87 protein-coding genes, 1 other RNA gene, 1 pseudogene, 2 riboswitches and 1 other annotated feature (1 of these 92 running past the window's edge) are annotated in these 115,343 nt (G+C 36.3%); of the genes and pseudogenes, 17 read left to right on the top strand and 72 right to left on the bottom strand.

The features are described from left to right. Positions 1 to 927: the 3' portion of a permease prefix domain 1-containing protein gene (locus HZI73_RS11320; protein ID WP_212698336.1), read on the top strand. It extends 444 nt beyond the left edge of the window; 927 of the gene's 1,371 nt are visible here — the last part of the coding sequence; its start codon lies beyond the left edge, outside the window; the stop codon is at positions 925 to 927. A 111-nt stretch (positions 928 to 1,038) separates the two neighbouring features. Here HZI73_RS11320 and HZI73_RS11315 read toward each other — a convergent pair whose 3' ends face one another. Next, positions 1,039 to 1,533, bottom strand: a complete 495-nt coding sequence (locus HZI73_RS11315; protein WP_212698335.1) for a MarR family winged helix-turn-helix transcriptional regulator — start codon at positions 1,531 to 1,533, stop codon at positions 1,039 to 1,041. Positions 1,534 to 1,708: 175 nt separating this feature from the next. Between HZI73_RS11315 and HZI73_RS11310 the strand changes: the two genes are divergently transcribed. After that, complete coding sequence (locus tag HZI73_RS11310; protein ID WP_212698334.1) at positions 1,709 to 3,340, top strand: glycoside hydrolase family 13 protein; 1,632 nt, start codon at positions 1,709 to 1,711, stop codon at positions 3,338 to 3,340. A gap of 174 nt (positions 3,341 to 3,514) precedes the next feature. Here HZI73_RS11310 and HZI73_RS11305 read toward each other — a convergent pair whose 3' ends face one another. From HZI73_RS11305 to rnpB, 9 genes are all read right to left on the bottom strand, one after another. Further along, entirely contained in the window at positions 3,515 to 4,567 is a 1,053-nt protein-coding gene (locus HZI73_RS11305) for a Gfo/Idh/MocA family protein (RefSeq protein WP_212698333.1), read from the bottom strand. 117 nt (positions 4,568 to 4,684) lie between these two features. Further along, positions 4,685 to 6,736 (bottom strand): M56 family metallopeptidase, encoded by a 2,052-nt coding sequence (locus HZI73_RS11300; protein ID WP_212698332.1) that lies wholly within the window; start codon positions 6,734 to 6,736, stop codon positions 4,685 to 4,687. Beyond that, positions 6,736 to 7,110: a BlaI/MecI/CopY family transcriptional regulator gene (locus HZI73_RS11295; RefSeq protein ID WP_212698331.1), complete on the bottom strand. Its 375-nt coding sequence runs from the start codon at positions 7,108 to 7,110 to the stop codon at positions 6,736 to 6,738. The genes HZI73_RS11300 and HZI73_RS11295 overlap by 1 nt, the downstream gene beginning before the upstream one ends. Before the next feature lie 254 nt (positions 7,111 to 7,364). After that, the gene (locus tag HZI73_RS11290) at positions 7,365 to 9,134 is read right to left on the bottom strand and encodes an NADH-dependent [FeFe] hydrogenase, group A6 (protein WP_212698330.1); all 1,770 of its coding nucleotides are present in this window, start codon (positions 9,132 to 9,134) and stop codon (positions 7,365 to 7,367) included. A 12-nt stretch (positions 9,135 to 9,146) separates the two neighbouring features. Further along, positions 9,147 to 12,176 carry an NADH-quinone oxidoreductase subunit NuoF gene (gene nuoF, locus HZI73_RS11285; RefSeq protein ID WP_334300233.1) on the bottom strand — a complete coding sequence of 1,010 codons (3,030 nt, stop codon included), beginning with the start codon at positions 12,174 to 12,176 and terminating at the stop codon, positions 9,147 to 9,149. 71 nt (positions 12,177 to 12,247) lie between these two features. Continuing rightward, positions 12,248 to 12,745, bottom strand: coding sequence for an NADH-quinone oxidoreductase subunit NuoE family protein (locus HZI73_RS11280; protein ID WP_212698328.1), 498 nt, complete (start codon positions 12,743 to 12,745; stop codon positions 12,248 to 12,250). A 298-nt stretch (positions 12,746 to 13,043) separates the two neighbouring features. Further along, a complete protein-coding gene (locus HZI73_RS11275) occupies positions 13,044 to 13,367 on the bottom strand; it encodes a hypothetical protein (protein ID WP_212698327.1) in 324 nt (107 codons plus the stop codon). A gap of 556 nt (positions 13,368 to 13,923) precedes the next feature. Then, complete coding sequence (locus HZI73_RS11270) at positions 13,924 to 15,405, bottom strand: polysaccharide deacetylase family protein (protein ID WP_212698326.1); 1,482 nt, start codon at positions 15,403 to 15,405, stop codon at positions 13,924 to 13,926. 286 nt (positions 15,406 to 15,691) lie between these two features. Beyond that, positions 15,692 to 16,043, bottom strand: an RNA gene (gene rnpB, locus HZI73_RS11265) — RNase P RNA component class A. 260 nt (positions 16,044 to 16,303) lie between these two features. Here rnpB and HZI73_RS11260 point away from each other — a divergent pair. The 4 genes from HZI73_RS11260 to HZI73_RS11245 all read left to right on the top strand — a co-directional run bounded on the left by HZI73_RS11260 (position 16,304) and on the right by HZI73_RS11245 (position 19,687). Further along, a complete protein-coding gene (locus HZI73_RS11260; protein ID WP_212698325.1) occupies positions 16,304 to 16,789 on the top strand; it encodes a hypothetical protein in 486 nt (161 codons plus the stop codon). Positions 16,790 to 16,804: 15 nt separating this feature from the next. After that, positions 16,805 to 17,491: a response regulator transcription factor gene (locus tag HZI73_RS11255; protein WP_212698324.1), complete on the top strand. Its 687-nt coding sequence runs from the start codon at positions 16,805 to 16,807 to the stop codon at positions 17,489 to 17,491. After that, positions 17,481 to 18,923 (top strand): sensor histidine kinase, encoded by a 1,443-nt coding sequence (locus tag HZI73_RS11250; RefSeq protein WP_212698323.1) that lies wholly within the window; start codon positions 17,481 to 17,483, stop codon positions 18,921 to 18,923. Before HZI73_RS11255 ends, HZI73_RS11250 begins: the two co-directional genes overlap by 11 nt. A 203-nt stretch (positions 18,924 to 19,126) precedes the next feature. Further along, positions 19,127 to 19,687: a hypothetical protein gene (locus tag HZI73_RS11245; protein WP_212698322.1), complete on the top strand. Its 561-nt coding sequence runs from the start codon at positions 19,127 to 19,129 to the stop codon at positions 19,685 to 19,687. A 120-nt stretch (positions 19,688 to 19,807) separates the two neighbouring features. On the opposite strand, the gene HZI73_RS11240 is transcribed toward HZI73_RS11245, so the two are convergent. From HZI73_RS11240 to HZI73_RS11125, 24 genes are all read right to left on the bottom strand, one after another. After that, positions 19,808 to 21,472 (bottom strand): nucleoside kinase, encoded by a 1,665-nt coding sequence (locus HZI73_RS11240; RefSeq protein ID WP_212698321.1) that lies wholly within the window; start codon positions 21,470 to 21,472, stop codon positions 19,808 to 19,810. A 154-nt stretch (positions 21,473 to 21,626) separates the two neighbouring features. After that, positions 21,627 to 22,409, bottom strand: coding sequence for a Nif3-like dinuclear metal center hexameric protein (locus HZI73_RS11235; RefSeq protein ID WP_212698320.1), 783 nt, complete (start codon positions 22,407 to 22,409; stop codon positions 21,627 to 21,629). Beyond that, positions 22,400 to 23,089: a tRNA (adenine(22)-N(1))-methyltransferase gene (locus HZI73_RS11230; protein ID WP_212698319.1), complete on the bottom strand. Its 690-nt coding sequence runs from the start codon at positions 23,087 to 23,089 to the stop codon at positions 22,400 to 22,402. The genes HZI73_RS11235 and HZI73_RS11230 overlap by 10 nt, the downstream gene beginning before the upstream one ends. Positions 23,090 to 23,174: 85 nt before the next feature. Beyond that, positions 23,175 to 24,251, bottom strand: coding sequence for an RNA polymerase sigma factor RpoD (rpoD, locus tag HZI73_RS11225; protein ID WP_212698318.1), 1,077 nt, complete (start codon positions 24,249 to 24,251; stop codon positions 23,175 to 23,177). 35 nt (positions 24,252 to 24,286) lie between these two features. Next, positions 24,287 to 26,068: a DNA primase gene (gene dnaG, locus HZI73_RS11220; RefSeq protein WP_212698317.1), complete on the bottom strand. Its 1,782-nt coding sequence runs from the start codon at positions 26,066 to 26,068 to the stop codon at positions 24,287 to 24,289. Between the two features lie 241 nt (positions 26,069 to 26,309). Then, the gene (locus HZI73_RS11215; protein ID WP_212698768.1) at positions 26,310 to 27,335 is read right to left on the bottom strand and encodes a deoxyguanosinetriphosphate triphosphohydrolase; all 1,026 of its coding nucleotides are present in this window, start codon (positions 27,333 to 27,335) and stop codon (positions 26,310 to 26,312) included. A gap of 304 nt (positions 27,336 to 27,639) precedes the next feature. Beyond that, the gene (gene feoB / locus HZI73_RS11210) at positions 27,640 to 29,616 is read right to left on the bottom strand and encodes a ferrous iron transport protein B (RefSeq protein ID WP_212698316.1); all 1,977 of its coding nucleotides are present in this window, start codon (positions 29,614 to 29,616) and stop codon (positions 27,640 to 27,642) included. Positions 29,617 to 29,796: 180 nt separating this feature from the next. After that, positions 29,797 to 30,060, bottom strand: coding sequence for a FeoA family protein (locus HZI73_RS11205; RefSeq protein ID WP_212698315.1), 264 nt, complete (start codon positions 30,058 to 30,060; stop codon positions 29,797 to 29,799). Positions 30,061 to 30,146: 86 nt separating this feature from the next. Then, complete coding sequence (locus tag HZI73_RS11200) at positions 30,147 to 31,577, bottom strand: DUF445 family protein (RefSeq protein WP_212698314.1); 1,431 nt, start codon at positions 31,575 to 31,577, stop codon at positions 30,147 to 30,149. Between the two features lie 276 nt (positions 31,578 to 31,853). After that, positions 31,854 to 34,472, bottom strand: a complete 2,619-nt coding sequence (gene ppdK / locus HZI73_RS11195) for a pyruvate, phosphate dikinase (protein WP_212698313.1) — start codon at positions 34,470 to 34,472, stop codon at positions 31,854 to 31,856. A gap of 337 nt (positions 34,473 to 34,809) precedes the next feature. Further along, on the bottom strand, positions 34,810 to 36,198 hold the full coding sequence (locus HZI73_RS11190) for a glycine--tRNA ligase (RefSeq protein ID WP_212698312.1): 1,389 nt from the start codon (positions 36,196 to 36,198) through the stop codon (positions 34,810 to 34,812). 117 nt (positions 36,199 to 36,315) lie between these two features. Beyond that, positions 36,316 to 36,498 (bottom strand) — a binding site (T-box leader). Between the two features lie 182 nt (positions 36,499 to 36,680). Then, positions 36,681 to 37,418 (bottom strand): DNA repair protein RecO, encoded by a 738-nt coding sequence (recO, locus tag HZI73_RS11185; RefSeq protein ID WP_212698311.1) that lies wholly within the window; start codon positions 37,416 to 37,418, stop codon positions 36,681 to 36,683. A 344-nt stretch (positions 37,419 to 37,762) separates the two neighbouring features. Beyond that, the gene (locus HZI73_RS11180; RefSeq protein WP_212698310.1) at positions 37,763 to 39,106 is read right to left on the bottom strand and encodes an ABC transporter permease; all 1,344 of its coding nucleotides are present in this window, start codon (positions 39,104 to 39,106) and stop codon (positions 37,763 to 37,765) included. Continuing rightward, positions 39,099 to 41,861 carry a COG1361 S-layer family protein gene (locus tag HZI73_RS11175; RefSeq protein ID WP_212698309.1) on the bottom strand — a complete coding sequence of 921 codons (2,763 nt, stop codon included), beginning with the start codon at positions 41,859 to 41,861 and terminating at the stop codon, positions 39,099 to 39,101. The genes HZI73_RS11180 and HZI73_RS11175 overlap by 8 nt, the downstream gene beginning before the upstream one ends. A gap of 2 nt (positions 41,862 to 41,863) precedes the next feature. Then, entirely contained in the window at positions 41,864 to 42,592 is a 729-nt protein-coding gene (locus tag HZI73_RS11170) for an ABC transporter ATP-binding protein (protein WP_212698308.1), read from the bottom strand. Positions 42,593 to 42,874: 282 nt separating this feature from the next. Continuing rightward, a complete protein-coding gene (locus HZI73_RS11165; RefSeq protein WP_212698307.1) occupies positions 42,875 to 43,684 on the bottom strand; it encodes a carbohydrate ABC transporter permease in 810 nt (269 codons plus the stop codon). Beyond that, entirely contained in the window at positions 43,681 to 44,562 is an 882-nt protein-coding gene (locus HZI73_RS11160; RefSeq protein WP_246552464.1) for a carbohydrate ABC transporter permease, read from the bottom strand. The genes HZI73_RS11165 and HZI73_RS11160 overlap by 4 nt, the downstream gene beginning before the upstream one ends. A 58-nt stretch (positions 44,563 to 44,620) precedes the next feature. Continuing rightward, the gene (locus tag HZI73_RS11155) at positions 44,621 to 45,943 is read right to left on the bottom strand and encodes an ABC transporter substrate-binding protein (RefSeq protein ID WP_212698306.1); all 1,323 of its coding nucleotides are present in this window, start codon (positions 45,941 to 45,943) and stop codon (positions 44,621 to 44,623) included. Positions 45,944 to 46,216: 273 nt separating this feature from the next. Next, positions 46,217 to 48,274: a helix-turn-helix transcriptional regulator gene (locus tag HZI73_RS11150; RefSeq protein ID WP_212698305.1), complete on the bottom strand. Its 2,058-nt coding sequence runs from the start codon at positions 48,272 to 48,274 to the stop codon at positions 46,217 to 46,219. 256 nt (positions 48,275 to 48,530) lie between these two features. Beyond that, positions 48,531 to 49,865 carry a HAMP domain-containing sensor histidine kinase gene (locus HZI73_RS11145; protein WP_212698304.1) on the bottom strand — a complete coding sequence of 445 codons (1,335 nt, stop codon included), beginning with the start codon at positions 49,863 to 49,865 and terminating at the stop codon, positions 48,531 to 48,533. After that, a complete protein-coding gene (locus tag HZI73_RS11140) occupies positions 49,855 to 50,547 on the bottom strand; it encodes a response regulator transcription factor (protein WP_212698303.1) in 693 nt (230 codons plus the stop codon). Before HZI73_RS11140 ends, HZI73_RS11145 begins: the two co-directional genes overlap by 11 nt. A gap of 257 nt (positions 50,548 to 50,804) precedes the next feature. Then, positions 50,805 to 51,299 (bottom strand): gamma carbonic anhydrase family protein, encoded by a 495-nt coding sequence (locus HZI73_RS11135; protein ID WP_212698302.1) that lies wholly within the window; start codon positions 51,297 to 51,299, stop codon positions 50,805 to 50,807. 74 nt (positions 51,300 to 51,373) lie between these two features. After that, positions 51,374 to 53,374 carry a methyl-accepting chemotaxis protein gene (locus HZI73_RS11130; protein WP_212698301.1) on the bottom strand — a complete coding sequence of 667 codons (2,001 nt, stop codon included), beginning with the start codon at positions 53,372 to 53,374 and terminating at the stop codon, positions 51,374 to 51,376. Positions 53,375 to 53,650: 276 nt separating this feature from the next. Continuing rightward, the gene (locus HZI73_RS11125) at positions 53,651 to 55,651 is read right to left on the bottom strand and encodes a methyl-accepting chemotaxis protein (RefSeq protein ID WP_212698300.1); all 2,001 of its coding nucleotides are present in this window, start codon (positions 55,649 to 55,651) and stop codon (positions 53,651 to 53,653) included. Between the two features lie 340 nt (positions 55,652 to 55,991). Between HZI73_RS11125 and HZI73_RS11120 the strand changes: the two genes are divergently transcribed. Next, positions 55,992 to 56,582: a flavin reductase family protein gene (locus HZI73_RS11120; RefSeq protein ID WP_212698299.1), complete on the top strand. Its 591-nt coding sequence runs from the start codon at positions 55,992 to 55,994 to the stop codon at positions 56,580 to 56,582. 6 nt (positions 56,583 to 56,588) lie between these two features. Here the strand turns inward: HZI73_RS11120 and HZI73_RS11115 are convergent, their stop codons facing one another. The 26 genes from HZI73_RS11115 to HZI73_RS10990 form a co-directional block, all read right to left on the bottom strand. Next, positions 56,589 to 59,717 carry a S8 family peptidase gene (locus HZI73_RS11115; protein ID WP_212698298.1) on the bottom strand — a complete coding sequence of 1,043 codons (3,129 nt, stop codon included), beginning with the start codon at positions 59,715 to 59,717 and terminating at the stop codon, positions 56,589 to 56,591. A 4-nt stretch (positions 59,718 to 59,721) separates the two neighbouring features. Beyond that, positions 59,722 to 60,435 carry an RIO1 family regulatory kinase/ATPase domain-containing protein gene (locus HZI73_RS11110; RefSeq protein ID WP_212698297.1) on the bottom strand — a complete coding sequence of 238 codons (714 nt, stop codon included), beginning with the start codon at positions 60,433 to 60,435 and terminating at the stop codon, positions 59,722 to 59,724. A gap of 49 nt (positions 60,436 to 60,484) precedes the next feature. Next, a complete protein-coding gene (locus tag HZI73_RS11105; RefSeq protein WP_212698296.1) occupies positions 60,485 to 61,222 on the bottom strand; it encodes an energy-coupling factor transporter transmembrane component T family protein in 738 nt (245 codons plus the stop codon). Beyond that, positions 61,200 to 61,871, bottom strand: a complete 672-nt coding sequence (locus HZI73_RS11100) for an energy-coupling factor ABC transporter ATP-binding protein (protein ID WP_212698295.1) — start codon at positions 61,869 to 61,871, stop codon at positions 61,200 to 61,202. Before HZI73_RS11100 ends, HZI73_RS11105 begins: the two co-directional genes overlap by 23 nt. Further along, positions 61,868 to 62,554 (bottom strand): ABC transporter ATP-binding protein, encoded by a 687-nt coding sequence (locus HZI73_RS11095; protein WP_212698294.1) that lies wholly within the window; start codon positions 62,552 to 62,554, stop codon positions 61,868 to 61,870. The genes HZI73_RS11100 and HZI73_RS11095 overlap by 4 nt, the downstream gene beginning before the upstream one ends. 176 nt (positions 62,555 to 62,730) lie before the next feature. Then, positions 62,731 to 63,282: an ECF transporter S component gene (locus HZI73_RS11090; protein ID WP_212698293.1), complete on the bottom strand. Its 552-nt coding sequence runs from the start codon at positions 63,280 to 63,282 to the stop codon at positions 62,731 to 62,733. Next, positions 63,272 to 63,422: riboswitch (molybdenum cofactor riboswitch) on the bottom strand. (Overlaps the previous gene by 11 nt.) Positions 63,423 to 63,523: 101 nt before the next feature. Next, the gene (locus tag HZI73_RS11085) at positions 63,524 to 63,934 is read right to left on the bottom strand and encodes a hypothetical protein (RefSeq protein WP_212698292.1); all 411 of its coding nucleotides are present in this window, start codon (positions 63,932 to 63,934) and stop codon (positions 63,524 to 63,526) included. A 149-nt stretch (positions 63,935 to 64,083) separates the two neighbouring features. Then, positions 64,084 to 64,602, bottom strand: a complete 519-nt coding sequence (locus tag HZI73_RS11080) for a DUF2179 domain-containing protein (protein WP_212698291.1) — start codon at positions 64,600 to 64,602, stop codon at positions 64,084 to 64,086. Positions 64,603 to 64,673: 71 nt separating this feature from the next. Continuing rightward, positions 64,674 to 65,543 (bottom strand): mechanosensitive ion channel family protein, encoded by an 870-nt coding sequence (locus tag HZI73_RS11075; RefSeq protein ID WP_212698290.1) that lies wholly within the window; start codon positions 65,541 to 65,543, stop codon positions 64,674 to 64,676. Between the two features lie 191 nt (positions 65,544 to 65,734). Next, positions 65,735 to 66,289, bottom strand: a complete 555-nt coding sequence (locus HZI73_RS11070; protein WP_212698289.1) for a hypothetical protein — start codon at positions 66,287 to 66,289, stop codon at positions 65,735 to 65,737. 104 nt (positions 66,290 to 66,393) lie between these two features. Further along, the gene (locus tag HZI73_RS11065; RefSeq protein WP_212698288.1) at positions 66,394 to 68,124 is read right to left on the bottom strand and encodes an ABC transporter ATP-binding protein; all 1,731 of its coding nucleotides are present in this window, start codon (positions 68,122 to 68,124) and stop codon (positions 66,394 to 66,396) included. A 246-nt stretch (positions 68,125 to 68,370) separates the two neighbouring features. Beyond that, positions 68,371 to 69,258, bottom strand: a complete 888-nt coding sequence (locus tag HZI73_RS11060) for an alpha/beta fold hydrolase (protein ID WP_212698287.1) — start codon at positions 69,256 to 69,258, stop codon at positions 68,371 to 68,373. A gap of 85 nt (positions 69,259 to 69,343) precedes the next feature. After that, complete coding sequence (locus HZI73_RS11055) at positions 69,344 to 69,637, bottom strand: hypothetical protein (protein ID WP_212698286.1); 294 nt, start codon at positions 69,635 to 69,637, stop codon at positions 69,344 to 69,346. After that, the gene (locus HZI73_RS11050; protein ID WP_212698285.1) at positions 69,630 to 70,004 is read right to left on the bottom strand and encodes a hypothetical protein; all 375 of its coding nucleotides are present in this window, start codon (positions 70,002 to 70,004) and stop codon (positions 69,630 to 69,632) included. The genes HZI73_RS11055 and HZI73_RS11050 overlap by 8 nt, the downstream gene beginning before the upstream one ends. 304 nt (positions 70,005 to 70,308) lie before the next feature. Continuing rightward, entirely contained in the window at positions 70,309 to 71,334 is a 1,026-nt protein-coding gene (locus HZI73_RS11045) for a sugar kinase (protein WP_212698284.1), read from the bottom strand. A gap of 105 nt (positions 71,335 to 71,439) precedes the next feature. Continuing rightward, a complete protein-coding gene (locus HZI73_RS11040) occupies positions 71,440 to 72,093 on the bottom strand; it encodes a bifunctional 4-hydroxy-2-oxoglutarate aldolase/2-dehydro-3-deoxy-phosphogluconate aldolase (RefSeq protein ID WP_212698283.1) in 654 nt (217 codons plus the stop codon). 119 nt (positions 72,094 to 72,212) lie between these two features. Beyond that, a complete protein-coding gene (uxaC, locus tag HZI73_RS11035; RefSeq protein WP_212698766.1) occupies positions 72,213 to 73,619 on the bottom strand; it encodes a glucuronate isomerase in 1,407 nt (468 codons plus the stop codon). Positions 73,620 to 73,690: 71 nt separating this feature from the next. After that, positions 73,691 to 74,704 carry a LacI family DNA-binding transcriptional regulator gene (locus HZI73_RS11030; RefSeq protein ID WP_212698282.1) on the bottom strand — a complete coding sequence of 338 codons (1,014 nt, stop codon included), beginning with the start codon at positions 74,702 to 74,704 and terminating at the stop codon, positions 73,691 to 73,693. Positions 74,705 to 75,193: 489 nt separating this feature from the next. Further along, complete coding sequence (gene era / locus HZI73_RS11025; protein WP_212698281.1) at positions 75,194 to 76,102, bottom strand: GTPase Era; 909 nt, start codon at positions 76,100 to 76,102, stop codon at positions 75,194 to 75,196. 93 nt (positions 76,103 to 76,195) lie between these two features. After that, the gene (locus tag HZI73_RS11020; protein ID WP_212698280.1) at positions 76,196 to 79,123 is read right to left on the bottom strand and encodes an insulinase family protein; all 2,928 of its coding nucleotides are present in this window, start codon (positions 79,121 to 79,123) and stop codon (positions 76,196 to 76,198) included. A 403-nt stretch (positions 79,124 to 79,526) separates the two neighbouring features. Continuing rightward, positions 79,527 to 80,375 (bottom strand): carbohydrate ABC transporter permease, encoded by an 849-nt coding sequence (locus tag HZI73_RS11015; RefSeq protein ID WP_212698279.1) that lies wholly within the window; start codon positions 80,373 to 80,375, stop codon positions 79,527 to 79,529. Between the two features lies 1 nt (position 80,376). Further along, positions 80,377 to 81,285 (bottom strand): carbohydrate ABC transporter permease, encoded by a 909-nt coding sequence (locus HZI73_RS11010; RefSeq protein ID WP_212698278.1) that lies wholly within the window; start codon positions 81,283 to 81,285, stop codon positions 80,377 to 80,379. A 136-nt stretch (positions 81,286 to 81,421) separates the two neighbouring features. After that, positions 81,422 to 82,738: an ABC transporter substrate-binding protein gene (locus HZI73_RS11005; protein ID WP_212698277.1), complete on the bottom strand. Its 1,317-nt coding sequence runs from the start codon at positions 82,736 to 82,738 to the stop codon at positions 81,422 to 81,424. A 149-nt stretch (positions 82,739 to 82,887) separates the two neighbouring features. Next, positions 82,888 to 83,670: a response regulator transcription factor gene (locus tag HZI73_RS11000; RefSeq protein WP_212698276.1), complete on the bottom strand. Its 783-nt coding sequence runs from the start codon at positions 83,668 to 83,670 to the stop codon at positions 82,888 to 82,890. Positions 83,671 to 83,684: 14 nt separating this feature from the next. Then, positions 83,685 to 85,448, bottom strand: a complete 1,764-nt coding sequence (locus tag HZI73_RS10995) for a cache domain-containing sensor histidine kinase (RefSeq protein WP_212698275.1) — start codon at positions 85,446 to 85,448, stop codon at positions 83,685 to 83,687. A 142-nt stretch (positions 85,449 to 85,590) separates the two neighbouring features. Continuing rightward, the gene (locus tag HZI73_RS10990; RefSeq protein ID WP_212698274.1) at positions 85,591 to 86,088 is read right to left on the bottom strand and encodes a GAF domain-containing protein; all 498 of its coding nucleotides are present in this window, start codon (positions 86,086 to 86,088) and stop codon (positions 85,591 to 85,593) included. 528 nt (positions 86,089 to 86,616) lie between these two features. On the opposite strand from HZI73_RS10990, the pseudogene HZI73_RS10985 reads away from it, so the two are divergent. The 7 genes and pseudogenes from HZI73_RS10985 to HZI73_RS10960 all read left to right on the top strand — a co-directional run. Next, positions 86,617 to 87,471: pseudogene (locus tag HZI73_RS10985) on the top strand (ABC transporter ATP-binding protein); the annotation flags it as partial. After that, positions 87,468 to 88,271 (top strand): ABC transporter permease, encoded by an 804-nt coding sequence (locus tag HZI73_RS10980; RefSeq protein WP_212698272.1) that lies wholly within the window; start codon positions 87,468 to 87,470, stop codon positions 88,269 to 88,271. The pseudogene HZI73_RS10985 and the gene HZI73_RS10980, both read left to right, overlap by 4 nt. A gap of 12 nt (positions 88,272 to 88,283) precedes the next feature. Next, positions 88,284 to 89,069 carry an ABC transporter permease gene (locus tag HZI73_RS10975; protein ID WP_281418877.1) on the top strand — a complete coding sequence of 262 codons (786 nt, stop codon included), beginning with the start codon at positions 88,284 to 88,286 and terminating at the stop codon, positions 89,067 to 89,069. Positions 89,070 to 89,270: 201 nt separating this feature from the next. Further along, positions 89,271 to 90,269, top strand: a complete 999-nt coding sequence (locus tag HZI73_RS10970) for an ROK family protein (protein ID WP_212698271.1) — start codon at positions 89,271 to 89,273, stop codon at positions 90,267 to 90,269. A gap of 21 nt (positions 90,270 to 90,290) precedes the next feature. Next, positions 90,291 to 91,484 carry an MFS transporter gene (locus HZI73_RS10965; RefSeq protein ID WP_246552462.1) on the top strand — a complete coding sequence of 398 codons (1,194 nt, stop codon included), beginning with the start codon at positions 90,291 to 90,293 and terminating at the stop codon, positions 91,482 to 91,484. Further along, positions 91,477 to 91,608, top strand: a complete 132-nt coding sequence (locus HZI73_RS26700; protein ID WP_281418876.1) for a PHP domain-containing protein — start codon at positions 91,477 to 91,479, stop codon at positions 91,606 to 91,608. The genes HZI73_RS10965 and HZI73_RS26700 overlap by 8 nt, the downstream gene beginning before the upstream one ends. A 221-nt stretch (positions 91,609 to 91,829) precedes the next feature. Further along, positions 91,830 to 93,215 (top strand): MATE family efflux transporter, encoded by a 1,386-nt coding sequence (locus HZI73_RS10960; protein WP_212698270.1) that lies wholly within the window; start codon positions 91,830 to 91,832, stop codon positions 93,213 to 93,215. 95 nt (positions 93,216 to 93,310) lie between these two features. On the opposite strand, the gene purH is transcribed toward HZI73_RS10960, so the two are convergent. The 3 genes from purH to HZI73_RS10945 form a co-directional block, all read right to left on the bottom strand. Continuing rightward, complete coding sequence (gene purH, locus HZI73_RS10955) at positions 93,311 to 94,867, bottom strand: bifunctional phosphoribosylaminoimidazolecarboxamide formyltransferase/IMP cyclohydrolase (protein ID WP_212698269.1); 1,557 nt, start codon at positions 94,865 to 94,867, stop codon at positions 93,311 to 93,313. A 36-nt stretch (positions 94,868 to 94,903) separates the two neighbouring features. Then, positions 94,904 to 97,126 carry a formate C-acetyltransferase gene (gene pflB, locus HZI73_RS10950; RefSeq protein ID WP_212698268.1) on the bottom strand — a complete coding sequence of 741 codons (2,223 nt, stop codon included), beginning with the start codon at positions 97,124 to 97,126 and terminating at the stop codon, positions 94,904 to 94,906. 122 nt (positions 97,127 to 97,248) lie between these two features. Beyond that, positions 97,249 to 97,328, bottom strand: a riboswitch (ZMP/ZTP riboswitch). Positions 97,329 to 97,487: 159 nt separating this feature from the next. Then, the gene (locus tag HZI73_RS10945) at positions 97,488 to 98,588 is read right to left on the bottom strand and encodes a slipin family protein (protein WP_212698267.1); all 1,101 of its coding nucleotides are present in this window, start codon (positions 98,586 to 98,588) and stop codon (positions 97,488 to 97,490) included. A 632-nt stretch (positions 98,589 to 99,220) separates the two neighbouring features. Here HZI73_RS10945 and HZI73_RS10940 point away from each other — a divergent pair. Beyond that, positions 99,221 to 100,480, top strand: a complete 1,260-nt coding sequence (locus HZI73_RS10940) for a WYL domain-containing protein (protein WP_212698266.1) — start codon at positions 99,221 to 99,223, stop codon at positions 100,478 to 100,480. Continuing rightward, entirely contained in the window at positions 100,477 to 101,478 is a 1,002-nt protein-coding gene (locus HZI73_RS10935) for a WYL domain-containing protein (RefSeq protein WP_212698265.1), read from the top strand. Before HZI73_RS10940 ends, HZI73_RS10935 begins: the two co-directional genes overlap by 4 nt. 66 nt (positions 101,479 to 101,544) lie before the next feature. Here HZI73_RS10935 and HZI73_RS10930 read toward each other — a convergent pair whose 3' ends face one another. From HZI73_RS10930 to HZI73_RS10915, 4 genes are all read right to left on the bottom strand, one after another. Then, the gene (locus HZI73_RS10930; protein WP_212698264.1) at positions 101,545 to 102,894 is read right to left on the bottom strand and encodes an NCS2 family permease; all 1,350 of its coding nucleotides are present in this window, start codon (positions 102,892 to 102,894) and stop codon (positions 101,545 to 101,547) included. Between the two features lie 283 nt (positions 102,895 to 103,177). After that, positions 103,178 to 104,806, bottom strand: a complete 1,629-nt coding sequence (locus HZI73_RS10925; RefSeq protein WP_212698263.1) for an extracellular solute-binding protein — start codon at positions 104,804 to 104,806, stop codon at positions 103,178 to 103,180. 118 nt (positions 104,807 to 104,924) lie between these two features. Then, complete coding sequence (locus HZI73_RS10920) at positions 104,925 to 105,800, bottom strand: carbohydrate ABC transporter permease (RefSeq protein ID WP_212698262.1); 876 nt, start codon at positions 105,798 to 105,800, stop codon at positions 104,925 to 104,927. Between the two features lie 9 nt (positions 105,801 to 105,809). Next, positions 105,810 to 106,754 carry an ABC transporter permease gene (locus HZI73_RS10915; protein ID WP_246552460.1) on the bottom strand — a complete coding sequence of 315 codons (945 nt, stop codon included), beginning with the start codon at positions 106,752 to 106,754 and terminating at the stop codon, positions 105,810 to 105,812. Positions 106,755 to 107,045: 291 nt separating this feature from the next. On the opposite strand from HZI73_RS10915, the gene HZI73_RS10910 reads away from it, so the two are divergent. Beyond that, positions 107,046 to 109,358 carry a helix-turn-helix domain-containing protein gene (locus tag HZI73_RS10910; protein ID WP_212698261.1) on the top strand — a complete coding sequence of 771 codons (2,313 nt, stop codon included), beginning with the start codon at positions 107,046 to 107,048 and terminating at the stop codon, positions 109,356 to 109,358. On the opposite strand, the gene HZI73_RS10905 is transcribed toward HZI73_RS10910, so the two are convergent. The 5 genes from HZI73_RS10905 to HZI73_RS10885 all read right to left on the bottom strand — a co-directional run bounded on the left by HZI73_RS10905 (position 109,341) and on the right by HZI73_RS10885 (position 115,326). Beyond that, complete coding sequence (locus HZI73_RS10905; RefSeq protein WP_212698260.1) at positions 109,341 to 110,558, bottom strand: MFS transporter; 1,218 nt, start codon at positions 110,556 to 110,558, stop codon at positions 109,341 to 109,343. The genes HZI73_RS10910 and HZI73_RS10905 overlap by 18 nt on opposite strands. Positions 110,559 to 110,736: 178 nt before the next feature. Continuing rightward, positions 110,737 to 111,519 carry an alpha/beta hydrolase gene (locus tag HZI73_RS10900; RefSeq protein ID WP_212698259.1) on the bottom strand — a complete coding sequence of 261 codons (783 nt, stop codon included), beginning with the start codon at positions 111,517 to 111,519 and terminating at the stop codon, positions 110,737 to 110,739. Positions 111,520 to 111,535: 16 nt separating this feature from the next. Further along, positions 111,536 to 112,402: an AraC family transcriptional regulator gene (locus HZI73_RS10895; protein WP_212698258.1), complete on the bottom strand. Its 867-nt coding sequence runs from the start codon at positions 112,400 to 112,402 to the stop codon at positions 111,536 to 111,538. Between the two features lie 303 nt (positions 112,403 to 112,705). Next, entirely contained in the window at positions 112,706 to 114,289 is a 1,584-nt protein-coding gene (locus HZI73_RS10890; RefSeq protein WP_246552458.1) for a xylulokinase, read from the bottom strand. Between the two features lie 158 nt (positions 114,290 to 114,447). Next, on the bottom strand, positions 114,448 to 115,326 hold the full coding sequence (locus HZI73_RS10885; RefSeq protein WP_212698256.1) for a nucleoside hydrolase: 879 nt from the start codon (positions 115,324 to 115,326) through the stop codon (positions 114,448 to 114,450). Between the last annotated feature and the right edge of the window lie 17 nt (positions 115,327 to 115,343).

The following is a 115,343-nucleotide window of genomic DNA, read 5'->3' as shown; positions in this document are numbered from 1 at the left end:
CTTTACATTATTGGGATGATTTGTTTCATACTCTTTTCACCAGTAAAAAATGGTGGATATTTGATGGCAATCCATCCAGCCCTATTTTTTATTCCGCTGTTTGCCACCATTATTTATCGATTGCGTTACTATAATTATAAAGGTATTATTGTGTCTCTTATACTTTTTCTACCAGGTATTTTGGTGATTTATGAGACATCTTTTTACTATCCAGTCTATATCGTTACTTGCTCATGTATGTTTCTTCTTTTATTCAGCATTAAAAAAGACTACATACATGTTAATAGCATTGTAAAAAAGAGCTTAAAATATATAACCCTCCTGATACTCATCTATATTGGTTATAGAATTTATTCAAAAGCAGTCATATTCTCCCATGCAGACCAACAAGGCTTAGGTTACCTATACCATATTATTAGAGAAACCATAACAAATGCTAAACCATTTGGTTCGGTATCTTCAATAAGTTACTTAGATACTACCAGCAATGCTCTGGTAAATTGTTTACCAGGTTGTTATTCAAGTCATTTTCTTCTATTTTTTTTAGGTAAATTAGGGTACATCCCAACTCTGTTTATTATGGCTGTGTTATTGATTTTTATCTATGAATTATATAAGATGATGTGTAAACTACAAAAGGGTTATGGTTATTTACTTTCAGCAAGTTGCTTACTAATTGTCATCATTCAGATATTAACATCTATACTGAGCAATATAGGCGTCATTTTTTCGTTTCGTAGTGTTGTCCCTTTTTTATCTTACGATGCTACAAGTTTCGTTGTTAACATGGCTTTACTTGGCTTATCCCTTTCCATTTATAGAAGAAGCCACTTAATGCCTGAAAGAAACATTCAATCTTTTGATGAACGCATAACTTATAAAGACGGTAAATTGACAATCCATATAAAAAAACATATCGTACAATAAATGTTAACTTGTTAAATCTACATACATGTTTGGATTACTCCAACAACAACATTAGGCCATTCAGCAAACCAAGTACTGTCATATAATGGTTAATATGTGATAATATTTCTTTTATTTGACAGTTCTTTCTTTATCCTTCATCTTGTCATTATAATCCCTCATTAGCCTACGTATCTTACATAGAACTTTACCCGTCTGCCTAAGGGTTTCCTGTGGAATTTCTTCCATGATTTTATCGAGCATACGTCCTCTCTCAACCATAAAATGTTGATTTACCTGATAGCCTTCTTCTGTCAGGTATATTTCTTTTCGCTTATGGTCCACATCTACTTTTTTTACAAATCCTCGTTTATATAGCTCATTGACATAACGAATGGTATTCTTCATATCAAGATGATAGATGGCAGCAATTTCTGCTTGTGTCTTTCCTTCGTATCGATAGATTTTACCTAACATACTTTGTAATGAATTAGGAAGGTTACCAAATCGATCAATATGTTCTGCTAAATGATACATTTGCTGATTAATCATACCTGCCTCATCGATGATATCGTATAGTAATGTATGTAATGGATTGTTATGATCATGCTCTCGTTTATAACCCATATTATGATTCCCTCCTTCACTATCCTAAGATAATTTTGACCCCGTATAGGTGTAACGAACACCCTTGATAGCACCTTCATCAATTTGTATACTTAATATAAATGGTATGCGTCCATTATACAACAACTAAAATAAAAACTTCAATAGAAGCCGTATAGAAAAGGAGCGATGATAAATGGAAAAGAAATGGTGGCACCAATCGGTTGTTTATCAAGTATACCCACGTAGTTTCTGTGATAGTAACGGTGACGGTATCGGCGATATCCAAGGCATCATAAGTAAGCTGGACTATTTACACAAATTAGGCATTGACGTTATTTGGTTATCTCCCGTATATGATTCTCCTATGGATGATAACGGATACGATATATCCAATTATCAGGACATTGCTAAGGAATTTGGTACACTTAAGGATATGGAGCAACTCATACAAGAAGCAAAAGCACGGGATATTAAGATTATCATGGACTTAGTGGTGAATCATACTTCCGATGAACATGCTTGGTTTATTGAGGCAAAAAAAAACAAGGATAATCCTTATCGGGATTATTATATCTGGCGAAAACCTTCTGCAGATGGGAAGCCCCCTAATGATTTACAATCCATATTTAGTGGTTCAGCATGGGAATTGGATGAAACAACAAATGAGTACTATCTTCACCTTTTCTCAAAGAAACAACCTGATCTAAACTGGGAAAATGATCAAGTGGTAAAAGAGATATTTGATATGATGAATTGGTGGTTAGATAAAGGCATTGGTGGTTTTAGAATGGATGTCATTGACCTGATTGGAAAAGAAATTGACAAAGGTATCATTGACAATGGTCCTCACCTTCACCCATTACTCCAATCCATGAACAAGGCTACCTTTGGCCACCGTGATGTTCTCACTGTAGGTGAAACATGGGGAGCTACTGTGGATATTGCCAAGCTCTATTCCAATCCTGCCAGAGATGAAGTATCCATGATCTTTCAATTTGAACATGTTACCATGAGTTGGGATGAAGAACATGGTAAATGGCGTCCAAAACCGTTTGACCTTATTAAGCTAAAAGAAATCTTTCATAAATGGCAGACAGGTCTAGGTAAACAAGGTTGGAACTCATTATTCTGGAACAATCATGACTTACCAAGAGCCGTATCCAAATACGGTGATGATAAGCACTACCGTGTTGAATCTGCTAAGATGTTAGCCACAACATTACATATGATGCGTGGAACACCTTATATTTTCCAAGGTGAAGAAATCGGTATGACTAATGTATCCTTTGAATCCATTGATTCTTACCGAGACATTGAAACGCTGAATTTCTACCGGGATAAACTTGCTGAAGGGTTCACCCATGAAGAAATGATGGATGGGTTATGGGCAAATAGCCGTGATAATGCTCGGACACCTATGCATTGGCACACAAGTGAATACGCTGGTTTTACAACAGGTACACCTTGGATTGATGTGAATCCCAACTATTCTGATATTAATGTTGAAGCGGCTTTAGCTGATGAAAACTCTGTGTTCTACCACTATCAAAAACTTATACAGCTGCGAAAAGAACTGCCTGTTGTGGTTTATGGCGATTTTGAATTATTAGTACCAAAGGATCAGCAAATTTTTGCTTATACACGTACACTTGATGGTCATAAGCTATTAATCGTTAGTAATTTCTCTGCAGAAAAAGCTACATTTCATTATAAAGAAGCTGTTAATAGCTGCAAGACATTATTATCTAATTATGGTAATACTTATGATTTGCAACAAGCACTTACGTTAGCACCTTATGAGTCTGCAATTATTCAAATTGGATAATGACATAGGCACTTTCCCAAAGATATGTGTTATGTAACAACGTTTTAATCTTATATTTGCAAAAGGCTAGGTTAATGGTATCATCATTAGCCTAGCCCTTTATAGAAACATATTAACTTATCATCTAAAACAAATTCTCTTATTGAATAAGACTACATGGAATAGTTTTTGTAACTATTTATGGTCTGTGATAAAGGTTTCACTATCATCAATGGTCACTACCCGCTTATCCTTAGCGGATTCTAATAAAGCGAAGATAAGCTTTGTATCACCAAACTCCACTAATGGCGTCACTTTAATTTTTTGATTATTCACCATGGCTTCGTAAAAGTTAGCAAATTCATTATAATACCCACGGGAAGGGATATACGTTAACATTTCATGACGTCCATCATTATAAAACACATTCACTACACTACACGAAGTATCTTCTAAGTATATCATTCCCTCTGTTCCAAATATCCTTAATCCTAGGGATGGCTTTTGAGCCTCGTGACCTTTTGAGCAGTAGACATAGTATCCAACAACCCCTGATTTAAACATCAAGTTACAGTTAATGTTAATAAAAGGTGCATACTCATGTCCAATAGGATTGCCAAAAGCTGCAACATGGGACATATCACCAAATATATAGCGTAATTCCGCAATATCATGGACACCGGCATCCAGTATCATGCCACCTTGAAAGTCCGGGTGTTGCCGCCATTCTTTTGCTGCAAAGGAATCACCTGTCATACACTCTTCAAAGTTAAAAATATTATTTTTCATGAAGTATAACACATCACCAATTTTTTTCTCTTCAATAAGTTTCTTGATCATGATGTTTTCTTCATTATATCTGAAATTCTCACCAATCATGATTTTGACTTTACGCTCTTTTTGCAGCTTAACAAAGTCAATGGCTTCTTCCATGTTTGGTGCTAGAGGTTTTTCGCAGATTAAGTTTTTACCTGCGTTCACCACATCTCTTGATATCTTATAATTCATACTAATGGGTACCACAACATTTACCGCATCTATATCTTTTCGTTTTAACATCTCATGGTAATCCACATACGTATGCTCATGACTTAATCCAATTTTATCTGCTGCCTCCCATAATTTATCCTGGTGGAGATTAGCCATAGCAACGATTTCGTATTTATCACCTAGTTCTTGTATGGCAGGTAAGTGTAATCTGTCCCATGCCATACCTGTACCAATAACTGCTAATCTTACTCTTTTCATCCTAATGCCTCTTTTCTTTACACAGTCCTCACAAATGACTCTTTTATCTATATTCTTGCATTTTTTTAGGATGACTATACAATAATTGCAAATAAAAATAGGCATTCAACTCATTTTTTATTCCTTAAATTCCAATAAAATCTTTCCTCTATTATCTTTCACATAACGGATATTGAGATGTTTGTTACCTTCAACATACGCCTTTACATTATCCATCATTAATTGCTGCTGTTCATCAATATAATCTTGTGTATCTATCATTTCCTTAGCAATATCATCATGAGGGGCAGTAAATTCCTTAATAGATGGGCTATAATAACTACCGTCTTTTGCTAAGATATAATCCTCTAATGTATAGGTGCCATCAGCATTTAGTTTATAGATCATTGCTGTTGGAATATTCCATCCACCATTCTCCATTAGAACATCCTCTTCTAAGCTATATGTAACACCATATATTGTAGCAAATATCTTAAGCTGCCCATCCACTTCAAAACTACCAAATATTTTTGGAGCAATGATACAGATATCCTTTTCGTTATGCCATTTAATATTGGCTAGAGCTGCTTGATAAGTGAGTCTCTCTATCTTATCGTTTGTCTGTTTTTCAAAAGGTGGAAGTACAGTATTTGGCTTATTAATAATGTTTCTTGAGTCAAAATCATATTCCATGATCTTACCCTCATTTATTACACTTGACCCCATAGCGGTAATGGACTTAATGGAACCTATACGTCCAGTGGGTACAATATAGAGTTCTTTACCTTTCTCATGGATTGTATAATCTCCCAACTCACCATGAATATGCATTGTGTCATAAGATAATACCACTGCATCATCATGGCATCGGATGATGGCGTAAGGGTAGTCTCCTGATGCTGTACCACCATTTTTTGAAAAAGGATACTTACTACCATGTTCACCATAACCATTTAACCAACGGGATGTTATTTTTCCATTTTTATACTTATAGACTTCATAATATTTGAACCAGTCATCGCCTTCCCAATAGATAATGGCAAGTAATCCATCATATAGCTTTTCCATTATTTTTGGTTCGCCAAGTGGTGTTTTCTCTTCTTCTATAAAAGCTATCATATCTTCATCTAAAACTTCAACCAGTTCATTACCGCTGTTCATGGTATCTTCATTTTTTTGTGAATATCCAATCATACTGTATATGATAAAGACCACTAACACCATAAGACTTAATACCATTAATCCATGTCGATGCTTTTTCGGTTCTAAAAGAACTTTGAGTCTTGACATCATGGTTTTTTTCCCTTCTTTAAAATGGGTGGATAGCATGATATCACGATTTATATGAAGCTTCATAACTGCTATAATTGTTTCTACATAGGCTTGTGCATAGCCCCTATTATGTCTCTGGACCACACGCGCATCACAGCATTTTTCAATATCTGTAGACGCCATTTTACACATCAAATGTATACATGGATTAAACCAATGGAGACTTTTTGCAATAAGCAACAGCATCTTATAGGGTATATCATGGCTTTTATAGTGTGTCAGTTCATGTTCAATCACATGCTTTAATTGATCATGGGTTAAGGGAACAGTTGGTAATAGAATAACAGGTCTCCATAATCCCATTAGCATCGGGGAATTGACCTTGGAACACATTTTGATTTGTACCATAGAACGCAGATTCAATTCGGATTGAATCTGATTGAACATCTTTATAATCTTGACATCTTGAACAGGATGTTGCCATCTTTCAATGACTCTTTTATACCAATAATAGGATAAGATATGCCATAATAAAAATAAACATGTGCCTAATGCCCATATAACCAAAGCCAGTTCAATAAAAGTCAATGATGCGTACTGTTTCTCTTGTGGTGGTGAAATAGCCTTTTGTAACGCTGATGTGTTTTCCTGACCTGTGTTTAATTTGGGTACTATGCTTTGTTGTTGAGTGGGTGTCACCACTGATTGCTCCATAGATGATAAATTAATGGTTATGGGTGTATTTGGTAAAGCAATATTAAGAGGTACAATCAACATAATGGATAACACAAGCCATAACCAATACCGCCATTTATTTGAATATATTTTCTGTAAAAACGGTGTGATGCAAGTGACCAGTAAAATGACCAATGAAACAATGAATGATGTCTTGATAAGACTAAACAAGAATTCTTCCATTATTGCTCACCATCCTTTTTACTTAACACAAAGGATTCTATTTCCTTAATGTCCTCTTCTGATAAGCCCTTATCTCCAAATAGTGATGTCACAAGACTGCCAAAAGAATTCTTATGGAGTTTTTCAAAAAAACTTTGACTTTCCTGTATTTTATAGTCATCTTCCTTCACTAAACACCCGTATTTCCTAGGTCTTCCTTTGGTAACTGGTTTAATAAAATTTTTTTCAATCAGTCGCGATAATAACTTATTTAATGTGGCTATATGCCATTTCTTTTCGTCAAGATGATGTAAAATATCCTTAGCTGTCATGGGTTGATCCCCATGCCATATCACTAACATAACACTTAACTCTGCATCTGGTAACCTTTTCATTATTTACTCCCTCCAATAAGACAAATGTAAAACTAAGTTAATTTTACATTTGTCTTATTCATATGTCAAGGATTTTTTTAATGTTTACAAAGGGATTACGTGGCTTTTTGCATAGCAACTTGTTGTGTTAAAAAAGTATCCTTGACACATAAGAAAACGCTTGTTTTTCATATGCTAACTTGAGAGAACTTTCTTGTAAGATAAAAAAAGTAGGAGAACAAATTATTCTCCTACTCTAGTCTATCTACCTTTAACTATGTCAGTTCATTATATACCCCACGTTTCACATAATGGGTATGCAGCAACTCATGGGACTTATGTCCAAGAGGCTCACCCAAGAAATCTTCGTACAGTTTAAGAATGGCTGGATTATCATGGGATTTTCTAAGCTCTTTGCCTTCATCTTCGCGATAGATAGCTTCCATACGCTTCTCTCTAATCTCTGCATTGGTAGGTCTTGGTTGGCCCCCACCACTAATGCATCCACCTGGACAGGCCATAATTTCAATAAAATGATAAGGGGATACACCATCTTCTATTTGCTGCAGCAGTAACCGAGCAGATGTTAAGCCGCTTGCTACAGCTACTTTCACTGTTTGACCTTCAAAAGCCTTGTAATCATCGGTGGCTTTCTCTATAAATAATTCACCCTCTTTGATGGAGGATAGACCCATAATGGGCTTAACATGTAGATTTTCAAAGGGTAATTCTGTGCCTGTAATGATTTCAAATACTGTACGGATAGCGGCTTCCATGACACCACCTGTTGTACCAAAGATATCAGCCGCACCTGTTGAGATGCCAAAAGGCTTATCAAATTCACCGTCTTCAAGGTTTCTAAAATCAATACCTGCTTCTTTAATCATCTTACCAAGTTCTCTTGTGGTAAGTACAGCATCCACATCATCTTTCATTTCAGGTCGGGTAATCTCATACTTCTTAGCTGTACATGGCATAATGGATACCACGTAGATATCTTTTGGATCAACACCGATTTTCTCTGCATAGAATGATTTTGCAAGAGCTCCTAACATCATATGAGGAGATTTACAGCTTGATAAATGATCCAATTGCTCTGGGAAACGATTCTCTATATACTTAATCCAACCAGGACTACAACTTGTAATCATAGGCAGTGACACTTCCTCATGCTGTACAGCCTTCGTTAGACGTTGTAAGAATTCGTTGCCTTCTTCAATGATGGTCAAGTCCGCTGCAAAATTCGTATCGAATATATCGTGGAAACCTAACTCACGAAGGGCTGCAGCCATCTTGCCTGTTACCAGTGTGCCAGGTGCATAACCAAACTCTTCACCTAATGCAGCACGTACTGCTGGCGCCGTCTGGACAATGACACGTTTTCCCTCTTCATGGAGCATACGCCATACGTCATTAATGGAATCCCGTTCACTTAATGCATCAACTGGACATACTGTTGTACATTGACCGCAGTAAGAACAATTAATACCATCTAAGTCAAAGCCTTCACTGGGTCCTACAAAGGTATCAAATCCTCGATTTTGATTATTTAAGATACCTACCCCCTGAACTTCATTACACATGGTGACACATCGCCTGCATAACACGCATTTTGATAAATCTCTTACAATAGAAGGGTTGTTATCATCTACATATTGGATGGACATATCCCCTTCATAAGGGTTTTCTGATACACCAATCACTTCACCTAATTCTTGGAATTCGCAATGCCTGTTACGGTCGCAGCTCAAACAATCTTTTGGATGATTGGATAACATCAGTTCATAGATAATCTTCCTTGCTTGTCGTACTTTCTTGGTATTGGTATGGACTACCATACCATCTGTTACGTTGGTCATACAAGCAGCTTGTAGAGATTTTGCTCCTTCTACTTCTACAGAACATATACGACAGGAACCATTTTTATGGACACCTTCTAAGAAACAAAAATTAGGAATCAAAATGCCATGCATCTTGGCTGCTTGTAATATCGTAACGTCACTAGGAACTTCTAATTGTTTATTGTTAATCGTTATTTTCACCATTATCTAATCCTCCTATCTTTTGTCACATCTTAGACATCTCATGGATTCTGCGATAGCGTTCAAACGATGGAATCCTTTGGAGATTTCATTAAAGTTATCTTTTCGGTCTTCAGGACAGACACAATCCATCTCAAACCGCATGTGCTCTGCCACCTGAGCATCTGAATCGGGTTTTGGTATTTCAATGTCTTCACCGGTATTCAGAACGCCGTCTCCACCTAAATATTTATCCATAGCAATGGCTGCATCTTTACCATCTGCAATAGCCCATATAACGGTATCTGGCCCTCTAACAACATCTCCTCCAGCAAATACGCCATCGATATTGGTCATTTTACTCTTATCATCCACAACGAAGGTACCCCACTTGGTCATTTCCACTTCATCTTTTTTAATAAATGGCAAATCAGAATGCTGACTTACTGCTGGAATAACCATATCAAAATCCATATCAAAAGTAGAACCTTCAATAACCTGTGGTCTTCTTCTACCAGACGTATCGAATTTGCCTGGTTCTAGCCTTGCTAAACGTATGCTTTCAATTTTAGCATCACCTAAGATTTCAATGGGTGTAACCAAAGTATGAATAACAATACCTTCTTCAAGAGCTTCTTCAATCTCACGTTCTTCTGCTGGCATATCTTCAATATTTCTACGATAGAGGATATGTACCTCTGGTGAACCAAGGCGAACAGCCACACGTGCTGCATCTATTGCTGTATTACCACCGCCGATAACGGCAACTTTCTTACCTAACGTCACTTCAATACCTTTGTTAATATCTTTTAAGAAATCAAGACCATGGTAAACACCTTTTAGCTCTTCACCTTTTACATTGATCTTGTTGGAGAATTGTGTGCCTGTTGCTACATAAATAGCATCATGATCTTCTTTCAGCTTCTCAAATGCCACATCAATACCTACTTCTGTGTTCAAAACAATTTTTACCCCAGCTTGCTCAATGCTTCTGATTTCTTTTTGTAATAAATCACGAGGTAATCGGTACTCTGGAATACCATAGCGTAGTATACCGCCGGCTGTACTAAGTGCCTCATATACTGTTACATCATAGCCTAAACGGGCTAAGTAGTAACCACATGTTAACCCTGATGGACCTGCCCCAATAATACCAATGGATTTGCCCTTGGCTGGGAATTTCAAATCATTAAAGGGCTCATCTGATTGCAAGATGGAATCGGCTATGTAACGCTTAAGATCCCGAATAGCCAGTGATTCATCCAGTTGTGTACGTCGACATTTCTCTTCACAAGGATGGGTACATACACGACCGCATACTGCTGGGAATGGGTTATCTTTTCGTATAAGGTTATAGGCATCTCTCACACGATTTGCCGATATTAGACTGATATAACCGGGTACATTCACACCAGCTGGACATGCATTCTGACATGGGGATATAAATAAGTCTGCACATACCCCAGCGCGACATTTTTTGTCCCTTATATGTTCTTCGTATTCTTCTCTGAATTCTCTAATGGTACTGAGTACAGGGTTAGGTGCTGTTTGACCAAGACCACAGAGAGCTGTTTCCTTGATTGATTCCCCTAGCTCTATGAGTTTTTCAATATCTCCTTCTTCACCTTCACCTTTTGTTATACGTTCCAGAATCTCTAACATACGTTTTGTTCCTAGACGGCATGGTACACATTTACCACAGGATTCTTCTTGAACAAACTCCATAAAGAATCTTGCCACATCTACCATACAATTGTCTTCATCCATGACAATGAGTCCACCGGAACCCATAATGGCGCCTTTGGTTTTCAAGGAGTCATAATCCACTGGCGTATTCAGACAGCTACTGGTCAAACATCCGCCAGAAGGACCACCTGTTTGTGCTGCTTTAAATTTCTTATCGTTTTTAACACCGCCACCTATATCGTATACAATGTCTCCCAAGGTAATACCCATGGGAACTTCAACAATACCGGTGTTATTAATTGCACCAGCTAGTGCAAATACTTTGGTACCCGTACTTTTTTCAGTGCCAAATCCTGTAAACCATTTAGCCCCATGGCGCATAATAGGGGGTATATTACCAAATGTCTCCACATTATTAATAATGGATGGCTGATTAAATAAACCTTTATCTGATGGGAACGGTGGCTTTTGTCTAGGTTCACCTCTTCGTCCCTCAATGGAATTCATAAGAGCTGTTTCTTCACCACATACAAATGCTCCCGCACCTATTCTAATTTCAATATCAAAGGAGAAACCACTACCCATAATATCTTCTGCTAATAGACCGTAAGCTCTTGCTTTTTCAATAGCTGCATCGAGTCGTTCTACAGCAATAGGATACTCAGCCCGTACATACACATAACCTTTACTGGCACCAATAGCATAACCAGCAATGACCATACCTTCTATCACAGCATGGGGGTCACCTTCTAATAAACTACGGTCCATAAATGCACCAGGATCACCTTCATCTGCATTACAGATGACATATTTAACATCGGACTTAGACCGTGCTGCAAATTCCCACTTAAGACCTGTTAAGAAGCCACCGCCGCCTCGTCCTCGAAGCCCTGAATCTTTCACTTCTTGATAGACTTCTTTTGGATGCATGTCTTTTAGTACATTCTCCATAGCAACATAACCCCCTCGGGCAATGTAAGCATCAATGGAACTAAAATCAATCTCACCACAGTTGGCTAATACAATCTTTTTTTGCTTTTCGAAGAAAGGAATTTTATTCATTTTATGTATATACTGGTTGGTATCTTTATTAAAATAACATTTTTCTTGAACAATCTTACCACCAATGATATGTTCCATAACGATCGTTTCCATATCTTCTGGTTCCAATTTAATATAATACGTATTACCAGGCTCTATGAGCAGTGATGGACCAAGATCACATGCGCCAATACAACCTGTTTCATGAACTAGAACCTGTTCGTCAAAATCATGTTTTTTTAGGGCTTCTACTAACGCATCTTTTACTTCTTTACAATTAGAGGATATACAACCTGCCCCAAAACATACATGGAGTTGATATTTGTATCCTTTTTCCATTTCTAAATAACTTTGTTTAATTTGCTCTAAATCAGTTCGATTCATTATCTTTGTCATGACCTCATCTCCCTCTACTCATATTTCTGTAATATTTCACTAAGTTTATCAGGATTGACTTGTTTATAGACTGTATCGTTAATGGAAATAGCTGGTGCTAATCCACACGCACCTATACAGCGCATTACTTCTAATGTGAATTTCTTATCTTCTGTTGTTTCACCTACACCAATGTCTAAAAGTTCTACCAACTTATCTAGAATTTTCTTCCCACCTCTTACATAGCAAGCTGTTCCTAGACAGACGCGAATGGTATAATCACCTCTTGGCACAGTGGAAAAGAAAGAATAGAAGCTGACAACACCTGACACCTCTGATAGAGGCTTGTCTAATCCATCTGCAATGCGTTTTTGAATATGAATGGGTAAATGACCATAGACTGTTTGGGCAATATGTAAAACTTGTATTAATGAGCCTTCTTTTTCCTTATAGTCTTGGATGAACGATTCAATCATCGCAACTTTTTCTTCTTCGCTCATATCTTTACATTGACAATTTTTTAACTTTTCCATATCTACTCTCCTTACTATAGAATTTTCTCTTAGGATAATCTTGTAATCCATCTTTTCCCAACATCTTTGTAGTTTATGAAAACTATCAATGCTTTGGGTCATTGTGCTTAGGAACATATGTGACAGCATAAAGGCACATTATAATCTCACCACTTCAGAGTGCGTTGATATTAAAGGTAAATATGTTGAATTAAGGATAACATTAATTCAACATATAAACGCTCACTGTTCAATAATACTTTCTTCTAATGGATAAAACCCTTAAAACCTTCCTTATAATGATTGTTAATCCTTCTACTTATGCTAGTGGTAAACACTCTGTTGTTTGTAATTTAACAATGAGACGATCTAATTCTTTTAGTTGCTTTTTAAGCAGCTTAATTTCCCGTTCATGTTCTTGGATGGCTGATACAATCTTATCTTTTTCTTCTTCAAAAGCCTTTAGCTGTGGTTCACGGATTTGGTCAATCTGGTTGTTAATATGTATGAGTTCTTGTTTGTACCTTTCCCATGCTCTTTTTAGGCTTTTGTCATAATCTCCTCCTTCAATGTACTTCTTAATACAATTAATGTCGTATACCAGTTGATTCCTTTTTTTCAAATAACCAATAACTTCCTCCATAAATCACACCCCTAAGTTATTTTTTTGGCAATCAGAAATAAACCTTATGCAAATGATAAAGTTTTAACTCATTGCTCTATGTGAATACCTAAGGAAAATAACTCCTTATTTCATTGGTATTCCATACCCCGTTTAATTATGAATAGCTTATGAATGATCTTGGTGTGTATACCCTGTCCTATGAAGTACTTATAAGTCATGTACAGGACGATTGTCCCTTACAGTATATTTGAAAAGTAACGATAAGTTTTTTGGTTAGAAACAACAAGCTTTTATTATGCCATGATTGCTATAGATTGTTTATCAAAATGTAGATGTAACGTTTATTGACATTTGTACATTGTTTTCTACATAGAGACTAGATAGAGTGGATATGAATTACATAAAATCAACACAAAGATTACGATATGTATGATGTTGTATATAATCATTATAATACATAATTAGGCATTTTCCAAGAGAATCTTTTATCTTCTTTTTGAATACATTGAATGATGTTTTATAGACAAAAAAAGAACCTCATTGCTTATGTTTTACAATGGGTTCTCGCCAACAATCAGTGAAAGGGTGGCCGTCTGGTATCATAAACATCTTCCACCTCAAATAAATCAACAAGTTGATAAGGCGCCTTTGACATGCGATAACCGTCTAGGTTACATCGGTCCATGAGCATAGCGCCAGAATCAAAACGCAAGGAGGTATAAGCGCACACACCAAAGAAAATATCAAATCCATACTTCTGTAATTCTGTGAATTTTTCATCATGACCTTGAACTGCTGCTCCATAAGGATAGATATAGAGGTTTGTATCACCAACTAGTGAACCTACTTCTTCATCCCATTGATTGGAGTCTTTCTTCACACGTTTTAATGATTGTTTTTCCACGTTAATATGCCCATAACTGTGTGAAGCAAAGTGCCATCCAGTTTCTTTAAGCCTTTTTACAATGCCTTTGACATCTGCTATGTCTTGTTGGTAAGTGGGTGAACTGGCATCGTCCGTACGGTACCCAAGTATGCCTTCATAGCCTGTCACACCAATGATACCTTTGGCACCTCGATAAGAAAAATCCGGGTGTTCTTCTACAAATACATCTAATATAGGCACGCAATCATGATCCCTAGCAATAAGATGCTTGCCATCTGGCAGCTTTGTATCTGTTGCAACTTCACCATTATGAAGAACCAATCGGTCAGCAAAACCATCATTTTCCATATAATCATAGTAGTTTAAATCGTCAAGGGATAGGATTAACGGTTTCTTACCTTTTGGCAAATAAATATCTTTCTTCTTTAATGTACGTTTTCCATCAACGACTTCTATATCATACAGTAAGTGAATATCCACTAACATAAAATCTCTTTTATACATCTCATCAAGCATTTTCTTAAATTCATCAACGGTGGTCATCCAATAATTATAACCTTCTTCCATATAATCACCGTCAAAAGCCAACTCCGTAAAAGCAATAAGTGAGTGAAAGAATATGTGTCGTACATCGCCCGTATACAAGACCATCTCTTTATTTTTATTATCAATAGCCGTCTTCGTTTCTATCAGTTGACTATTCACAGATACATCCACTAAAGCCCCTAACAACGTACTAGCCTCATCATAAAAATGCCCTTTAGCCATCTGATTAGCCGTATCCAGATAATGATCTTCAATAGCTTTCATTGTTCTGATAGCACTGGCATAATTTTCCACATCTTCTTGGATTACCTGTTTTAGCAGTTTATAACTTTCTATAGCACGACCCGCCTCATAGGCCTTAGTACCCTTGGTATAATGCTCCTTAGACGATTGAAGAGCCTTTAATTTAACCATGAAGTCACGAATAACGTCGTCCACTAAGCCCTCAGAAAACTTAAAACTATCTTCATAACTTATCTTACCATTGGCATACTGTTCAATACTGGATTTAAACTTAAATATCTGCTGTTGGTCACTATTTTTTGCTTTCGTGTTGAGATTACAGGCTGTTAATATCATCATTAAATATATAACTATACCTGCTATGTACAACTTTTTCCCCATTCAACTTCACTTCCTCATCTGCTTTTATTCCCATAGCTCCATGTACATATGGCATGCACCCATAAGGTCATCATCTATGTGTTATGCATGTCATAATCCTTACCCCTGTAACTATTATAGATACTATGCTGCCCACTAACAAGTGACTTAACACAATAAACATATTATTTAATAAGTTATTAATAATTATAAATACTTATTTAACATAAATATTACCAAAAAGTATATTAAAAAAGACACCATCCCTTAAGATGCTGTCTACCTAACATACATGATTCAATCTGAATAAATGAGCAAGCCGATGAGCCGAGTTCTGTCTTGAATGGTCATCTATCTCGACTTACTGTCACCAGTAAGCTCTAGCAACCTACCCGAGAGCGCGACGGGTTACCGCTAATTGCTCTCCTATGCGGTTTTGCTCCGGATGGGGTTTACATGTGCCCCTTTTGTTGCCAAAAGGGCGGTGAGCTCTTACCTCGCCTTTCCATCCTTACCAAGAAAACTTGGCGGTTTATTTCTGTTGCACTGTCCTTGGAGTCGCCTCCACCAGACGTTATCTGGCATCCTACCCTATGGAGCTCGGACTTTCCTCACATACAACTTTTCAGTTTTGTATGCGCGACCATTTAGCTTACTCATATCAGAAAGCTATCATATCACTTTAATACCGCTTTGTCAAATTCAAAAAAATGGTTCACCATCACATAAGCAAACAAACGCTATCTTTTTTATGGCATTTGATTTATAATAAGACATAACGCAATATATACAGATTATATCCACTGCATATAGGATTTACTAGTCAAATTAATTGAATTCTAATTATCTATTAAAGCTACCATAAGAATTCTTTTTTATAATACCACTATAGAATGAAATATTTACGAGGAGGTATAGCATGGTTATAAAAGATAGTGATATTGAAATTATCTTACAACGTGTCAACGTTAGCTATGCTGAGGCAGAAAAAGCCTTAATAAAATCAAAAGGTGACATCAACCGAGCTATCCGATACTTGGAGAAAAAAGAAAATAGTTTTTTTAAGAAGGTAATCACGAATATCAACAAGTTAATACTTAATTTGGTATACTATCAATTGGTTTTAACGCGAAAAGGTGAAACCTTAATTAATCTGCCTATTATACTCATCGTATTTTTCTTTATTGTCTTTGAAGATCTTAAATATGTAGAAATGATAATACTCTTATTGATTATTATTCTTACCGATTGCAAAGTGTCCATTCATAAGAAAGATAAAGCAGAAAACCCAATCAAAGAAGAGGTCATCAAGCCCAAAACCAAGTCAAAACAGAATGATGATATAACGACGACACTAGAAGTCATTGAAGAAGATGACTATAATGAAATTTTCGTTGAAAACTAAAGAGGTGAAGATAGTATGGCACAAAAAATATTAATTGTTGAGGATGAAGCTAAGATTGCTAGATTCTTAGAGCTTGAACTAAAATATGAAGGTTATGAAGTGGATATAGCCACTAATGGACGAGAAGGACTTGACAAGGGTTTGCAGCCTGACGTGGATCTTATCGTCTTAGATTTGATGTTACCCATATTAAGTGGTATAGAGGTATGTCGACGCATACGACAGTCTTCCAATGTGCCCATCATCATGTTAACCGCCAAAGACGACGTATCAGACAAAGTCATGGGACTTGATATGGGTGCTGATGACTACTTGACGAAGCCATTTGCTATCGAAGAATTATTAGCACGAACACGGGTTGCTCTTAAACGAGAAGTCAGTAAAAAAGTGACTGAAAGCAACACCCTTTCCTATAAGAATCTAACCCTTAATAAAGACCAGCGTCAGATCATGATCGATCATGAAGAAGTTATTCTCACTAAAAAAGAATTTGAATTACTGGTATATCTGTTGGAAAATCGAAACATTGTCCTTAGCCGTGAAAATATCCTTGAAAAAGTATGGGGCTTTGAGTATTACGGTGATACGAATATCATTGATGTGTATATCCGTTACTTACGAGGCAAAATTGATCAGAGGTTTAGCATCAATATGATCCATACAGTAAGGGGGGTTGGCTACGTTATAAAAGATGAGAAATAATGTATTGATTAGAGGAATTATAAGACTATTATCATTGCCATTTGGCTTATTCCGTGGCATTAATCGGCATTTTTTAAAATTACGAACATCCATAAAAAGAAAAATAACATTTAATTTTGTTCTTCTCTATATCGTCACAGGTATTTTTACCATCATTATTGTATTATCTGGGTATTACTATTTGGAATATGAAGTTTTTATGCCCAGTGAAGTGCATAATGACATCCAATTAATTAAAACGTGTTCCACGGATGCTGAATTCAACGATATCCTATCTAAAATTGGCTATTATCGGAATGCGGATATTTTTATCACAGAGTTAAATAATGATATTGTTTATATGGATAATAAGTATAATGATTTTTTAGGTTTTCCTTTTACAATGGTTGAATTCTTTGAGTTCATACCAACCTATCGTAAAATTCCTTATATAAGTATGCTGTTCATTAATAATCACCAGTATAAAATATATTATTATTTCAATCTCTATGATTATTTAGAAAAAGGTTATTTACTGCTTCTCATTGTTGGGGGTGCTGAATTATTTGGCTTGATGGTGATATGGATTTTTGGTTCTTTAAAAAGCAAGAAAGTCCTCAAACCCATCTATACCATGACAAAAACAGCAAAAGAGATTTCCATCTATAACCTGGATGCACGTTTAAATATCAGTGAAGCAAAATACGAATTAAAGGATATGGCTTATACCCTCAATAAAATGCTTGATAATTTAAAAATTGATTATACCAAGCAAAAGCGTTTTGTTTCGGATGTATCCCATGAGCTTCGAACACCCATATCGATCATTGATGGTTATGCCAGTATGCTGCAAAGATGGGGAAAAAAGGACGAGGCTATATTGGATGAATCCATTGAAGCCATTAAAAATGAAGCCAATAACATGAAAGATTTAGTTGAAAACTTGTTGTTTTTAGCACGGCATGATAATCAAACATTAAAATATAATCGTGAAAACTTTTATATTGATGAATTGCTCAATGAGGTGATAAAAGAAACGGCCATTATTGATAAAAAACACATTCTTGAACATAATATATCACCAAATCTGGTGATATATGGAGACCGAAACCGTATTAAACAAGCTATTCGTATCTTTGTGGATAACGCTATTAAGTACACACCGCCTTCAGGTAAAATCGTTATTAAGTGTTTCAAAGATAACGATAACATTGTTATTTCCATAAAAGATACAGGTATTGGTATTAGCCGTGAAGATCTGGGTAATATTTTTAATCGATTTTACCGTTCAGATAAATCCAGAACCCGTGAAACAGGTGGTCATGGCCTTGGATTATCCATTGCTAAAATTATCATTGTCGGCCATCAAGGCAAAATAAAAGTAAGAAGTAAATTGGAAGTTGGCAGTGAAATCATTATTCACTTCCCTCCCATACCCGTAAAGCTTAAATAACTGACGTCTATAGCGTAAGGACTTTCCTATAAGCACAATGAAAGCATGCATAAACACGTGCTTTTATTGTGATTTTTTATGTTTACGTGATGATGAACTACCTGATTCATCCATTTATGGGCATTTTTTTAGGACTTTTATTGATATTTCTTCACATAATAAGTTTAAGTCATTAACAAAAGGCTTGTAAAGGACTGAGTACGGTGAAGAAGTACATCCTCTTTTTTGTGTTATCCATCACCCTTTTTATTACCGTGATGATGCTGTCAAGGTATGTAGAAAACAAACAAACGATAGATAAAACCATGCTTTTTCAGTTGTTAGTGGATCACTATGCCACCGGTACTGGTTCTTATCAATCATGTCAAAAATTCTATACAAACTATCTATCGCCCGCCGAGAAAGAAGCGCATACCATATCTTGTCTCTATGATACCCTAAAACAGTTAAAAACATCGAAGGAAAATTATACAATCGCAACCAATTATTATGAGAAACAAGCCTACATTAAAAGTTATCGTTTTTATCATTTAATTATACAAGAAGACCATGAACATTATCAAAAAGCCTTGCGTAAAAAAGAACAAATAAAGATGTCCTTGGTTAAACAAATAGACCGCTTAACTTCTGAAGCTAAGCTACGAGAGGCTTATGCATTAATAAATACCATGTATGAGCATATGGATATGCCCATAAACTTAGATATAAAGTTACGAAAATATTTTGATAGCAATCAAATGAACGCCGATATAATAGCGCATTAATAAAACTGTCTCCTTCAAGCTTATATCCTAATTAGAGAACACATGGATCATGAACCACTTATCATGGCTTCCAATTGTTCGATATACGCTATTATGAGACAGTTTCTATTCATTTAAATATTATCTAAAACAACTTCCACCCACAAATTCCCTAATGAGCGAATTGTAAGGAATTTTTTCGCTGCTAACACCTAAGAAATAATCTAGAAATTTAATGAGGCGTTTTGCTTCGATGTATTCTGGCTGATCTTTTGGAATACTAAAGAGCAGCGGCTCAGCATATTGCTTTAGTACAGCTAATTCATAGATTAAGGCAGAATTGAACATCACATCCGCTTGTTCTTGATAAGGGAAGATGTAGAGTTCTTCTCCTTTTCTTACAGATGGCCACATGGCAATGGTTTTAGCAGCATCGGCACCTCGATACGTATTATCCCGCACAATACGTCTAAGGAGTCGTGCATCTGTTGTAGGAATACGATTATGATCATCAATATTAAGCTGTGTCAACGCACTAATGTATATCTTAAACATGTTATCCCTTGGAATACCCATGGATAGTTTATCATTCAGACAGTGAATACCTTCTACCACCAAGATGTCACTTTTTTCCAGTTGAAGAAACTTACCATTGTATTCCCGTTTTCCAACCTTAAAATTAAAATCAGGCAACTCCACTTCTTGCCCATCTAATAATTTCATCATATCTTCATTAAATTGTTTCACATCTAATGCATCTAATGTTTCAAAATCATAGTTACCGTCAGCATCTCTTGGTGTTAATTCACGATTAACGAAGTAATTATCAACGGAAATGGCATGGGGTTTTAGACCCTGAGCCTTGAGCTGAATGGATAACCGATGAGCAAATGTTGTTTTTCCTGATGAAGATGGTCCAGCAACAAATATAATTTTTTTATGTGCAATATCTTGCATAATTGTATCCGCTATGGCTGCAATTTTTTTCTCTTGGAGTGCTTCAGCAATAAGGATAAGTTCATTAATTTTACCTTGTGCTATTTTATTATTAAGCGCACCAACGGTTCCAACGTCCATGATTTCACCCCAGTCAGAAGATTCTTTCAGGGTTTTAAAAAGTTTTTCATGATTAATAAAGGGGGCCACCGCCTTGGGGTCTTGACGATTTTGGAACTGTAAAATAAAACCTTTGTCATATTGTAATAGATCAAAATGCTGCAAGCAGCCAGTACTGGGTACCATGTAACCATAAAAATAATCTTCAAAATCATCTAACCGATACAGATTAACATTAGAAACACGACGGTAATTAAATAACCGTACTTTATCTTCCATCTTATTTTCTTTGAATAATTTTAGTGCTTTATTCAAACTAACGGTACGTTTTTGAATTAAGATATCTTGCTCCACCATCTCACGCATCTTATGTTTGACCTGTTCTAATATGGCATCGGATACCTGATGACCTTTTATCTCGCAGTAAAAACCTCGACTTAAGGAATGATGAATAACTACCTTGGTTCCTGTTTCTCTACCTAACACATCATATATGGCTTTTATCATAAGGAAGGATACGCTTCTTAGATAAGCCCGATACCCATCTCTATTGGTTACATCCAGAAATTCCAACTTGCAATCTTCATTAACGTGACTTCGTAACTCTTTTAATTTATTATCCATAAGAGCTAAAACAATGGGCGCATTAAATTCATTCTGATAACGCTTACTAAGTTCCAATAGGGTTATTCCCTTTTCAACCTTTTCATTTCTTCCATCTGGCAATATAATTTCTACATATTGATTCATATTTTTTACCCCCTTTTTTAATATTTAAATGTATCATCATCTACATTTTCCATAACTGCAATGGTGGACCAACACGCTTTTTTTGAACAGCGTCTACTTACATCCTATGGTTAATTAAGTGATATCATGATACCCATTTTGAACAAGTTAATCATTAAAGCATTAAGAAGGGGTCCGTGTCCTCATCTGCTATGATCACTTCTAGCTCACCAAACCACTTCATGATTAAATCCCTTAATAGATGTACCACGATATGTTCGGTACCATAATGTCCTGCATCAATTAAAGCCATACCCATTTCACGATATGCCTGTGCTGCATGATATTTGACATCCCCAGTTATAAAAACTTCGGCTCCTGCTGCATGTGCCAGTGATGCAAAATCCATTGAACTGCCTGGGCTAACAGCAACGCGCTCAACAACACGCTGAGGATTACCAACAAGACGTACACTGGTGAGCTGCAGCTTATCCTTAATATATTGGCACAACTCACCCAAGGTCATAGGTTCTAAGTAACCAATGAGACCTGTGCCACATTCTTCTGTAATTGGACTGAGTGTGTCGCTATTTTTTAGTGCTAATTGATGCCCTAAATACGTGGACAAACCTTCTTTAGCACCATCTAGATTTGTGTGAGCTGCATATAAACTTATGTGATGCTCAATAAGACCCATAACCTTCTCTCCTGCTATAGTGGACTTATTAATATGCTTCATTCCCTGCATAATCATGGGATGATGCGTAATGACCATATCCACTTGCTTTGCTATGGCTTCTTGAACAACTGCATAGGTGGCATCCAACGCTACGAGCACCTTGTTAACCTCTGCATCTTTATCTCCTATTAAGAAACCTACATTATCCCATGATTCTGCTAACTTAGCAGGTGCTAATTCATTTAATTTTTCAACGATATCTTGACAAATTACAGACATGCCAACACCTCTCTTATCTCTTCTAACTCCTCTTGTATGACTTTACTTCTAGCTACAGACCTCTCTGTATCTTGTAATGCCAATTGCCGCATAACCTCTTGATATTTTTGGACTTTATTCTCTAACATGTTTTTCAAAAGTGGTGATTGGGACTCTATCAATAGTTTACCATATTTGTAATGAATTGTATCGTATTTTTTGTCCACGCCATGAGCAGCATGAATAATCGTGTAATACTTTCCCTCATCTTGGATTAACTTCTCATCAAGAATTTTATAACCTAGGGTATGTAGTTTTCTTCGCACAATATCCACATCTGAGTGAGGTGATACGATTAACTCGTCAATGGTGGCCAGTACATCCCGACCTTTATCCATAATCTTTTCTATCAGCAAACCTCCCATGCCAGCTATAATAACCGTGTCCACTTCGTTTTTCTTAAGCTTCTCTAGTCCATCCGATAACCTTGTCTCGACAACATCCTCTACACCATAATGGTTGATGTTAGTTTTAGCTTTATGAAGGGGTCCTTTATTCACATCACAGGCTAAGGCATACTTAATCTTTCCTTCTTTTGCTAAATAGATAGGAATGTACCCATGATCTGTCCCTATATCTGCTATAACTGCATCATTTTTTACACAATCACTAATGGCCTTTAATCGATTTGATAACTCCATGATATCTCCTTCTACTGATCTAAATTGCCTATACCATCATAAAAATCACCACGTAAGTATCCAATACTTAGGTGGTGACTGGCTTTTACTCTAAATAATCTTTTAACTTGCGGCTTCTACTTGGATGCCGAAGTTTTCTAAGGGCTTTTGCTTCAATCTGTCTTATTCTCTCTCTTGTCACATTGAAGACTTTACCCACTTCTTCTAGTGTGCGAGCTCTTCCATCGTCAAGACCAAATCTTAACCGAAGGACTCTTTGTTCTCTGTCTGTTAATGTATCAAGTACATCCACCAATTGTTCTTTTAACAATGTAAATGCAGCAGCATCTGCTGGAATGGGTACATTTTCATCTTGTATAAAATCCCCTAAATGGCTATCTTCTTCCTCACCAATAGGTGTTTCTAAAGACACTGGCTCTTGAGATATTTTAAGGATTTCTCTTACTTTATCCACTGGCATATCCAGTTCTTCAGCTATTTCTTCTGGAGCTGGTTCTCTACCTAACTCTTGAAGCAGCTGTCTTGATACCCGAATAAGCTTGTTAATGGTTTCCACCATGTGCACAGGAATACGAATGGTACGTGCTTGGTCTGCAATGGCTCTTGTAATGGCTTGTCTAATCCACCAAGTAGCATAAGTACTGAACTTATACCCTTTTCTATAATCAAATTTTTCCACGGCTTTAATTAAACCAAGATTACCTTCTTGAATAAGGTCTAGGAATAACATGCCTCGGCCTACGTAACGCTTTGCAATACTCACAACAAGTCTTAGGTTGGCTTCTGCTAACTTTTTCTTGGCCTCTTGATCACCATCTTCCATTCTCATGGCTAGGTCAACTTCTTCTTCTGCTGATAATAAGGGTACTTTACCTATTTCTTTTAAGTACATCCTTACTGGATCATCAATGTTAAGCCCTTCTGGAAGGGATAAATCAAGCTCTTTTACAGGCTCCTCATCTTCTTCTATAAGACCTAGTACATCTATGCCAGATTTCTCTAATATATCATAAACGATTTCTATTTTATCAGCATCATTAACAAGCTCACCAAAATGTGCTTCAATCTCTTTATATTCAAGAACATTTTTCTTTTTCTTGGCCATGTCAATTAAGGCTTTCACTTTTTCTTCAAACTTACTGTAATTCTCTTCGTTTGCCATAACGCAGGATCCACCCTTTCCTTGTGTTTACTAGTCTAACCATCCTTAAGAGAAATATGCAACCCTTGTAATTCTCTTTTGGCTAAAATAAGTTTTTGTAATGCACTAATATCACCCACTACACGTGATTTGGCGTCAATGTTTGCAGATTTTATAAGCTTTATACTATCATTTAAGATTTTTTCTAATTGTATATTGTTATCAAAAGATACTTTTGCATTAAACAAACTTGCTACTTTTGTTTGGTGTTCAAGCTCCATAAATTTGTTAATTAAAGCTGCTTGTTCTATTTTTTCATGACTTTCATAAGCACCATAGATTTCCTCAGCAACTTTTCTATAGATATCATCAAGAAAATCGGATATATCCAGATATTTCTTAACAATCTTATACATATCATAATTATTTGCAACTAAAGTTAATATATTCTTTTGTGCTAATATTATTCCATCTTCTGACTGTTTCTTTCTCTTTTGCTTCTCATTGATAGTATTTTTTATTTTATTTCTAGAAGACACGATGCCCGTATTTTTACCAGTCTCAGCAACCAAACTTTCAAGATGTTGCTGGTTGGTATTATATTTTTTGGCAATCGCTTCTAGATAATTATCGCGTTCAATTTCGCTTTCAAGCTCAAGTATTTTAAGTGCTACATCTTTTTGAAAGCTCGTCCTATTATCCGGGTCATCAAGATTATACTTGCCTGCAATCTCTTCAACCTGAAACATAAAACTAGGTGTTGCCTTTTCTAAGAGTTTGACAAAAGCTTCGCTACCTTTATGCTTAATGTATTCATCAGGATCTTTATAGTCATCGATTCTTAGAACACGTACCGACATATCTTGGGCTTTTAATAATGGTATTGCCCGAAGAGCTGCTTTAACGCCTGCTGCGTCACTATCATAAGCAATAATCACTTGATTGGTGTATCGCTTTAACAAGGATGCCTGCTCAATGGTAAAAGCCGTGCCTAGTGAAGCCACAACATGGGTTATACCTGCCTGGTATAATGCAATAACATCCATATAACCTTCAACAATAATGATACAATCTTTTCTAGCGATACGTGCTAAATTCAAACCGTAGAGGTGCCGTCTTTTATCAAATAATTTTGTCTCTGGAGAATTCAAATACTTAGGTGATGCGTCACCAAGGACCCGTCCACCAAAACCAATCACACGATTATGCACATCAAATATTGGATACATCACACGGTTCCAAAACCGATCAAAAAATTCCCCCGGCTTCTTTTTTTCAGGTATAATTAATCCCGATTGGCTCAACACTTTTTGATCGTATTTCTCACTCAAGTAACGGTAAAGATCATTCCGAAAGATATTGGCATAACCAAGGCCAAACTTTTTCTGTATGTCCGCTGTAATTCCTCTTTTTTCAAGGTATTTTAAAGCAGCTTTTCCTTGTTCTGTTTGCAATTGGTAGTAGAAATACCTTGCAGCTGCCTTATTAATATCAATTAATTGATGTTTCAGGTCCATCTGCTTTTTCATATCATCGGATAATTCAACTGTTGGCAAGGTTATATGTACCTTATCAGCTAAATACTTAACAGCCTCTGTAAATGTAAAATTCTCGTATTCCATAACGAAGGTATACACATTTCCCCCTGCGCCGCAACCAAAACAATAATACATCTGTTTATCGTCGCTGACAGAAAAAGATGGTGTTTTTTCATTATGAAATGGACATAACCCAAAATGACGACTGCCTTTTTTTGTCAGTTGCACATGAGACCCTATAACGTCTATGATATCATTTTGAACTCTAATCTCCTCTATTAACTCTTCTGGATAATACATTCGTCTAACCCGAACTCCTTTAGGTCTGATGCTTTATAAAAGGTTCTTTAATTTTTGCATACCCTAATATTTTTCGACATACTTTTATATATTCCTTTCATGAAATTTAACTTTGTTAAAAACATCAAATAATCCATGAATTTCAGACCATTCATCAGTAATTTGCACAAAAAACTATTATAATAATAGGCTCTGTGTGCTTTAATAGTTGCACTTTTTACAATTTTTAATTTCTTTTTCCTTATTCTTTCCATGCTGCTGGTATAAATAATTTGGTAAATTGCATAATAGAATACCGATCTGTCATACCTGCTACATAATCACAAACAACTCTTTCTGGGGTTTCTGATGCTGCTTCTCCAGTAATCTTCTCTTGATACTCCTCAGGCATAGCATCTTGATGGTCTAAAAAATAAACATATAATTGTTCTAACATATAATACGCTTTTGCTTCATGTTCTTTTGCTTTAGACCCTATATATACATGTTCAAACATGAATTGTCGAAGCATACTCATGGCATCATACATATGGTCACTCATCTTAATATGGTTTTGATCCATACTATTTCTTACAATATCATGAATCATATTATTGATTCTTGCTCTTGAGTTTTCCCCTAATTGAAGAATGTACTCCCTTGGTAAATCATCCTCACATAATATTTTTGCCCGAATAGCGTCATCAATATCATGGTTAATATATGCAATTTTATCTGACAATCTTACAATTTGCCCTTCTAAGGTACTGGGTTTTCCTGATGTGGGATGATTCATGATACCATCTTTTACTTCCCAAGTCAGATTGAGTCCTTTACCTTTTCGTTCCAACTTCTCTACGATTCGAATGCTCTGCTCATTATGTTTAAACCCAAGGGTACACACCTTGTTAAGTGCATATTCACCTGCATGACCAAAGGGTGTATGGCCTAAGTCATGTCCCAAGGCGATGGCTTCCGTTAAATCTTCATTCAACCTCAGCGCGCGTGCTATGGTTCTGGCTATCTGAGCAACTTCTAGGGTATGGGTTAACCTTGTTCGATAATGGTCACCTTCAGGGGATATAAAAACCTGGGTTTTATGCTTCAGTCTACGAAATGCTTTGGAGTGAATGATACGGTCTCTATCCCGTTGATAAGCTGAACGAATATCACATGGTGCTTCGCTATGCTCTCTGCCTCTCGATTGACTACTTCGCATTGCATATTGACTTAACATCTTATCTTCCCACTCTTCTTGTATGGTTCTTAAACATTCCTTCATTCCGATTCCCCTTTCTATCTTAAAATTTTGTCCATATTTCTATGACAACAATTATCCTTCTTACTTAATATATACTCCATAAAAGTCCAAAATCCTCTTAAATACACAACAAAAGGTTGTACTTTGTATACGAAAGAACTTAAAAACCATATAAAGTCGTAAAATGACCTTATCAATTTGTTCTACCCTTAAACATAGGAGCAACAAATGTAACGTGCATCTATTACGACCATATATGGTTTAATTAAACATCCGATTGTCATAGTAAATCCATGACAAAAGACCTTAATCTATGCCATATGATTACTGACTATACAAATAACCTTCCAATCTGATAAACAACCATAGCCACTAACCAAGCTACTGCTAACTGATAAACAAATGAAAAAATCATCCATTTCCAGCTATTCGTTTCTTTTTTAATCACACCAAGTGCCGCTACACATGGTGTATAGAGTAATGAAAACACCATAAAAGCATATGCACTTAGTTGTGTAAAGCCTGCTGCAACCAACTGTGCCATAAACTGTGTTGTATCACCATCACCCATCAAATCACCAATGCCATATATAACAGACATGGTGCTGACGACAATCTCTTTTCCCATGATACCGGCAATTAGAGATAAGGATGCTTGCCAATTGCCAAACCCTAATGGGACAAAAATGGGTGAAATAAACTGACCTATGGATGCGCCAATACTATGGGTTATATCTGTCTTGCCTGATAAGTTAAACGCAAGAATAAACCATATGATAATGGACGCAACAAAAATCACGGTTCCTGCTTTAATCATATAACCTTTTACTTTTTCCCATACATAGATCGCTATGGTTAAAGGTGATGGTTTTTTATAAGCTGGTAATTCCAAAATTAATGGAGCGGTTTCCCCTTTTGATAAGGTTTTCTTAAATATAAGTGCAACAAGTATAGCTATCACAACGCCTAAAAGGTATAAAGAAAAAGCGATAAGTACTTCATTTCCCGGGAAAAAAATTCTTGAAAATAAGATATATATGGGTAATCTTGCACTACATGACATAAATGGTGTAATTAATATAGCAATTAAACGGTCCCGCTCATCTTCAAGGGTCCTAGCCGTCATGATTGCAGGTACAGAACATCCGAATCCAAGAATCATTGGAATAAAAGCTTTACCGCTTAGACCTAACTTACGCATAAATTTATCCATAATAAGGGCAACACGCGCCATGTAGCCACTATCTTCTAATATAGATATTGCCGTAAACAAACAAGCGATATTCGGTAAAAAGATGAGAATACCGCCTACACCACCAATGATACCATCAACAATTAATGAGCTTAACCATTGGGCAGCATCGATACCCACTAACAGTTGACTAACCAGATCGCCAAATGCACCAAAAACAATGTCCAGTAGACCAGCTAAATAATTACCAACCTTGAAGGTAAAAGCAAATACAGCTAACATCATGGCCATAAAAATTGGTAATCCTGCAAAGCGATTGGTTATAACCTTGTCCACCCGGTCAGAAGCTGTTTCGTCATTGTCTGCTGTATGTTCAATGACTTGATGAATAAATCCACTGATGTAATCATATTTCCCTTTAGCTATATCTTCTTCATAATGGCCAATAACCTGAACGTTCAATTTCTTATAGATTTCTTGATCCCGCTCAAGAAGCTTAATAGCGTGCCATCTTAAAGTATCTTGTTTTAGAAGTTTATTACCTAGTTGGGTCGTTAACTTACTAATCTCCATTTCAATTTCTTCACCATAATTCACTTGAATAGGGTCATAGCTTTCTTGCCTTACAGTTTCCAAGATTTCTTGTAACAAATCATCCATGCCAACCTTTTTTGTAGCAATGACTTCAATGACAGGCAGGTTCAATGCTTCCTTTAATTGATCAATGTGGATGATTAATCCTCGATTTTTGGCAACATCCATCATATTAAGTGCAAGGATGACCGGCTTGCCTAACTCAATGAGTTGCAGTGTTAGGTAGAGGTTTCTCTCTAGATTAGAAGCATCTATAATATTAACCACCACATCTGGTGATGCGTCAATGATATACTCTCTGGTTAAGATTTCTTCCATACTATAGGGTGATAAGCTATAAACACCCGGTAAATCCACTAATGTCATTTTGTGCCCTTTATATACAATTGTGCCTTCCTTTTTCTCCACAGTCACTCCTGGCCAATTACCGACCTTATGCTTTGCTCCTGTATAAGCATTGAATAAGGTGGTTTTACCACAATTGGGGTTACCAATGAAGGCTACCTTCATATTTCCACTCATATGCTGTCCCTTTCTTGACATAAAAAAGTTCTACTTCTTTTCCTTGAAATATGTAATGAAATCATTTTATTTTTACACAGTAATAGGAAAGTTCGTTTTCGCCCTTCCCTATTCTTATAAAAAGATATATCTTCTTTTCTAATGACTTAGAACGATATACCTTTAAACGCTATTGATTTTTTAGCCTGCTTGTACGACCGTTTTAAGACCAAGAACCCTGTCGTGTAAACATTCAACCTGAATATGCTCGGTTATTGCCTTGCCTAATGCAACACGAGACCCTCTTACATTCAGAATAAAGGAACCACCTGTATTATTGGATATTACCTTAATTCTTGCACCTTTAGTTAGTCCCATATCTTGAAGTCGTTTCTTCATCTTAGAATTCTGATCAATGTCTTTTACAATAAATGTTTCGCTGTTCACTGCCTGATCCAATGTCATTTTTATCACCTCTAATGATAATGATTATCACTGTAAATAGTATAACGCTAGGCTTAGTAAAAGTCAACCAAAATAGCAAAACAAAATTAGAAAACTAACGTAAATAAGCCGATCAGAAAACCAAGAACGCCGCCTAACCAAGTAATAGCACTCAATTCTTTCTTAGCGATGGTAAGAATGATATCCTCTAACATCTTAAGATCAAATGAATTTAGTTGTTTCTCAATAATTTTAGACAATCTAACGTCTTGGATCAATGTCATCATATGATTCTCTAAGAATCTTCCATATTTAGATAAAATAAATCCATCCATTTGTTTTTTATCTACTTCATTAATAACTATCTCACTGGATAAAGATTTATCTAAGAATTCAGTGACCATATGGGACAACATGTCTTTTGTTTGGGAATCCTCTAATACGGTCTTATACCTAGTTGATAAAGCCGTATATAATTTATCCTCTAACTGGCCATCCATGGCATCATCTATAAGATGATATAAAGCCTTATCCCATACATTGATTGCTTCATACAGATTCATCTGGGTTATAGCCTGAGGTATATAGCTTGCAAGAGCCACCATTAATTGGTGTCTTGAATCATGAGGTAATATATCATCGATGGGTTTATTCAACATATAATCAATTTTTTGACTAACGAATTGACATATACCTAATCGTACATCCTCTTCTTGCAGTTTCTCTTTAGATTTCTCAGCAATGGTCTGATATATGCTCTCAGCATTAACAAACATGGCACCTAGAGCACCTACTTTTTCTTTAATGGTCCCATCTATCAGATCAACAACTTTATCTTTTACCTGTTCATTTTCAAAAACCACATGGACTGAATCCATCATATGCTCAATGTGGTATAAAATGACTTCTTTTAAGTGATGAATAACATCTTCATCCACCATATCGCTTACTGTGCGATCTGGGCTTAACACTTGTGCTAGATAGTTTTGGATAACTTGTTGTAACGACTCATTTCTTATAAGTCCTTGAACTTTTTCGTTAAAGCTCACTTCAGATATGATTTCTTTTGCTTTTACAGCTGTTAAACCTTCACATATTTGTTTAACGAGAGCTTTCACTAACATGGATTTTGTTGGCTCATCTTGTAAGAGTTCAAGCATTTTATCGGTTAAAAGACCTTCCAACTTATGTAACATGGGTCCATTCTCTTTTGAACCAAAAATGCGCTGTAAGTGAATATTTCCAGCTTCATTATAGATATTTTTATTAACAAAACCAAGAAGGTGGTCTTTTGTGGATTCCTTGGATAATTCATCAAGTATGACATGATCTGTAAGTAAATAATCTTCGATTACTTCACCAATGGAACTAGCAACACGTTTACGCTCCTTTGGTATAAGACCTGGTGTAAAAGCTACTTTCATACCTAAAAATCTTTTTTCTGTATAGGGCCTAAAAAGCATTTTAATGGCTAACCAATTGGTTGAATATCCAATAAGGGCTCCGCCTATAGGAATTAAAATTGTTTGTATGTCCATAAGTGCACCTCTTTATTATCGTATTCCTTTACTACTTTCCTCACTCCATTGTTTATTGCTGGCTATATGGAATAAGTGTCTATCTATCACACATTTCTTAGCCAAAGTATTATATAGCTGGTTTTACCAATGCCTATTAAGTCATCAAGGGAGCAAAACCAACTATATAATACCTTCAACTACATAAACAAACTATGCTCTATACATCATGTTATCAACAAATGAAAGGTGTATAGTAAAAAAGCCGTCAGGATTACCTGACGGCTAATCAATTACTTATTTTAAAGCAGCTTGAGCCGCAGCTAAACGAGCAATTGGTACTCTAAATGGTGAACAAGACACATAATTCAATCCTACGTTATGGCAGAATTCAATAGATGCTGGATCGCCACCGTGCTCGCCACAAATACCTAATTTAATATTAGGTCTTGTTGCTTTACCTTTTTCAGCAGCCATTTTTACTAATTGGCCAACACCTGTTTGGTCTAAACGAGCAAATGGATCAGATTCAAATACACCTTTTGTATAGTAATCTTCTAAGAATGCACCTGCATCATCACGAGAGAAACCAAAGGTCATTTGCGTTAAGTCGTTTGTACCAAATGAGAAGAATTCAGCTTCTTCAGCAATGGCATCTGCTGTTAATGCAGCACGAGGAATCTCGATCATTGTTCCTACTGAGTACTTCATATCAATACCAGCAGCAGCAATAGCAGCGTCAGCAGCTTCTACAACAGTCTCTTTTACATATTTTAATTCTTTAATTTCACCAACTAAAGGAATCATGATTTCTGGAACAATATCGTATCCTTTTTCTTGCTTCACTTCGATAGCTGCCTCGATTATTGCTCTTGCTTGCATCTCAGCAATCTCTGGATACGTTACTGCAAGACGACAACCTCTATGACCTAGCATTGGGTTAAACTCATGTAAGGAGTCTACTGTTTCTTTCAATGCTTCAAAAGTGATGCCCATATCAGCAGCTAATGCTTTGATATCAGCTTCTTCGTGAGGTAAGAACTCATGAAGTGGTGGGTCAAGAAGACGTACTGTCATAGGCATACCTTTAAGTGCTTCGTACATGCCTTTGAAGTCACCTTTTTGGATTGGTAACAATTCATTAAGGGCAGCTTTTCTTTCGTCAACTTCTTTAGCAACAATCATTTTTCTCATTTTAGAGATTCTATCTTCTTCAAAGAACATATGCTCAGTACGGCAAAGCCCGATACCTTCAGCACCAAATTCAACAGCGTTTTGTGCATCTCTTGGTGTATCCGCATTGGTTCTTACTTTTAATGTTCTCACTTCGTCAGCCCAAGCCATGAACTTAGCGAAGTCACCAGAAATCTCTGGGTCTACTGTTTTAATATCTTCAAGATACACGTTACCAGTTGAACCGTCTAATGAGATATACTCACCTTCAGCAACAGTTTGTCCAGCAACTGTGAATGTCTTAGCTTCTTCATCAATTTTGATTTCGCCACAGCCAGATACACAACAAGTACCCATACCACGTGCAACAACGGCTGCATGAGAAGTCATACCACCACGTACAGTTAAGATACCTTTTGCAGCATACATACCTTCAATATCTTCTGGAGAAGTTTCTAATCTTACTAAGATAACTCTTTCGCCACGCTTGTTAGCTTCTGCAGCTTCCTCAGCCGTGAAGTAAACTTTACCAGCAGCAGCACCTGGAGATGCAGGTAATCCTTTTGCTACAGATTGAGCAGCTTTAAGAGCAGCTACATCGAAGTTTGGATGAAGTAATTGGTCTAATTGCTTAGGCTCAACTTTCATTAACGCTTCTTTTGGTGTAAGAAGTCCTTCTTCTACTAAATCAACTGCAATTCTAAGTGCAGCAGCAGCTGTTCGCTTACCATTACGTGTTTGTAAGAAATATAATTTACCATTTTCAATGGTGAACTCCATATCTTGCATATCTTTGTAGTGGTTTTCTAAGTTATTAGCGATTTTCATAAACTCAGCGTATGCTTCTGGCATATCTTGCTCAAGTCTTGTTATAGGTTCTGGTGTTCTGATACCAGCAACAACGTCTTCACCTTGTGCATTTAATAAGTACTCACCATAGATACCTGGCTCACCAGTTGCAGGGTTTCTTGTGAAAGCAACACCTGTTCCTGAACCATCACCCATGTTACCGAATACCATTGCTTGAACATTAACGGCAGTACCCCAGTTACCTGGAATATCGTTCATTCTTCTGTAGATGATTGCACGCTCATTATTCCATGAACCGAATACAGCCTCTACAGCAGCCATTAATTGCGCTTTTGGATCTTGAGGGAACTCTTCACCTAATTGCTCCTTATATAAGCCTTTGAATGCAGTGATAACATCTTTTAAATCATCAGCTGTTAAATCAAGATCACTTTCGTAACCTTTCGCTTCTTTAATTTCATCTAAAACTCTTTCGAACTTTGATTTTGGAAGACCTTTAACTACATCAGAGAACATCTGAATAAATCTTCTGTATGAATCGTAAGCAAATCGAGCGTTATCTGTAGCTTTTGCAAAACCTTCTACAGCTACATCATTTAATCCTAGGTTAAGTACTGTGTCCATCATTCCAGGCATAGATACTCTCGCTCCAGAACGTACAGATACTAATAGTGGTTGGTCATTATCGCCAAATTTTTTATCGTTAATTTTTTCAAGCTGTACTAATGCATCTTCAATTTGACCTTTAATCTCTTCTGAAATTGCTTCACCATTATCGTAGTAGTTAATACAAGCTTCTGTTGAAACTGTGAATCCTTGAGGAATTGGAAGTCCAAGCTTAGTCATTTCTGCTAAGTTAGCACCTTTTCCACCAAGAAGGTTTTTCATGGATGCATCAGCTTCGCTAAACATATAAACATATTTCTTGCTCATTAAATATACCTCCTGTAGAATTTTATATTTAAAAGAGGTGGTAAAGACCTCTTTGTTTTTGTATCATTCTAAGTCATACCTTATAAAATGACCAATAATATAACCCATATCAAGATTATCACCAAATAGTCATTTTCTAACATTTATTATTGAGAATATTTGTATAATCCTGTTAAGTAACTGTCTAAAATTGACTGTAGACCTTTAGTCCGACATATATTATATCATAAAATTAAAAAATAAGTACACTTTTTTTATTTTTTTTAAGCCAAAAGGCAGATTTTAACCATTTGAACAATAACCTATGATTTTTCTCTGCCTTTTTGTACATTTTTTCCTAAAATGCCATTTTTTCTTCAAAGTACGCCTGTAAGTCATCTATTTTAATACGTTCTTGCTCCATGGTATCTCTATTTCGAATGGTTACAGCAGCATCTTCTAGTGAATCAAAATCATAGGTTAAGCAGTAAGGTGTGCCTATTTCGTCTTGACGACGATAACGCTTACCAATACTTCCTCGATCATCATAATCCACATTGTAGTACTTACCAAGCTTTGTATACACTTCTTGAGCTTGTTCATTCAGCTTTTTAGAGAGGGGTAATACCGCCACCTGTACAGGTGCTAATGCTGGATGGAAACGAAGTACTGTTCTTGTTTCACCGTTTTCCAGTTCTTCCTCATCATAAGCTTCACATAAAAAGGCCAATGTCACCCGATCTGCACCCAGTGATGGTTCAATACAGTAGGGTACATATTTTTCTTTTTTCTGATCATCAAAATAGGTTAAATCTTGACCCGAATGCTCTGCATGCTGCTTAAGGTCAAAATCAGTACGATCGGCTATTCCCCATAACTCACCCCAGCCAAATGGGAATAAGTATTCAATATCCGATGTAGCATTACTGTAATGGGATAATTCTTCTTCGCTGTGGTCACGCATACGAATGTTATCTTTATGAATACCCAGGGATAGAATCCATTTTTCACAATAATCTTTCCAGTATTTAAACCATTCAAGGTCTGTTCCTGGTTCACAGAAGAATTCTAATTCCATTTGTTCAAATTCTCTTGTACGGAATGTAAAGTTACCTGGTGTAATCTCATTTCTGAATGATTTACCAATCTGTCCAATACCGAATGGAATTTTCTTTCTTGACGTTCTTTGTACATTCTTGAAATTCACAAAAATACCTTGTGCTGTTTCAGGGCGAAGGTATACGGTATTTTTTGCATCCTCTGTTACGCCTTGGAAGGTCTTGAACATTAAATTAAATTGTCTTATATCTGTAAAATCTTGCTTACCACAGGAAGGGCAAACAATACTTTTGTCGTCAATGTATGTTTTCATTTCTTCATTGGACCATGCATCCACAGCATCTTCTATTTCCAGACCGTTATCCTTCATGTAATTCTCAATGAGTTGGTCTGCCCGGAAACGCTCTTTACAACTCTTACAATCCATTAACGGATCATTAAATCCACCCACATGACCAGATGCTACCCAAGCTTGAGGGTTCATTAAAATGGCACAATCAACACCAACATTATATGGGCTTTCTTTAATGAATTTTTGCCACCATGCTTTTTTTACGTTGTTTTTAAGTTCTACACCTAATGGGCCGTAATCCCAAGTGTTAGCCAAACCACCATAGATCTCAGATCCTGGATACACAAATCCTCTTGCTTTTGCTAAAGCAACGACCTTTTCCATTGTCTTTTCCATGCTCATCATCCTTTCATAATAACGATTTTTACTTATACCTAACGACTTGTTACGTATATAAAAGAGAGCAATTAATAACCTTTTTGAAACACAAAAAAAGACATTCCTCTCTCCCAATCAAGGGACGAAAGAACATCTTCCGCGGTTCCACCCTATTTGGTGTGTTTCTAAAACACAACCCACTTCTTTCAATAACTGCTCCAAAGCGCCATTCATTAATTTTATCTTATTCAGCTCCCACCAACCTGAATTCGCTTGAAAGACTTATCATTAATTACTTCTCTTTTTCATCACAGATCTACATCTTAATGATATGCTCCTTATACACCATCTTGTATAAAGATCAAACGCATTTCTGACAAAAAGTATATCAAAACAACGTTTTGATGTCAAGGTATAATTTCATACCACTATTCTATCTTATTCATCTTTAATCAAGGTTGTTCATCCATTAACAAACATAGCGTTTCTATCACATACCTCTATAATTTCAGTAGAAAATTTAGGGATTTAAATTCATGGTCCAGATGATACCCGATAAATCTTATCATGACCCTTTTCAATTCATCCATGATTCCATCATCCACTTTGAAAGTAAACAGCTGTTCAATAGGTGTGGCTAAGATATAATGCAAGGTATATATGGTACTTTCTCTAATGGCAACAGTGGATTTTTGAACAACACCGCAAGTCTTGCATAAAACACCCCCTAGTTGATTACTAAAGGCATCTAACATATCAGTTTTACCACATTCCACACAATGGGTAACACAGGGGGTATAGCCGATATAACTCATGGCTTTTAATTCAAATATGCGCATAATCAGTTCTTGATTAATTTTCCCTTTAACAAGAACTTGCAATGTCTTTAACATCAATTTCATTAAAGCTGTATTGGGATTATTCTCTTCGGATATGTATTCCCCAAACTCCAATACATAGAGGCCATAAGCCAATAGCTCTATCTCATGTCGAATAGCATGAAAGGATTCAATTAACTGCACATGTTTCATGGTATAGGCAGATTTTCCTTTATATAAAACAAAGTCGCCATAAGCAAACAACTGAGAACCAGCCAATAGCATGCTGGTTGTTTTTCTTGCTCCTCTGGCAAAAACAACAATCTTTCCTTTGTCTTTTGTAAGCATCACAAGGCGTTTATCATTTTCACCTACTGGCATTTCACTTACAACAATACCTTTTGTCTTTATATCAGCCATCGTCAAACAACCTTTCATCTATACCCTTTTGCTATATGCACTCTAACATAGCATTATCCTTACTTTCTATACATTATAATCAATTTATGTTCATGTTACAAGTGTAACGTGCATCGATCAGGATGTCATAATAAGCATTTTATACCTTGCCATATGGATTTTACTACAAACATGAGGATGGTTCATCCTCTGATGGACAATTAATTTGTCATTAATCTTGGGAAAAACTGTCAAACAAAGGGTTCTTGCATGAATAAACTTGTCAGGAAATGAAAACGACACCAGACATGTTTTTTATACAACAACCCTTTATTTTATGATTACGTATACCGTTCTTTCTAACATTAATCTGTCTTAATGGCTTCTAGGGCACTTAATCGCATAGCCTTTACAGCAGGCATGTAACCTGAAATAAGCCCGATAAAAGCCGTAAATCCCAGCGCTAATACTATCAGCCATCCAGGAATGATGGATATACTCATTTTGGTCCCTGTTTCCACCATTTCACCCATCATTGCATTGCCTGCCACCAGATTAACAATAGCAGAGATTAGCAAACTAGCAACAATACCGATAACACCTCCAATAAATCCAATGGATGCAGACTCAAACAAGAATAATCCTTTTATATCGCGTAGGGATGCCCCAATAACTTTCATAACACCTATCTCTTTTCGCCGTTCATAGATAGCCATAACCATGGTATTGGTGATGCCGATTGCTGCTACCAAAAGTGATATGCCGCCAATGCCGCCAAACACCATGTTGATAATTTTATTCATGGATTTCGTCTGTTTCAAAATCTCTTCCGAACTGGTTGTTTTAAATCCCATTTTTCTTACTGCTGATTGAACTTTTTTGATATTATTTCGATCAGGTACGTGAAGGAGTACTTCGGTATAGCCTTCATTCTTAGGCATTTTCCCACCATATGCCTGATAATCGGTCATTTTATCATAGTTTTGTTTTAGCTCCTCTAATTGCTTTATGTCCATATAGACATACGGTGATTTCAAATAGTTGGTTGTTGCAAGAACACCAACAGGTGTTATGGGTACTGGTTGAATGCTGCTGTCTTCATTACCAATGGGTTCTTCGCCAAATGACATATACATTGCAGCATCCATTGGATTGAATTTGGGTGGTTTTCTGGCTTCAAAAAATTCATCAAAATCCTCTTCTTCTTCTATTTCTGCAGACTTTTTAAAATCATACAACGTTTCTTTTCCGAACAATACCCCATAACGGTCTTTTTCTGTAAGACTTCTCCCTTGTTTGACCTTATCAAGTCCATATCTTTTAAAAAATGCTAAATTCATTCCCTTAATAAACGTTTGTGTTTTTAATCGGTCGGATGTTATCATATGAACGGTATACGATATAACAGGCGTTGCCCCTTCTACACCATCAATCTTTTCAAATGTCTTAATGTCTTGTGCTGTGATATGGGTCTTTAATTTTTTGTTCGTAAGCTTAGCTGTCTGCTTGGCTACATTAACCGTTACAATGTCAATACTTCCAAATTGATTAAACTGATCATTCATTTGTTTTTGCATACCTATGCCAATGGATACCATGACCACAATGGATATTGTGCCAATAATGATGCCTAATGTGGTCAGAAATGTTCTCAATTTTCTTCGAAGTAGATTCTTAAGCCCCATGGTCATCAGATCAAATTTATTCATGGTCCATCATATCCTTTTTCTTTTTAAACCTTCTTACGCCAATGAATACAATAGCTGCAGCAATGACTACAACGATGATAATGAGTAGGATAGGTACCTTATTACCCTTGGCGTTCAATGGCTCTATGTTCATCATATTACCTTCCTCATCAATCATCCCTTCTGTACCAAAATCAACACCTGCTTCTGCAACGGTGGTTATTTCTTTCTTCACTTCTTCAATTTCACCATTTGGTTTGGTATAGGTAAAAATAATATAACCTGATGCTTTTCCTTCTTCTAAAGGCCATACATCTACTTTATGATAGGTTGTTCTTCCTGATTCAAGGTTACCAATATAACCACGTGTATTACTGGCACCAAAACCTTCCACCAACACCGTAAAATTATCTAAGGTGGTCTTACCTGTATTACTAATCTCCAAATTAAGGGTATGTGGTTCATTAACCGTCATGGTATCCGGTATATTAATATCGCTGGTAATAAAACTGGACTGCTGTATAACTGGTACACTAATAAGCTCTGTTGCTGTGTAAGTTGCGCCTTTATCGTCTTCATATTCAAAATTAACTTTTATGGTATGGGTCTTGGCAGGCGCATAAGGAATGGTGTATAATGTTAACTTTTTATCGACGGATGTTTTGGGTAAAATCTCATCTATAAAAAACGTATTGCTGCTATTAACAGGTGTGAAAACACTCCCTGATTTACTACTGTCTTTGGCTGTATTATCTTCTGCTGTCAAGAACACTTTAATATTCTGGACCTTCTTTGTTTTATGGGTGTTATTGAAGGAAAGGTGCATGTCAAAATTCTGCCCCGCGTTAACAATGGTTGGTTTTGTGGCATAACTGTCTACTATGATGTTTGGTTTTCCTGCTGATTGGTCTTTATTCACATAGATGCCCACATACTGATTGATGGTGGTAAAAGACTGTTCATCTTTGCCCTTTATTTCAATATTTAAAAGATGATTCTGTGTCTTAGCATCCGACGTGGCTTGTAATTGAAAGCTCAGCTGTTTTTTAGCACCTGGAGCTAATGATTGGACTAATTGAACATTCTGGGATACAGGTACAATACTATCTGTGGATTTAACAGAAACGGTCAGGTCCTTGGCTTCAAGTTTACTTTGATTAACCACATCAAAAGATATGCTAAAAGGCTTTGTATCTATTATGGAATGTCTAGGTACTTGAACATGCTTAATAAGAATATTTGCTTTTTTTTGTTCCACTTGAACAAAGATTTCTCGTTCCAACGTACGTTCAACGTGTTGAGCATCACGATAGGTGAGATAAACAGTCAATGGATAGCTTCCTTTAGCGAGCTTCTCAGCAACAAAGATGTTAAACATAACTTTTTCTTCTGCTTTTTCGGGCGTTAATTCTGTAATCACTTGATTGCTCATCCCTTGAGCTAAATTGATGGACTCAGCAGATAATCCTTTTAAGGATACTTTTATATGCTTCATGGTTTCTTTACTGGTATTCTTAACCATAAAGCTTAATTGCCCTTCTTTACCTGCCCCCACGCCAGATGGTATGGTTGTGATGTTGGTGACGTTTAAAGATGCTTCTTTTTTCTTAAGCACTCTTATGTAGACCTCTTTTTCAAAGGTTTGCTCATTATTTTGGCTGTCTTGGTATTTCAGATGTACTTTCAGCGGATAATTCCCCGTTGTCATCTTTTCTGAAGCATAGATATTAAAAGTTACCAGCTTACCATCAATGGTTGGTGACAAACCATATAGACTTTGACTATTGACCCCATTGGCAATTGAAAATCCATCCTGTGATAATCCTTGTAATGAGGCTTCAATGTGCTTAATGGTTCCTATTCCTGCATGGTTGTCAACTAAGAAACTAAATGCTGTCTCTTGACCTGCATAGAGCACATCATCAGTTGTCTTGACATCTTTAATGGCCAATTGGATATCAGGCACACCTTTTTTCACTTTGATGTGTATATCTTGTGTCTTTGTCTTTTCGTCCCCATAGGCATTATAGTATTTGTATCGCAATTGGAATATGTACGTTTTAGCTTTGGTCGCACTTAAGACATGAAGGGAATAGTTTAATGTAAATTTATCTTTTGATTTTATTTCTTTGATGTAATTAACCATACTCATGGTATTACTTTCATAATAAAAATCTTGCCCGCTTGGCGGTACCAATTCTACAGAAATGGTCTTAGCTCGATGGGTATTGAGATTCTGTAACTCTAATGCTAAATTCAGCTTTGAACCAGCTGTCACGGTTGGCATGGTCTGATTGATCACCGTCAGGTCAGGGTTGTATTTTTGTGTATTGGTTGGTGTACTTGGCGTGGTGTCTGCACTTGGCTTGACCATGTCTATGGTGATGCTGTTCACTGCTTGTTTAGGTGTTCCATCATCTTTGTAATCCAGGGTTAACACCATGGTGTTATTCACACCTGAACATTTTAATGGAAGGGTGATGGTGTCTTTACCAGACGTAAGATTCGCAGCGTTAACAGAAATAACAGAACCTGTATTCTTTAGGGTAAAACTTCCTGGATTGATGGTTAATGTAGCATCTGATATGGTGCCGCCACTGATCTTTTTTAAACCAAATGTCAAATTGAATTCTGTCCCTTCCGATATAGGACTCTTATCAACGGAATAGATATCCACAATCATTTCATTGGTATCTGCCGCTTGTGCGTAAAAACCAATCATACTCCATGTGATCATGAATATGCATACCATCATTAATAATTTGCTTTTTTTCATTTTTAAGCCTCCTGTTTCATATTTAATCCTTTTAGAATGTCATCACGGGTTTCATCAATCCTTTCAATGAGCCCATCCCGTACATGAATAACACGATCCGCATACACGGCTGTTTCCATATCATGGGTAACCATGATTAACGTTTGATGATTCTTGTGAATCATTTCCGTAAAAAGTTCCATGACCTCAATGGTCGTCTTGGTATCAAGGTTACCTGTGGCTTCATCCGCAAAAACAATCTCTGGTGTGCCTACAAATGCTCTGGCAATACTCACACGCTGTTGCTGTCCCCCGCTCATCTGAGATGGTCGATGGTCAAGTCTGTCACCTAACCCTACAGCTGTTAACATCCGCTTGGCTTCATGATGACGTTTCTTCTTATGAAGACCACCAAATATCATGGGCATGGCTACATTCTCCAGAGCTGTTAAATTGGGTAATAGATTATACGATTGGAAGACAAACCCTACATGCTGCTGTCTGAACCGAGTGACTTGTTCTTCATTCATCTTCTCAATGTGTTGCCCTTTAATGACGATTTCTCCTGCAGTTGGTTTTTCAAGTCCTGCAATCATGTTCAGTAAAGTGGATTTGCCTGAGCCTGAAGTACCTAATATACAGCAACACTCACCTTTTTTTATCTTAAGATTAATCGCTTTTAAAGCTTCTACTTTTTCTGTACCCATGTGATATACTTTTTTTAATCCTTTTATCTCAATGATCGTGGTCATAGATTCCTCCATTTCTGTATGTTAATGTATAGGGTTATGGTGGATGGCTGGCGAATACTACCCATTATGTTATAGGATACACCTTGCCATATAATGACTTTTTTCTTAATTTTTTCTTAACATAGGTACAATGGGTCTCTTGTATTTTAAAAACAACAAAAAAGTAGCCCTTTGGACTACTTGATTCCTAAACATATAAAAGCCATGGTCATCATTCTACCATGGCTTTTTATCTACTATAATAATCGACGAATAAACACTTATCCATATACATGCTAACGTCTAACCTTTTAGGCCATTTAATGCTATCCCTTCAACAAATTGCTTTTGTAAAATGACATATAGAATAAACGGCGGTAAAAAAGTAACCGTTGTACCAGCCATTAACAAGCCGTAATTGGTAGAATAATTACCCTGCAATAAGGATAAACTCAAGGTTAATGTATTCATTTTACTATTGTTAACCGTAACTAAAGGCCATATAAAGTCATTCCATGAGGTAACAAAGGTAAAGACGGTCAAGGAAATGAGCACCGGCTTAATCAAAGGAATAATCACTGAGAAAAAGCTTCTTATTTCGCCACATCCGTCAATTCTTGCCGCCTCTAACAATTCGTCAGGCACGGCCTCAATGAATTGCTTGGTTAAGAATACCCCAAAAGCATTGATAATGGGTACAAACAAAGCCGTATAGGTATTGAGCAAATCCAGTTTATTCATGATGATAAATAAAGGCACAATAATCGCTTGCCCTGGTACCATTAAGGTTATGAGATAGATCCAAAAAATCTGTTCTTTTAGAAAGAACTCTTTTTTGGCAAAACCATATCCTGCCATGGACGCAATTAAACAGTTAAAAAAGCAGGCACAGCTAACAACGATAATACTATTTTTCAAAGAATTAAGGAAGTTAAAATTCCTATATAACGCTTTATAATTAACGACATTCATTTCATTGAAATTGAATCTCAGACCAATGTCCGTATTTTGAGTAAAAGATGTCAAAACCATGATAACAAAGGGTATGATGGCTAGAACGACGGGTATAACGCATAGTAAACTTACCACATACAATGGCCATTTCTTTTTCATTTTACCCCTCCTGTCTTTCTGTCAAATGTTGCTTTTTGAATCACTGAAACACATAGAATCATGATCAGCAACAAGATGGATATGGCACTGGCATAACCCATTCTATATTCTTTGAATGCAGATGTATAGATATTCAATACAAGGGTATTGGTTGCAAATCCAGGACCCCCACCGGTCATGGTATAGACAAGGTCAAATACTTGAAAAGACCAAATGGTTCCTAATGTGACAACAAGATAGGTAATGGGTTTTAACATGGGCAACGTGATGTTAAAAAACTGTTGTACAGGTGTGGCACCATCCACTTTTGCTGCTTCATATAAAGATGAAGGTATGTCCATAATACCAGCATAATAGATGACAAGAAAATACCCGACACTTTTCCATATGGCAACAATACAAATACTAATCAGTGCTAAATCTTTATCGCCTAACCAGTTAATGTTAGAAATACCAATAACACGCAATACATTATTAATGAAGCCCCCATCTGTTCGCAAGAAAATCCGCCAGATACTTCCCACCAATATCATGGAAGAGATAACAGGGATAAACAAGGAACTTCTAACAAAATTACCCCAACGATTTCGACATAACTTAGCTAAAAGATTGGCTAAAACCAAAGCAAGTATGGTTTGTGTTGGTACAACGATAATGGTATAAACAAATGTGTTCCTCACTGCCGCACGAATAAAGGGATCTTTTATAAGATAACTATAGTTTTTTAAACCTGCAAAAGTAGACGGTTGTACGATATTATAATCCGTAAAACTATAGTAAAAATCCATGATAATTGGGATGACATAACAGGCAATTAAGATAAGCACACTGGGTAGGATAAAAAAATACCCCCAATAATCATTTTTTGTTCTTTGCATAATAATCCTCCAATTAATGCATATGTCACCTCAGAGAGGCGACATATGCCAGCAATTTCTATTGTTCAGATACTACTTTACTATACTCTTCCACGCCTTGGAGCGCTCTTTCTGGCGTCATTTCTCCTAACATCATTAACTGTAGGTTTTTTTGGAGATATTCGTAGATTTGAACAGAACCTTTTACAGGTGGTAGTGAAAATAGAGCATCTGAATCATCATCATACAGTCTTTTAAATCGTTCATCATCCATGTAAACACCATCTTTTGTAATGGGTGCAAAAGGTGACATATTATGGAAGACTTCCATGGCTTCTGGTTTTAATACCGTTGATATTAATTGATATGTAAGCTCTTTATCTTCTGCGGATTCAAGCATAACTAAAGAATCGACAGCTGTAAAAGTTCCTCTTTGCTTATTAGTGAGGGATGTTATATAGTCAAAGTTAATGCCTGCATCTGCAAATTTTTGTGCCTTGTTTGTGGATATAACTGCAAATGCAACTTTGCCAGATAGGAATTTATCGATTACATCGGATTCACTTAGGGATGTAACACTTTCATCTAAAATTTCGTGTTTAAATCTTAAATCATATAAAAATTGAGCTGCTTCAAGACCTTCTGGAGAATTGACAGTAAAATTACCATTCTCATCAAATATCTGGCCACCTGACTGCCATAAGTATGGGTAGAAAATTTCATTCAGACCGCCAATTTGAGGCTCATTCCATTGTTGTATGAATGGATAGATATCAATTGTTCCATCACCATCCACATCGGATTCAATCTGTTTACATGTCTCAACAAATGCATCCCATGTTGTTGGTATTTCCGTAATACCGTTAGCTTCTAATATATCTTTATTATAGTACATGATTCTAGCATTCCCTACTACAATTGGTAAAGCATATTGCTCACCTTTCATAATACCCTTTTCATCGTATAGGAAGTTATCTTTTTGCTCTTGTGTCACATACTCTGTCATGGGTGCTAGAGCTCCCATTTCAATGAAATCAGCGATCATTTCTAGATACATATACCCTACATCAGGACCATTTCCTGCGGTAATTGCTGTTAAATACTTTTCAGCATATCCGCTCCATGGTATAATTTCAATCTCAACCTTAACACCTGTTTCTTCCACAAAAGGCTTGGTCATTTGTTGCCAAACTTCAAGGTCCATTGCACCTTCAGAGTCAGAACCAAAAGGCGGCATCCATACTTTGATGGATTTAACTTTTGATTGGTTACCATCTTGGTTTGCTACGGTTTTGTCATTACTTCCCCCATCTTTTTCAGAAGTTGAATCTTTTTGTTGACACCCAACAGCTGATGCCACCAATACAAGAAATAGCATCATACATACCATTTTTCTTAACATTGTAAACACTCCTTCTACCTTTATGTTTTTTTCGGTTACAAGTGGTATTGTACAACCCTATTCATTGAATTTAAATATACATTTTTCACAGCAAAAACCATCCATTTATTTTTTTCTTTGTGAACATATGTTTTTCACAAGTTATATTGGTTTTTCATCCATGATTTATATACATTTTATTAACACATTAATTTTCATCAGCTTTTAAGGTTTTAACACTGTCATCATATACAATTTTTGCAAGTGAAAAATTTGTATACCTATGCATATATGCTAATTCCCTTGTTGATTTTCACCACTGAACTGTCCAGGTGTCATCTTTTCATATTTCTTAAATACCCTTATAAAATTAAGGTCACTTGAAAATCCCACTTTATTCGCTATGTCTTTGATGGTATATTGATGCGTTACCAGATAGGTCTTAGCTTGATCAATACGCTTACGATTCATGTATTCAACCACACCAACACCGTAACATTTCTTAAAATTTCGTGATATATAGGATGTACTTACATTGAGCTGTTCGGATATATAGGTCAAACACAAATCACTGGAATGATATTGTGTTTCAATGATTTGCTTAATGTTTTCACCAAGACGGGTGATGGTTTCATCAGGCACACGACATGTATGTCCAAGGTTATCCAATATGGTTATAATCCATTGTATGAGTTGCTTATTTTCCGTGCTTGATAACAACATGGATATGTAATAACCTTTATCAGCACATGCTTCTTGGTTTAATGCTTCTATGACTTGATTGGTAACAGCATATTTCCTCCCATTATAAATAACAGGATACAACTGTTTGCTCAGATACGTATTCACCACATCTGGTGTCATATAGCTGGCTTCTTTGTATTGTTTATTCAATAGGTGCTTTTGCCACTTCATAAATACTTTACTGGTATTATTATCCGAACCTTCATCGGGCTGATAATAATTGATACCTTGTTTTAACTCATCAATTGCAGCTCGGTGGGCTTGATAGCTTAAAGCGGCAATGGTTGCCACCTGATCTGTGGTTTCACTCACACCCATTTTTATTTTTTTGTCTTTATGTTGCCAGTACCCATAGACCTGCTTTATTATTCTATCCTTGATATCATCATCTTCATGGTTAATTAAAAGAACGATTTTTTCTCTATCTTTTGAAGCAATTAAACTAAAATCTGTTGCTTTTTCTTCTGTTTTCTCTATAAAGTCAAAATAAGATTCAACCTCCCCTAAACCAAATGGTTCTAAGAAAACAATAGAAGCAAAGGTAAAATAAGTGTAGATAAGGTCCACATCGTATCTTTTAATAAGACGGGATATTTCAGCATAGTCCTGTTCTGCATAGTCTAAAACACGGTCGATAAAATCTTTATTCGCTCTTCTTCTTTTAATGCGACTTTCCTCAAGTAAGCGATCGATTTGCTTTTCAATTAATAGTAACTCGTCCACATTTTCATTATCGGGAATATTAAGACTTTTAACCATATACTGAATGGGTTTTAGATTGTTTTTAACTAACAAATAGGCTAAGATCCCACCAACTCCAAGACATATCATTAAGAAAAGATAAGAGATATTTCTAATTGTATTAACGTTTGCCAGGATTTCTTTCTCACTGGATATTAATGTCATTTCAATGTGTTGTGTACCAATATTTTCTTTTATAACGATAAACTCATTTTTTATATCCACGTGATGCTTATAATCTTCATACGTGGTTATGAGTGTGTCATCACCTACTATGGTATACGTCTCTATACCAATAAGTGTTCTTGGCTTTGTACGGGTCATGACTTCAAGTAATTTTATGATGGCCTCTTGACTTACTTCTGCAACAAGTATATAGTCTATATCTTTCTTACTGTTCAGTGGCATGCTTTTTTTCAATAGTAATGTACTCCCCTGAACCAAATCATCCACAATCTGATAGCCAAACCCTTCTTGGGTTATCATGGCTAACCATTTTTCATAACCTGCAATTTCCTTTTCCTTTAAATAATAATAGTTTTTACTATTAAAACTACCAATATTCCCAACAACATAATCGGACTTAGGATAATAAATATAAAGGTTTTCTAAAAAGTTATTACTGGAAACCGTGTATTTAACATCTTCAATCATATCAAATAATACTGTGTTTTTGAAAGCTTCATGATCTGTTATAGGGGATAGCCGTTTGGTTTCTTTTAATAACTGCAATTGGGTAGTGGCTTGATTAATACCTTCTAATTGAAGATTGATGGCTTCTTTTAAATAAGCCACATCTGATTGATGACCTTTTTGAACACTATCCGAAAATCGTCTAATAAATATAAGATTAAATATGAGAAACATGCTTGTAATTAATGTAATGACTAAAAAAAATGAAACCAACCATCTCTTTTGTCGATTGAGTTTAATAACTGTTTCCCCCTTTCTTATAAAAGAACATGGAACTAGTATACCACCATCCCATTAACGTTGCAATCTGAAAAAGCAAAGGACATTGGCCGTCCTTTGCTACGCTTTATGCTTATCCTCATATATTTTCCTATAATATGGATGTTATTCAGCTTTTATGAGATAGTCTTCACAAATGCTTTTATATGGGCTAATTTTGAAACAAATCAATGACAATGGTAAATCGTCTCTCAGCGATATGGGCTTGAATCTCCCCTCCATGCATGGCTACAATTTCTTTGCATATAGCCAAACCAATACCAGCACTTTCCATGGTTCGATCCGATGTAAAGAATCGATTAAAAATATCTTTCTCCGATAATTCAATACCATCTTGGATGCCATTGGCAATTTCAATCCGATAACTGGTTACATCATCATAGGTGATCAAGGAGATCTCTTTATCTGGGTGAGCATATTTTAATATGTTCTTAAATAAGTTTTCCATCACCCGATTAAACTTATCAACATCAATCAAGTACGGCTTGTCACATGCTTGTACTTGAAATTGAAGATTCAAATGCTTCTCTTCTAATAAGGACGCCCATTCATAACACGTCTGGCTGATATACCTGCTTATATGTATCGGTGAGCTGTGTAACTGCATTTGTCCATTGGATAACATGACATATTCAAATAACTGCTCAATAAGATCCCCTAATGCCGTTGATTTATTAAGACAAATATCCAGATACTGAGGATGTATATCACCTTGATTATCGTAATTGTCTTTGAGTAATGTTAAGTACCCTGTAATGGATGTCAATGGGGTTCTAAGATCATGGGATAGATTGGCTATTAATTGATTTTTAGCTTGTTCGTCAAGCTTTTCTTTATCTATTCGGCTTTTTAAAGCTTTACTCATTTGATTAATGTGCCTGGCAACATCTGTAATCTCGTCGTTTCCTTTGATAGGCACTTGGTGATCAAGTCTACCCCCTTCTAGTATATCTAAGCCTTGGCCAATTTTCCGAAGATACTTCTGCTTTCTACTGATAAAATAACTTAAACTGATAACAAATAAAGTAATGAACCCAATGATAAACATAATGCTAACGATCGTATAATATTTGCCTATTGTGTCCAATTTAACGGCAAGAATATAGATGTGATCTTCTGTCACCACATATTGATATTGATAGATTGGCCATGGTTCATATTCTTCTAGTAACAAGATTTCTAACTCATCTTTATTATAGATCCTCACATCCAACACATATGGCAAATAGCGTTTTAGCTCTTGATCCAATAAATATTGATTATAATGATTTATCTTATTCGCTTTTATATACGTTTCTATTTCCGAAAAAATAGCATTTACTTCCAAATCAATTTTATCTAACTCTTTTTCGTATTTCTTTTCCGCAAAACTTTCATACAGGGAGCTAATACCATACATACCAAAAGCAGCAATAAAAAAACTTAAAAGAATCGCCAAAAGAAATTCTACTTTTAAACGGTAATGACGGGGCTTTCTACTTTTCAATTTTATAACCTACCCCCCATACGGTTTTTATATACTCGTTTTGAAAGCTGGTTTTTAGTTTATTTCTTAATTTCTTAATATGTACCATAACGGTGTTAGCGGATACATCGATAAATGCTTCATTCCAGACACTTTCGTAAATATGTTCAATGCTGAATACTTGCCCTTTATGTTGTGCAAATAATAATAAAATATTAAATTCTGTACGGGTCAGGTGAATTTCTTTCCCTTCTCGTTTTACAACATGAGCTTCTTTATCAATTTCTAAGTCTTTTACATAGATATTCTGATGATTATCCTCCATGGGGGCATGAGCCCCAAGTATCCGATATCGCCTTAGAACTGCTTTTACCTTTGCTACTAAAACAGGGGGTATAAAGGGTTTTTTGATATAATCATCCCCGCCAACAGATAAACCAAATATCATATCTGAATCCTGTGTTTTAGCTGTTAAAAAAACAATAGGTATGCTGCTTATTTTTCGTATTTTTGTACATGCGGTAATACCATTCATAACAGGCATCATCACATCCAATATGATTAATCCTGTTTCGTCATCTATTGCTTCAACAGCCTCTTTACCATTGCTAACTGTAACGACTTCAAAACCTTCATTTTCAAGGCACACTTTGATTAACTCTCTGATTTCTAATTCATCATCTGCTACAATGATTTTTTCCATCTTAACACCTCTTTTTGGATTTTACTCCCTAACCATTGGTTGCCCATTGGCGATCTTATATAACCCACTCTACATCATTATGTCCCATAGACCTTACTGAAACATGAAGGATATCTTAACTTTTTCTTAATATTTTTTCTTTTTTACAAATCGTATTGGTATAGAAATTATGTAGCGTCATTTTTTATGAAACCCTTCCTGAATGCAATAAAACCATATATTATTTGACATATTTGCCACATAATATATGGTTCATTTTACTTATACTTACTTGCTGTATCCACATAATGTTCGGCGGATACCTTAAGCTGTGCTTTTTCTTGTTCCGTAAGCTCACGAACAACTTTAGCAGGTGATCCTAATATAAGCACTCCAGATGGGAAGCTTTTATAACTCGTTACAAGACTTCCTGCACCAACCATACTGAATGCATTAATAACAGCCCCATCCAATATGATACTTCCCATACCGATTAAACTATTATCATGTATGGTGCATCCATGAATAACACAATTATGACCAATGGTAACATAGTCACCTATATGAACAGGTGCATCGTCACATACATGTACGGTACTGTTATCTTGTATATTGGTATATTTCCCAACGTTAATTTGGTTAATATCGCCTCTTAGGACTGCCCCAAACCAGATACTAGACTTTTCACCAATCCTTGTATGCCCAATCACATCAGCACTAGGCGCAACATAGGCACTTTCGGCAATTTGGGGTTTACAACCTTCATCATTCATGATTATCACCTCAGATTTATATGGAGCTAGGACTAGTATAGCATAGATTCAATGGTTGTGTATATATGTATGGATTAATCTACTTTAAATCGGTTAGCTAATTCTTCTAAGGTCTTCGCCAGTTCACTGACACCTTCACTGTTATTAGCAATCTGTTCCATAGAAGCTGATTGTTCCTCTGTAGAAGCTGAAGCTTCTTCCGTACTAGCTGCATTCTCTTCAGCAATAGCTGATAAGTTCTGAATAACATCCAGTATTTCAGCCTTTTTGTTATTCACGATATCTTCTGTCTGGACAACCTTCTCCATACTCTCTTGTGAATTTTGGATAGCGTGTGCTATCTGCTTGTATTTTATTTCTGTTTCTCTTACACTAGCAACTTGTATCTCAACGGTATCTGTCACAATTTTTATTTTATCAACTGCATCATTGGCATTGGTAACCAGTTCATTGACAATCGCATCAATTTCTTTTGTGGATTCCGTGGACTGCTCTGCCAGTTTACGAATTTCTTCGGCAACCACAGCAAATCCTTTACCTGCTTCTCCTGCACGAGCCGCTTCAATAGCTGCATTAAGTGCTAATAGATTCGTCTGTTCAGCTATGGATGCTATCACCGTACTGGCACCACCTATTTTTTTAGAGCTTTCATTGGTATCCATAATAACACCGTATATATCCCTTGCTGATTTTCCACTTTCTTCTGTTTGTCGAATGAGTTCTTCAATTTCTATGAGACCTATCTCTACCAAATCAACAACTTGTTTGGAGCTGACTTGTAACCCTTTCATTTGTTCTTTTTCTTCTTCTACCAACGTTCCAAGTTCCATGGCTGTTTCTGAACCGGATTCCGTGTTACGGGCTTGGTCAGAAGCACCTCTAGCAATTTCTTCTATGGTTGAAGCCACTTCATTAGCTGCTGTAGCCGCCTGTACGGTAATTGTGGTCATCACATCTGCGGAATCACTTACACTCTTGGATATGGTTGTGATTTGCTTAATGAGATCTGTAAAGCTCTGCTGCATTCTTATTAACGATTGAGCGATGACACCTACTTCATCTCTTCGCTTAACATATTGTTGTAACTGCTTGTCATCAAGCCTTAGATCATACTGAGCTAATTGGTTCAGTACAACAGATACCTTTTTTAATGGTTTTGCTATCATACTACCAACGATATAGACAAAGATAAAGGTGATTATAATGGCAATCACAGCCGTTAATAAACTATTCTTCTGCATATCCCCTAACTCAGATATCACTTCATCAATGGGTGCGACAATACCAATGGACCACTGGGTACCATGAACAGGTCCATAGCCCATAATAGAATCTTTATTGTTCTCTGTGAATTGACCACTGCTTATCTCTTGATTGGTCATTTTATGAATGATACTTTCTAGTTTGGTTTCTTTTTTTTCAATGGCATCTTCTAATATGTTAAATTTATTGATCACTTGATCCACATCGTGATGGGCTACCATTTGTCCTTCGTGATTAATAATAAATGCGTATCCTGATTCACCAATCTTAACATCCGAAATAATGTTGCTAAACTCTCTTGCATCCTTTACACCAGATAACACACCAACAATCTTATCATTATGTTTTACAGGTGTTGCATAAGCAACGATGGGCAAACCATCAATTTTACTTTCTAATACATCTGAAATAACAGTTTTACCTTTTGTGGCCTCTTGAAAATATAACCGGTCACTTACATCTTGTGGCTTACCATTTGTAAAATGAGCAGTTCCATCTAGCTCAATATAATCCATAAAGATGTAACCACTTATCTCCTCTTCTCTTCTCAACAAAGTCATCTTATCTCTGATGGCTACACTGGGATCACTTATTTTCTCCATGGATGCGATTTTTTCTAAAACCCGCATTTCTGTATTAAGCCTTTCGGATACGACTTGAGCTGATTTATCTGCTATGATTTCCAGATGATTACCTGTTTTGTTAATGAGTGCGTCACTGCTTTGAAATAAAGATACGAGCGATAATCCCCCACTTAATAGTATAACAATGACACATATGGATACGACTAATCTTGTTTTAATACTCTTCATATCTGTCCCCTTTATAGTCAACATAATTGTCTAAGATTCAATTTTATTTTATCTTATATTGTAAAATATGTCAATAATTACCTTTTTATGTACTATTATAAAAACCTTTGTCAAGAGGGTATTTTACTACACTGGAATGCTATATTAAGAAATATTTTTTTATAGAATAGATGCAGATAAAGCGTATAAATGTATTGTATAAAATGTATAATTGATCATTTATACGCTTTTTGTATGTTGACATTAGAACAATGAACCTATACTTTGTTAATCAAGCTATATCTTAAATTTAGAAGCTGATTCGTCTAAAGTATTGGCAAGGGTAGATAATTGGTTACTTGTCTGAGCGATGACTTGGATGGAAGCCGCTTGTTCTTGGGTAGATGCTGCCGCTTCTTCTGTACCAGCAGCATTTTCTTCTGCTATGGCTGATAGGTTCGTCATGACTTCTAATATGTCGTCTTTTCGTTTTCTAAGTTCTGTACCCATATCGTTTAACTTAGTCACACTAGACCCTGCTTCTGCAATAGCTTGTGAAATCTCTTGATAGGTACCTTCCGTTTCTTTAACACTGGTTATCTGAGCTTGTACAATCTCAGAAACTTCTTGTATCTTGGTCACTGCATTATTGGCGTTACTAATGAGCTCATTTACCATCATATCAATTTCTTTAGTAGACTCTGTTGATTGTTCTGCCAGATTTCTTATTTCATCAGCTACCACTGCAAATCCTTTTCCTGCCTCACCAGCACGTGCAGCTTCTATGGCTGCATTCAATGCTAGCAAATTGGTTTGCTCTGCTATGGCAGCAATCATGGTACTTGCTTTGCCAATCTTCTGGGTGCTTGCATTGGTTTCTTTGATGGCTTGGAATATCTCATTGGCTGAACGACCACTTTCTTCCGTTTTATCAATTAAAGCTTCAATTTCAACTAACCCGTTGTTCACAAGATTGTTAACCTGCTTGGTATTATCATTTAACTCTGTCATAATCTCATGTTCACGTTCAATACAATGACCTAGCTCGTAAATCGTTTCTGAACCTGTTTCTGTATGTTTTGCTTGGTCCGTAGCACCTCTAGCAATCTCACCAATGGTTGTGGCTGTTTCTTCTGCTGTAACAGCCGTTTGCCTTGTTACGTCGGACATGGATTCAGATGCATCCCGTACATCTGTCGACACGTGCATGATGTTTTGTATAAGACCAATAAAATTATCGTTCATTTTAGATAAGGCATTGGTAATGGCCCCAATTTCATCTTTACGTTTATAGTAGTGCTTAACATGTACCATGGCATCCTTGCTTAACTCATAGTCGGATAAGCGGTTAATGGACATAACAAGCTGTTTTAGTGGTTTGGCAATCATCTTGCCAAACAGGTAAATAATGATGAGACTGACGCATAGAATAATAAGTGTTGTTTTGAGGCTTGATTCACTCATGGTATCAAGTTCACTTAAGACCTCATTAACAGGTGCAACAACACCCAGTGACCAATTAGTACCTTCAATGGGTGCATAACCCATGATGTATTGTTCACCATCTTCGGTATAGTCCCCACTTCCATTTTGTCGTGCAATCATTTGATTCACAATAGCTTCTTGTTTTGTCAACTGATTGTCTTGAGCGTGTGTTAACATATTGACTTGATCTGTGACTCGTTGATAGTCCAAATCAGCCACAATTCGCCCTTCATGGTTCACAATAAATGCTTGTCCCATGTCACCAATTTTTACATCTGCAATTAATTCACTAAAACTAGCAGCATCTCTAACCGCTACCAAGGTGCCTATTATACCACCATTTCGATTAATGGGTGTCGCATAAGTGACGATATCTGTCCCGTCAATTTTGCTCTTCAAAATATCGGATATAACCGTTTCGCCTTGTATCGCTCTTTGAAAATATTCTCGGTCAGCCAGGTTTTCAGGTTTACTATTGGTGACTTCTCCCTGCCCCTCTCTGTCGGTGAGAATCATAAACTGATGGTTATTTTTTCTTACCTCATCTTTTAAGGCGTTCATTTTTTCTCTCATGGTATAACGTTGTTCAACAATTTGTGATTTAGATGCAACAGCTTCAAGAACTTTTTTTTCTATGTTAATTCTTTCAGCAATAACTTGAGCCGATTTCTCTGATATAATTGTGAGGTTATTTTTCACCTTATCTAGTAGTGCTTTAGAACTCGTTGTGTAGGATACGAAAGCCAGTATGCTGCAAGACACTAACACAATAATCGATGTGACCACAATCAGCTTAGTTTTAATACTTTTCATCTTTCATCCCCCTTCCTTACTTTCCAACATTCTACCTTGTTTACCAAATCTTGTCAATATTTGTTCATGACAATAGGTAACAAGTCTTAATAGTCTCTTAATATAATAAAGCTTATTTTGTGATTACCACTATAAATAAAGAATATTATCGTAATTAGTCGTATATTATTGTCATAAAATTATTCTACAATAAAAAAAAATATCTTCAATAATAACGCTTTCAGGATGGGTCATACCATGCTATAATAACCATGTCGGTATACCTATTACATCGACCTTTTATTTGCAAACCATGAGCATGCACTTCATGCAAATTATTTTAACGAAAAGGAGTAAGCATATGGCTAAAATACAATGGAAACCTGGGAATATGATCTATCCTCTGCCAGCCGTTATGGTATCTTGCGGTACCGAGGCAGAAAACTATAATATTATTACCATTGCATGGACAGGTACCCTTTGCACCAATCCACCCATGACCTACCTTTCCATAAGACCTGAGCGCTACTCATATAAAATCATCAAAGAAACGGGCGAATTTGTTATTAACCTCACTACTGAACGTTTAGCAAAAGCTACAGATTATTGTGGTGTCAAATCAGGACGGGATATCCATAAATTTGAAGCCATGAAGCTAACTCCTGTGAAAGGTGTAGCCGTTAAAGCACCTCTTATAGCAGAAAGTCCTGTTAACATTGAATGTAAAGTAACCGAGATAAAACCCCTAGGTTCTCACGATATGTTTATGGCAGAAGTTGTAGCTGTCAATGTGGATGATGACTATTTGGATGCACAAGGGAAATTTCACCTGGACCAAGCTGCTCCTATCTGTTATTCCCATGGCAACTACTTTGGTTTAGGCAATAAACTAGGCTCTTTTGGTTTTTCTGTGGCAAAAAAGAAAGTAAAAGCCAAGAGAAAAGGGCGTTAAAACCCTTTACTCTTCTTTTTTCGCTTTATGAGCAAATACGATGATAAGAAGTATCAGACAAATGATAATAATAGCACTTAAACCAATTACCAACATACTGTATAAAGGATATTCTGTTTCATCATCTGGAAAATCATCCACTAAATGACGTTGACGCATATCTTTTTCACCTGTATTTTTTTCATCTATATTTTTTTCAACTGTACCTTGATCCCTTACCCTATCCTCTTTTCGTCTTTTTATCTTGCGCTCTTTTATTTTTTTATCTTGACGCTCTTCTGTATCATTGGGTTCATCATAGGTTTTAAATAACAACTCCAATAGGGACCTATCCGGATTCTTACTGTCTTCGTCTTCTAAACCATCATTGAATCGGATATCGTCATTAATGATGACTTGAAACGTAAATGTTGTGGATTGCTCCTTAAAATTATGAGCCGTTACATTGAATGTATAGACACCTCGCTCATTACCTTCAAAAAACAGGGTATCCCCCATGACGTAGCCTTGGTCCACCGTATAAAACAATTCATCTTTACTAGAGAAAACCTCAGTCAGATTAAGTTCAAATGTATGATAGGGCTCAATGGAAAATACATGCCGTGCATGCTTTAGCCTGGGTGCTCTTCTTCTGGCATTCTTATAAAAAGTACCACCTTTAACAATCACTTCTGCATCGGTAAAAGCCATGGGCATTATAAACTCGCCTTCCAACTCAAGCCTTAATCGATAATACCCATCTGGTATATGTTCATAGCTAAAATCATACATTTCATATGGTTCAATGCCTTGATAGGTATCGTTGTAACTGATATTGCCTTCATAGGTTTTACCTGTTATGGTATTTTCTAAAATCAGTTTCAACTTCTCACTATCCATGATATAACGATTATCATAGTCATCCATAATTTTCACAAGCACTTGACGCTTCTCATTAAAATAATGAAAGACGAATGCATTGGTCAACGTGTTGCCAAAGGTGATCTTGGCTTCATCATGGTTCATCAAATCAATGTCTTTATAGAGACTCAATCCATCCAACCCATGGTTTAATGTTGCATAGAACCGATAGCGATTAGAATTATATAAAACAGGAGTTATATTCTCTAACTTATCAAAGGCATTATAGGATTCATAAGGAACCGGTACGGTGTCCATGTAAGCCACGTGGGTCAGTAACTCCTGATGTTTATTGGCAATATTGGATGTATCCACAACAACTTCCTTTAAGTTATGTTCATCTAAAATGAGGTAATAGTCATTTTGTAGGGTATACAAATAACTACCATGATTAGCCGATATGAAAACCCGATGTTCACCATAATCCAACAATAACTCTTGTTGACCTTGACTAATATCGAAACCAACCCATTGGTACTGATTTTTAATCCCGTCATTGACAGACATATAGATATTGGCGTAACTGGCTTCCTCATAAAGTATGGTTTGAACCTCAACGGGTTTAAAGGATTTCTGACCTGTTGTCAGGAGTTTTTTGCAATAGATGGGTACTTTATGACCGTCATTGTTCATATCAGCTGGTTCACATATAGCCAATAGATAATCATATGTTTCCAATAAGCTTGCCATATCTAAGGTCATGTAATAACGCCCATTTTTAAAATACCCTTGCTGTTTATCGTCACCCAGATAAATAATGTCTTCATTATCAATACCGCCACTTAATCTTAAGATATAGTCTGTTGATAATTCGTGGCGTTCATTATACACTTCAAATACGAAGTTATAATCTAAAACTTCAATGGTATAGGTATCCATCTTCTTTCGTTGGTCTGCTTCTTCCAAATAAACATCTACTTGATGCTTACCAACAGGAAGGTCCACGTCAAATGTAATGGTAAAGTAACCTTCATCTTTAATAGCGTAGGTATAGGCATCTCTGCCATCTATAGCAATATGTACCCTTCGATTACCTGTTGATGAATATACTTTTAAGTAACCGGATGTGTAGGGTTCGAACACTTTTTTCCGAGATATGATGTCAAAAGACTCGTCCATGGAAAAATTGTTCACGTTTACAATGCCATGGCCATAAGCCTTGTCTTTCAGATCTAATCCCACATCATCACTGTAAACACTCAGTAATTCTTCCATGACAGGGGTATTTACCTCAGGATTCTGCAATCGCATCATACCAGCAATAGCGCTGATATAAGGTGCTGCAAAAGATGTACCGTCTTCATGATAACCATCTAATAAAGCATCTATTTGCTCACCAGGTGCTGCAATGTCAATGGTATCACCATAATTTGAAAACAGGCTGACATTGTCGTTCTCATTAACGGCACTCACCACAATAATGTCATCTTTTCCCGCAGGGTATACATGCTTAGTATCTATACAATCGTTTCCTGCTCCGGCTACGATGATTATATCCTGTTCAAGAGCATCATTAATAGCATCATCTAAGTGTTTGGAAAAGCCCATCCCAACCAACGATAAGTTAATCACCTCTGCGCCATGTTCCATGGCATAACGAATGGCTCTTGCAATGGTTGAATCATGACCTGTTCCATCATCATCCAGTGTCCTAAGTGGCATGATTTTAATATTTTTCGTTGTTGCATTAGCTATAATACCAGCAACACTGGTTCCATGCCCATTACCATCTTGTGGATCATCATCCTTTTCTATAAAATCATAACCATCCACTAAGCGATTATCAAATAGTGGCATGCTAGAATCAATGCCACTATCAATGACCGCTATGGTTATTTCCCCTTTCATATCTTTTAACATCTCTTTTAAGGCATTAACACCTGTTCGCTCATAAGCGGCATGTCCAATGTTACCTTGATTCACATGCGTTGTTGTGGCTTTTCTTATGTAATCGGGTTCTTTGTATATCACCGTATCTTCATGTTGAATGGGGTCCTTTAACTTAAGTATGGTGTTTTCCCCTTCCACCGTTGCCCAAGCAATATTGTCAAGAGCAATACTGATAACTTCTTCCCCTTCATTCACATGACCCTTAGGCCATACCAGAACCCGTTCAACAGAAGCCTTTTCTAATGCTTCTATAAAATCATGCCCTTTATGATCCGTACCATAAGCTGTTACATGCAAGATTATAAGTAAACTGCATAACCCAATTATTCCTTTAATTTTACGCATCCCATCATCCTTTTGTCTTATTTTTTTGTGCTATATCTGTCATCATTTTTTTTATAAGCCGTTTCTTCTCACCGCCCCAACGTCGTTGATTGATTTCTATAAGCTCTTGTTCCATATGGGTCATAAGCGGTTGAAGACCATAATCACATTGATTCACCATTAAGTCTATAAGAAGCTGTGTACATGCGACTTTCCACTTGGTAAATAAAGGATCGTATGTGAGAAGATAGGCACATAAACGCCCACCATCCATTTCTCTTGTTCCTTGACAGCATTCTTCAAAATCAATGCCAAAGATTTTACCATCTTGTACTAAGAAATTTCTAAAATGACTATCACCTAAACGCATATGTTTACCTGTTGCTTTATGGGTAAGCTCATAAAAAGATTCCAGCCATTGCATCAGTTGAATAAAAGTAGCTGAAACCCTCTTGTCATCAAAGGGGCTTCTCTCCTCAATTTCCCATTGGGTCAAACAGTCCAACAAGGTGGTTGGACCAATATATGTCATACGTATACGTTTATCCCTATAGTCAATTACCTGAGGTACAGCTAACCCATGATTATACAACAAGTGAAGGTAATACACTTCTTTTTCAAAATTACGCGTATTAACCTTCATTATTTTTTCTACGTATAAGGTGTTATCCTTGATATTCTTTACTAAAGACACTTGATTTTTTCGACTTATAAATGTTTTTAACTTCCTATCTTCCACTGGGTATCACTCACTTTATATGCTTACCTACTCATGACTACATTGCCAATCAACCATCGTACAGACTTAGAAAGATGATGAACACACATGTGCTTAGACCCACGATCACATAATCCAACCTCTTCAACCTTAATACAAAATAACTGGTACGATTTTCACAAACCCTTAGACCTTTGCACGTCATAGCAATAGCCATTTTCTTGGCTTGTACAATGGTTCCTGTTAGTACAGGCGTTATCATATAGTGGTAGAGCTTTATTTTTTTGCGTATAGGCAATTGTTTAATGGCAATTCCCCTAAGTTCTATTGCCGTTAGCACATCCCGAATTTCCTGGCTTAATAAAGGTATCCATTTTAAACCAATCATGACCATAAAAGCTAACTCATAAGGTATCCTTAGTTGAATTAATCCTTGTATAAGAACTCTTACAGAGGAGGTCATAAGAATCGTCCCACACATAATCATCATGAACATTCTTAACATAACCATTATCCCTTTTATTAAGCCTATATCTGTCAATAACATGAGACTTCCTATGCGAATAAGCCCATTACCTTCATGGGAAAATATACTTTGTAGGAACACCATGGTTGCAAATAAAAAAATTAAAGATTTTAATCGCTTCATAACAAGCCATAAGGGGCTTTTCAGCCATAAACTAACAGAAAATGTGATGATACTGATACCTATTAACAATGGAAGATCCTTGATGACCACTGCTAACGTGGATAAACAGGTTACCATCCACAGCTTCGTTCTTGGGTCAATTCTCTGATTGTGTATCATGAACAATCTTCCCTTCTTCTAAGGTAACAATTCGATCTGCATGTTTCTTAACAAATGCCCAATTGTGGCTAATCAAGACCATGCCGATACCCTTTTGATGCACTTTCATTAAGTAATTGGATAATTGAATCATTCTTGTATGATCCAAACCTGCTGTTGGCTCATCTAATATGAGGAAATCAGGCTTACTGAATAAGATACTAGCAAGTGCTAAACGTTTTAGTTCCCCATGGCTTAAGGTATAGGGTGAAGCTTGTGCTTTATGTTCAAGTTGAAAAAGATGAAGTAAGGCTTGTGCATTTGCTTCACCTTCCTTTGGGTCTTTTTCTAGTAATTCATGTGCCACTAGCAGCTGTTCTCGAACACTAGTAGCTACTATATGTTTCCTAGGATTTTGAAAGAGGTAGCCGATGCGTTGTCCCACATCACTTAGCGTCATGTTTTGACTAGCTAACCCATCAATCCATACTTGTCCACTATCTGGTTTTAAAATGCCTGCTAATAACTTACCTAAGGTGGTTTTACCAGAACCATTATCTCCTACAAGAGCTGTTATACCTTTCGACCTAATGTTTATTGACACATGTTTTATGACGGGCTTATTATGGGTATAGCTGTATAGAATACGGTCTGCTCTTATATCATTCACGTACGAATCTCCTTGTCATATAATGTCCCATCAATGAGGTGCATCACTCTATCTGTTATAGCCAAGTTCTCTTCTTGGTGGTCAACCATCATCATGGACATGCCTTTATCACTTCGTTTTCTTAGAATCTCATTCAATCGCATTTTACTAGCATGGTCAATATGTGCCATTGCTTCATCTAATAGGAGTATGGCAGGTTCCAGTACAAGTACGGATCCAAGTGCCACCAATTGCTGCTCACCTCCAGATAAGTAACTGGGATGTTGCATTCGATACTTTTCCAATCCTAATTCACCAAGAACCTCATTGACACGTTTTTTCATTTCCCTTTGGGGCACACACAAGTTCTCCAGTGGAAAGGCTAACTCATCCTCAACCGTTGAAGAAAATAATTGACTATGGGGCTCTTGAAAAACCATACCGATAAGGGCTACTCTTTCTTGTGGGGTCCTATCAGCCATTGATTGTTCAAGAATGTTCACTGAACCTGTCATGTTTCCGCCTATCATGTAGGGTATAATGCCCTTCATTACATAGCACAGTGTGCTTTTACCGCCACCACTAGGCCCCCTTATACCCACAATTTCACCTTGATTCAAATGAAAGTTTATATGATGCAATGTATCTTTTTCCTGACCTTTATACCGATAATTCAGGTTATCGATTTCAACAGCTTTTCGCATATTTTATCGGTCCTTCTGACCATCTCTTCCAATCTAAAACCATGATAATACCAACGATTAAAATCAGTGCACCCATCATTATGAGTATGTATTTTTTCATTTTTTTCCTCCTTATATGTTTGATGGAAACCATGAAACTAGTCCAACACCCTTGTTTATGTAGAATATCTTATATTTTATGCATTTTGTATGTTTCCTAACTTTTTAATGCTTTTAATAACTTGGTAAGCTAAAATACCGCCTAACCCTCCTGATAAAGTAGCTGTACTAAGGGTCAATATAAGAGGAATTAAAGGTAAATTAAAAAATAGTAAGTTGGATAAAAATGTACCCGTAAGGTTAGCTACAATTCCCCCTAAAAAACATGCCCATGCACTGGTACCCTGGCTTTTCGTGATGCCAAAGAGAAGATCCATCATAAGCCCTGGCATGGTATATGTAACAATACTCATGACACCATGAGAACCATATATACCCGTTATCATGACCATGATACCTTGGGTTAGCGCTATGAGGGTAGCCGTACCAGGCTTCTTAATAAGACCTGCTCCAATCACTATCCATATAAGATATAGACCACCTGCCAATGCTCCTCCAGGAATAAACAATGGACCTGCCACAATCTGAACCACTACTTTGATATAAGGTTTAACAGCAATACCCAGAGCAGCCATCATAGCAATAAGCATTAATTCGAAGATATGAAATCGCCTTAGAAATTTTTTCATCTTCCCTCCTTTCCACACCGGGAGGCATACTCGTTTCCAAATACACCCTATGAAGAAAAGGCTATGTCATTAGCCTTGTCTTCGACGACTAATTTCCCTTAGTTGCCCTTAGGAAAACAAGTTCGGAGTTCGTCTCTTCTTATGTGTTTATTATAATCTATATCCGAAACTTATGTCAATGTCATCCATTCTAGATTATTTTCTTAATTTTCTCTCTTAAACTGTGGGTAGTGGTAGACGCTTAGTCAAATAATAACTCTTCATCATAATATTTAGCTTTCCCCATAGGTGTAAATACCATCACATAAGCCAAATCAGCATCTGCAAAACGAGCATCTATAAATGGCTTCATCCTTAAGAAAATAGCTTTTGCTACATTTTGCAACGTTGGATTAAAGCGAGTTTTTGCTACAGGCATGGGAGGGTTCTTTGGATTGGAACGCCAGTAAGCTAATGTACGCTCGTCCCAAAATCTTCCCACAAGTTCTCTAAACATATGTTGTACCGTATACATGTTAGCAAAAAAACTTTCATTACCATCTTGTCCGACCAATCCTAGATCAACACGGATAATGGAATTAGTTGATAAACCGTCTTTTACCATATATCGCGCAATATTAACGCCATTATTCACATTAAGAAGCATCTTCATATCTTGCCACCTCCCTTCTTGATATTCATACAACTTAGACAGCTTGTACACTATTAATATATGAATACCCCATAAGGTTGGTGAATACGACAAAAGACCTTTTATCCACATCCACCATAAATGGTTCATTGGATTAAAGGCCTCTATACTTATTTTCTCAATATACCATATCCGCCATAGATAGGTTTAATCTCACTAACTGTAATAACGACATTTTCTTGACAAGCTCTTACAATGTTTATAAATTCTTTTGTTCTCTTACGTTGCACATGAGAAATCATAACAAAACGATTAAAATTCATACCTTCACCATTGATAACTGTTACAGCAAAACCATGCTCACGAATGTTGCTTGCTAATGCTTGACCATGTTCCTCTTTCACAATTAATTCAACCCTTGTGGTGCCTATCCCTATTTTTTCTTCCACTAGCGAACCAATATAATTCCCTACTGAAAAACCAATGGCATAAATAAATATTTTAATAGGGTCCTCTGTAATATCTTTTAACACAGTGGATATCAATAATACCCATATGATTACTTCAAAAAAACCAATGATAGCACCCTTTACTCTTTCACCTTTGGTTATAAGCACTATTCTTGTTGTTGCCAAAGTTACTTCTAATATTTTTACAATCAGTATTAATACATATAACACTCGTTTCACGTTCCTTCCCAATTTGTAAAATCCTCGTTATTGTATATCATTAAGATTTACCCGTTGATTATTAGTCGTCTTTAATCCTGTGTAACTCTTAATGTTGTATAAGCCAGTTGAATATCTTCTTCTTTTGCAAAAGCTTGTAGAATATCTTGCCACATATCGTTAATCGTATTTCGTCTTCTGCGTGGTTTACATAAATAACGTACAGTTAATTGTATACCACTGTCTTTCACATCGGTATACACAATGGGGGTTAAGTTTTTATAATGAATCAAATATCGTCTTTTCGCTTGATGCACCATTTTAGTAGCTTCATTGGATAAATGTAACGCATGACGATTACTGATATCCGTTAATATGTTTTTTGCCTTCTCCCAATGACTTTCAAAGGTAATCAAAACTTTTATTTCATTCCAAATATATTTGAAGCCTTTATCATAATTAGTTAAAGTATGCAAAAAGATATAATGGTTTGGTATAATAAGGATACGACCAGTACTCTGCTCACCATTTTCAACGTTTGATACTTCCATCAAACTGAATTGAAACATCCGAATGTCTATCACATCACCACTTTGTCCATTAATACTTATCCGGTCGCTTACTTTGAATGGTTTCCGAATAATAAGAAATACCCATGCCGCAATATTAGCAAATAAATCTTTTAAAGCAATAGCTAATCCAGCAGAAAGAAGACCAAAATATGTGGTTAAACTCGTTGTAGAATCTGACCATAAAAAAATACCAAATATTATAAAAACAGAACTAAAAAAATAGTACACTCTTTTTTTCATTTTATAATACTTACTGTTTTCCTCTATTGTCGAATAAAGAATACGATTAATGACTCGAATAATTAACATGATGATAACAAGCCCAATAATGGTCCATAAAATTTTAATGACGAAAAGGTTATTTTCTAAATATGCTAAAATGGAGTCCATATCATCCTCCTATTCCCCATAAGCTTTTTTTTCATTCTTGATAATGATAGTGCATTATCATGAGAAACTTATGGACATATATCTTATAACTAGTGTACTTACAGACGACTCATTAGTCAATATTATCTTTATATAATATCCATTAAAATAGAAAGACATGATACAGGCTTCTATACCATGTCTTTCTATGATTATGTTTGTTTTAGCTTAAATCGTTTTACCATTAAAACAATCACACCTACTACCACAAGTATGGTGCTTATGCCGACGGATAAAGCTTTTAACCGTGTCCATATATCTGCCATCTGGGCAACCCGTTCCAGACGTTCTGGGTAATGGGTCAATAATCTGTAGATATTCCAATTCTCAAAAAAATCAAATACTGGAGCCACCCAGCCAATTAAACCGATTAACCAAGGATGCTTCATACGCTGAAACAATCCAGTGGCTAACCATGTAAGGGTAACAAAATAAAATAACCCGTATGTAATGGGAAATAATAGATCAATGGGTATAATATACTTTAGATTAAAAGCTCTTCCCTCTTCTCCTAGACCCTCTAACACATCATAAGCTTTTTCAACGGAATAACCACCCATCTCTAAATCTAGAATGTTCTGCCCGCCTGTAATCTCCATTAACTTTGCAACACCTATATCCGAAAAACTAATCATATAGTAGACAATACCAACTAGGATACCTGCCATTAAGATGTACTTTGGCGACATTGACCTCTTTGAAACCATTGTTTTATCTCCTCTCTTAGGACATCTAAAAAAAGATAGTGCCGTCATACTGCACTATCTTCATTATATAATATTGTGTATAGAACTACCAGTAAATTCCAATGCTATTTTGTTTCCAGTTGATATGTTTCCCATAATGTCTGAAAGCAGCCTTCTCTTCTGACTAATTCTTGAAAAGAGCCTCTATCGACAATGGAGCCTTCGTTCATAACCAATACTTCGTCAAATAGCTCTAAGAGATGTAAGCGATGAATACTACAAATAATACACCTATCCCTATAAGCCTTCATGATATGTGTCATCATATGTGCCTCATTCACCACATCCACATTACTGGTTATTTCGTCCAGAAGCAATATGCGCTTATTTTGGGCAAAATAGAGCCCTCTAGCTAAAGCTAATCGCTGCTTTTGTCCACCTGACAGATTAATACCTTTTTCTTTGATAGAGGTATGGATACCATCTGGAAGGTCCTTAATGACTTGGTCTAATGCTGCAATAACCATCACTTCTTCCAGTACGTGTTGGTCCACATCCAAACCAAATGTTATATTGTGAAGGACTGTATCATCAAATATTTCCGATTCTTGACTGATTAATCCCATGTCATGATGGATAGCGTTAAGATTTGTGTACTTTTTATCATCCACCCATATGGCCGTTGCATCTGCTTCATAAAGAGATGCCAAAAGGTGTAATATGGTACTTTTACCTGAACCACTAGAGCCAACAATAGCAATCTTCTTACCAGCTTCTAGTGTGACATCATGCCATGTGATGTTGGAGCCTTCTGCCCCATATTGAAATGCAATATGTTCAATACGTATACTATGCCAAGGTCCCAGCTTTTCATTAGCGTTATAGCTTTCATAAGAAGGTTCATCTAAAATAATGTCCGTTGAAGCAATAGCTGTTTTCCAGTTAAGTGTATCATAGAAATTACTCACCAACTCAAATATGCTATGACTCATTTCTCTAAAGTAAGTAATTAACATCACCAGATTACCAATCAGAAAAGCTTCACCAGAAGATGTTTGAGACAGTAAATAAAAGACAATCACAACAACCTCTGTCAGTATACCACCGAATGCAATAAGAAAACATCTTGGTTGATTAATGCGAAACTCACGCATTTGCTGGATATAGTATTCTTCATACATGTGATTTAATTGTTTATCGGTTTGTTTTTTTAGTTTAAGGGTAATGATGGTTACGACATTCATGGCATAATCTGTTAATTTTGCAGCTAAGCCATGATAGTATTCATGGATATCTCCCAGAATACCTTCTATCCTTTTATTCATCTTCATAATAATGGTTAAGTTGATGCTTATTAAGGAAACCGTTATAATGGTTATGCCCATGTTCATTCGTGTAAATACCAAAATAGGTACAATAGATGATAAAATTAAATCCATGTATTTACTTTGATTAACAGAGAAATCCTTGAGGGCTTCACCACCACCTTTTATACGGTTCACAATGTCGCCAGAATGATGGTCACTATGCCATTGCATGGATAACGAACACAGCTTTAAATAAAGACGATGATTAAATCGCTTCTGGTTTCTAAGAGCTGTTGTGACTTCAAAGTAGCGTCCTGTATGATGGCATATCTGAAAAGTAAAAAATCCTAAAACATAGATACCTAACCACCTGTATACAGGTCCTAAATGATTAATTCCTTGTTCCTGTAACACATTAATAGCCATACCAAAAGCAAATGGCTGTAACAACTTGCCGCCAATGGATAACACATGTAAGCCATAACATATGATTAATCGATAGCGGTCTGATTCTGCATACTTCCACACTTTTTTCAATAGATATAACATAGTCCACTCTCCTATATTCTGTATAATGATATCTTTTCTATCATCGAAAAAATATAGGGGGACCTCTTGGTTCCCATGGATACCTGGCATATGTTCTATCTACATGTCAAAGTTACAACCCATCTAATTTTCCTCTCATGGACACTCTCCTTTCACTTACATCTCCAAGACGTATGGTTCTATTATTATCTTAGCATATTAAGATGGCCCGAACAACTGGGACCTTATTAATACTTCAAGGCTATTTTAATCACCTAATAAGTACTGTATAATTTCAGCATTAACGCGTTCAGGCTGTTCGTGATTAATACCATGCCCAGCACCTTTAATCACTTTATATTTAAATTGCCCATCATCTAATGCCTTTACAAATTCTCTTTTACGGTCCAGTTTATAATGACCCATTAAGAAATACAACTTATCTCGTACGGCCATCCCCTTCTCTTTATGGTACTTTTCTATGGTGTGTACAAACATGGCTTTCTGATTATGCCTTTTCATGACCATGATCATATGATCCACAACTTCAGGACAATTGTTTATAAAATTGGATTCTGGCGAACTTAATTTCTTTAAAATAGCAATCATGTTCTTTCTATTTGGTAATAGAATTTGTGGAAACATAATGAATATGGTCTTCAACATGTTTTTGATAGGATTGCCGATTAGCATACCACCTTCAAGGCAAACCACCCTATTAACCTTCTTACTTTCATAGGTTAAGTAATTATAAGCCATATAGGCACCATTGGATATACCTAAAATATTAAAGTGGCTTATTTGCAATTGGCTGACCACTTCATTAATCCATTCTACTTGATTAAATGTAGCTTTTGTAAACTGTTCATTGGGTATACTTTTCCCAGGACCTCCAAGCGTATCAACCGAGATACAGTAAAAGTATTTGGACAGTTCCCCAATGTTCAAAATCCACATCACTGCTGAGTTATCACCAACACCATGAAACATTAACAACGGGGGATTCGTTTTATCACCTGATAAAATACAATGTGTTGTGCCGAACTGGGTCACCAAATCTACCTCGTCATAATCAACACCCCACAAACCAAGTAGATGGTCGTAGGAAGCTAAGACTTCTTCTCTCTTCTTATCACTTTTAAAAACATTAATCATAAGTAAGTTCCTTCTCCTTATATGTACGTGATTAAATATTCTTCATGATGGTCTTCATTTTATTGCTATCCCAAACACTTCTGCATTATCCATTGTTTTTTGTTACATACTTTTTTATACCTACTGCTAAAAAAACGTAGGATACGACATGGCATATTGTAGCGATCATACCCATGATTGAAACAACTCTACTTATGAATATATCGTCTGATATGGTGGGGTACATAATGATATCTTGTAAGAGATTAAGCAATTTTCCAACCATACTGATAGCAAAATAATAAAGCATGTATTTGGTTAGAAAAAATTCATTTCTTTTTTTCCAAGCTACATAGGTTCCTATGGCGTAAACCAATAAATATAATATCGTCTTAATCATAGCGTTCACCTTCAGTTATAACTGTTTCCTTGTGCTTGTATATGTTGATAATAAGTAGCACATTTATCAATAAAACCAAGGGCGTAAACATATAATCACTCATAATTTTATTAATGCTGATGATTATTTTAACCATATGGTAATATTGCTGAACGTCACTTAACATGCCCAGCGCTACCAAATAATCCAGTATAAACGTTATAATACTATATGGAATGACTACCATATAAAATGCCTTCAAACTTCGAATTATTTTATTTTGGTTCTTAATTTTTCTCAACATGTACCCGCCAAAAAATATAAGCATTAATACCAATATATTATAATTAAGTAGTAATGCATATTGGGTATATTCTTTAGGTATCATTCATCACACTCCTTATCTGCTAAAGTCAATTCTAAGATGTTTGTCTTATCCATCATTACAAAAAAAATAAAGTTTTTCTATTTAAATGTTTCTTTCCCTACCTTAATTAAGAAGCTTACATCAACATTTACATTCCCTACATATTTTTATTTAATATTAACAGATAATTAAATGATAAGCAATAAATAGAATGTTTTACATTATCAAAAAAATATATGCCTACCCCGATAATTAGGTAAGCATATATTTTTTTTGGAACTATATTTATATGTTTAATATGTTTAGCATAATTAAAATGTGACGCTTAACGCTGCACTCTTCCAGAAGCATCACCGTTAATCAATGTTTCTACTTCATCAGCGGTTACGTGGTTGGCATCCCCTTTAATGGTATGCTTAAGAGCGGATGCTCCAACAGCAAATTCAAGGGCGTATTTAAAATCATCACTGGATAATAAACCGTAAATTAAGCCGCCTGCGAAGGAATCGCCGCCACCTACACGGTCAACAATGCGCACATCATACTTCTTAGAACGGTAGAACTCGTTACCATCATAGATAAGTGCTGACCAGCCATTATCCGAAGCAGAGTAGCTTTCTCTAAGTGTTGTCACTACATATTTAAAATCAAATGTTTCTTTCATTTGTTTGAAGATTGTTTTGTAACCATCCAGTTCAAGAGAACCTTTTGTCACATCTGTTTCACCTGGTTTGAATCCTAATACTTTTTCTGCATCTTCTTCATTTCCAATACAAACATCCACGTATGCCATAAGTTTTGTCATGACTTCTTTTGCTTCTGCTGGTGTCCATAATTTCTTACGGTAATTTAGGTCTACACTAACCGTTACCCCATGCTTTTTAGCCGCAATAAGGGCTTTCTCCGTTAGTACAGCTGCCTTTTTACTAATGGCCGGTGTGATACCTGAAAAATGGAACCACTCCGCATCTGCAAAGATAGCATCAAAGTCAAAATCTTCAAGGTCTGCTTCTGCAATAGCCGAATGAGCACGGTCATAAACAACCTTAGATGGCCGCATGGATGCACCTGTTTCAAGATAATAGATCCCTATACGGTCACCGCCTCTTGCTATGTAATCTGTTGCCACGCCATATCTTCTAAGGTGATTGACTGCGCTCTGACCGATTGGATTATCTGGAAGCTTGGATACAAAGTGTGCATCAAAACCATAGTTGGCAAGGGATACAGCCACATTAGCTTCTCCTCCGCCATAGACAATATCAAAACGTTCCGCTTGTGTAAATCTGTCATATCCTTCTGTGGAAAGACGCAGCATAATTTCACCCATTGTTACTACTTTTTTACCCATCGTGTTTTCTTCCTTTCTCACTATTAATTTCAAACATCTATAAGGCAGGAATCCTTATAAGCCGTTTATCTTCCTCCTGCCACATGGTTCAGTTCAATCCATACGCTACTGCTTTAAGTTAGCTCTTGCCTGCTTTACAGCATCCACAAATTTCTTAGCAGTCTCCGTAACTAGTTCATAGTCACCTGTTTTAGCACCTTTTGTTAAAACACTACCTGTTCCAACTGCTACAGCACCTGCTTCAATCCACTCATGAACATTATCCAGACTTACACCACCTGTTGGCATATAATTTCCTTGAGGCATGGGGCCTTTGAACGCTTTAATAATGGATGGACCAAAAGCATTTCCTGGGAATACTTTTAATACTTCCACCCCTGCTTCAAGAGCCTTAAGGGCTTCTGCTGGTGTCATGATCCCTGGCATAATCGGTACACGGTATCTGTTGCATAGTTTTACCGTATCCAAATTAAGGCTTGAACTCACAATGTATTTTGCTCCTGCTAAGATACAAGCACGAGCCGTCTCTGGGTCCAGTACGGTACCTGCTCCGATAATGACATCTTCGTCTTTGTACAATTGTGTAAGTTCTTTAATAATATCCACTGCACCTGGCACGGTCATGGTAATCTCAAGGGCTTTTATACCACCTTTTTTAACCGCTTCAATGATTTTCATACCTTCTTCTTTGGATTCAGCACGGATAACAGCAACAACACCGCTATCAACAATGTCCATAATGGTTTTCATTCTTTTCATTTCCAAAATCCTCCCTTATTTTTTTGTAGGTTAAGCCATATAGCAATGCAACCATTACTATGTGGTTTACTTATTCATTCATCTTATGCGTTATCTAAAACGCATACATTAATGTCTATTTAACATTCAATATCAAAATAATGTCGTGCGTTGTTAAACGATATATTCTGTACAATCTCACCTAGTCGCTGCATATCCGCTGGATATTCGCCATCCTCAACCCATGTCCCTATCAGGTTACACATAATCCTTCTAAAGTATTCGTGACGTGTATAGGATAAGAAACTTCTTGAGTCTGTCAACATACCAATGAAATTGCTTAACATCCCTAGATTACCTAAGTCTGTCATCTGACGTATCATACCCTCTTTTTGGTCGATGAACCACCAGCCTGACCCAAACTGTATCTTACCTTTAGCATCTGCGCTTTGGAAGCATCCCATAAGGGTAGCTAATACATAGTTATCACGGGGATTAAGGTTGTATAGGATTGTTTTAGGCAATTCATGTGTTTTTTCAAGTGAATCCAATAACTTTGCAAGTCCTTCCCCAATCTTATAATCGCCAACGGCATCAAAGCCTGTATCCGGTCCAATTAAAGACATCATACGGGAATTATTATTACGCATACAACCCATATGTAATTGCATGGCCCAATCACGCTTCGCATAATGTTGCCCAAAAAATGTAAGAAGATAACTTCCATACTTAACAGCTTCTTCTCGACTAATGGAGCCATGGGCTAATCTTTTCTTGAATACGACATCCACTTCATCTATTGTAGCTTCTTCATATATGACACTTCCAAAACCATGATCCGCTAATCGGCACCCTACTTGATGGAAATAATCCATACGTTCTTCAAGAGCTTTTAGTAAGGCTTCCATATTCTTGATACCATAACCAGCCACTTTTCCCAATTGTTCTATCCAAGTCAGGAAGGTATCTTTCTCAATATCCACACATTTATCTGGTCTGAAAGTTGGTAACACGGTTACATCAAAATCTTTATCTGCTTTAATCATCTTGTGGTAACCAAGGTCATCAATGGGGTCATCCGTTGTACAGATGACTTTAACATGTGAATTTTTAATTAATCCTTTTGCACTGAACCCATCTTCTTGCAGCTTTTTATTGCAAATGTCATAGATTGCTTCAGCTGTTTCCGTTGTTAAAGGCTTATCGATACCAAAATAGCGGTATAATTCAAGATGTGCCCAATGGTATAACGGATTACCAATGGCATACTGAATGGTTTCTGCCCATTTCATGAATTTCTCTTTATCCGACCCATCACCTGTTATATACTTTTCTTCTATGCCGTGACTCCTCATAGCCCGCCACTTGTAGTGATCACCACCTAACCACACTTCCGTAATACTGGCATATGTCTTATCTTCTGCAATTTCCTTTGGACTTAAATGGCAGTGATAATCGTAGATTGGCATAGCCTCAGCATAATCATGAAAAAGTGTCTTTGCTGTTTCATTATGGAGCAAAAAATCTTTGCCTAAAAACGTCTTCACCATCTTTGTTCTCCTTTATCATTATTTTGTACACGTGTGCAATTTTGTGTACAGCATTTAGTCATTACTATCTATCTTATTGGAACCACGGACTGGCGTATTTTTAATTTGCAATCCACTTTTGTATAGGATACTTCTTGATGATCTTTTTGATCCAGTAAATCAAATAAAACCATTGTGCCACTGGAAGCAATTCTTCCAATCTCTCGCCGTACAGTTGTCAATTCAGGGGTATTATACTTACACATCTCAATATCATCAAACCCTACGATGGATATATCGTCAGGGACTTTTAGCCCTCTTTCAACAATGGCTTTTATAGCACCAAATGCCATCTCATCATTGGAACAGAACATAGCTGTAGGTAATGCAGAGGTATTGGCATCCAGTATTTGATTCATGGCTGCATAGCCGCTATTCACATCAAATGCACCACTGGCTATGAATGCCTGATGAATAGGGATTCCTGCATCTTCCATGGCCATCTTATAGCCTTCATAACGATTACGACTATTCAAGAAGCCTTGTTTACCTTTGATTAAACCAATTTTCTGATGTCCTTGATGAATCAGGTACGTTACTGCTTGATATGCACCTACACGGTCATCTGAATAGACACATGTTGTTCCAGGTATGTCTACTTTCCGGTTAAGAACCACCACAGGCAGATTCAATGCACCAATGTACTTTATAAAGGCATCGTCTTCTTTTTTCTGACTCACCACAAGAATACCGTCGTAATGCTTAGAATTGACCATACTATAGTTGCCATCTAAATCATCAATGGCTTTCATCACCAGATTATAGTTTCTTTCTTTCATCAAACGATTAACACCTTTAATGGAACTAAAAAAGAAAGAAGCACTGGTTCCTTCAAATGCCGATAGAAAAACACCAATGTTGTATGACTTATCAAGCTTTAGACTCTTAGCACTATAGTTAGGTGTGTAGTGATGGTCCTGAGCAATCTTCTTAATACGTTCCTTTGTCTTATCACTTATAAGAGGACTGTCATTTAATGCTCTCGATACTGTTGCATGGGACACACCAGCTAATTTAGCAATGTCTTTTATGGTCATACTCATGGCTAATCTTCCTTTCCACAACATTTTATCACAAAATGTACACGTGTGCAACAAAAAAGAAAAGCCTAAGCTTTTCTTCATCCCTTAATTATTTATACAATCTTCTACCCTATCATTTGTTGGCACACTTTGGAATAACGTATGTGCGTGTTAAATTTCTTGTTTCGTAAGTACTACTTTGAGTCTGGTTTTCCTTATAAGCAAGGTAAACTTCTACTCTTCCTGTCTCTTCAAATAAGTGCCATAATGTATTATTTAGCATTTTTTACTACCCCCTAATTATACATTTTATTATAATTATAGGGTGTCCTGTATAACATTTTTTATACTACGTAAATATGCCCATGGTTTGTGTGATATTTTACCCTTGACAAATAAATTCTATTTGAAGAATCCCATAAGTACGGGATTTCTATTCTAGGACTTATGGGTCTATAGTCCTATTAATCTTTTTAAAATATCGTACAAAAGTTTTAATTTCTTATATTTTTAGTCCATGTCTCTTTTATTATACCCAAAATTCTTTAATAAGAAATCACTATCCCGCCAATTTTTTTTAATCTTAACCCATATCTGCATGTTCACTTTGGAGCCTAGTAAATGCTCCACGTCTTTTCTTGCTTCTGTACCAATTTTTTTCAACATGGCACCTTGTTTACCTATGATGATACCTTTATGGGAATCTTTCTCACATATAATGGTTGCATCAATATCTACAATAGCTTTATGCTGCCTATCTTTCATCTGGTCAATAACCACGGCAATACCATGAGGTATTTCTTGCTGCAAGAGATGTAAGGCTTTCTCTCTTATGAGTTCGGCCACCAGCTGACGTTCTGGCTGGTCTGTAATCATATCTGACTCAAAAAACTGTGGTCCTTCTTCCAAGTATTTAAATAAAATATCCGGTATTGTCTCGGTGTTTTCACCTGTTAAAGCAGAAGCAGGTATGATTTCAGCAAAATCATAGGCGTCTTTATAGGTATTAATGACTTCTAAAATATCATTCTTAGAAACAGTATCTACTTTATTAATCACTAAAATAACCGGGGTTTTTACGCTCTTAAGCTGCTCAATAATGAATTGATCACCTTTACCTATGGCTTTGTTGGGTTCAACGAGCCACATAATCACATCCACTTGCCCAAAGGTATTTTGTGCGGCTTTATTCATGTATTCCCCTAATTTGTGTTTAGGCTTATGAATACCTGGGGTATCAATAAAGATAATTTGACCTGCCTCTGTGGTAATAATGGTTTGTATACGATTACGTGTTGTTTGCGGTTTGTCGGACATAATGGCTATCTTCTGTCCTATTATTTGATTCATAAGTGTTGACTTCCCAACATTGGGGCGTCCAATAATGGTTACAAAACCAGATTTAAAATGTCGATTCAAAAATAATTGCCTCCCTTATAATAAGGGCTGTCTCATTTTGTTTTGATGAGCCAGCCCTCTTAAGCGTATCATCTCTTGTCTTTTTCGTTATCTTTATCTAAACAGATGTAATACGTCATCAAATAGTTCTTTGTTCTCTTCTATTTTGTGTTCATTACCCACAACACATATATTATCCTGTTTTAATACAGACTTAACCAAGTCTGCTGTTTCACGAATAGCTTCTTTGGTGGTACTAAGAACTTCTTCTCTCTCCTTTATAATATCTTCGTGAGAAATGTTACTCAGATAACCTGCTAACGCTTTTTCACCTTTTGAAGCTGGCGTTAACGGCCGATCAAGGTTACTGATTGTACCAATGATATACTTGGTCATCTCACGCTCTTCCACATCAAAGGTCTTAATAAAACCATCAATGTTATCATAGGTTTCTAACGTTTCTTTTAGATTAGGATCACGATAGGACGTAAAATACACATTACCATTACGTGAAAAACCATTCATGCAACCATAAGCACCACCTTTAACTCTTACATTATTCCATAAATAGTCAAGACTTGCAACAGTTTGCAGTACTTTTAGCGTACCTGAATATTTGAATCCATTATTAATGAAGTTTCCTGCCTTGGCTACATATTGAATTTTATCGGATGTTAAGAACCCTTCATTTCGCTTAATATGTTCAAGAGCAACATCGTCACCTTCCATGATGGAATCATCTAATTGATGAATGAATTTCTTCACTTCTTCATCAAAAAGTCCAAACCCTTCACTTTCTGCTGTAAGGCTTACTAAAAGCTTTTCTGATCGAAAGATAGCATCACGGACTTTTATCAGATTTTCAATCACTTCATCAGCCATGGCATCAAAATTCTCTTCTAACTTATCCATAAAATGGAAGAAAGTAATACCACTGGTCAGTTCTTTATAAATGGCCGTGTTGGCAAAATAGCTCTCAGCTCGGGTAGCTGCCGCCGCATGACCGCTATTTGTCAAGCCCATACGCATACGTGATTTGGACTGGGATATGATTTGCTTCAACCGTCTCTTATCTGTTAGATCCGTTGTAAATAATGTTTCATTTATTAAGGCAAACATCTCTGGCAGTTTTTCATAAAAGCATTTACCATCCACTTCAAATTTTGGCATAAATACATCCGGCTCACCTATCTGTCCATAGATATTGATGCTATAATGAATGCCGCCTGTGTTGATGTTGACTGCATTGGATAATTCACCATAGGTGTAGTTTTCTGTATCAATTTTACCCAGTACACGTGATAAAAGCCCAATATAAGGTATTAAGTCTTCTGGTATCTTCTTGGTATCAAACAATAGCTTGACGTAGGCAATGTTATTTGTAAATGTCTCATGAACCAATATTTTTGTATTCTGTAATGCCTGTTCATCTAATACCAATTGCTCTGGTACTCGTTCAATATCTTCTATATCTAATAGAGGAATCTTCTCTAAGTCTTCTTTAGTATCTGGTTGACTCTGGTATTTTTCCAAGTTAATGGTATCTTTAACCAGTTGATTCACTTCATCTTCTGTAAGGGATGCTTTATAACCCCTTAATGTTTCTTTCAGAGCTTGATCTTTCTGAGTAAGGATACCCTTTTTAGGCTCTGCAATAAGGAGTAGACCATGGTTATTATCCAATATGGCTTTCTGAATAAGCTCCTCAAATATATCCGATTCAAGACCTTCCTTTAGCTTTTCAAAGGTTTCATCATATTGCAAATGCATAAAAGGGTCACCATCATACAACCAGCTGTCCAAGGCCATCATCGCATAATAAATACCTTTTGGGTAACGGCCATAATCTGCTTCTCTAATCTTAAATTCAGCATAATTAATGGCTGCTTCTATTTGTTTCTTATCAATCCCATGTGTCACCAGGTTTTCAAGTGTTTCACGAATGGTCGTCACAAAAAGTTCTTTTTTATCCATGTCGGCATTTTTGGCTACCACACTAAATGTTGGCTGTAATAAACTGTTATCAAATGAGCCAAATACATCTTTCCCCACACCTGCATCGATTAAAGCTTTTTTCAAAGGTGCAGCAGGGGCTTCTAATAAAATATGCTCAAGAATATCAAATGCCCGATATAGGAATTTATCTTTTGCTTTTCCTACAACGAAGTTATAGCTTAAGTATGTTTTACCTTCGATGCTTTCACTTGAGGATATTGGGTATTCCACCATCTCCTCTTTAATATGGTTAAAGGGTTTTTGCTCTGGAATGGCAGAATCAATTGCAATACGGTCAAATGCATCTAGATATTTCTCATCTAACCATGCAAGCGTGCTATCAACATCCATGTCACCGTAGATATAGAGATAACTGTTGGCTGGATGATAGTAACGCTTATGAAAATCTAGGAATTGCTCCTGAGATAATTCGGGTATATGATCCGGATCACCACCGGACTCTTTTGCATAAGGTGTATCCGGCAAAAGGGATTCCTGAATTTTACGGAATAGAACCTGTTCTGGTGATGAAAAGGCGCCTTTCATTTCATTATAAACCACACCTTTAATGGTAACATCCTCTTCAGGATTATTTAAATCATAGTGCCAGCCTTCCTGCTTAAGAATCTCTGGTCTATGATACATATTAGGGTAAAACACCGCATCCATGTACACATCCACCAAATTAATAAAATCCGTATCATTACAACTGGCAACAGGGTACATGGTTTTATCTGAAAACGTCATTGCATTCAAAAATGTATTCAATGAACCTTTAACCAACTCGACAAAAGGGTCTTTTATGGGGAATTTTCTTGAACCGCACAGGACAGAATGCTCAATAATATGAGGAAGTCCCGTATGATCTTCTGGGGGGGTTCTAAAATTCACAGAAAATACTTTGTTGTTATCTTCATTTTGAATCGATACCAGTTTAGCACCGCTTTTTTCATGTTCAAATAATCGACCGACTGCATTTAACTCTGTTAGTTCTTCTTCTTTGATTAATCTAAAACCATGGTACATCTTATCTTTTTCAAAAAACACTTATCCACATCTCCTTTATGTTGATGACAATACATATCAATCTGTAAATACATACACCATGTTTTCCCTTTGTATGATCCAGTATACGTTCATTAATGATTAAACATATGAGCGCTTATCTCGTTTATTTTCTCCATTGTATGGTATAATCATGCAGATATATTGGCGAAATTAACAATTTTATCACGTTCTTCATAAATAAGACACTTCACAACGGGTATAACACAAACAAAAGAAGCATTTTTATTTATGATAACCATCATTTCTGCTACTACTTACTATATACTTTCTCAGTTGATATGACAAGGATTTTTCCTTATTCTGGTACGTTATTTGGTATATTTTTGCATCTACTGATTCTATTATCCAGATGTGAATAGTGAAAAAAGCCAAGCAATTATCCTTACCCTTTTAATCCAGATGTGCTGATGCCCTCAACTAAATATTTTTGAAAGATAATAAATATAAGGAATGCTGGCATTAATGATAATACAGACATGGCAAACATTGCTCCCCAGTTCGTTACAGCAGCAGGGTCTGAAAACATTTTTAAAGCTAATGAGACGGTGTATTTTTTAGTATCTTGTAAATAAAGTAATGGTCCAAAGAAATCTTGCCATTTCCAATAAAAAGAAAATATGCCTGAAGTAATGAGGGCAGGTTTTATGAGTGGTAAGATAATTCTAAAAAATATGCCAAACTTACCGCATCCATCAATCTTCGCCGATTCATCTAACTCAAAGGGCAGCCCGTAGATAAATTGTAGGATTAAGAAAATAAAAAAAGGAAGCCCAAAAAAAGATGGTACAATTAATGGAAGAAATGTGTTCAGCCAATCTAATTTACCAAATAGTATGTATTGTGGTATGATGATGACTTGATGAGGTAACATCAACGTGGTAATCATACATACAAACCAGAATTTCCTGCCGATGAATGTTACTCTTCCAAAACCATAAGCTATCAGCGCCGAAGAAAATACCTGTGCAACGGTTGATATAATCACAATAAAAAAAGAGTTCTTGAAAAATGTAGCGAATGAGATACCTCCAAAACCATTCCAACCCTCCACATAGTTACTCAACAGTACTTTTTGGGGTATGAGCTGGTATGCATTCTGAAATAGGTCTTTGGTATCTTTAAATGAACTGGCAATGAGCCATAGAACAGGATAAAACATAAAAAAGGCTAGAACACAAATAGAAACATGATAGATGATTGATTTTAGCATCTGCTGATTGTTTTTTTTCATTTTAATTCTCCTTTGACTCATAGAATACCCAGTAAGACGATGATTTAAATATAAGTGAAGTAAACACGGCAATAATAAGCAATAAGATCCAAGCTAAAGCCGAACCGTAGCCCATCTTATAGAAACGAAAGGCTTTTTCAAATAAATATTGGGCATATAATAACGTACTATCAAATGGCCCACCTTCCGTAATAATATAACTTTGTGTAAATGTCATGAACCCGCTAATTGTTTGCATGATAAAATTAAAGAAGATAACAGGTGTCAACGAAGGAATCGTAATCCTCCAAAATTGCTGAAATCGGTTTGCTCCATCAATGCTTGCCGCTTCATAGAAACTTTTGGGAATTTGTTTTAAACCTGCTAAAAAGATGAGCATCGGTGACCCAAATTGCCAGGCAGCTAAGATAATTAATGTCCATAAAGCTGTTTTAGGATTTCCTATCCAACTACTTGGGTTATCTAATAGACCAAGCTTTATTAAAATAGCATTCAATGCACCTTCAACACCAAATAATTGACGCCACATCACTGCAACGGCTACACTTCCCCCAATGATGGAGGGTATATAAAATAATGTGCGATATAAGCCTACCATTTTTCTTTTTTGAGCAAAAAGAACAGCAACAAATAATGCGAATGCAAGTCTAAATGGAACGGATAGGAATACATATTTAAACGTAACAAGGAGTGATTTTAAAAACCTCGCATCCGTTAGAAAAATATCTTTGTAATTAGCAAGCCCATGCCACTCTGGCATGGATATAACGTCATACTTAGTAAATGAAAAATAAAACGATGTTAATATAGGCATTAATGTGAATATAAAAAAGCCTATAAGCCAAGGAGCAATACATATATAACCAACGAGATTCTCATGATCCCGTACTTTTTTTCTTTTAAATGTCATTTTTTTATCCTTCCTATAATACGAATTCTAGTAATCAACATGTGCTAATTGCATTATGATGATCACCCTATACGTATAGAATCCGATATTCATATCATATCGGATTCTAAGTTATAACGCTTAATTTGTTAACGAGCTACTGGCTTAATAATTGGTTTGCTTCTTTCATAAAGTTCCTTACACCTTCCTCAACACTTACTTGTTCAAAAAGAATCTGGTCTTTTAAATTATCACGTAATTTATCAATTTCTGAACTTGCTGAAGGACTTGGCGGATCAATCTTACTGCTGTTATCAATAACTAAATCAATATATTGGAACATTTCTTTTTGTGAATCTTCCAACTGAGGCATTAAAGCTTCACGAATCTTCGATGAGATGGGGACACCACGTTCTGCAAATAAAATATCATTGGCTTGTATATTGTTTGTAAAGAAATTGATAAATTGAACAGCAGCATCCTTCTTATCCGAACTCTTAGGAACAGAAAAGAACATGGATGGTTTTAAGAAAACACCTTCTTTTGCTTGATTAACTGCTTTGGGAATTAATGCTAGCTTAATTTTATTCTCACTAGCTGATTGGGCTGCAACAATCTGATTACTAAATATATAATCCATAGCAGCTTTTCCAGTAACTGTTAACCGCTGTTCTGCGGTCTTCGCTTCCATTCTAACATCAGGAGGGGCTAAAATGCCTGCCTTTGTTAAATCTAGCAGTTTTTGAAAGAATTCGATTGCGTATTTTTCATCAAAGCCTAACGATTTACCATCAACTGCATAAAAACTTTGACCATGTTGTCGTATGTAGAGGTTCAGTTCACTGACAATATCACCCATTGCATAGACATTTAGTTTTTCTTGAATCACTTGACCAGCTTGTTCATAATCTTCCCAAGTCCAAGAAGCATCTGGTTCAGCAATACCTGCTTCTTCAAACATTGCAGGATTATACATAACCGTTGGCGCATTCGTTCCTAAGTTAATACCGTATAATGCCCCGTTAACATCCCCACCTATATAACTGTTTTTATCAACATCGGATAGATCTAACCGATTGTCTTTTACATAGGGGTATAAGTCTTCTAACAAATCTTTATTGGCATATTGCGCAAGGTAACCATAGTCCTGCTGGAAAATATCCGGTAATGCATTTGCTGCAGCCTTAGCAGCTATTTTCTCCCAATAACCACTCCAACCTGAGAATTCTGGCTTTATCTTAATGTTTGGATGTTGTTCTTCAAATAATTTTATAACTTTCAATGTACGGTCATGTCGGTTTTGAGACCCCCACCACATCATGGTCAATTCAATGGTTTCATCTTGATTGATTTCTGATCCTTTAGGGGTATCTTTACCTGTATCACTCACATTCTTCTGGTTTTTGCTACAACCAGAAACTAGAACTGCCAAGGTAAGTACTGCTACAACGATTAACGAATAGAACCTTTTCATGATTTTTTCCCTCCATTTATTTATGTTATAGGTTATGTATACATGGTAAGATAAAATATACCAAAAAAAAATATAATTATCCGATAATATAGTATAAAATAACGGTTTATTTATGTTGGAAATAAAAAAACCTTGTTTCTCTATTCAGATTAACAAGATTTTTTATTTTTTCTATATGCATTTGGTGTATATCCTACATACTTTTTAAATACCTGGCTAAAATATTGTGGATTGTTTCCATAACCTACTTTTTTAGCGATAACAGATATTTTTAAGTTATGTGTAGTCAGTAATAACGCTTTTGCCCTACTCATTCTCTCTTGCAGACAGTATTGTGAAAATGTTATCTGCATCTGCTGTTTAAATAATTTACCTAAATAATCTGCATTCATAAACAACACATGCTCCGCTATCCAATTTAATGAAAGGTATTCCTGTTCTAAATTTTCTTTAATGATATTTACCAGTAGATTAACTGTCTGATTACTTGAATGACTTTGCTCAAAAAGAGCTGGTGCTTCGTTTTTAAGTTTTTCTAGTATGTTTCTTGTTTCCATTGATTCCTTCTGTTCACTCATTATTTTTTTTATAATGTCTAGAACTTCTATTTCATCTGCTGGTTTTAATAAATAATGCTTAACACCATAGGACATGGCTTTTTGAGCAAATTCAAATTCATTATACCCTGATAAAATAACAAAAATAATGGAAGGGTCTATTTTTATGGCTTCTTCAATTAACCTAAGACCACCCATACCAGGCATTTTAAGATCCGTCATTACAAATTCTGGATGATGCTGTCGAATCATGTCCAAGCCGTTGAGTCCATTGAATGCTTCAATAATCTCAATATTGTATTGACTCCATGGAACAAGATTAGCCAATCCTGTTCGAATAATGCGTTCGTCATCAACGATTAATAATTTGTACATGGATGAATTCCCCCCTATACTACGCCTGATTCTGTATCAAATGTGTATGGTAATTTAATCTTAACCGTTGTACCTTCATTCAAAACACTTTTGAAGAATAGACCATAGTTCGTTCCATATAAGTTATGTATACGTGCATTAATATTCTTGATGCCAATACCTGAACCTTTGGGTTTAATCGTACCTTTAGACAATTGCTCCATAAATTCCTCGGACATACCACACCCATTATCTTTCACATAGATATTAAAACTATCCTTATTCAATTCTGAGTATAGTTCAATCTGGCAGACGATTGGTTTTCTTTCTAAACCATAATTAATGGCATTTTCAATGATGGGCTGAAGGGTTAACTTAGGTATTTTGCTTTGTTTAATTGACGCGTGCACATCAATATCCACACGCAGACGTTCTTCATATCGAAATTTTTGAATATTAATGTAATCATGTAGTAACGTCAATTCCTCTTCTATGGAAACAATGGTTGATGTATCACTTATGGATTTACGTAATAAATTCGATAAGGACTTAATCATGGTAGCAATGGTATCTTGTTGATTGATTTTAGCTAAGCAAAATAACGAATCCAATGTGTTATAAAGAAAATGGGGATTAATCTGAGCTTGTAGAGCCTTAAATTGAAAACGCTTAACATCCAATTGTTTTTTATAATTTTCGTTGATTAAGTCATTAATTTTATCAATCATGATATAAAAATCATATTCTAAATGAGCAATCTCATCACCACTTTTTAACCTGTTAAGGGCATCAGGTGGTACGATATGAAAATTACCTTGTTCCACGATGAACATTTTCTTTGTTAAGGACTCAATGGGTTTTATCATGCCTAAAACGATCCAACGAATAAGCATAAGCATAATAATGATAAGAAGAATATATAACAAAAACATAATATTTTTGGAGAGAATAATATCCTTAACAACTTCATCATAGAGCATATAATTGACAAAATACCAATTAGAAAACTTTGACTGTTTTAACGCTAAGAAATACTTTTGATTGTTTATCTTCTTAATATGATAGTTGGAATCGTCGTACATGTCCCTTGAAATATCCTTATATGATAGTTCATCATTGTGATTGTATATTATTTTTTTATCACTCATCATCATGAAATGATTGTTAATATTTTCATTATCCATGCTCTGGATTAACTGCTCTGGATCAATACGTATCATTAAAGTACCTAATGGATGGAGGGATAAGTTATCTATATCTCTAATTTGTCTTGCAAGAATAATGGACGAATCATGAATGATTGGATCCATCCAAAGTATTTTCCCCTCCAGTTCTTCACATTTTTTACTTATTAATTGAATGGTAGGTTGATGAAATTTAAATGTATCTTTTGCCATGTAAAGCTGTTCTAAATTGTTATAGACCATATGAATAGACATTACCCAGTCCGTGTCAAATAACATCACACTTAGTTCATCCAAGAGCTTTATAGATGCTGAATACCCATCGTAACTTGTATCTTCATTAATTGTTTTTAGATAACTTTGTATATCTGAATCTGTTATGAAATCATAAGATGAAGCTACAAGTTCCTCTATATTTTCTTCAATATTGTTTGTGGATAAATCCAGGGTTGTTTTTAAAACACCATAAAGGTTTTTATTATAGTTATTCAATGAGTTATTGAACAGAAAGATACTGAATATAAAGAGTAACGTAAAAGAAACCACAAATAAAGTTAAAAACTTCGTTTTTAACTTTAAATTGGAAAATTGATGTTTAAGAACTTTCCATGTCATTTTTATCACCAATTACATTTTATCAAATTTTATGATGTTTATCAAGAATTCTAGGGGGATTGATGCTTATTCCCATCATCTCTTAAGAGGATTTACCATGTATTGGATATGTATAGAATTCATGAAAACATGTTGTTGATGCCTACATGTCTTCCCATGCGCATTGATCCATGATAAGTGCTACCAATTCATTAAGATACATCCTATCCACTTCATCAAAACGTGCCAATACAGGGCTATCAATATCCAATACACCCATTAATTGTCCTTGATGTACCATTGGTACAACAATCTCAGAATTGGTATCCCCATCACATGGTATGTGTCCTGAAAATTCATGTACATTGGGTACAACTTGTGTTTCTCCAGTATAAGCAGCTGTTCCACATACACCTTTACCTACCTGTATACGAATACACGCTGGTTTTCCTTGGAACGGTCCAAGTACAAGTTCCTTATTGTTATACCGATAAAACCCTACCCAGTTTATTTCCTCCATTGTATGATATAATAATGCAGATATATTGGCTAAATTAGCAATGATATCACGTTCTTCATGCATAAGCCCTTTTGCAAAGAGCAAAATATTATCATAAAATGCTTCTTTTGATTCATATTCAACGTTATTGAGTTCAAACATATCATCAAAATCCTTTCTTGCCTTTTTTATATAATGGTTTTATTTTCTCAAGAGAATGGCCTTCATAACGGGTCAAACTCTGATACATGAACTTCCATTTCTACTACTACTTACTATATACTTTCTCACTTGATATGACAAGGATTTTTTCCCTATTTTGCTATGGTAAAGGGTGTATCCTACCTTTTTATGACAATTTTCTTAACTCACACAAGCTACCCTAGTATGTTTACATTGTAATCATAATGTAACAACATTTTAATTTATTTATTCTTGACATGATGAAACCTTAGTAGTATACTAATTTTCGCTGCCTAACTGAGCAGCTTCATGCGGTATTAGACGAATATGTTCCTAATTATTATTACCTAGTACGTTGCTAGGTTACAAAAGGAGGTTCGTGTAATGATTGAAGTAAACCGTTTAAACAAATCTTTTAAAGTGGCAAAACGCTCTGCTGGCGTCAAAGCTTCTTTTAAATCTCTATTCCACAGAGAGTACACCACCATTCATGCCATTCGTGATATATCCTTTACCATTGAACCTGGTGAAATTGTAGGTTATATCGGACCTAATGGTGCGGGCAAATCAACAACCATCAAAGTCATGAGCGGCATCTTAGTCCCAGACTCCGGCACTTGTCGTATCATGGGACATACACCTTGGAAAGACCGAAAGCAGCATGTTAAAAACATTGGGGTTGTGTTTGGGCAACGGTCGCAACTCTGGTGGGATGTACCCGTTATTGATTCTTATGAACTACTAAAAGATATCTACAAAATTCCATCTTCAGAGTACAAAGCAAACTTACATATGCTGACAGACATATTGCAACTGGATGATTTTATCCATGCGCCAGTTCGCCAATTAAGCCTTGGTCAACGCATGCGCTGCGAGATTGCGGCTTCATTGCTTCATTCACCTCGCCTATTATTCTTAGATGAGCCAACCATTGGACTTGACGCTATATCCAAAATCGCTGTTCGTCAATTTATTAAAAGAATTAATAAGGAAAAACAGGTGACAGTTATTCTGACCACCCATGATATGATTGATATTGAAGCTCTGGCACATCGCCTTTTACTCATCGGGAAAGGTAATCTGCTTTATGATGGTAACCTGAATGACCTAAGAGGAAAATACGCCCATGATAAAATTATTACCCTTGAGTACGCAGAGAATCATAAGCCTATACATTTAGAAGGTATCACCGTCATGTCCCAGAATACCAATCGAGCTGTTATCAGTGTCAACACCGAGAAAATGTTCGTATCCGATGCGATTTCCTACTTATCCCATCGCTATGAGTTAGTGGATGTATCCATTGAAACCCAGCCTGTAGAAGATATCATCGTCAAGCTCTATAAGGAGTATGCCATATGAGAACTTATATATCGGTATTCAGAATACGGTTAATGCTTGGCATGCAGTATCGTGTAGCCGCTTTTGCTGGTGTGGCTGTACAGTTTTTCTGGGGTTTTATAACCATTATGGTGTTTGAAGCTTTTTACGCAAGCTCAGGCGCTATACAACCTATGACTTTAAGTCAGCTGGTGACCTATGTATGGCTTCAGCAATCCTTTTTGTACATCATCATGATGTGGTATCGGGACCATAGTCTTTTTGATTTAATCACGCAAGGCAACATTGCTTATGAATTATGCCGACCACTTAATCTTTATTTTTTATGGTACGCAAAGCTCATTGCTGGTCGTCTGTCTGGCGTCCTTCTAAGATGTGTGCCTATATTAGTTGTGTCCTTCTTTTTACCTGAACCTTATCGGTTGATGCTGCCGCCTGATGTACCCACATTATTGCTATTTATCCTCTCCTTATTATTAGGTTTAACCGTTGTAGTAGCCATATCCATGTTAATGTACATTTCAGTGTTTGTTACCCTATCACCCATAGGATCATCACTTATTTTTAGTGTTGTTGGAGAATTCTTGGCGGGTATGATTATTCCTATACCCCTTATGCCCATATGGGCACAAAAAATCGCTTATCTTTTTCCATTTCATTTGACATGTGATATGCCCATGCGGATTTATTCTGGACATATACCTTTCAATGAGGCACTGACTGGTATTGGTATACAAATTGTCTGGGTGTTAGGTCTTGTGATATGCGGCTCTTTGCTGATGAAAACTGTTCTTAAACGGGTTACCGTTCAAGGCGGTTAAGAAAGGGGAATCATGATGACACTTTATTTTAAACACATAAAAATGCTATGGAAATCCCAGTTACAATATCGTGGATCATTTTTACTGTTATGCGTTGGGCAATTTTTTGTACCTTTTGTGGTTTTTGCTGGTATGTATTTTCTCTTTCAACGCTTTCAGCATATCAATGGTTGGCAATTCTCTGAGGTGCTGTTATGTTTTGGTATGATTCATATGGCTTTTGCACTCAGTGAATGTTTTGTGCGAGGATTTGATGCATTTTCCGGGCTTATTGTCAGAGGTGAATTTGACCGTATACTGACACGACCAAGGGGTATTGTCCTTCAAGTGTTAGGTTCCAAGTTTGAATTTACACGCATAGGTCGACTTGCTCAAAGTATTGCTGTTCTTATATATGGTCTTAGTATCGCAACCATTCAATGGACCTTTTTAAAAATACTCCTATTCATCCTTATGCTCATTAGTGGAATTTTCGTATTCTCAGGTGTTTTTATCCTTGGAGCAACCCTGTCTTTCTGGACCATTCAAGGCTTAGAGATCACGAACATGTTTACAGATGGTGGACGAGAATTAAATCAATACCCCCTAGGTATTTATAAAAAATGGGTTAAAACCTTTTTTACATTTGTTATACCCTTTGGTTGTGTTAATTACTATCCCATGCTCTACATATTGGATAGAACATCGGGTCATGATGGTTTGTATATATTGGCGCCATTGTTAGGCATTTTATTTATTATACCTGCACTCATGGCATTTGGTTTTGGTGTCAAGCATTATAAATCTACAGGTTCTTGATCATGTTTAGGCACTAATACATATTGATCCCATTTAAAATAGTCGGGCTTCCCCTTTAGAGAGTATTATTCTTAGGGAAGTCCTTTTATATATTACAAACTAATGGTTTATTCTACTTGACAAAATTATGATTGCCCCTTATTATAATACTTATAATAACCCTTGACGAAAGTAGGTGTAAACCGCATGCCCACCAATTCAATGCAATTAAAGCAAATCAATGTGGACCTGGTAAAGTCTGTTCTCAAAAAGGAAAAGTATCATACAAAAACCACGATTGCCTCATCAACTGGATTAAGCGTTGCTACCTGTGGCAATATTTTGAAGGAACTTGTGGCTACTGGTGAAGTTCAGGAGGTGGACTTATGCCCTTCTACTGGTGGTCGTCCTGCTCGTCGATTTGTGTATAACAAAGATTTTGCCTATGTTGCTATCTTATATGCTAGGCGAGAAGGCTTCTATCACACAATCACCTGCGTTGTATCCAACCTACTAGGTGAAGAAATCTATAATAACATCATGGAACACGATGATATCGGGCTTCATACCTTTGACCAAACCATTGCTATGCTGCTTAAGTTATATCCCAATATTAAAGTATTAGGTATTGGTGTTCCTGGCGTTGTCCATGATGGCCATGTTGATATGTGTGATTTTAAAAAGCTGAGTCATACCCCTATGGCCGATCACCTTGTTAACAAGTTTGGACTAAAAGTCATCATAGAAAATGATGTGAATAGTACTGCTTTAGGGTTTTATCATAAGCATCATTATGCCATGGATGAGAGTATTGCTTATCTTTATTATCCCATTGATGATAACCCTGGGGCAGGTATCATGATTAATGGCCGCATTCTTCCCGGTGAATCCCATTTTGCTGGTGAAGTATCTTTTTTACCACTTGGTTTAGAGGTGAATTACAACAAGATTCAAAGTGACCGTGAGCTTCTATCAAGTACAGTTGCAAAAACCATACAAGCCATTAACTGCGTCATTAATCCAAAAAGTGTCATATTATCTGGCTACTGTTTCCTAGATGATATTTTAGAATCCATCCAAACACAGATAAGCCAGATGTCACCTTCTCCACATGTGCCTGAGATTATTCATGATCTGCATATGCATGAGAGTTATGTCTGTGGCTTGACAACCATGGCTCTTGAACAATTATCTTGCAACATTCAAGTTGTAGAAAAATAATATAGAATTGGAGACAACAACATGATTACAACCGTCTTACTGATTATCATTTATTTAGCTTTTATTAGTCTAGGGTTACCTGACTCCTTACTAGGCGTAGCTTGGCCAGTGATGCAGCAAGAATGGCAAGCTCCCCTGGATGCAGCAGGTTTAGTGGCTATCTTCATTACAGGCACCACCATTATTTCTAGTTTTCTCAGTGGTCATATTATACGTCGATTTGGTACGGGTAAAGTAACCCTTATCAGTTGTATCATGACAGGTAGTGCATTATTAGGTATTTCTTATGCACCCTCTTACATCTGGTTACTTTTATTCGCTATACCTCTGGGGTTTGGTGCTGGGTCTGTTGACACGGCACTCAATAATTATGTAGCCTTACATTTTAAGGCCCATCACATGAACTGGCTTCACTCTTTCTGGGGTGTTGGTGCTACCATGGGTCCTTATATAATGGGAAAGATTCTGTTACATACATCTTCATGGCGACTAGGGTATCGAACCATTGCCAGTATCCAGCTCGTCCTAGCAAGTATACTCCTAATTAGTCTACCTCTGTGGTTCAAGCATGCTGCTCTTACAAAAGATGCCGCTGTGGACCATCATGACCCACATACTTCTTCAAACCGTAAAGGCGTTATGAAAATCCCTGGTGTTATCTATGCACTCTTAACCTTTGCTTTCTATTGTGCTGCAGAGCTATCTGTTGGTTTATGGGGTAGTAGTTACCTTGTTCAAGTTAAGTCATTAACGGTTGACACAGCTGCAACATGGGTAGCTTTGTATTATGGAGGTATCACCATTGGACGCATTATATGCGGCTTTATATCATTCCGTTTAACCAATACCCAGATGATTCGCTCAGGTATCTACATCACATTTTTTGGAACATTACTCCTTTTATTACCTTTACCTAATGTGGTACTCATGGGTGCCTTTATCTTAATTGGCCTTGGTCTATCCCCTATTTTCCCGGCCATGATTCATGCTACACCCACTCGATTTGGTAAGACACAGTCTCAAACAGTTATTGGGTATCAGATGGCATTCGGCTATATGGGCAGTGCCTTTTTACCTCCCTTATTGGGTTTTGTCATCAAACATACAAGTATGTTCGTCTTCCCTGTCTTTCTTGTGATGTGTAGCGTTATCATGCTTGTAAGTTCAGAAAAAACCAATGTACTAACCCATAGAAAGGCGGCTTCAGATGAATGATATTGATCTACATATACATAGTATTCACAGTCTGGATGGACAATACACGTCCCAAGAACTCATTGATCTCAGCCATGCAGCAGGTTTAAAAACCATAGCCATACATATGATGCTCTATTCATAGACAGCCATCTAAAATATATGTTAAGAATCCTTAGATTCACTTAGTATGTGACCCTGTGCCAACAGGTTTTCCAGCTAATTGGATTGAAGGGTTCTTTTTTTCGTTCATTAAGAAAATATTAAGAATTATGGGCTTGACCTTAGACCTGCTCTAACATGTATGATAGACAATAGGCTAATTCATGACGGATAGGTATACAACATGAACGCGAGGTGAATAAAATGAAGAATGACGTAACCCCTTTAACCAACATTGATAACATGCTCACAGAAAAACCTTTAACATTATTGTTTCGTTTAGGTGTACCAGCTGTGTTTATGGCTCTACTTGATGAACTGAACAGTTTTATTGATGCTATTTTTATGGGAAACTATTTTGGAAGTGATGCGGTATCGTCCATGGCTATTGTCTTGCCTATTATGTTAGTCATGGTCGCTTTATCAACACTTTTTTCAGAAGGTGCATCCATGGCCATTAGTCGGTTTTTAGGTGCAAAAAAAATAGAAAAAGCAAACATGTATTTTACCAATACGGTAATAATGACATTGATCATCAGCGCCATGATGGGTATTGTCTTTTATTTTCTAATCCCACATATTACGGGGTTATTTCGCGTGACACAAGGCGTACAGTCTTTTGCTAATATTTATTTGAAGGTACTAAGTCTAGGTATGCCCATATTCATGCTTGTGATTATTCTTGGCAAAATGATTTATACCGAAGGAAAAACGAAGTTCCTGCTCATGACCACACTCATCCAATTAATTCTAAATGTGATCATTAACTATGTACTCATTGTGGTATTAAGAGTAGGTGTCATGGGGGCAGCTCTTGGAACCTTAGCTGCTCAATTACTGCAAATTATCATGTTAATCATGTATATACGTTCCGATAAGATGATCTTATCATTTAACTACAAATTATGCCACTTTTCCAAAGCCTATTTTAAAGAAGTCTTTCGATTGGGATTTCCTATTTTTCTATCCATGCTTTTGTTATCTGTAACCATGGGCATTGAGAGTAAAGTGGTTGCCAGTTTTGGTTCTGCTGCTCTAAGTGTTCAAACCATTACAGGTTATGTGTTTACCATCAGCAGTTCTATAGCAGGAGGTATTATGGGTGTTGCTGTTGTGATGCTTGGCTATAGTGTGGGTGCTCAACATAAAAAACGTTTCTTCACCATCCTCAAGCAATCCGCAATGGTGGTATTTGTCATCGTAAGTGTGCTTAATCTCATCCTCGTCTTGAACAGTTCATGGGTTGTTAGCCTATTTACAGATTCAATAAGGGTGATGAATTTGATTCACTATCCAGCGCTTATTTACGGATTAACTGCCCCCTTTATCTTCACCACCAATGTGGTGCTGTACGCCATGCAGCCAATAGGTATGGAAAAAACAGCAACAATCCTGTTTACACTACAACAAGTTGTGCTGTTTCTACCCTTACTCTTTTTATTCAAAAATTTTGGTATGGTTCATGCACTGTCTGCACAACCTCTATCGGAAACCATTGGAGGTGTGATGACACTTATTTTAATACCTCTATTTATTAAAAGAGCAAAAACCATTTTACAGGATAATAAAGTACACCCACTGTCCTCCTAAGTGCCATATACTTTCTTAGATAGTGTTTTGAATACAAAAGGACTGTCCCATAGCCATATGAAACAGTCTTTTACGAAAAAATCTATGATACTTGTCTAATGTTTAAAATGACGCATACCTGTAAATACCATAGCTATTCCATGTTTATCACAAGCTTCAATGGATGCTTTGTCCCGAATAGAACCGCCTGGCTGGATAATACAAGAGATACCTGCTTTTGCTGCTTCTTCAACACAATCAGTAAATGGGAAGAAAGCATCTGATGCGAGACTTGCTCCTTTTAGAGCATCTTCCCCTAGGTGTTCAACTGCATGGTCAATGGCTTGTTTGCATGCCCATATACGGTTTACCTGTCCAGGGCCAACACCCATTGACATCTTATCTTTACCAATGGCAATACCATTAGACTTAACATGTTTCACAACTTTCCAAGCAAATTTTAAATCTTCCATCTGTTCTTTGGTTGGTTGTGTTTTGGTGACCACTTCTATATGTTCTGGTAACAAAGCATGGTTAACGGTTTGAACCAATAAACCACCGCTGACTTTTTTAAGATCATAAGCTGTGTCAGGCTGCTTCTGCATAATGTTATCTAATGTCAGCACCCGAATATTTTTCTTCTTTTTAAGTATAGCTAAAGCATCTTGCGTGTAAGAAGGTGCTACGACAATCTCAACAAATATCTTGTTAATCTCTTCTGCCGTAGGAGCATCAATCTCACGATTAGCTACCACAATACCCCCATAAATGGATACAGGGTCAGCTTTATAGGCTTTTACATAGGCATCATAGATACTATCTGCACTGCCAACACCACATGGGTTAGCATGTTTGCAAGCCACTACCGTTGGTTCGTCAAATTCTTTTAATAACTCAAGGGCACCATTGGTATCATTAATATTATTGAAGGATAATGCTTTCCCATGTAATTGCTCTGCATTGGTTAAACAGCCTTTCGTGTTGCTCACTTCTTTATAAAAAGCGGCTTTCTGATGAGGGTTTTCTCCATAGCGCATATCTTGTACCTTTTCAAAAGACATGCTCATTACCTCTGGTAAGTCTGTTGCTTGTCTTTGCTCTCGCATATAATGAGCGATTAAAGTATCATAATGCGCTGTGTGTTCAAACACTTTTGAACACAGATAGAACTTGGTCTCATCAGACACTTGTTGATGAGCTGCTACTTCTTCTAATACTGTATGATAATCTTCTGGGTCAACCACCACCGCAACATCTTGGAAGTTTTTAGCGGCTGAACGAAGCATGGTCGGTCCACCAATATCGATGTTTTCAATGGCCTCTTCTCTGGTGACATCTTCTTTTAGAATGGTTTGTTTGAAAGGATAGAGATTAACAACCACCAAATCAATGGGCGTGATTTGTAATTCTTCTAACTGCTGCATATGTTTATCATTGCTTCTCATGGCTAATAAACCAGCATGAATATTAGGATGCAACGTTTTAACTCGTCCATCCAGACATTCAGGAAAACCTGTAACATCTGAAATGCCTATGACGTCAACACCAGCCTCTGTCAATTTCTTAGCTGTCCCCCCTGTAGAAATGATTTCCACACCTAAGTCTACAAGCTGTTTTGCAAATTCGACGATACCTGTTTTATCAGATACACTAATTAATGCTCTTTTCATCATTTTATCTTTCCCTTCTATAAAATCTATGATTAATCCTTAACATTTGTTGTGAAACGTTCGTCGTATAACTTCTTCTTGCTGTTCTCTACTAAGTCGATTAAAATGAACAGCATAACCCGATACCCGTATCGTTAAGTTTGGGTATTTGTCTGGGTGTTCCATGGCGTCCATTAACTTCTCACGGTCAAGCACATTTACATTTATATGATGGGCATTGTGTAAGAAATAGCCATCGAGTATGCTCACTAGATTTTTAATACGATCACTTTCACTTTTCCCAAGGGCTCCTGGACGAATAGAGAATGTACAAGATATACCGTCCCTACAGCAATCATAGGGTATCTTAGCCACAGAATGCAGTGAGGCTAAAGCACCTTTTTCATCCCGATTATGCATGGGATTTGCACCAGGTGCAAAAGGCTCACCATGTTTTCTTCCATCAGGTGTTGCCCCTGTTTTCTTACCATAAACCACGTTGGAGGTTATGGTTAGAATTGACAATGACGGGGTAGAATTTCTGTAAGTTTTATGTTGTTTCAACTGATTGATTAATTGGGAGGTCAACCCATTAGCAATCGCATCCACCCGGTCATCGTCATTACCAAATTTAGGATAATTACCCTGTATGTTATAATCTATAATTAATCCTTGTTCATCTCGAACAGGCATGACTGTTGCATATTTTATGGCACTTAGTGAATCTGCTGTTACAGATAACCCTGCCATACCAAATGCCATGGTACGTTCCACTTCTGTATCGTGTAATGCCATCTGTAACTTTTCATAGGCGTATTTATCATGCATGTAATGAATCACATTCATGGTATTGACATATAAGCCACCTAACCATTTCATATAGATATCCAACCGTTCTACTACTTGTTGATAATCTAGCACAGAACCTTCAATGGGTGGAAGCTCCGGTCCCACTTGGATACCCGATAGCTCATCCTTACCCCCGTTAAGGGCCATCAACAGAACTTTTGGCAGGTTGCATCGTGCGCCAAAAAACTGCATCTGCTTCCCAATTTTCATGGCAGATACACAACATGCAATCCCATAATCATCCCCATACCTTGTCCGCATAAGGTCATCGTTTTCATATTGTATGGAATCTGTATCAATGGATACCCTGGCACAATACGCTTTAAAACTGTCAGGCAAGTCTTTGGACCACAAAATGGTAATATTGGGTTCAGGTGCTGGTCCTAAGGTATAGAGTGTATGCATAAAACGATAGGAGCTCTTGGTGACAAGTGTTCTACCATCTTCACCCATACCACCAATCACTTCCGTAATCCACATGGGATCACCAGCAAATAATTCGTTGTATTCAGGTGTTCGCAATTGTCTTGCCATACGAAGCTTAAGAACCAAATCATCAATGAGTTCTTGGGCTCCCTCTTCCGTCAATGTACCTGCTTGTATATCCCTCTCCATGTAGATATCAATAAATGTACTGATGCGTCCAAGGGACATAGCGGCACCATTTTGTTCCTTAATTGCCCCTAAGTAACCATAATAAGTCCATTGAATGGCTTCTCTTGCATTGGCTGCCGGTTCTGAAATATCGTCACCATACATGGCCGCCATTTCTTTTAATTTACCTAAAAAGTCAATCTGGCGATACACTTCCTCTAATAAACGAATGTTATCTTCTGTCATGACTTTGTGTTGATAGACTTTCATATCCTTTTCTTTCTGTTGAATCAGATAATCCACGCCATACAGGGCTACTCGTCGATAATCACCAATAATACGACCTCTGCCATAAGCATCTGGCAGTCCCGTAATAATGCCTGTTTTTCGCACTAATTTCATCTCATCAGAATATACCCTAAACACCCCATCATTATGGGTTGTTCGGTAGGTAAATTCCTCTTCCACCTTTTGACTCAGCTCATAACCGTAAGCTTTACATGCACTTCTGGTCATGCGTATACCGCCAAATGGATTAATGGCTCGTTTAAGGGGCTTATCGGTCTGTATACCTTTGATTAATTCCAGTTCTTCATCCAAATAGCCAGCCTTAAATGTAAGTAAAGAGGATACCGTCTTCGTATCAATGGCTAATACACCCTTTTTTAGCTCTTCGGCTTTAATCACCTGAAACTTCTCTAAAAGACACTTCGTCCTTGGTGTTGCTTCTGCTAGAAAACCCTCATCACCTTCATAAGGTGTATAATGACGTTGAATAAAATCACGTACATTGATTTCCTTTTGCCAAGGACCTTCTGTAAAATGACACCACTGTTTCATGGAACCAACCCTTTCTTCTATGTACTCGAATGGACATACAAGTCTCATTCCTTGGACTAAGAATATTCTATGGGCCAGGGTCTCAATAAAAAGACCGCCTGAGCACACAGACTTTATTTAGTCACTGTTGCCCAGGCGGTCGGCATTTTTATTTCTGTACTCCCTGTGGGTACTCCCACTTCCGCCAGTCATACAGAATCGTCATCTTATTTACCTGTTTATTTTATCAAAGCCTTCATCAAAAGTCAATATGATTTGCCGAACATTAATCTTATTCTAATAATAATCATTCGGTTTCAGGAGGTAAATTCTGTATACTTGGCTTTTTACATGAACAATTTTGCAAGTTTTTGTCTAAATACTATTTAATGAAAGCTTCGGTTAACATCTCCATCATGTTAGCACCTCCTGAAACGGATAAATGGCCGATTTTATCGCATATCTTTTCCATATGTTCAAGCTCTTTTAGTTTATATAGCGTCTTATTCTCATCCATAAGTTTAGCTGTATTCAGCAAGCTTCTTGTGGACGCAATTTCCTCACGCCTTGTTATGACCTTGGCTTGAGCTTTCTTTTCTGCAATTAACACCGTATTAAGAATATCTTTAATGTCTCCTGGAAGAATGACATCTTTTACCCCTGCGTCTAGATATTCGATCCCTAACTCTCCTTCTTTTTCCTTTAGACGTTGAAGGACATAATCTCCAATCTCATGCTTTACTCTTAACAAATCATCTAACTTAAGGGTGCCCACATATTCTCTTAGGACCAATTGCAGAAACAAATAGATTTGGTTATAGATATCCTGTATCTCCATGATTACTTTATGTATATTGGTAATCCGATAGCCACAAACAAAATTAATCCGCAGGGTGACTTTATCTGCTGTCATAATCTCCTGTCCCACCATATCAACCTGAGTCTTTCGTAAATCCACTTTCCTTACCTCAACATCTTTGAAAACAGTCCAATAGAAATACCGTCCTGGCTGTAAGGTTTTCTGCATTTTATGATCATATAGCAAGATGCCCTGCTCATAAGGTGCAATATGTACTTCTAAGTATTTGCCTCTTAACTGAGAGTGCTTTAATAGTGTTTTATCAAAATCCTCACCTATCTCTGTTTTCTTGAAATCAATGACTTGAAATTCATTGTGGTGATGGACATGCCAGAATGCATATTTCCCAGTTGATAAAACACCTTTTAAACGTCCTTCACAGTAATGAACAACTAACTGATTATGTTCTACATTGACAATATCCAATTCTTCTAACAATGCTTCATCCTCTAAAAACGTATCAATGGCATATCCTTTCGGTATAAATGGCTTATTAATATCCATAACGACAACCTCATATTTGTGAAAAGGCATATAAAAATAGGACCGTGCCTTAAGACATTTCTCATAATTACCATCTTTAAATAAAAGTCCTCTTTCATTAATTTTAATCAATATTTTCATCTTTTTTCCCCTTTCTTATGATGCTAATGGCTGTTAATCCCCTAGAATCGTCACGGAACCACGGTTAAGTATGCCAACACGTCTATCGGTAACCCAGCGTCATCATACCTGTCACTTATGATGATTGAAGAATCATGGATATGCGTGTTGAGTATACGGTATCCCCTTAATTGCAAGCGCGATACTAGTGTATCCATGGATGTTGCTCATGGACACATGGGATATAACAGATTAACATGTCAAGATGCAATACTTTTATTGCAATATCTTGGGGATTCGAACCCCACACATACACGTGCTGCCATTTTGGTTTGAATGACCATCAAGGTACAACACCTCTCATTCAACTCATCATGTCCCATCATCTGGCATACCCTTAGTCATTGACCGGGCACCGCAAGACCTTTACGTCTTAGCATAGCGATAGTTCATATTTATTTCTTATGCACCTATCCTACCACGACAGTATGACATTATCATTAAAAAAAAGTTGCGAACTTGACAAGCGGATATAAGGAATGCTAACATTTTTAATACACAACTACATCCGCTAACCTGCTGTCATGGTTTAACATATCATGTTAACATATAAAAACAGCATGAAATGATACGCTTTATTTGGAGGAATGGAAATGGCAGGATTTAATGAACTGGTGAAGAACCACGAACGTATACGCCATTACATAAGGGATTTTTTAATATACGGCTATAAAAGTCGAAACGACTATGCTTATAACAGCAGCCGAAGTTATGACAACGAGCGGCGGCGCATTGAGAGTTACTTAGGGGATTATATCCGAACCGAACACTCAACCCGTGGAAAACGCATGTTTATCTCATCCGATACACAGAACATGGAACAGAATCCTCTCTCAAAGACATGGATGACCAAATCATTTACCCGTAACGATATTATGCTTCACTTTATGATCCTAGACACGTTATCATCTGAATCGAACTTATCGGCTAATGCCATATCTGATGTGATCTATGAACGCTATTTGAGTCGAGTGGATATAACGAAACCTCCTGATACCATGACCATTCGGAATAAATTAAAAGAATATACCATGAAGGGCTACCTAACAAGCACAAAAAAAGGGCGCTCATTGGTATATGCTCTAGGCACATCGCCCATAAAAAGCTTGACTAAAACCCTAGTTAAAAAGCTCTATATGGCTTGTGGTTATTATCAAAATGTAATACCCGTTGGAATCATCGGGACTTTCATCCAACAGAAAATACAAGACGTTAAGGACTTGGCTACTTTCTCTTTTCGTCATTTTTACATTGCACATACCCTGGATGACAATATACTCCTACAGCTTCTATTTGCCCTAAAACGCCATACATGGGTGGATATACATATCTATAATAGACGACAAGATACAGTCCTCCAGCTTAAGATTCTACCATTAAAAATTATTCAAAATGTAAGTCTCGGTCGACGTTATGTATCTGCCTATAGTTATTATACAAAACGCTATAGCAATTATCGTCTTGATTATATTCGAAAAGTAACACGGGGCCATCTTGTGAAAGCCTTTCAAGCGTATCAAGATACATTAGCAACCCTTCGTAAGGATACCTGGGGTATCAATATCTACCATCAAAAGGATCTTGAATCTGTTAAAATGACGCTACATATTGATGAAGCCCATGAGCAGTATCTTATTGATCGCATTCACCGTGAAGGTCGACATGGTGAGCTAAACAAGATGACGAACAACACCTTTTGTTATGAGATTCTTGTCATTGATGCTAACGAAATGATACCTTGGTTACGTACTTTTATAGGGCGTATAATCGCTTTTGAATGCTCCAATGGTGTTATAGAACGAAAATTTATAGATGATATTCGAAAGATGATTGACATGTATGGAGGCGAATGATGGATTTATTCAGTGAAGTTCATGGGCTCTACTATCAGATGATACAAGACATACTCCAAAAAGCTCATAAACAACCCCTAACCAAACAACAAGTATGTGGTCTGCTACAGGAAAAGGGTTTTCAAGAAACCTTTTATAACCTGGCACCCAGATTATTAGAAGAAACCATGGATTCCTACCATCTACTTATTCAACATCATAAGGGTTATCAATCCATATTAGATGCTGAACCGATCACGTTAATGACTCATTTAGAAAAAATGTGGTTAAAAAGTATGTTATCCGATAAACGCATTAACCTCTTCTTTGATAGTCAAGACATGGCATCTCTAGAAACAGCTTTGGAGGATACAGAAACTTTATATGACGATGACTCTATTATTACAGTGGGTCAAGCCAATGATGGTGATCCTTTTTCAGATGGCCTATACAGAGAACATTTTCAAAAGATATGCTATGGGATTACCCATAAAAAGTTACTTCAAATAACTTACCTGAATGCAAAAGGTGTAACAAAATGGAGCAGCTATGCTCCTCACCGCCTTGAATATTCCATTAAAGATGATAAATTTCGTTTGAATGCGGTTCAGATTAATCAGGATAAACTGCTCTATTTTAGTAAAATTAATGTGGCACGTATCCTTCAAGTGACTATCATGGAAGATGCTACATACCCTACTGACATGGATACCTTCATAAGTTCCCATAAAAAAAAGGAACCCATTGAAATGGTGCTAACCAATGAACGCCAAGGATTCGAACGCTGTTTTATTCACTTGTCTAATTATGAAAGAAACACCGAATATGATGATGAAACTGGAACCTGTCGGATAAAATTGTATTACTATGATGTGGATGAGCCTGAATTAATTATCCTGTTACTCTCCTATGGACCCGTTCTAAAGGTACTTGGTCCACCATCATTCAAAGCAAAAATGCAAGAGCGGATCTTACGTCAAAAAGAACTGTTTTTGCACCATAATCAATGGAATGATTAGCATCATAAAACCGCTTATCCAATGACTTAGATAAGCGGTTATTTTATAGGGTTGATTAGATGTTGCTTAACCTGGCATGATAATGAATCTTATAATGAACAGGATTGCCAGTACATAGATAATTGGATGGACTTCTTTTCCTTTGCCTTTGAATAATTTAAGGGCACTGAAGGAAATGAATCCAAATGCGATACCTGTTGCAATACTTTGTGTGAAAGGCATCATCACCATTGTTAAGAATGCTGGAAGGGCATTATCGATACCATCAAAATCAATGTTCTTAACGGCACCAATCATCAATACACCCACAATAATCAGTGCTGGAGCAGTGGCTGCACCAGGGATTAGTAATGCAATGGGCGATAAGAATAATGCTAAGACAAATAGAATGGCAACAACCACAGCTGTTAAACCTGTTCTACCACCTTCTGAGATACCTGTATTACTTTCTAAATATGTAGTAACTGTTGATGTTCCTAATAACGCACCAGCAGTTGTAGCCACAGCATCTGCCATTAAAGCTTTGTTCATACGAATAACACGACCATTTTTATCTACCATACCAGCACGGGTAGCTGTTCCAACTAACGTACCGATGGTATCAAACATATCAACAAGTGTAAAGGCAACGACTACCATGATTAAAGCTAAGATTGCATCTAATGCTCCTTTATCAGCAAATAGCCCTCCAAAATCTAATTGAAATAAAGTTGGCTCGATACTTGGTGGTGTCCAGCTAGCACCTTGTAACGAATTAATGTCAGTTACACCAAAAGGTATACCAATAAGTGTAGCAATTAAAATACCATAGAGTAGTGCACCTCTAACTTTGTACATCATTAATATAGCAATGATAACAAGTCCGATTAAAGCAACAAGTGCGGGTTTTACTTCGCTATATTTACTAAAATCACATAAAAAATAACCATCTGTTGGGCTAATAACAAGTAGACCTGCATTTTTAAGACCAATTAGTGCAATGAACAAACCAATACCAGCAGTGATAGCATATTTAATATTTGCTGGAATGGCATCAACAATCTTTTCTCTAAGCCCTGTCAAAGTAAGTAAAATGAATATACAACCTGAGATGAAAACAATTGCTAAACCTTGATTAAATGTGTACCCCATAATACCCATGATGGTGATTGCAAAAAAAGCATTCAACCCCATACCAGGTGCTTGTGCAAATGGCAACTTAGCATAGAGTCCCATAATGAGCGTACCAATTGCTGCAGAAATACAAGTTGCTACAAGAACAGAATTAAACAATGGATTTCCCATGTTCTCCCATCCTACGAGTACACCTGGATTAACGACAATGATATACGCCATAGCCATAAATGTCGTAAACCCCGCAATAACTTCAGTCTTTACATTCGTGTTGTTTTCTTTTAACTTAAAAAACTTTTCCATGGTTTGACCTCCATATATTTTATAGCTTTATATTATCAAAGCGCCCAATAATTGTCAATAGAAAATCCGAATGTTGTTTTGATTTTCTTTATTAATGTTCGAGTTTTTCTGATTTATTGTTAGTGTAATCTCTTTTTGTGTTCACAAAATAAAGCTTATAAGCCTTTATTCAAAGGTTTATAAGCTCTAATGGATTTTAATTACATGCTTACATACTGCAAACTTTAAAAACCACAATTAACTCATCTAGAACACTTATGTCTGTCTATATAAGCATACATGATTATTTTTGTCTATCATAAGCTGTGTTATATAAAACGTCTAAATCGCCGCTTCCTTTAGCTTCACATTCAGCTACAAATGCGTCCCAGTTATCAAAGGATTCAACGCCAAAGATGAATTCTTCTGTTTTTTGAAGAACATAATCATTTAGACTTGAACGGTAAAAACCTTCTTCTTCTTTCTCCAAATCTGTAAGGGTAATACTAGGGTCTTTAGGTGAAAATACGCCTTCTTCATCCATTTGGGTAAAGAGGTCAATCACATAATCTGTCTTTCTTGACTTAAAAAGGTCATCGTCTTTACGAGCAGTTAAACTGTTTTGTGGCACACCATTAATGGCTGTGTAATCAAGATCGAAATCCATAAACTCTTTTCTGCCGTTATCAAGGATTTCAAAATCCACACCCTCTCTTCCAAAAGAAGTTAACTCTGCTGCTTCATCACTGTAAAACCAATCAATAAATTGAAGCACTAAATCAAAGTCATCTCGCTCAGCGACTGCTGCACTAATAACCCATGATTGTTCAAACTTATTTATTTTACCACCTGAGAATGTACCACGGGGTCCTTTTGGCGGCATGAAGGGTTGTACATTATAATCTGGATTACCGGACTGCTCAGGACCATCTCTGTTATAGCGAAGTTCATTACCGATCCAGTCAACCATAATAAATTGCTCACCGTTTTTGATACGTTCCTCATATAATGTTGAGTCAAGTGTTGTGAACTCAGGGTCAAGCAATCCTTCTTCGTACAGCTTATTCGTCCACAAAAGCATCTCTTTATACGCTTCTGTTGCAGGAGCAAAAAAGAAATTATCTGCTGCTTGATCATAGAGGAACATATTACCCAATGTCCAACCACCAATGGTGTCAAATGCAGGTGCTATTTTTGATAAAATGTTTGAAGCTGTAAATCTATTACTGATTGGATAGTCGTCAGGATTGTGCTCTTTCCATACCTTAGCTGCTTCATAGATTTCATCCATGGTCGTTGGCATTTTTAAACCATACTCTTCTACTTGGTCCATTCGAATCATCCAGCCGTGGCTGTTTGTTCTTTGTGGATTCGCATTGATAGGTAGGAAATAATATTTACCATTTGCCTCTCTTGCATTGTCAAGATCTGCATGGTAGTCATATTTTTCTATGAAGGCTTTAAAATGAGGCATTTGATCAATATAGTCACTGATGGGTAAGATTAATTCAGCTGGTATATAAGGTGATATATCATGACCAAAAGTCTTGGATATAATATCTGGTAAATCACCTGAATTCAGTGTAACTGTTCGCCGAGCTACATAGTCCGATTCAGGAACTGTTTCTAGTTGAAGATCTACATTCAAGCGTTCTTTGATCTCCGTGAGAATCATCCAATCACTTTGTGCTGGGTAATTTGAATTATCTGAATATAACATGGTTACAGTTATGGGTTGATCACCAAGCATGGGTGAAGCTTCATCATTCTTTTGTGTATTTTTATCTCCACTTTTCTCTGCTGACGATGAACTTTCTTTGCTGTCTGAGCTTTCTTTTTCGCCTCCTGAACCACAGCCTACAAATAACGATACTACCATGACAACTACTAGTGGCATTATAAACCATTTACGTAACTTACTACTTTGTCTCATAACACTACCTCCTATTTTATTATCTATAATATGTAAAGCCTTCTATCTATAAGAGTCCACCTGGAAGCCTGGCCATGGCATCCACTTAAACTCATGATAGCATTTATATCATCCATCACTAACCTTTAACCGATCCTATTAAAATACCTTTTGCAAAATACTTTTGTACAAAGGGGTAAACACATAGAATTGGAATACTCGTAAGCATGATGGTGGATGCTTGAAGGGTTGCAGGTACGGTCTTAGCTGAATGCTGATCCATTTGCTGTCCAGATTTAATGGTATTCATTGCACCTAGAACGATATTTCTCAAATACATGGCAACGGGTCGTTTCACATCTGATTTTAGATAGATTAAGGACATAAACCACTCATTCCATAGCCAAACTGCCATAAATAAACCAATCGTTGCAATAATGGGTTTTGATAATGGAAGCACAACACGCATGAGGACCCCAATATCTGTTAAACCATCTATTTTCGCTGCACTCTTCAGATCATCAGGTATACCTTGGAAAAATGTTTTCATGATCATAACGTTGTAGGCATTCATTGCACCAGGCAACACCATTGCCCACATGGTATCATATAAACCTAGGTCTCTAATTAAGATGAAGTTAGGAATTAAACCTCCTGAAAAGAACATGGTAAATATCATGAATTTCATCACTAGCGGACCACCATATAAATTTTTTTTCGATAATGGATAAGCAGCCATTATGGTTAAAGTAAGACTGATTGATGTTCCAAGTGCTGTATAGAGAACTGTGTTTTTATAACCTATCCAAAACTGGTCCTGTTTCAATACATGGCTATATGCAACAAGATTGAAATCTTTTGGCAATAAAAAAACTTCTGATGCCATGACGGCTCTTGAACTACTAAATGATACAGCCAGCATATATAGAAATGGAAATAATGTCAAAAGAACAAGGACAAACATAATGACATGATTTAATCTTAAAAAATTCTTATAGTTAAATATTCTACTCATTTCAGCCTCCTACCACAAACTATAATCTGTATTTTTTCTTGCAAGTTGATTCGTCGTCCATAATAATACTAAACAAATGACCGCTTGGAATAATCCTGCAGCAGTTGCGCTGGAGAACCTTGGTATCTGGGATGCAAGACCTAATCGATAGATATACGTCTGTAAGATATCTGCTGTTTCATATATTTTGGGGTTATACATAAGAAGAACTTTTTCAAAACCTAAGTTCAACGTATTACCAACAGCAAGAATTAAAGTGATGACAATCGTTGGCATAATACCGGGTATCGTTACATGAACCACTTGATGCCAGTGATTAGCCCCATCTATACGTGCGGCTTCATACAGATTCGGATCAACTCCTGCTAATGCAGCAATATATAATATGGCGTTCCATCCCATGAATTGCCATATATCGGATGCAATATAGACTGTTCTAAACCAGCTGGCTTCATTCATAAAGAAGATTGGCTCACCACCAAAGAATTTTATAATCTCATTAACGATACCTGTTGATGGTGATAGTAGATTGAATAGCATGGATACAACAACGACTGTGGATAAAAATCTTGGTAAATAGGTAACCGTCTGAATAAACCTTTTTTGCTTATTATTTCTCACTTCATTAAGTAACAATGCAAATATAATGGGTATAGGGAACCCTATTACAAGTGCTGAGAAACTTAAAATAAACGTGTTTTTAAACACATTCCAAAAAGTAGGATCTTGAACTAACTTTTTAAAATACAATAAACCAACCCATTCACCTGATAACATTCCCCCACCAGGTTGAAAACGTTTAAAAGCTATTGTAATACCATACATGGGTGCATATTTGAATATGGCAAAATAAATAACAGGAAGAATGAGTAACAGATATAGCCTATAATCTCTTTTAATCTGCTTAAATGGAACCTTTCTTTTTTTCTTACTATAAAGTTTGACTGTTTCCAAATCTTAACATCCCTTCTATCGTGACTTTTATGACCTGCATTGAATGATATATTTAACATAACATCACAAATTTTAACGGTAAAGTTATAAATTCTTCTTCTTGTAGCAACTATTTCACTACGTGATTTATAAAAATAGGAACATGTTGTAATTTATGAAAAAAATAATGTGTATTTTTACAACATAGTAGAAATGGATAACAAATCACATATTGCTACAAAAAGCAGATTATTTAACATTGACCATGGATTTTCAAGCTTTTATAATGAATATATTAAAAGGAGGTATGTCATGTTTAAATCATTCAAGAAAAACAGCCTTTTCTATACCATTTTTTTCTATTTTATAACTGCTATCTTTGGTGCCTTTATTTTTCTCCTTTTTACAAACACATATTATCTGAACATCTTACAAGAAAAAACCAAAGAACAATACGCTCATGAACTTAAAAACCTTTCAGAAACTTTAAACACCATTGTTGAAGAAATTCATTATACCACTGCCATGTTTAACACAACTGAAGACTTACGGGAAATTCTAACCACACGATGGTCTTTTAAAAACGATGATTTAACGGTGTTAACAAATTCAATGCATGCATTAAGTACGTTTAAACGAACAAAATCATTTATTCATTCCATTATTGTGATTTCCGAAGAAGATGATCTGGTTCTTACTAATTTTGGAACTGGTAGGATTGAAGAATTTTTCCATGTTTTAATGGATTATGATAAATATGATACAGATTACTGGTTGAATGTTGAAGGGATAAGAGAAAGATACAGGCTTCTACCACCAAGTATCGTAACGAATAATGTGACGAAAGTCAAAACGAAAGTCATTCCCATTATGCAATTTAGTGCTGACAACAGGATTTATACAGATCCCGTTATCGTTAACCTTGAAGCATCCTACTTTGAAAGTCTTCTAAACGAAACAAAGCTTTCGGATAACTCTATTTTATTCCACTTTACTCAAGATTTTATATTAAGCATTACGGATGCAGAACCTCATTTGCCTCTCTCTGAAGATGCCTTAATCCAATTAGCACAAGATAATCAAGAAAAAGCGAGAGATATTATCCACATCAATGGAAAAAGATACTTAATTGTGACCTATAATAGCCCTATGTTCCACCATACTGTATGTGCCATAACACCTTACTCTGATTTATGGAGAGAATCATGGTCCATTCTTATTCTAGCTCTCATTATCTTTTCCATTGGACTCGTTCTTCTTACCTTCCTTAGTTTTAAGCTAAGCAGTAAGATTTATGCTCCTATTCATAGCGTTACCCTAAGATTAAAGGAACAATTCAGCAGTGATTCTGATACCACCATAAAGAATGATCTTGATTTCCTTAATCATAGTTTTCAATCCATTCTTAGTGAAATAGTTAAATTGAAAGCTGATCTTAACCTAGCCATCCCCTATGTTTGTGAAAGGTATCTTGTCAGCCTTTTTGAAGATAGTGAAATTTTAAATGAAGAGGAAGTGGTCGATTTTTTAGCACAATATGATTTTAACTTCCCCAATAAAAACTTTATGGTCATTTATTCTGTATTAAACTTTAACAAGAGCTTTTATGAATTACACACAAAAGCAGAATTTAATGCCATTTGTCAAGGAAGTTTACTTATTGCTAATGAATCCTTTTCAGCCCTTGAACATCGTTATATTTTTTCACCAGCGGCCAATCAAATATGCGTTATATTGAACTTACCCCATGAATTGGATAAGAAAAAGATTACAGAAAGTATATTTAAATATCATGACGCATTGGATATAGCTAACAACTTACTTATCGTCCATAGTGGTGTTGGCTTAATGTACTCTAATCTTAATGGTCTAAAAAAATCTTATAAAGAAGCATTGGAGGCAAGTTCACAGATTACGTATCTCACAAAATCAATGATTCGCACCTATAATCCCACGGACAATACCAACAACTTTAGTCGTTATACCATAGAAGAAGAAAATCACTTAATAAATTACTTGTTACAAGGTGATGAAGCAATGGTTATGCAGCAATATGATATGATTTTGGATAGAAATCTAAAAGAAAACATCTCCTGCCATGCACTCAAAGAGCTCTATCTCCGTCTTTACAACACCACATTAAGGGTAATCAACAGAAGAAATCATAATATTTATGATATCATGGGAGAAGATTACATAAACATCAGTTCTCAACTAGGTGAATTACACATCGATAAACTTTACACGTATGTTAAAAACGTGTATTTAAGAACCATTTTGATTCATAACAAAGAATGTGCTGCTAAAGATATCAAAAACCTTAAGGCTTACCTGGATGCACATTATACAGAAGATATCTATTTGGATGCCATTGCTGAATATTATGGTAAATCAGCTAACTACATGTCCAAATATATCAAAAAGACATTAGGTGTGTCCTATCAAGACTATATCTCTTCCTTACGGATAGAAAAGGCAAAAGATTACTTAAAATCCACTAACATTAGTATTAATGATATATCTAAAAAAATTGGTTTTAATACCAGATATCCATTTATTAGGAAGTTTAAAATCTTAGAAGGTATCACACCTAGTGAGTATAGACAACTACATAAAGTCCTTTAGCCTATTGCTTAAGTGTTTATACAAAACAATGGTACCTATCAGTGCAACGATTCCTGTATATGTATGGAGCTGCACAATATCCAATTGGTCCATTAAGACGCCAACAAAAGGATATAATAAAGCCACCACAAGATTCTCACAGAGGCTTGTAAAAGAGATGATCGTTGCCCTTTTATCTGTTGTAATATGCTCATTAAGATAGTTTAAAAGGATTGGTCTTCTAATGCCTCTAGCAAATTCTTGTATGGCGATAAAAACGACACCCACATATAATCTGGTCATACCCATTAAAAAAAATGAACCCACGAACAATGCACCCAAAAACAGTAATGATTTTTCTTTCAATCTCCGCGTAATGAGATGGACTTTCCTTGAACCCATGGCGGCAGCAACGTTAAAAATAGCAAATAAAAGACCAAAATACTTGGCATCCACATGTACTGCTTTCATGTAAGGTTGAAAATACCAGAATCCAATCCGCCATATCCCATAAATAAAAACGGAGTATAGCATAATGGCTCTAATTTGGTGATGATTCTTAACGGTTATGGCACTTGATTTTATGTGTCGCAAGTAATGAGGTCTTTCTTTCACTTGGTGTTTATGTACCTCTGTGAAAAATAGTGTGGCTACTCCCGAGATACTTATCAATACAATGGATACCATATAAGGCAAATTGACATCTACCGTGTACAGATAACCTATCATAATTGACCCTAGCGACTGTAATAGAAACGCATAAAACTGAGCTTTTCCTTGAATGGAGGCATACGCATCTTCTCGTTTTAATGCTTTAAGTGTATCATATAAAAGGGCACTATCTGCTCCAGATTTAAAACTCAGTCCAAAGCCAAACATAATCTCTGCCATAACAAATGCATAGAAATGATGCGTCAAAACATACATAGCTAATCCTGCTACCAACATAATGCTTGATAGCATTAGACTAAACTTTCTTCCAACAACATCAGCTATAGCACCTGTAGGCACCTCTAATAACACGATACTCACAGCATTAATTGATTGAAGTAACATAATCTGTGTTAAATTAATGCCTTTTTGCAACAAAAATAAGACGACGATTGGAGCAATGAGCCGAACCCCAAAACCTACATACAGATAAAATACAGCTATGTTTTTTTCTAATTGTTTACGTTGTACTTTCTTTCTCCTCTCTATAGTATTTATATTTCCGTTCATTTGTAAATACTATGGGTATTTCATTTCCGATTTCATATCCAGGTTATAGTATACATGTTGTGACTGATTATTTCAATTAAATTTATTTATTCATAGGTATGGTAAAAAAAAACATTTGACCTAAATTGCCTACCACATAATAAAATCGAAAGCATACCACTATCTTGATACCAACCAACTAATTGTATCGATTTAAAAATTTTAGTGTCTCCATAATGATAGCCTTTGTTCTATCATCATGATTTAATACATCAAAACCGTGATTGCCTTCTTCATGATACTCAACGACAATATCATCACCTGAATGGGTGAACTTTATTTGTTCTTTTAGGGAAATAAAGCGATCTATTGACGAATTAATTGCTTTTCTATCTTTGCCTGCTTTTGCAAAAAACATAGGAAATGGTAAGATTTTGGTCTTATTAAGAACATGATAGGGAGACATTCCACCCTCAAAACTAATCTTTTTGCTAAGCTTTTTCTCCATCAAAGTGTAATAACATACTATAGAGCGTATAAAGGGAAATTTTTCTCGAATAAAGGTGCTTGTAAATATACCAGCACCACTAAAAAAGAACAAATTAATTTGATCAGATTTACTGGATAATGTCTCCCCACTGTTCCTAATAAAATCTAATCCATCTAAGATATCTTCTTCGGCTGATAGGATTGCCTTCTGTGTGACATAGCGATATTCTAAAACAATAGCGGTATAACCCACAGAAGCTAGTAATTTACTCCACGAAGCAAAAATACCCCACTCTTTTATATTTTTCTCCTTTGATGGTCCACCATGAATGAATACAACTACAGGTCTCCCCTTATTCACTTTTATAGATGGTTTATATAGGTCCATTTTTAAATGGTCATTATCCAAACTTTTATAAACAATATCTTTAATAATCTCTATCTTCGCCTCATCATTAATCAGGTTTGGAATGGTTTTTTCATAGAACGTCATAATTTCTTTACTCTCCTTACTTTATTTGAAAAGGTATATATATATCACTAACAGATTCTTCATTATATGGACCAAAATACTCCTCTCCATAGTGTTCAAAGTTAAAATGTTCCGATAATCTATAATCTGTATTTGGTAGCCATTCTTCGTAGATATATTGATAAGTATATCCTACTTGGTTAGAACGTCCTTTATGTCTGAATTTCATATAAGTTCCAGCTGGAATAGTCTTAGCAACAAATTGTATAGGAACAGATTCAATACGCTCCACTTCAACAGCAATAAAGAAAAAGGTGCTGTCATCATCTTGATCAGGAAACCAATATTGCATCTGATAGAATCTTTCCCTTTTTTTGATATAGGGTATAGTTGATAAATTTTGCATAAACAACGACCACGAGTTTGACAAGTCGCTTTTCATAGATATGTTGTAATAAAAAGGAATTCCCATGAGTTGCCGTTCATTAAGTTCAACAAACTCTGGGGATTTATCCAATGCATGATTAAATCGATTTAAAGTCTGTTTAGTAATGGGCTTCAATAATAATCGCGAATTCACTTTCCCATCTTTTCTAATTTCATTGGGATTCTTGTGCATGATCCTTTTAAAAGCTCTAGTGTAAGTCTCAGGACTTCCAAATCCATATTTCAGTCCAATATCTAAAACCCGTTGATTCGTGTTTAATAAATCATCTACTGATTCTGATATCTTCCTAGCTAATATATAACTTTTGGGCGAATACCCCGTAACTGTTTTAAACAATTTACTAAAATAATAATAAGAAAAACCGCATTGTCTTGAGATTTCTGCTAATGATATGGTGTTTTTCAAATTCTTTTCTATGAGGGTAATTGATGATAATACGATGTCTCTATTATTCATTTTTTCACTCCTTGGAAATTAAAGATACAACTCTTTTTTATATACACTTTACCAATTTCCTTTAAATCCATTATATCAATCTCCCTTCAAATTTAATATATATTTAGTATAATAATTTTTTTAGTACTCTTCTTGACCTTATTTGTTACTGATTAATAACAAAATGATATTTTTTGTCATCTTTGCACATAATTTTGGGTATATAAAAAAGCCTGTAATTCTTATTTGCTTTACAGGCTTTCTTCTATCTATATTTATCCTTTTTGAATGTATAAAGATGGCATAATTTTCTCTGGAAAATAACTACATATTGTCTACTGCCCTTCTTTCAATACAGATACCCTTTTTATATGCTTTTAAATATTTACGAAATCCAGCTACATCAGCATCACAGGGATACATTATTCTTTTATCAACATCACTAAAAACTTCATCTTCTAAAAATTGAGATATGTCTGGATAAGCTTCTTTTTTTTCTACGTATGATGCTAAAAGTGCCATACCCCAAGGCCCTCCTTCACCGGCATGATTCATCACAGTAACTGGTATGTTAGTAGCTCCAGCCATGTACCGTTGTCCGACTATAGGGGTTTTAAATAAACCACCATGACCAGTAATCTCTGAAACATGGATCGCTTCATCCACTGTTAATATATCAAGCCCTATTCGAAGAACTGCCATAGATGCGTATAGGTGAGCTTTCATAAAATTGGCAAGGGTGAAGCGGCTATCTGGCCTTCTTACAAATAGAGGACGACCACTTTCAAAGTCAGTGATGTGTTCCCCTGAAATATAATTATAGGCTAATAATCCATCACAATCTTTTTCCCCTTTGAGGGATTCTTTGTATAATTGTTCATACAAAGTATTGATACTAAAATCAGCCCCTAACAGTTTTGCAGCTTCACCTAACAATTCAACCCATCCATTTAAATCTGAAGTACCATTGTTCACATGAACCATAGCTACTGGATTACCTGTTGGTGTTGTTACCATATCAATTTCTGAATGTCGTTTTTTAAGATTTTTTTCTAACACAATCATGGCAAATATAGACGTTCCTGCAGATATATTACCCGTCTTCGTTTTTACGCTATTTGTAGCAACCATACCCGTTGCTGCATCACCTTCCGGAGGACACATGGGTATATTCCCTTCCAAACAACCACTTGGATCAATTAATTTTGCTCCTTCATTGGTCAAGTAACCAGCCGTTTCTCCAGCAACTTGAACAATAGGAAGTATCTCTTCTATATTCACTTGATAGCCTATTTCTTCTGCTTTTGTATTAAATTTGCTCATCATTTCTATGTTATAGTTTTTAGTATGTGAATCAATGGGAAACATACCGGATGCTTCTCCAATGCCTATTACTCTTTTTCCTGTAAGTTTCCAGTGAACATAGCCAGCTAAAGTGTTTAAAGCGTATACCTTGGATACATGTTCTTCTTGATTTAACATTGCTTGATAAAAATGAGCAATGCTCCATCTCTGAGGCACTGGATAATCAAAGAGTTGTGTTAATGCTTGTGATGCATGTAACTGTTTATTATTTCTCCAAGTTCTAAATCCTGTTAATAATTGGTCATTTTTATCAAATGGTAAGTAACCATGCATCATACCACTGATTCCAATTGCATTGACTTTACTAAGAGATTTCTTTGTCAAAGACTTATACTGAGCAGCCATTTCACCATAAGCTTCTCTAATTTTATCCCATACCAAATCAAGGTCATAGGACCAATATCCATCGATTAAACGATTCTCCCACGCTGAACTACCTGTAGCAACTGGCTTAAGATTTTCATCGATTAGCACCACTTTTATCCTTGTGGAACCTAATTCAATGCCAAGGTATCGTTTATTCATCTTATTGTTATCATTCATAGGCATCTCCTTATTTGATTTACACAACCTTTTAATTTATAGACTTTGAATATGGTACAGTTTTTAAATCACATTAATACTTATATCTTTTGTTTAAGTCTCTTTACCTAGTATAACACTATCACAATCCAGAATGAAATGCATTAACATCTGTTACATTATTCTAGCAACAATCGAACCATATCTTTCTTAAGTTTTTCTTCATCGATAATGCCTGTGGCACAATGTACTCTATTACCATAACCTGATTCTATATGGGTTAAACCGTTAAAATCAACATACATATCCATATCTTCGTGCGTAAAAGCACTTTCATCATACATATACATTAACGTAACTGGATCGTACAAAATGGAACTTTCTATATCAACATTCTGTTGATGTTCATTCCAATCACAGTCTTCCCACCAAATTCTATAATTGTCTAAAACCGCTTTCACCAAAGAATCCTCGGATGCTAATAATGCCTCATAATAACTTCCGTCTAGTTTGGTTTTTCCACAAACATCTGTAGGTATTATATGTTTCTCAACATCATAAGCTAATAGTTGCCTTGCTGACTGAAAATCCGATCGTATATTGGTTTCGGCAAAGGTTTCGTCAAAGGATCCCTGCATGGAATAAACAATGCATTTATGGACAGCCTCATCATGATTTCTTAGAAGTTCTGCAACATTTGTCTTATCACCAATCGATAAAATTTTCACTTTATCTCTGCTTTCATGAATAACTTTTTTCATAGGTTCTAACGTTCCCGTGTAGATACGTCCTCTATAATGTTCTAAGGAAAAATCTTCAATCCATCGATCTTGGGCTCCTCTGTTGCAATCTTGAGGAAGATTGTATGCAATAGGAATATCTTCTCTTCCTGCAATGGTTAGTAATTTGGCTGTTAGTTGAACCTGATAAAACGTATCATATCCTGTGATGGAAATTAATTTTATATCATAACAGTCCATCTTTAGTAATAATGCCAAAGCCCAAGTATCATCAATATCACCACCAATATCTGTATCAAGTATTATCCATTCTTTCATCCGTATCTCCTTTTCAA

This window comes from Vallitalea pronyensis, assembly GCF_018141445.1.
GTDB classification, from domain to species: domain Bacteria; phylum Bacillota; class Clostridia; order Lachnospirales; family Vallitaleaceae; genus Vallitalea; species Vallitalea pronyensis.
The sequence above is the reverse complement of the archived record's forward strand: the minus strand, read 5'-3'. Positions and strand labels throughout refer to the sequence as shown.

Coding starts and splice junctions, on each gene's coding strand:
- HZI73_RS11315 (WP_212698335.1), bottom strand. CDS start 1,533: ATGGGTTATAAACGAGAGCATGATCATAACAATCCATTACATACATTA.
- HZI73_RS11310 (WP_212698334.1), top strand. CDS start 1,709: ATGGAAAAGAAATGGTGGCACCAATCGGTTGTTTATCAAGTATACCCA.
- HZI73_RS11305 (WP_212698333.1), bottom strand. CDS start 4,567: ATGAAAAGAGTAAGATTAGCAGTTATTGGTACAGGTATGGCATGGGAC.
- HZI73_RS11300 (WP_212698332.1), bottom strand. CDS start 6,736: ATGGAAGAATTCTTGTTTAGTCTTATCAAGACATCATTCATTGTTTCA.
- HZI73_RS11295 (WP_212698331.1), bottom strand. CDS start 7,110: ATGAAAAGGTTACCAGATGCAGAGTTAAGTGTTATGTTAGTGATATGG.
- HZI73_RS11290 (WP_212698330.1), bottom strand. CDS start 9,134: ATGGTGAAAATAACGATTAACAATAAACAATTAGAAGTTCCTAGTGAC.
- nuoF (WP_334300233.1), bottom strand. CDS start 12,176: ATGGAAAAAGGATACAAATATCAACTCCATGTATGTTTTGGGGCAGGT.
- HZI73_RS11280 (WP_212698328.1), bottom strand. CDS start 12,745: ATGGAAAAGTTAAAAAATTGTCAATGTAAAGATATGAGCGAAGAAGAA.
- HZI73_RS11275 (WP_212698327.1), bottom strand. CDS start 13,367: ATGGAGGAAGTTATTGGTTATTTGAAAAAAAGGAATCAACTGGTATAC.
- HZI73_RS11270 (WP_212698326.1), bottom strand. CDS start 15,405: ATGGGGAAAAAGTTGTACATAGCAGGTATAGTTATATATTTAATGATG.
- HZI73_RS11260 (WP_212698325.1), top strand. CDS start 16,304: ATGGTTATAAAAGATAGTGATATTGAAATTATCTTACAACGTGTCAAC.
- HZI73_RS11255 (WP_212698324.1), top strand. CDS start 16,805: ATGGCACAAAAAATATTAATTGTTGAGGATGAAGCTAAGATTGCTAGA.
- HZI73_RS11250 (WP_212698323.1), top strand. CDS start 17,481: ATGAGAAATAATGTATTGATTAGAGGAATTATAAGACTATTATCATTG.
- HZI73_RS11240 (WP_212698321.1), bottom strand. CDS start 21,472: ATGAATCAATATGTAGAAATTATATTGCCAGATGGAAGAAATGAAAAG.
- HZI73_RS11235 (WP_212698320.1), bottom strand. CDS start 22,409: ATGTCTGTAATTTGTCAAGATATCGTTGAAAAATTAAATGAATTAGCA.
- HZI73_RS11230 (WP_212698319.1), bottom strand. CDS start 23,089: ATGGAGTTATCAAATCGATTAAAGGCCATTAGTGATTGTGTAAAAAAT.
- rpoD (WP_212698318.1), bottom strand. CDS start 24,251: ATGGCAAACGAAGAGAATTACAGTAAGTTTGAAGAAAAAGTGAAAGCC.
- dnaG (WP_212698317.1), bottom strand. CDS start 26,068: ATGTATTATCCAGAAGAGTTAATAGAGGAGATTAGAGTTCAAAATGAT.
- feoB (WP_212698316.1), bottom strand. CDS start 29,616: ATGAGTGGAAATATGAAGGTAGCCTTCATTGGTAACCCCAATTGTGGT.
- HZI73_RS11205 (WP_212698315.1), bottom strand. CDS start 30,060: ATGACATTGGATCAGGCAGTGAACAGCGAAACATTTATTGTAAAAGAC.
- HZI73_RS11200 (WP_212698314.1), bottom strand. CDS start 31,577: ATGGACATACAAACAATTTTAATTCCTATAGGCGGAGCCCTTATTGGA.
- ppdK (WP_212698313.1), bottom strand. CDS start 34,472: ATGAGCAAGAAATATGTTTATATGTTTAGCGAAGCTGATGCATCCATG.
- HZI73_RS11190 (WP_212698312.1), bottom strand. CDS start 36,198: ATGGAAAAGACAATGGAAAAGGTCGTTGCTTTAGCAAAAGCAAGAGGA.
- recO (WP_212698311.1), bottom strand. CDS start 37,418: ATGGCTGATATAAAGACAAAAGGTATTGTTGTAAGTGAAATGCCAGTA.
- HZI73_RS11180 (WP_212698310.1), bottom strand. CDS start 39,106: ATGAATAAATTTGATCTGATGACCATGGGGCTTAAGAATCTACTTCGA.
- HZI73_RS11175 (WP_212698309.1), bottom strand. CDS start 41,861: ATGAAAAAAAGCAAATTATTAATGATGGTATGCATATTCATGATCACA.
- HZI73_RS11170 (WP_212698308.1), bottom strand. CDS start 42,592: ATGACCACGATCATTGAGATAAAAGGATTAAAAAAAGTATATCACATG.
- HZI73_RS11165 (WP_212698307.1), bottom strand. CDS start 43,684: ATGAAAAAGAAATGGCCATTGTATGTGGTAAGTTTACTATGCGTTATA.
- HZI73_RS11160 (WP_246552464.1), bottom strand. CDS start 44,562: ATGCAAAGAACAAAAAATGATTATTGGGGGTATTTTTTTATCCTACCC.
- HZI73_RS11155 (WP_212698306.1), bottom strand. CDS start 45,943: ATGTTAAGAAAAATGGTATGTATGATGCTATTTCTTGTATTGGTGGCA.
- HZI73_RS11150 (WP_212698305.1), bottom strand. CDS start 48,274: ATGTTTCTCATATTTAATCTTATATTTATTAGACGATTTTCGGATAGT.
- HZI73_RS11140 (WP_212698303.1), bottom strand. CDS start 50,547: ATGGAAAAAATCATTGTAGCAGATGATGAATTAGAAATCAGAGAGTTA.
- HZI73_RS11135 (WP_212698302.1), bottom strand. CDS start 51,299: ATGAATGATGAAGGTTGTAAACCCCAAATTGCCGAAAGTGCCTATGTT.
- HZI73_RS11130 (WP_212698301.1), bottom strand. CDS start 53,374: ATGAAGAGTATTAAAACAAGATTAGTCGTATCCATATGTGTCATTGTT.
- HZI73_RS11125 (WP_212698300.1), bottom strand. CDS start 55,651: ATGAAAAGTATTAAAACTAAGCTGATTGTGGTCACATCGATTATTGTG.
- HZI73_RS11120 (WP_212698299.1), top strand. CDS start 55,992: ATGGCTAAAATACAATGGAAACCTGGGAATATGATCTATCCTCTGCCA.
- HZI73_RS11115 (WP_212698298.1), bottom strand. CDS start 59,717: ATGCGTAAAATTAAAGGAATAATTGGGTTATGCAGTTTACTTATAATC.
- HZI73_RS11105 (WP_212698296.1), bottom strand. CDS start 61,222: ATGATACACAATCAGAGAATTGACCCAAGAACGAAGCTGTGGATGGTA.
- HZI73_RS11095 (WP_212698294.1), bottom strand. CDS start 62,554: ATGCGAAAAGCTGTTGAAATCGATAACCTGAATTATCGGTATAAAGGT.
- HZI73_RS11090 (WP_212698293.1), bottom strand. CDS start 63,282: ATGAAAAAATTTCTAAGGCGATTTCATATCTTCGAATTAATGCTTATT.
- HZI73_RS11085 (WP_212698292.1), bottom strand. CDS start 63,934: ATGAAGATGCTTCTTAATGTGAATAATGGCGTTAATATTGCGCGATAT.
- HZI73_RS11075 (WP_212698290.1), bottom strand. CDS start 65,543: ATGGACTCCATTTTAGCATATTTAGAAAATAACCTTTTCGTCATTAAA.
- HZI73_RS11070 (WP_212698289.1), bottom strand. CDS start 66,289: ATGGTTTCAAAGAGGTCAATGTCGCCAAAGTACATCTTAATGGCAGGT.
- HZI73_RS11065 (WP_212698288.1), bottom strand. CDS start 68,124: ATGTTATATCTATTGAAAAAAGTGTGGAAGTATGCAGAATCAGACCGC.
- HZI73_RS11060 (WP_212698287.1), bottom strand. CDS start 69,258: ATGATTAATGTTTTTAAAAGTGATAAGAAGAGAGAAGAAGTCTTAGCT.
- HZI73_RS11055 (WP_212698286.1), bottom strand. CDS start 69,637: ATGATTAAGACGATATTATATTTATTGGTTTACGCCATAGGAACCTAT.
- HZI73_RS11050 (WP_212698285.1), bottom strand. CDS start 70,004: ATGATACCTAAAGAATATACCCAATATGCATTACTACTTAATTATAAT.
- HZI73_RS11045 (WP_212698284.1), bottom strand. CDS start 71,334: ATGGGTAAAAAAGTAGTAACAATGGGTGAAATTATGCTGCGTCTTTCC.
- HZI73_RS11040 (WP_212698283.1), bottom strand. CDS start 72,093: ATGAAAAGAATGAAAACCATTATGGACATTGTTGATAGCGGTGTTGTT.
- HZI73_RS11030 (WP_212698282.1), bottom strand. CDS start 74,704: ATGAGTATGACCATAAAAGACATTGCTAAATTAGCTGGTGTGTCCCAT.
- HZI73_RS11015 (WP_212698279.1), bottom strand. CDS start 80,375: ATGAAAAAAAACAATCAGCAGATGCTAAAATCAATCATCTATCATGTT.
- HZI73_RS11010 (WP_212698278.1), bottom strand. CDS start 81,285: ATGACATTTAAAAGAAAAAAAGTACGGGATCATGAGAATCTCGTTGGT.
- HZI73_RS11005 (WP_212698277.1), bottom strand. CDS start 82,738: ATGAAAAGGTTCTATTCGTTAATCGTTGTAGCAGTACTTACCTTGGCA.
- HZI73_RS11000 (WP_212698276.1), bottom strand. CDS start 83,670: ATGTACAAATTATTAATCGTTGATGACGAACGCATTATTCGAACAGGA.
- HZI73_RS10995 (WP_212698275.1), bottom strand. CDS start 85,448: ATGACATGGAAAGTTCTTAAACATCAATTTTCCAATTTAAAGTTAAAA.
- HZI73_RS10990 (WP_212698274.1), bottom strand. CDS start 86,088: ATGTTTGAACTCAATAACGTTGAATATGAATCAAAAGAAGCATTTTAT.
- HZI73_RS10980 (WP_212698272.1), top strand. CDS start 87,468: ATGAGAACTTATATATCGGTATTCAGAATACGGTTAATGCTTGGCATG.
- HZI73_RS10975 (WP_281418877.1), top strand. CDS start 88,284: ATGATGACACTTTATTTTAAACACATAAAAATGCTATGGAAATCCCAG.
- HZI73_RS10970 (WP_212698271.1), top strand. CDS start 89,271: ATGCAATTAAAGCAAATCAATGTGGACCTGGTAAAGTCTGTTCTCAAA.
- HZI73_RS10965 (WP_246552462.1), top strand. CDS start 90,291: ATGATTACAACCGTCTTACTGATTATCATTTATTTAGCTTTTATTAGT.
- HZI73_RS26700 (WP_281418876.1), top strand. CDS start 91,477: ATGAATGATATTGATCTACATATACATAGTATTCACAGTCTGGATGGA.
- HZI73_RS10960 (WP_212698270.1), top strand. CDS start 91,830: ATGAAGAATGACGTAACCCCTTTAACCAACATTGATAACATGCTCACA.
- purH (WP_212698269.1), bottom strand. CDS start 94,867: ATGATGAAAAGAGCATTAATTAGTGTATCTGATAAAACAGGTATCGTC.
- pflB (WP_212698268.1), bottom strand. CDS start 97,126: ATGAAACAGTGGTGTCATTTTACAGAAGGTCCTTGGCAAAAGGAAATC.
- HZI73_RS10945 (WP_212698267.1), bottom strand. CDS start 98,588: ATGAAAATATTGATTAAAATTAATGAAAGAGGACTTTTATTTAAAGAT.
- HZI73_RS10940 (WP_212698266.1), top strand. CDS start 99,221: ATGGCAGGATTTAATGAACTGGTGAAGAACCACGAACGTATACGCCAT.
- HZI73_RS10935 (WP_212698265.1), top strand. CDS start 100,477: ATGATGGATTTATTCAGTGAAGTTCATGGGCTCTACTATCAGATGATA.
- HZI73_RS10930 (WP_212698264.1), bottom strand. CDS start 102,894: ATGGAAAAGTTTTTTAAGTTAAAAGAAAACAACACGAATGTAAAGACT.
- HZI73_RS10925 (WP_212698263.1), bottom strand. CDS start 104,806: ATGAGACAAAGTAGTAAGTTACGTAAATGGTTTATAATGCCACTAGTA.
- HZI73_RS10920 (WP_212698262.1), bottom strand. CDS start 105,800: ATGAGTAGAATATTTAACTATAAGAATTTTTTAAGATTAAATCATGTC.
- HZI73_RS10910 (WP_212698261.1), top strand. CDS start 107,046: ATGTTTAAATCATTCAAGAAAAACAGCCTTTTCTATACCATTTTTTTC.
- HZI73_RS10905 (WP_212698260.1), bottom strand. CDS start 110,558: ATGAACGGAAATATAAATACTATAGAGAGGAGAAAGAAAGTACAACGT.
- HZI73_RS10900 (WP_212698259.1), bottom strand. CDS start 111,519: ATGACGTTCTATGAAAAAACCATTCCAAACCTGATTAATGATGAGGCG.
- HZI73_RS10895 (WP_212698258.1), bottom strand. CDS start 112,402: ATGAATAATAGAGACATCGTATTATCATCAATTACCCTCATAGAAAAG.
- HZI73_RS10890 (WP_246552458.1), bottom strand. CDS start 114,289: ATGAATGATAACAATAAGATGAATAAACGATACCTTGGCATTGAATTA.
- HZI73_RS10885 (WP_212698256.1), bottom strand. CDS start 115,326: ATGAAAGAATGGATAATACTTGATACAGATATTGGTGGTGATATTGAT.